Raw genomic sequence first — 115,343 nt, forward strand, 5'->3', positions numbered from 1 at the left:
CCGCCCCAATCCGACAGCATCACCACAGGTCACAGCCCCGCCATGCCGCAGAGCCCCAGGTCGTGAGCCAACTCAGGTCAGAACAAGGCCACATTCTTCGGCACGGGTGCCGGGGTTCTGACCATGGTGGAGAGATCGGGCGTGGTGCCGAACGTTCAAGAGGATTTTTCGGCCCTCAGATCCATTTTGGTGACGGGATCGCCATTACCCGATTCCACGTGGGACTGGGTTTATCAATCCGTATCGGACAATGTTCGGCTGGGCTCGGACTCGGGAGGTACGGACATCACCAGTGCCTTTATCGGCTCCAACCCGTTCCAACCCGTGCACCGGGGCGAGATCATGGGGCCTTACCTGGGCGTGGACGTCCAAGCCTGGAACGCCCAGGGTGAGCGCGTCTGGGACGAGGTGGGTGAACTGGTCATCACCAAGCCGATGCCCAGCATGCCGGTCTATTTCTGGAACGATCTGGACGGCTCTCGGTACCGGGCGGCGTACTTCGATATGTACCCCGGGACATGGCGACACGGGGACTGGGTCACTCAGTCGAAGGAGGGCACGTTCGTGGTGCACGGTCGCTCAGATTCCACCATCAACCGTGGTGGTATCCGCATGGGATCTGCTGACATCACCCACGTGGTGGACCAGGTGCCCGGAGTATCGGCCTCCATGGTCATCGGAGCCGAGCTCGCCGGAGGTGACTATTACATGCCCCTCTTCGTGGTTCCGGAGCCCGGCCGTGCGCTCTCCGACGAGCTCAAGGCGAATATTGTGACCGCAATCCGTGAACACATCTCGCCGCGATATGTGCCGGACGAAATCATTGAGGCCCCTGCTGTTCCGAGAACACGCACGGGAAAGTTGCTCGAGATCCCGGTCAAGAAGCTCTTCCAAGGTGCAGATCCGAGCACTCTGAATCGGGCGACCACTGAGGATGCGGAGGTTCTGGACTGGTATGCCCGAACGGCACAGTCCTACACAGCGCGAGGACCCCGTCCCACGGAATGACCGGTGGAACGGAGCCCTCTGAACGCGGAGTTAGGAGACGACCTTCCCCGGATTCAAGTTGTTGCCGGGGTCAGTGCTGGAGAACAAAGCGCGCATGATGTTGGCGCCTTCGGGGGAGATGTCCTGTTCCATCCACGGCTGGTGTTCCAGACCCACACCGTGGTGGTGGGACAGTGTGCCCCCGTTGTCGATGAAGGCCTGCTGGATGGCGCTCTTGACGGTGTGGTACTCGTCGTAGGGATTCTCGTCGTCGTAGACGTACCCGAACGTGAAGTACAGGCACGCGCCAGAATGGTAGGAGTGGGACATGTGCGACATGATCCACCCCTTCTTGCCCATCGACGCGTAGGCGCGTTCAGCGGCGTCGTACACGGCCTTGTGGACGGTAGTGAGCTTGGACCAGGGCGCGGCAGTCTCGGACACGTCACCCACGGTGTTCTGCTCGAGTAGGAAGTCTCGCAGGTACGGGGTGTCGAACTTCTTCTGGTCGTAGAGTGCGCCGGGGCCCGAACCGAGCACAATGGCCCCGTTCTTCTTGGCAATGCCGGCCACGGCCTTCTTGCGAGACTCCACGTCTTTGGGGGAGCCCTCGAAGCACACGTAGGAGATGCACATGTCGTCGGTGTCCCAGCCCCGCTTGCGCATCACTGCCCAGAGAGCATCCTGGCCCTTGGCCGCGAGCTTGCTCTTGGGCGACGTCGGCGCCTTCTGTGTGGCGAGCGAAAATGCGGTTTCGTGTGCGTCCGAAACCCGGGCGAAGGCCAACGGGATCTCCGCCTCGGTGAACTGCCGGACGGCGGTGAGCGCCTGCTGCCACGTGGGATACATGTAGGCGATGACCTGGTGCTTCTCGGGCAGACGATGAACGTGAACGGAGAGCTCAGTGATGATGCCCAGTCGGCCCTCGGAGCCGATGATCATTTCGCGCAAGCTCGGTCCCGTAGACGTGGACGGCAAGGGCCGCAACACTACGGTGCCGGTGGCTCGGACCATGCGGAGCCCACGGATGATGTCCGCGATGTCACCGTACTTGTCCGACTGCATGCCGGAGGAGCGAGTTGCCGCCCAGCCACCCAGCGTGGAGTAGGTGAATGAATCGGGGAAGTGGCCCAGGGTCCAACCGCGGGCGTTGAGCTGTTCCTCCATGTCCGGGCCGAGTACGCCGGCCTGGATGGTGGCAAGCCCGGAGGTCTCGTCGATCTCGAGGACCTTGTTGAGTCGCCCGAGGTCCACGGAGACGATGCAACGCTCCTCGGCCGGATCCGGTTGGAGGCTGCGCGAGATGCTGCTGCCGCCGCCGAAGGGAATGAGCACGAGATCGTATTCGACCGCTGCGCGCATGAGGGCCGTAACCTCGTCCTCGGTGCCGGGGTAGACGACGACGTCCGGGATACGGTGGAAATCGTTGCGCAAGGTCTGCAGAAGCTCTAGAACTGACTTGCCGGCCCAGTGGATGACGCGCAGTTCGTCGTCAGTGCTGACGTTATCCGCGCCGTTGATCTCCCGGAGCAGCTCGAGAACACTGTCCGGAGCCTTGGACGCGGGAACGTTTGCGGTGGAGAAATCCACGGTGTCCCGCTCACGCGGGCGCAGCGTCACTCCGATGGCTTCTTTGACGAAGGGTGCGAACGCCGGCTTGTTCTCGTAGTTGAAGAAAACGCCTTCTTCGCCCCAGCCCCACCATTTCTGGTGTTTTACGTGTGCCACTGCTGTGCGACCTCTTTCCTCGGGGGTGTTCAGTCCTGAATCTTGCTTCGGTTCGAAGCGTACAGTGCGCGAACCGCTGCCTCGATGCGTTCGTTGAACCCCGTGACTGTTTCGTTTCCGCGGGCGCGCAGGGGCGCTCCCACAGCCACGACCACGGGTGGCCTACCGGGACGAGGCCAGCTCGAGTCCTTGGGCATGGCCTCGTGAGCGCCGATCAATGCCACGGGTACCACGGGCACCTCGAGTGAGTGGGCCAGACTGGCCGCTCCCACCTTGAACGGCGCCATCTTGCCGGTCTTGGACCGCGTTCCCTCCGGGAAGATCAGGATGGGTATCCCCGCGGCCAGCAACTTCTTGGACAGCCCACGGTTGGCGCCGGTTCCGGTGCGGTCGATCGGGAATGCATTGAAAATCAGCTGAGTGAACAGCTTCTTGTACCAGGCCGTGAAGAAATAGTCGGCGGCCACGCCCGTGGCCAGGTCACGTGAGATGTAGTGGGGAACGCCGCTCATCACGAGAGGAGCGTCCAGGTGGCTCGAGTGATTGGCCACGACCACGCAGCCACCCTTGACACCGTACGCGGCGGGATCCACCACGTTGGTGCGGGTGATCAGCCGGTTGACCAGGCCCCTGAAGAAGACCGTTTGTGCAACCTTGCGAGCGATCCTGCGACCGGCATGGGTGTAGTAAGCGGTACCGACTTTGGCTGAATCCGCAGGCGGGGCAGGGGGAGCGGGGTCGGCCTGTGCCACGGGGCCCTCGAGGGACTCCATGATGTGGGGGCGCTCGACCGGCTGGCGGGAGTGTTTGCCGCGATGACGGACGCCCTCGCCCTGAAGAGAATCCGGCTGCTCGACCGGCTGACCGGCATGTTTGCCGTGAGAGCGGCTGCCCTCGTGCTGGGGAGGATCAGACTGGTTGTCTTCCGGTGCCATGGGATCAGGCCTTCTTCTCGCGCTTGCGGGCCCCGGAGACTTGCCGGGAGATCCAGCGCACCGCGGGGCGAGGAAGGTGGTGCAGGGTCGTGTAAACGGCCTTGTAGCGGAGGGTGGGGATCGAAAGGACCTTGCCCCGGGCGACGTCGGCGAGGGCCTCGTCCGCGACGCTGTCCGCGTCGAGCCACATGAAATTGGGGATCGATGAACCGGCAATCCCGGCGCGGCTGTGGAATTCCGTGCGCACCCAACCGGGCAGGACCGCGGTGGCACGCACTCCCGTCCCGTGCAATTCGACAGCCAGTGATTCCGTCATGGACGTGACGTAGGCCTTGATGGCCGAGTATTCGCCCATGGTGACGCAGCCTGCGATCGAGGCAATATTCACGATCCATCCCGTTCCACGTTCCGTCATGGAGCGCCCGGCAGCACCGGAGAGCACAGCCACGGTCCGACACATGACGTCCACGCCCACGTCGTGCGGGGAGAAATCATCAGTCAGGAAAGGTGTGCCCACCGAGAAACCGGCGTTGTTGACGAGCAGGTCCACAGGACGTGTCGTGTCGGCCAGCCGTTGGGCCACGCGCTCCACGTGCTCACGGTCGGACAGGTCGGCAGCCATGATCTCCACGTGGATACCGTGCTCACCGGCCAATTCATCGGCAACTTCACGGAGCCGATCTTCGTTGCGGGCCACCAGAATCAGGTTGAAGCCCTTGCGGGCTAACGAGCGTGCGAACGCGGCTCCCAGGCCTGACGTTCCACCGGTCACAAGAGCGGTAAGCATGCCACTAAGATACACTACGGTAGGCGTAGCGATTCGGGTTCATGACCCGCTCGGACCAACGCGTTCGCCGGGAGTTTTCGAGGAGGGACAATGGCAGAGGAGCCCTACCTGGCATTGCACCGACAGGGCAGGTTGTACGGCCCCACGGACCAGGAGCTGGTCCTGCGAACTCCCTTCGAGGTCCAGCAATTCACCCTGGATGCCCAGGGCAGTCTGCGCGCCGAGGTCGACACGCGTGCGTTCCAAAAGCACCCGTTGAGCCCCGAAAGGCTCCGGGACCTGCAGTACCTGTGGGACGTGGAGCGTTCGACCATGGGACAGGTCCGACACGTCGTGGTCAGCTACACGAACAAGGAATCACGCGTCGCAGCCTTCCTGACCACGTGGGCTTATGAGCGCCACTGGATCGCCGATGCCTATCAGGCCATCCTCGAAGCCCACGGACAGGACGTCTCCGGACCCGTTGTTCACGACCACCTGTTCCTGGACCGTGTGGAAATGGCGCTGGACACCCTGGCCCCCATGACCGATTCCGTGTGGACCAATCTGTTCGGTGAGGATGTCGTCGCTGGGCAAATGGCGCGCGGCTGGTCTCGTGAGGCCAGCATGCGAGCAGCGATTCAGGCGTTCGACGACGCCGCCGGTCACCCTGAACTTTCGGCTCTCCTGCAGCGCGTGGTCCGGCTCAAGCGCGTCCACGAACGCTTCTTCGCGGTTGAAACCGGTGAGCGTGTTCGACGCTCACCGCGGGCCGCGGCCTTCGCCCGTCGCTACGTGTCCTTCGGATTCAACCCGATGCGTCCGGTGGGCGTTTCCCGGAACGCCTTCCGCGAGTTCATCGCGAGCGTGTGCCCCACGGTGCACGACACTCATCTGCTGCTGCAGCAGGCCGATGAACCGCTACAACGCACGCCCGAAACGGCGGGCACCGAACCGCTGCGCAGGGCCCTCGAACGCGATGGAGTAGTGAACCGCTACGCTCTTTTCTAAGTTGCTGAACCCCAGTTGTTGAACCAGAGGGGTCGGCGAACATCCGTCCCCGTCCTCACGCCGCGCGCGTGTCAGAACATCCCTACCTTCGGAGGAACCCGTTGACCCAGACCACCACCAAACGCGTCCTGCTCACGGGAGCCACCGGGTTCCTCGGGCAGGCGGTTCTGGAGCGTTTGCTGTCCAGCCATGACGACATCCACGTCACCGCGGTGATCCGCCCCAAGGGTTCCTTGTCCGGCCAGGCTCGTCTGAAGCAGTTGCTGCGCAAGCCCGTGTTCAAGACATGGCGCGATTCGGTGGGTAAGGAACGTGCCGAGGAAATCTTCGCCGAGCGCACCAGCGTTCTTGAGGGCGACCTCACCGGTCTGGCGAGCATCACCGAGCCGTTCGACGTGGTGGTGCACTCCGCCTCGACCGTGTCCTTCGACCCGCCCATCGATGAGGCGTTCAAGACCAACGTGGGCGGCGCCGTCGGCCTGTACGAATCACTGCGTGCCACGGGTCAGAACCCCCACGTGGTCCACGTGTCCACGTGTTATGTGGGAGGCATCGCCAAGGGCCTGCGTCCGGAAGCCCCCGTGGATCACAGCGTGGATTGGAATGTGGAGTTCGAGGCAGCCATCCGGGCCGCGGACACCGCGCAGGTGGAATCCCGCTCCCCGGAGCGACTCCAGTCCTTCATCGAAAAGGCCACCGCCCAGTTCGGCAAGGAAGGTCCCAAGTCCGTGGCTCGCGCCGCGGAGGAAGCTCGCCAGGCCTGGGTTCAGGAGCGATTGGTCGACCACGGCCGCACCCGCGCACAGTCGCTGGGTTGGACCGACATTTACACCTTCACCAAGGCCCTGGGCGAGCGCGTTGCGGAAGAGAAGTGGGCCGGCGTGGGTCACCAGTTGTCCATCGTGCGCCCGGCCATCATTGAATCCGCCCTGCGGTACCCGTTCCCGGGCTGGATCGACGGCTACAAGGTGGCGGACCCGCTCATCATGGCCTACGCCAAGGGTGCGCTGCCCGAGTTCCCGGGGCTGCCTGACTCCGTGTTGGACGTGATCCCGGTGGATTTCGTGGTCAATGCGATCGTGGCCCTGGTGACGCAAGGTCACCGAGCGCCGTCGGGTGAGCTGACCGGGGAAACGGACATCGATCCGCAGGCTGCCTACTACCAGGTGTGCTCGGGTGCCTCGAATCCGCTGCCGTTCCACCAGATGTACGAGAACGTGCGGGAGTTCTTCCTGGCCCAGCCGCTCGAGGACTCCAACGGCAACCCCATTACGGTTCCCGTGTGGAAGTTCCCGGCCAACAACGCGGTGGAGCGCGGGCTCGCGCTCAAGGAAAAGCTCGCCGCCGCCGGTGGCAAACTGAGCGCCGTCCTGCCGGCCACGGCACGCACCCGGGAATGGACCAACTCGCTGCACCGGATGCAGACCGGGCTGGGCTCCTTGCGCACCTACGTGGATCTGTACCAGAACTACACGCGCACCGAAATGATCTTCGACGACACCCACACGCGCCGGCTGGATCGGGCGCTCCCGGAGTCCGCGCCCGAGGACCAGCACTTCGACCCGCGCGCCATCGACTGGCGCGACTACTGGCAGAACGTACACCTGCCCGCGCTCACCGAAATGACCCGGGCCTACGGGCGTCTCAAGGCGGCGTCGCGCAAGCGAGAGTCCCGCCCGCGGGGGCTCAAGTCCGGTACGGACGTGGTGGCGGTCTTCGACCTCGAGGGCACCGTGGTCTCCGGGAACATCATTACCCAGTACGCCAAGCTGCGCCGCCGCGAGCTGAGCCCGGTGCAGTGGCCCGGTGAGATCACCGAGCTGCTCGGCAACGCGCCCACCTACGTGAAGGCGGAACGCCGTGACCGCGGTGAGTTCATCCGCGCGTTCCTGCGCCGCTACGAGGGCGTCTCCGTGGAGCGCGTGGAAGAGCTCATGAACGGTTCGCTGGGTCGCACCATGGAGAAGAGCCTGCGACCGGGGGCCCTGCAACGGATCGAGGAGCACCGCGCGGCCGGCCACCACACCGTGCTGGTCACCGGTTCCCTGGACCTGTTGGTGAGCCCCATCGCGGATCTGTTCGACCACGTGGTGGCCGGACGCATGGAAGTCACCGACGGCAAGCTCACCGGCTACCTGGCCACCCCGCCGCTCGTGGACGAGGCCCGTGCCCAGTGGCTCAAGCGCTACGCGGAGGAGAACGGTTACGACCTGAGCCGTTCCTACGGTTACGGCGACTCGGTGGCCGATGCCAGCTGGCTGTCCCAGATCGGGCACGCGTACGCCGTGAATCCCGATCTTCCGTTGTACCGCCGTGCCAAGAAGTCGCACTGGCCCATCGAAGACTGGAGGAAAGCCTGAGTCATGGCCTTCAACATCGACAAGTTCGCAGAGACTTCGCAGCGAGTGAAATGGGCTGACCTGGACATGGGTGAATTCATCACCCGTCCCTTGCCCGAGAAAACGCTGCGCTGCCTGCGGTACATGTGCGATGTGGAGTACCACACGGTGTGCTACATGCGAGACATGTTGGTGACTCCCTCGCACCAGGACAGGGACGTCTCCACGTTCATGACCATGTGGAACCGCGAGGAGTATTGGCATGGTGAGGCGCTCGCCGAGGTGCTGGGCTTGCACGGCATCGTGGTCGACTACGACGAGCTCAAGGCCAAACGCATGAAGCTCGGGTGGTCCGAGGCGCTCAAGCCGCTCAAACAGTCGCTGTTGTCCAACATGGTGGGCGCGGACTTCATTGCGACCCACATGGCGTGGGGCGCGGCCAATGAGTGGTCCGCGGTCGCTGCCTACCGGCGGCTGGCCGATCTGGAGAAGCACCCGGTGCTCGCGGTTCTGCTCAAGCGGATCGCGGCGCAGGAATCGCGTCACGTGGCTTTCTACGCGACACAGGCCCGACGCCGCTTGGAATCTTCCCGCAAGGCCCAGCGCCTCACGCGGTTCGCGCTGCGGAAATTCTGGGCGCCCGTGGGTTCCGGCGTCATGGACCCGGACGAAGTGGATCACGTGATGCGTGAGCTCTTCGGCGGGAAGGACGGCGCCCACGAGATTGATCGGCTGGATCACAACATTGCCAAATTGCCGGGCATGGACGGCCTGCGGATCTTCCACAACGCCACGGCGCACGCCCGAGAGTCCTATCGGGCGGAAGCAGTGTCGGCCTGACCATGGTGGTCGATACACCCACGCCGGAACGGGGAGCGGCCACGGACCCGCGCACCGCTCGCACGGATCGAAAGATCTTGGCGGGAGCCTTGAAGCTGCTGCGCGAATCCGGTCCTCAGAAGGTCACGATCGAAGCGGTGGCCGTGGTTTCCGGAGTGGCCAAGACATCGATTTACCGGCGCTACAGCAACAGTGAAGAATTGTTGGAAGCGGTGCTGGAGCAGGTCTACGCCACCCTTCCGCCGGCCCCGCCCAGCTCCGGGGCCTGGGAAGACACCATGCGTGAAGCCATCGAAGTGCTGTTCGAGGACCTGGGCAAGGGCGTGGCCCTGACCCTGCTCCAAGACCCCCACTCCACGACGTCGGAAGTGCTGCGGCGCAAGATCATCAGGCCGCGCATGGAGATCCTCCGGTGCCTGCTGCAACGCGACGTGGAACTCGGGCTGATCCGCGAGAACGTGGACCTGGACGTGGTCATCGATTTCATGCTGGGGGCGTCCTACGCCCACGTGGCGAGGTACGGCAGCCTGGGCCAGGACTGGCCGGCGCGAGTGCACGCCACGCTGACGAATCTGGTGGTGGTCGAGCGCGCTTGACGGCCGGTCCACCATCGGTTCTGACCCGGTGGATATGTGACGAGTGTTGCAAGTATGAAGTTTTGGGTCTGCTTTTTCGGCGTCCAGACCGTGAACCTCCTAGCGTGAAGGTCGTTACCGTTACGAACGGTGACTCCCACCAGTGATCGTTCAGGAGTATCTCGTGACACCGTCATCCCCCGCCGCACCCGCGGACACCGAGCCCACGGGGCAGCGCGCCGAGGCACAGCAGCGGCCAGAGGCCTTGACCGTGGTGCCAGCACGAAATCCCTGGCGCTGGGTCGGGACCGCTCTGGTCGCAGTGGTGCTGTTCGGCATCGTCTGGTCCCTGTTCACCAATCCACGGTGGCAATGGGGTGTGGTGGCCGAATGGTTCACCGCGGAGTCCGTGGTTCGGGCACTGGGCAACACCCTGCTCCTCACCGCGATTGCGGCGGTCGGCGGGTTCGTACTCGGGTTCTTCCTGGCACTCATGAGGATGTCCAGTTCGGGGCTGTTGTCCTCGGTCGCGTGGTTCTACATCTGGATCTTCCGCTCCGTACCGCTGCTGGTTCAGCTGTTGCTCTGGTACAACGTGGGCTACCTCTACGAAGTGATCAGTGTGGGTATCCCAGGAACGGATGTGGCGTTCTTCCAGGCCCCCACCACGGACATCATCAACAAATTCGGTGCTGCCGTACTGGGGCTGACGCTGCACCAGGCCGCCTACTCCGCAGAGATCATTCGCGGCGGCATCCTGGCGGTGGATCAAGGCCAACAGGAGGCGGCGGCGTCGTTGGGTATTCCGCGCTGGCGCCGCTCCACGCACATCGTGCTACCCCAAGCGCTGCGCTCGATCCTGCCGCCGGCGTTCAACGAGATCATCAGCTTGGTCAAGGGCACTTCGGTGGTCTACGTCCTGGCCTACAACGAGCTCTTCTACACGATCCAGGTGATTTACGCCCGTACCAATGAGGTCATCCCCATGCTGCTGGTGGCCACGCTGTGGTACGTGATCATCACGACCGTGCTCAACATCATTCAGTACTACGTGGAGCGTCACTTCGCCCGCGGTGCGGTGCGGACCCTTCCGCCCACCCCGCTGCAGCGGCTGCGTTCCCGCATTGGAGGCACGCGATGAGTTCGACCGCCAACGACCAACAGACTCCGGACGAGCAGACAGCGCGGCCGGTCAAGGGGCACGTGGTCATCGAGAACGTGTACAAGTCCTTCGGGGACGTGCGAGTGCTCGAGGGCGTGAGCCTGGATATCAAGCCCGGTGAGGTCGCGGCCATTCTGGGTCCCTCGGGTTCCGGTAAGTCGACACTCCTGCGCACGGTCAACCACCTGGAGAACATCGACGCCGGCCGGATCACCATTGACGGGAAAATGGTCGGCTACGAACAGCGCGGCGACAAGCTCTACGAACTGCACGAGAAGGAGATCCTGCGCCGGCGCACCAACGTGGGCATGGTGTTCCAGCAGTTCAACCTGTTCCCGCACCTGCGCGTGCTGGGCAACGTGATGGAGGCCCAGGTGTCGGCCCTGGGGCGGTCCAAAACGGAGGCGCGGGCCAAGGCCCGGGACCTGTTGAAGCGCGTGGGCCTGGAGGACAAGGAACTCGCCTTCCCCCGGCAGCTGTCCGGAGGGCAGCAGCAGCGTGTGGCCATTGCGCGCACCCTCGCCCTGGACCCGGCCGTGGTGCTCTTCGACGAGCCCACCTCCGCTTTGGACCCCGAGTTGGTGGGTGAGGTGTTGGACGTGATCCGCGACCTCGCATCGCAAGGCGTGACCATGCTGGTGGTGACGCACGAGATGGGGTTCGCGCGCGACGTCGCCGACACCGTGATCTTCATGTCCGACGGGCTGGTGGTCGAACAAGGGCCGCCGCGCGAAGTGTTCTCCTCGCCCAAGCACGAACGGACCCGGGCGTTTCTGGGGTCGGTCCTGGAACCGGCGTACAACCTGTGAGCCGCGGCATGGACCGGCGCACGGTGTTGCGTGTGGCCGGAATCGGTGGCTTGGGGCTGCTGGGCCTCACGGCGTGCACCCACCCCGACCAACCCCAGCCGACCCGTGAGGACGGGGTGCCATTCGATCTGAGCCCCGAACAGAACAGCCGAATCCGCTCCGAGGTGGATTCAGCCGCGCAGGCCCTGCTGCCCGAGAAGATCGCGGCCGGGGGAGTGCTCACCGTGGGTGTGCTCAACACCTCGCCTCCGCTGGCCTTCAGCGCGACCGACGACGTCACACCCATCGGCTCCGAGGTGGACACGGCTTACCTCATCGCGGACAAGCTGGGGTTGGAACTCGATACGCAGGTCACCTCGTGGGAGAACTGGCCGCTCAAGTTGGGTGCCAACGAGTACCACGCGGCGTTTGCGAACGTGGGGGTGACCGAGCCCCGGCTCAAGCTCTACGACTTCGCGACCTACCGTGCTGCCTACATGGGGTTCCTGGCGCGCAAGGGTCAGGGGCCCGTGGTGAGTTCACCGGAGGACATTTCGGGACGGAAGCTGTCCGTCACTCCGGGAACCAACCAGGAAAAGATCGTCATGGCGTGGAACGATCAACTGGTCGCGCAGGGCAAGGAACCGGCCGCCCTCGACCTGTATCTCGACAACACCAATGCAGTGTTGGCACTCGCGGCCGGTCGGATCGACTACTACCTGTCGCCATTCCCCACGGGGGCCTATTACGCAGCCACCCGCGATGACCTTGAGGTGCGTGGAAAGATCAGCGCCGGCTGGCCCAAGTCCACGCTGGTCGCGGCCACCACGCTCAAGGACTCCGGGCTGGCCAGGCCGTTCCAAGCGGCCCTGCAATCCGCGATCTCCTCCGGTGAGTACCGTCAGGCACTCAAACGCTGGGGACTGGAAGAAGAGTTCCTTTCCGAATCGCTGATCGTCACGGAGAAAACCGGGATGCCCTAGCGTTTTCGGTGCTGCATCACTGCGGGGCAGCCGATGGTTGCCCATCGGGGCGGCGCGTAAGGATGTCTGGATGACCGGTTGCCGGTGGTGCGGGCTAGAAAATGTCCTTTTCATCCGGCCGTGATGACAACTGTGACTTCACGTAGTCCTTGACGGCCTTCTCGGTGGGAATGTCCTTCCCTGCCTTCTCCGACATGAACCAGCGGTGTTCCAGAACCTCGTGGACGATCTCCGCCGATTCGAGTTTCCGGCGCATTTCCGCCGGCACCGCTTCCATGATGGGCACGAAGATCTCACGCATCCACAGCTGCGCCGTGAGGTCTTCGGGCAGTCCGGGATACAGCGCCTGCCCGAACTGGCCGATGTCCGTGAGGATACGGCGGGCTTGGTTCTCATGGGTGTCCAAACCTGTGAGGTGCAGCAGTCGCCGCGAGTGGTGACCGGGTTCGACCACCCGGGGACGCAGGTGCACTTGACCGGTGTCATCGGATTCGAGGGAAGCTTCCTCGACGTCGAAGCCCAGTTCGTTCAGTCGTTCCACCCGAGCCTGCACGCGCCAGCGCTCGTCCAGGGCGAAGCTTTCCTCCGCCGTGAGTTCTTCCCACAGGTTGTTGTAGGTGCTGACCAATCGGTCCGAGATTTCGAACGGATCGACGTCCTCCGGGGTCAGCCCTACCTCTTCCAAGCGCTCCTGCATGTGCTCACCGGCCAGCAGGTCCATGATTTCCCCGGCCACGTTGGTGCGTGCCAGTTCGATGTCGTACTCGCGTTGGCCGCGGGAGAGCTGGTCGTAGATCTCGCCGGTTTCGGCGTCCACCAGGTAGGCGGCGAAATGACCGGCATCGCGGCGGAACAGCGTGTTCGAGAGCGAGACGTCGCCCCAGTAGAAACCCGACAGGTGCAATTGAACGATCAGTGAAGCCAGCGCGTCCACGAGCAACTCGACCGTCTGCGGGGAGGGAACCTGCTCGAAAATGGCCCGGTAGGGGAGGGAAAAACTCAAATGATCCGTCACGAGCGCGGCGGGCAACGGTTCACCCTCTTCGGTGAACCGATTGGTCACCACCGAATCCGGCGTGACCGACGGCGTACCCATGCGCAGCAATCGTCGCAACAACCCATACTCCCTTTGGGCGTAGTGGGGCGTGGTCTCCTTGACCGCGACAACTTTCGTGCCAACGTGAGCGAACCGCACCACGTGACGGGAGATCCCGCGCGGATAGGCGGCCAGAACCTCGGGTGGCCACTCCTCGAGTGGAATGTGCCAGGGAAGGTCCAACAGGGCGGGGTCGGGGAATGCGGTGTTGATCGAGACCCGTCGGGAACCTGTGGGGGTGGGTAAGCCGAGTGGTGCTGGTGCCGGGGAGGCGTTCATGTCATTTGATGCTAGTCACCGCACGTGCTCGTTGGTCGGCAAAAACGCTCAAAACGTCGGCAAGTTCTTGCGGGCCGCTCACCCGTTGCGTAGCCACGGACTCCTTCTCGCCCACCTTGATCCCGAGATCCTCCCCGGTCAGCAGATCCATGGCGTCCTCATCCGTGACGTCGTCACCCGCGAATACCGTGACGTCCGGAGACGCCGCGGCCTGGATGATCCGCAGTCCATCACCCTTGGTGGCGCTCAGCACGGAGCACTCCACCACTTGCTGTCCGGGAGTGATCCGTAAACCCTGCAGCTCCGAATAGGCGCGATTCATTTCCTCCAACGCTTGTTCCGAGACCCGCGGGTCCCTGATCGGACGGGTGTGGAAACACACCCCGGCGGGTTTGAGTTCGGCGCGGGAACCGGGGTACCGGGACACCATCTCCTCTGTCGCGTCCACGGCGCGGTCCAGCAGATCCAGTTGCTCGGCGGTCAGATGGATGTCGTGTTCGGCGTCGTCCGGCAGATCGGGCAGGGCAGCGAGATCCATTTCCGCGCCGTGAGAACCGGACAGCACCATGCGGCGCGCGGGATCGACCACCTCCCGCAAGAACTCCAGGGGGCGTCCGGAAATGATCGCCACCGTGGTGCGCGGCAGTCCGGCCAGCGCGTCCAAGGCCTCTCGAGCCTCGGGGAGGGGCCGGGAATCGGCGGGGTCCTCGGTGAAGGGTGCCAGCGTGCCGTCGAAATCCAAAGCAATCAACAAATGATCCGCGCCCGCGGCGCGGCTCAGGGCATCACTGAGAGTTTCGGTCATCGGATTCCCTTCCTGCCGATTGCTGGCCGTACGTGGCGAGGTCCTCCAAGAAACGCTGGGACCAATCCACCACATCGTGGGTGAGCACCTGACGACGCATGGAACTCATGCGCTTCTTGGCCTCGGCACCGGGCATGTCGCGGGCGTAGAGCATGGCTTCCTTGAGCCCGTCGATATCGTGCGGATTGACCAGGATCGCCTGTTTGAGCTGCTCAGCCGCACCGGTGAACTCGGAAAGCACCAGGGCACCGGAGCGGTCCTGCTTCGCGGCCACGTACTCCTTGGCCACCAGGTTCATACCGTCTCGCAGCGCGGTCACCAGCATGACGTCCGCCGCCATGTACAGGGCCACCATTTCCTCGAACGGATAGCCGTGATGCAGATAGCGGACCGCCGTGTGGGCCATGGTGTCGAACTGACCGTTGATCCGGCCCACCATGCCCTCGACCTGCTCACGCAGCTGGATGTAGGAGTCCACGCGCTCGCGGGACGGGCTGGCCACCTGGATCAACGCTGAGTTCTCCACGGTGATTTTCTCGTCCTCGAGGAGCTCCCCGTAAGCCTTGATGCGGTGCAGGATGCCCTTGGTGTAATCCAGTCGGTCCACGCCCAGGTAGATGGTTTCCGGATTCCCCAGTTCCTGTCGGATCTCCTTGGCACGCTTCTTGGTCTCCGGGTCCGAAGCCAGCTCCCGGATCGCCTCGACGTCGATGGAAATCGGGTAGGCCGCAGCGTGAACGGTCCACGTGGTGTCCTGCTCCCCAGCCCCGCTCGTTTCCTGGCCGGGCTCGGACGACGACGCCGCGGCGGCGTCGTCGGCGATGGCCGCCTCCGAGAAGTCGGCGGCGCCGTTGGTGAAGCGCACCCCCAGGAATTTGCGCACGCAACGCTGGAAGTTCTGCGCGTCGCCGGGACGCTGGAATCCGATCAGGTCCGCCCCGGTGAGGCCCTCCAGGACCGCCTTGCGCCACGGCAATTGCGAGTAGATCTCCGTGGGAGGGAAGGGGATGTGGTTGAAGAAGCCGATGGTGACGTCCGGGCGGAGCTTGCGCAGCATGCGGGGAACCAACTGCAGTTGGTAGTCCTGGACCCACACCGTGGCCCCGGGAGCAGCCGTCTCTGCAGCCATCCGCGCGAAACGCTCGTTAACGCGTCGATAGGCGTACCACCAGGTTCGGTGGAACTCGGGCGGGGCGATCACGTCGTGGTAGAGCGGCCAGAGCGTGGCATTGGAGAACCCTTCGTAATACCGCTCGACCTCGAGCTCGGACAGGCCCACGGGAACCAAATGGAACACGTCGTGGTCGAAAGGCTCGAGTGTCTCGTCCGGGGCGCCGTGCCAGCCGACCCAGGCGCCGTCGCGCTTGGCCATGACCGGAGCCAATGCGCTGACCAGACCACCCGGTGAGCGGCGCCATGTGCTCTCGCCTTTGTCGTCGATGTCGCGGTCCACGGGAAGTCGGTTGGAGACCACCACGAAGTCGTACCCGTCTCTGGGTACCTCCACCTGGTGATCGGATTGGTCTGCAAGCACAACGAGCTCCTTCCGCCCACGGGATCGGGTCCGCATCCATTCTAAGGTTGCGTACTAACGATTCGATCGGGCAGTCGGAGTGCGACCGCATGTGAAGCGACCATTTTCTGGACAACCCCTGAATCGTTGTGACCGCGGGGTCCGGGTAATCTGAACGTGACACATCATTTGATCGGAAGGAATCACGGACCCCATGGCTTCCCAGAAAAACACGGCCGGATCGTCGACCGCTGATCAGGCGCGCGAACGTGCCCGCCAGATCGCGGATCGCGAGGCACGTAGGTCCAATGGCAAGCCCAAGGGCCTGATCGCGGGCATCATTGCGCTGCTGCTGGTGATCGGACTGATCATTGCGCTGGTGGTCTGGCAGAACAACAAGAACACGATTCCCGAGGCCGGACCCGTGCCCGCCAGCGCCAACCAGTACGGCGGCATCCAGCTCAACGAGTCGCAGATCCTGCAGGACACGTCGGACGTGGACGAACGGGACATCAACGATGTGCCCGAGGCTCCCGAGTCCGTGGACGAGTCCAAGACACCTCCGGGCGTCGTGAACGCCACCGAGGCCAAGGACAACGGCGAGCCCGTGCAACTGGTGGTTTTCCAGGACTTCGAATGTGTGCACTGCGCCGATTTCGAGGAGCAGTTCGGTGACCAGATCGAGGAGAAGGTGCTCTCCGGTGACGTGACTCTCGAGCACCGGAACTTGAACTTCCTGGACCGCGGCAGCCCCGACGCGTATTCCTCGCGAGCAGCCAACGCCGCCTACTTGGTGGCCGAGCAAGTCGATCCCGAGCAGTACCTGGCTTACGTGCAGGAAGTGTTCTCTCACCAGGGTTCCGGCGGCTTGAGCAATGATGAGCTCGCCGAGATCGCGTCCAAGCACGGCGCCAACGTGACGGCCGACCAATTGGGCGAGAACACCTACCGTCCCATGATCAACATCATGGCCCAGGAATCCATGGCCAATGGAATCGCCGGAACCCCCACCATCTTCGTCGACGGTGAGCGTGTGTCCCAGAACGATTTCGAGAAGGGCCTCAACGACGCACTCGAAGAGAAGAAGTGACCCCTCGCTAAGTCTTTGACGCGCGACTCCAATCACTGAAGCGGGTCCGGCACCACACGGTGCCGGGCCCGTTTTTCCGTTGAGACCGTGATGCGGGTCTTATAGACTGAAAATCCGCTGAGGCGGTTTCATCGACGGCACCGTGCAAAGGAGCATGAGGATGAGCTCGACATTTCAGGCAGCAGTAGTTCACAACTTCGGTGACGAACTCACTATCGACGACGTAGAGGTTCCTGAACCGGGTCCGGGGCAGGCGCTCGTCAAACTGATTGCATCCGGTGTGTGTCACACCGATCTCCACGCGGCCCAGGGGGACTGGCCCGTGAAACCCACCCTCCCGCTGATCCCGGGACACGAGGGTGTCGGCACCGTGGTCGCCGTGGGCGAAGGGGTGGATGACCTCAAGGAGGGCGACCTGGTGGGCAACGCCTGGCTGGGCAGTTCGTGCGGCAACTGCCAGTACTGCCGGGCCGGCTGGGAGACCCTGTGTGAGGAGCAAACCAACTCGGGGTACTCATCGAACGGTTCATTCGGCGAATACATGCTGGTGGACGCCAAGTTTGCCGCGCGGATTCCCGAGGGCGCGGACCCCTACGAGGTGGCTCCGGTGCTGTGCGCCGGCGTGACCGTGTACAAGGGGCTCAAGGAGACCGAGGTGCGCCCTGGTGAATGGGTCGTGATCTCGGGCATCGGTGGTCTGGGCCACCTGGCCGTCCAATATGCCGTGGCCATGGGTATGCGGGTCGCTGCGGTGGACGTCGCGGACGACAAGCTCGCGCTCGCCAAGAAGCACGGTGCGGAGGTCACGGTGAACGCGTTTGCTGCGGATCCGACCGAAGCCATCCAGAAGGAGATCGGTGGCGCCCACGGCGTGCTGGTCACGGCCGTTCATCCGGATGCGTTCGGGCAGGCGATCGGCATGACTCGCCGCAAGGGAACCATCGTGTTCAATGGCCTGCCACCGGGAGAGTTCCCCGCGCCGATCTTCGACATCGTGCTCAAACGACTCACGATTCGCGGTTCCATCGTGGGCACTCGTAAGGACATGGAGGAGGCCCTGGACTTCTACGCCCGCGGCCTGATCCATCCCACGTTCCACACCCGTGAACTCGGCGAGATCAACCAGATCTTCGACGAAATGCACCACGCCAAGATCGACGGTCGCGTGGTGATCAAGTACCAGTAGGTCGCGCGCTTACTTAGCTGTGGGAAGGGCCGGGCGCGCCAGGATCTCGGTGTGCAGCATCGCGAACCACGCGTCCGGCTCTCCCGCCCAGCTTTCCCAGGCCTCAGATATTTCGTCGAGTTCAGCGGGCGTGCTTAAGCCGAGTTCCACGGCTCTGCTCCCGTACGACGACGCTCGTACCCGTGCCGCCCACGAGTCACCCCACCAACGGGTTCCCTCCTCCGTGGCATAACACCACGACGACGCAGTGACCCGCACTTCCCGCAGGCCAGCTTTGCGGGCCCAGGATTTGAGGTGCCGCCCGGCATCGGGCTCGCCGTGGTTGGCTCGGGCCATGGCTCGGTAAATCTCCAGCCACCTGCTCAAACCGGGGGATTCCGGGAACCAGGCCATGGACGCGTAGTCCGCATCCCGCACCGCCATCACGCCGTCAGGTCTGCACACGTGGGACATTTCTCGGAGGGCCAGCACAGGATCCGGCAGGTGTTGGAGCACCTGGTGGGCGTGTACCACGTCAAAGCTCTCGTCCTCGAAGGGCAGGGCGTAGACGTCGGCGGTCATGAAGGTGACGTTGGACGAGTGCCGCGCGCGAGCGGCGTCGGCGGCGGAATTAACGGCAGCTGGTGACTGGTCGGTGCCGACCACCGGCCCCGGCGCAACCAGTTCCGCGAGGTCCAAGGTGATGGAGCCGGGTCCGCAGCCGATGTCGAGCAGGGACATCCCCGGGGACAACTCGGGCACGAGATACGCGGCGGAATCCGCGGCCGACCTCGTGCCGTGAGATGCCAGGACCGAGGGGGAGTGTCCGTGGGAGTAGAAGCTCATGTAAGCGGTTTACCGGGTGGCCGTCCCGGAGAAAAGTACTGCCCGGATGCTGAGACGAGCACCCGGGCAGTTCGGTGGTGGAGCCCCCTGCCGGATTCGAACCGGCGACCCTCTGTTTACAAGACAGATGCTCTGGCCATCTGAGCTAAGGGGGCGTGCCCGTCGCCGTGCGTGATGGCGCGGTGCTGGGACCGCTCCATATTACTGGACAACTCCCTGACGGACGAACCGTGTCCCGATGGTCGGGACAGCTGAACCACTAAGGACGCCCGTACTTAGTTAGGAATTACTCACTATCGGGCGACACTCAAACGTGGTTTCATATCAATCATGGAAATCAAGGGAAAACTTGCCGAAGCCATTAATGACCAGATCACCATGGAGCTGCAGGCCACGGTTGTGTACCGCCAGCTTGCCATTGAAATGGACGTTGCCAGCCTGCCCGGATTCGCCAAGTGGTTCCGAGCCCAGGCCGCCGAGGAAATCACGCACGCCGAGAAGTTCATCGACCACATGGTCGACCGCGGTGGAGACCCGCAGATCGGTGACATGGCCGGACCCGACATCCAGGACAAATCCGTTCTGGGCTGCTTCGAATCCGCGCTGAACCACGAACGCAAGGTCTCCGAGTCCATCCGTAACCTGTACCGCTTGGCGCAGGAAGAAGGAGACATCGACTCCATGCCGCTGCTTCACTGGTTCATCAGCGAACAGGTCGAGGAAGAAGCTACCGTCGAGGGTATCTGCGATCAGGTGCGTCTGGTCCACAACGACGGTCCGGGTCTGCTTCGTTTGGATGCCGAACTCGGTTCCCGCAAAGCGCCCACCGTCGCCTAGCCCGATCGAGCTTGGGCTGAGCGACAAAAGGCCGGCACTGCGCAATCGTAGTGCCGGCCTTTCGCTATGCCATCAGCGTTTCCCCAGCACAGGGATCGTGACGGTGGAGTGCGTTACTCCTGGGTGATGTCCACGTCCGCCTGTTCCTGGCGGCCGAAGGCCCACAGCAGCAACTCGGACGGCTCGCCGCGAACCAGGTCCACGTGGCGCGCGGAGCGCTTGCCACCGCGGACGGCACCGAAACCATTGGCCAACAACACCACGGAGTTGGACTCCTTACGCAACATGGCGGGGCCCATAAGCTTGAGGATGTTCCAGAGGTCTTTCTGCTCGTCGTGGAGCAGTTGGCGGGCGTGCCACTGCGGCTGGGCACGGCGCACGTCCTCGTGGTGGACGAAGAATTCACCGGTGTTCATGCGCTTGTCCACTGGGGACCAGCGTGCGGGGGAGTGCAGCGGCGGGCGCTCCACCAGGTCGACCAGCTCTTCCCAAGGCATGTCGTTGTACTTGTTCTCGACGGTCTTGAAGTGGGAACCCAGCACCGGAAGCTTGGGCGCGAAAATACCCACGGCGGCGTCGGGTCGGCCATCGCGAATCACCAGGTGGACCGCCAGATCGCGCGCGTTCCAGCCCTCGCACAGGGTGGGGGCGTCGGGACCCACGCGGCGTAGCAGAGCGGCCAAGTGGCGACGTTCAACATTGGCGAAATTAGTCATGAATCATCCGTTCTAGCGGTGCGTACGGTCAGTTTCCACGGTAGACGGGCAGGGTGCTGATTACTAGCGACCCTCCGCGGGAGCTTCCTGGGTGGGTCCCTGACCAGGGGAGAGTTCCGGAGCGTCAACGGGCGCCTCGGGTGCATTGAACTGCGAATCGTAAAGATCTGCGTAGTGGCCACCCAGGGCGATGAGTTCTTCGTGGGAACCCTGCTCCACGATCTTGCCGGACTCCATCACCAGGATGGTGTCCGCATCACGGATGGTGGAGAGGCGGTGAGCGATCACGAAGGACGTGCGCTGGGCACGCAGCGCAGCCATTGCGTGCTGCACCAGCAGTTCGGTCCGTGTGTCCACGGACGACGTCGCTTCGTCCAGGATCAGCAGCGAAGGTTGCGACAGGAACGCGCGGGCAATGGTGATCAGCTGCTTCTCACCGACCGAGATGCTGCCGCCCTCTTCATCGATCAAGGTGTCGTAGCCGTCCGGGAGGGCACGAACGAAGCGGTCCACATACGTGGCCTTCGCGGCGTCGACGACCTCCTCGTCGGTGGCGTCCTGGCGGCCGTAGCGAATGTTCTCCATGATGGTTCCGGAGAACAACCAGGCGTCCTGGAGCACCATGCCCACCTGCGACCGCAGCTCATCGCGGCTGAGATCCCGGATGTCGATACCGTCCAGGGTGATGCATCCTTCATCGATCTCGTAGAAGCGCAGGATCAAGTTCACCAGGGTGGTCTTGCCGGCACCCGTGTGACCCACGATCGCCACGGTGTGACCCGGCCGGGCCTGGAACGAGAGACCCTCGATCAAGGGGCGTGCGCCGTCCGCCAATGCCTGCTTGTCGTAGGTGAAGCTCACGTTGTCGAAACGAACGTGACCGCTGGAGCGTGCCGGGAGGTGCTGCGTTGCGGTCTCCGGATCTTGCTCGTCCGCGTCCAACAACTCGAAGGTGCGCTCGGCCGACGCCACACCCGACTGCAACTGGGTGGCCATGCCGGCCACCTGAGACAGGGGCTGCGTGAACTCACGCGAGTACTGGATGAAGGCTGTCGCGTCACCGAGGGTCATTTGACCGGTCGCAACACGCAGCCCACCGAACACGGCAATGCCCACATAGGAGAGGTATGAGATGAACTGCATGACCGGCATGATGGTGCCCGACATGAACTGCGCACCGAACGAGGCCTTGTAGAGCTTCTCGTTGCGTTCGTCGAACGTGGCATCCATGTCGTGCTGCCTGCCGTAGGCGTGCACCAGCTCGTGACCGGAGAAGGATTCCTCGATGTGGCCGTTGAGGTGACCGGTCGCTTCCCACTGCTGCGTGAACAGTTTTTGGGACCGTGTACCGATGAAACCCGCGGCCACCGCGGACAGGGGCAGGGCGATCAACGCAACCAGTGCCAGCTGCCATGACACCACGAACATCATCACGGTGATGCCGATGACCGTGAGCACGCTCTGCACCAATTGTGAGAACGCCTGCTGCAGGGCGGTCTGGATGTTGTCGACGTCGTTGGTCACGCGGGACATCACGTCACCGCGCTGGCGGGAGTCGAAGTAGCTCAGGGGCAGAGCATTGATCTTCCGCTCCACCTCGGCACGCAGGTTGTACACCACGCGCATCACCACGATGTTGAGAACGTAGCCCTGCAACCACATGAGGAGTGACGCCATCGCGTACATGCCCAGCACGGTGAGGATCAGCGTGCCCAGGAGGGTGAAGTCCACGCCCTGTCCCGGAACCAGGGTGATGGCGGACATCATGTCGGCCAAGGTGTCCTGGCCCTGCGCTCGCAGCCCGTCGACCACTTGGGCTTTATCCACTCCCTCGGGTAGCTCCCGGCCGATCACACCGGCGAAGATCACGTCCATGGCGCGCCCCAGCACGCGTGGTGCGTAGACGCTCAGGACGACTGAAACGACCACCGCCGCGAACACGACGGTCAGGGCGAGCTTGTGCGGGAACAGAAGCTTGACCAGGCGAACGGCGGAGGGCCAGAAATGGCGTGCCTTCTTGACGGGCTCTTCCACTTCGTAGCTCATGACCGACCCCCGGTGCTCTGCTCAGCGCTGAGCTGAGACTCGACGATTTCGCGATAGGTGTCGCTGGAGTCCAGCAGTTCCCGGTGCGTGCCCCGGGCGGTGATCCGCCCGTGCTCGAGAACCAGGATCTGGTCCGCCCCGGTGATCGTGGAGACACGCTGAGCCACGGTCACCACCGTGGACTGCCGGGTGACGGGCCGCAGGGCCTCGCGCAATTTAGCGTCCGTGGTGACGTCCAGCGCCGAGAACGAGTCGTCGAAGACGTACACGCGGGGGGCGGTCACAATGGCGCGCGCAATGCACAGCCGCTGCCGCTGACCTCCCGAGACGTTCGTGCCGCCCTGTGAAATGGGAGAGTTCAAACCCTCTGGTTTTTCTCTCACGAACTCGTCCGCCTGAGCCACCGCGAGCGCTTCCCACAGTTCGTCATCGGTGGCCTCCTGGCGGCCGAAGCGCAGGTTGGACGCAATGGTGCCGGAGAAGAGGAAGGGCTTCTGCGGTACGAGACCGACACTCGAGGCCAGTTCCTGCGGCGGGTATTCGGTGAGGGCGACGCCGTCCAAGGTCACCTTTCCCGCGACGGGGTCGAACAGCCGCGGGATCAGGTTCACGAGTGATGACTTGCCGGAACCGGTTGCACCGATGATGGCCAGGGTCTGACCTGGTACGGCCGAGAAACTGATGCGATCCAGCACGGGGGCTTCGGCGCCGGGGTACTGGAACGTGACGTCATGGAACTCGAGAGTGCCGTGATGGGACGCGGGGTCCACAGGGTGAGCGGGCGGGTGCATGGTGGGTTCGGTACTCAAGACCTCGGTGATGCGTTCGGCACAGACCACCGCTCGGGGGACCATCATCATCATGAACGTGCCCATCATGACGGCCACGAGGATCTGCAACAGGTACTGCAGGAACGCAGTGAGCGCACCCACCTCGATGAGCCCCTGGTCCACCCGGTGTCCGCCGAACCACAGTACGGCGGCCGTGGCGATGTGCATGATCATGTTGATGATGGGGAACATGAGCACGAACAGCGAGCCGATCTGCACGGAGATGTCCGTGAGTTGCTGATTGGCGCGAGCGAAACGCTCGGTCTCGTGACGTTCCTTGACGAACGCCCGAATCACGCGGATGCCGGTGATCTGCTCGCGGAGTACCCCGTTGATGCCGTCGATGCGGTCCTGCATGATGCGGAACCACGGCATCAGTTTGGCCACGATGATGCCCAACAGCACACCCATGACGGGAATGGACACCCACACGAGCCAGGACAGCCCCGGGTCCTCACGCAGGGCCATCACAATGCCACCCACGCACATGATGGGTGCCATGACCATGAAGTTGAGTCCCATGAGCGTGAGCATCTGGATCTGCTGGACGTCATTGGTGTTGCGGGTAATCAACGTGGGAGCGCCGAACTTCCCCACTTCGCGAGCGCTGAAGGATCCGACCTGGCGGTACACCGAACGGCGGACATCGCGGCCCAGGCCCATGGCCGTGCGGGAACCGCAATAGACGGCGATCACCGCAGCAATGACCTGAACGAAAGCGACGCCCAACATCACGGCACCGGTACGCCAGATGTAATCGGTGTCTCCGCGGGCCACGCCCTGGTCAATGATCCGGGCGTTGAGACTCGGCAGATAGAGCGTGGCGATGGTCGAAGCCAACTGGAAGATGAGTACGGCGATGATCCACGGCCGGTAGGCGCGGGAATAGGTGCGCAACAAACGCAACAGCATGCGGGGTCCTGACTGTGTTCCTAGCGAGCGACGCTCGGCTATGTGAAACAGGATACGCCTGGGCTCAGACACCCAAACGAGCTAAAGTTTCGGTATACCGAAACTTTGAACTGCAGCACCAGGAGGCACCGTGCTCAACCGCAGGACCCGGGTCGAGAACCGTCCCGCCACTCGCGGCATCATCACGGCACTGGGGCCGGCATTCGTGGCGGCCATCGCCTATGTGGACCCGGGCAATGTGGCAGCCAATGTGAGCGCTGGGGCGAGTTTCGGCTATCTGCTCGTGTGGGTCCTCGTGATTGCCAACGTGATGGCCATGGTCATCCAGTACCTCTCGGCCAAGCTGGGCATCGTCACGGGCAAGTCCCTTCCCGAGGTGGTGGGGGAGTCGCTACCCCGTAGGGCGCGTATCGCCTATTGGGTGCAGGCCGAATTGATGGCCGTGGCCACTGACGTGGCCGAGGTGATTGGTGGCGCCCTCGCACTGTGGCTGCTGTTCGGCGTTCCGCTGCCCCTGGGTGGCGTGATCGTGGCCGTGATCTCGATGGCTGTGCTGTCCGTTCAGAACCGGCGGGGCCAGCGGATCTTCGAAACCGTCATCCTGTCCATGCTGGGCATTATCACCGCGGGTTTCCTGGCGGGGCTGGTCGTAGCACCGCCCGAGCCCGCCGGTGTGCTGGGCGGTGTGGTGCCGCGCTTGCAGGGTTCGCAGTCTCTGGTGCTGGCGGCGAGCATGTTGGGTGCCACGGTCATGCCGCACGCGATCTACCTGCACTCCGCGCTGTCCCGTGACCGGCACGGTGGTGCACATGGGGTTCGGCACACCCAGTACCTGTTGCGGGCCACGCGAGTCGACGTGGTGATCGCACTGATCGTCGCCGGGTCCGTCAACATGGGCATGTTGTTGTTGGCGGCGCGCAACCTCTACGGCGTGGACGGTACCGACACTATCGAAGGCGCGCACGCGGCCATTGCGGAGGCGCTCGGTCCGGCGGTGGGCATCGTCTTCGCCATTGGTCTGTTGGCCTCAGGATTGGCCTCCACCGCGGTGGGTTCCTACGCCGGGGACGTGGTGACGGCGGGGTTGTTGCATCGTCGGATCCCGCTGTTCGCGCGCCGGGTGTTCACCATGATTCCCGCCGTAGTACTGCTCGCGGTCGGAGTCGAGCCCACGGCGGCGCTCGTGGGGAGCCAAGTGGTGCTGAGCTTCGGCATCGCCTTTGCCTTGATTCCGCTCGTGTGGTTCACCGGGCGACGCCGCCTGCTCGGGCAATTCACGAACGGTCCGTTGCTCTCGGGGTTCGGTTGGGCCAGCTCCGGGATCGTGGTCGCGCTCAATGTTGTCTTATTGGGACTTATGGCAATCGGTGCAGCCTAGGGGCTAGTAAAACCACACAAACACACATAAACTCACATCACAGTGAGGGGAACCACTGTCGCAGCCCCCAACCGTGAGGTGCATATGTTCGCTGAGGAACGTCAAGAAGAAATCGCCCGACTCGTGGCCCAGTCCCGCCGTGTCAACGGTGCAGAGTTGGCCAAGCGGTTCTCCGTGACCATGGAAACCGTGCGCCGCGATTTGGCGGTGCTCGAAAAATCCGGGAAGCTGCGACGCGTTCACGGCGGCGCGGTGTCAGCCGATCAATCCACCAGCGGGGAACAGGGGATTGACTCGCGGCAGCGCATCAACGCCGACGAGAAGCGGCGGATCGCCGCGGCCGCGCTCGACGTCCTGGTCGATTCGGGTGCGGGCGCGGTGGTCCTGGATGCCGGTTCCACGGTGGAGATGCTGGCCGACCTGTTGCTGCATCGTGACAACGGCTTGCAGGACGGTCAGGAACGGCTGATCATCACTCACGCATTGCACATTGCCGCCAAGCTCGCGGATACGGACGGCATCGGCCTGGAGTTGGTGGGTGGTCGAATTCGAAAGCTCACCTGGGCCGCTACCGGTGCTCGGGCCAGCCAACATTACGAGCAGCTCCGCCCGGATATCGCGTTCGTGGGCTGCAACGGCATCCACGCGCAGTTCGGACTCTCCACCCCGGATCCCATTGAGGCCGTGGTGAAAACCGCGATCGTCCGAGGCGCTCGCCGAGTGGTGGCCATGTGCGACCACAGCAAGCAGGACCGGGAAACCCTCATGAAGTTCTGTTCCCTGCCCGAAATCGACACTCTCATCACCGATCGGGCACCGGGGGCAGAGCTCTCCCGTGCCCTCGAAGAAGCCAATGTGGAGGTGATTGTCGCGTGATCGTCACCGTGACACTCAATCCGTCCGTCGACCGCACCGTGGAACTCGCCGCACCCTTGCAGCGTGGCCAGGTGCAACGCGCCGAACGAACCAGACAGGACCCCGGTGGCAAGGGGGTGAACATCTCCCGCGCGCTGCAACTCAGCGGCGAGCCCACCTTGGCCGTGGTCCCGGGGGACAATAACGACCCCTTATTACAAGGGCTCGAAGAGGCAGGCGTGCGGTACGAATCCGTCTCCGTGGGCGCACCGCTGCGTTCCAACATCACCGTGACGGAACCGGGCGGCACCACGACCAAGATCAATGAACCCGGTCCCGAACTGGACTCCGACACCGTGGAACGGATCATCGACCAGCTCATCGCGCGCGGAGCGGGCGCCCAGTGGCTCGTCCTTGCCGGTTCGGTCCCTCCCGGGCCCGCCCCCAATATCTACGCACACATCATCAACCGCGTTCGGGCGGCACTGGGAAGCGCGGCACCGCGCATTGCCGTGGACACGTCCGGCCGGCCCCTGGCCGAGTCGGTGTCCGAAACGGTGGATTCACAGCCGGACATCATCAAACCCAACGGGGAGGAACTCGCCGAATTACTGGACCGCACGGACGGCGAAACCCTCGAAGCGGACCCGGCCGCGGCGGCGTCGGCGGCTCGTGCCCTGATCGAGCGTGGAGTGGGCGCAGTGCTGTGCACCCTCGGCGGGCATGGCGCGGTCTTGGTGACCCGGGACGGTGCGTGGCACGCCGTGCACGAACCCGTGACCGTGAATTCCACCGTGGGCGCCGGCGACAGCGCCCTGACGGGGTACCTGATCGCCGACGTCCGAGGCGAATCGCCGGAGGACTGCCTGCGCCAGGCCGTGGCCCACGGATCCGCCGCGGCAGCTTTGCCCGGAACCCAAATGCCCTCGATCGACAACACCACACCGCAAGCCGTGACCGTAACGGCCTTGTAGCTGGCCCTCGGGCCGGGCCGGCCCACCTACGCACCACGCGTACACCACAAGGAGCACCCATGTCGGATCTCATCAACCCCAGATTGGTCCTGTTGGACCAGGACCTGGGCAACACCACGGAAGAAGTGATTCGCGAACTCGCGAGCACCGTTCATCGCGAAGGCCGAGCGGAGAACGCGGACGCACTGGCCGCAGACGCACTGGCCCGCGAAGCCAAGAACGCCACCGGTATCCCGGGTGGTATCGGCATCCCGCACTGCCGTTCCGAGGCCGTTACGGAAGCCACGCTGGTCATGGCGCGGCTGCACCCGCCGGTCGATTTCGGCGCCAAGGACGGCCCCGCGGACATCCTCTTCTTCATTGCAGCACCGGCCGGCGCTGACCAGGCCCACCTCAAGCTGCTGTCCAAGCTCGCGCGCTCGCTCATGAAAAAGCCCTTTGTGGCCTCGCTGCGCGAAGCCGAGACGCCCGAGCGCGTTGTCGAGCTCGTGGATGATGCTCTTGGCCTGGGAACACCCGCCGACGCCAATCCGACCGGTGGCGTTGCGGCGGCACCCGCCGCGACCCCGAGTGATACCACCACCGACGGCGCTTCGGCGCCTGCCGCGGACGGCGCCCAGAACGGCGCCGGTAACGTGACGAGCGCTGGTTCCGGACTCGCTTCCGGGGCCGTGGCTGGTTCCACGGCGGCTGCGGCTGCGGTGGCCGGCCCGAATACCGTTGCCGCGGCGGACGGTGCACCGGGTGCGGCCGCTTCCGGCGCTCGTCGGTTGGTGGCCGTGACCGCGTGCCCCACGGGTATCGCTCACACGTACATGGCGGCTGATTCGCTCAAGAACACCGCGGATGAAATGGGCGTCGACCTCCAGGTCGAAACCCAGGGTTCAGCGGGCGCCACCCGCCTGGATCCGTCGGTGATCCGCAATGCGGAAGCCGTCATTTTCGCCACGGACGTGGACGTTCGTGAACGCTCCCGGTTCGCAGGATTGCCCTATATCGCTTCCGCTGTGAAGCGTGGCATCGACGAACCCCGCGAAATGATTGATGAGGCTCTGGCCGCCGCCGACAACCCGGACGCCAAGCGAGTCAGCGGTGACCCGGCAGATGCGAGCCAGACCTCCGACGCCGCAGAAGGCTGGGGAACCCGCATCCGCAAGGCCGTGATGACCGGTGTCAGTTACATGATCCCGTTCGTGGCGGCGGGCGGTCTGCTCATGGCCATTGCCTTCATGATCGGCGACGCGCAGGCAGTTCCCGTGACTGCGGACGAGATCCTGACGACCGCAAGTCTGGGAAACCTGGGTGACGTGAGCTTGGGTGCCTACATTGCGGCTGTACTGTTCAAGATCGGCAGTCTCTCAATGAGTTTGCTGGTCCCGGCGCTCGCGGCGTACATCGCCTACGGCCTGGCCGATCGACCCGGTATCGCACCGGGCTTCACGGTGGGTCTGGTAGCCAATTTCATGGGCGCGGGCTTCCTCGGAGGCATTGTGGGTGGTTTGCTCGCCGGTCTGTGCGCTTACTGGCTCACGCTCCCGCGGTTGCCCCGTTGGCTCGGATCACTCATGCCCGTGGTGATCATTCCGCTGTTGGCCACGCTGTTCGCCGGCGGTCTGATGTTCTTCCTGATCGGCGGCCCCATTGCCCTGTTCATGGAATGGCTGACCGGCCTGTTGACCGGCATGAGCGGTGCTTCCGCCATGGCTCTGGGAGCCGTGCTCGGACTGATGATGTGCGCTGACCTGGGTGGCCCCATCAACAAGGTCGCGTACTCGTTCGCGGCTGCAGGCCTGGGTGCTGCGACTGTGGCGAATACCGCCCCGCAGGAAATCATGGCGGCCGTGATTGCGGCGGGCATGGTTCCTCCGCTGGGTATGGCCCTGGCCTCCACGGTTCTGGGCCGCAAGTACTTCACGGCGCAGGAGCGTGAGAACGGAAAGGCTTCGTGGCTGCTCGGCGCATCGTTCATCTCCGAGGGCGCCATTCCCTTCGCCGCGGCGGACCCGCTGCGCGTACTGCCCGCCTCGATGCTCGGCGGTGTGGTGACCGGTGCCATGAGCATGGCCTTCGGTGTCACCTCGGTGGCGCCGCACGGAGGGATCTGGGTCATCCCCACCATTGGCGGGCCCATCTGGTTCATCCTGTCCATCCTGGTCGGCACCGTGATCACCGCCGTGACCGTGGTCGCTCTCAAGCACATCGGCAATGCGCAGAAGCGCGTGGCCGAGGCGACCGTTGCCGAACCAGCTCCCGTCAACGCCTAAGGGTGTGAACGACATGGAACATACACAGTCAGAAATCAACGCCGTTCAGTTGCGCTACACGGGTGTGGGTGTGAGCCCCGGCCGGGTGATCGCTCCGCTGATTCCCATGGCACCTCCCGTCGCGGCGCCCCCGGAAGGCGACCCGCTCGTGGAGGAGATCGACGGCGCCGTCGAACGTCTGAATGACGCTGCCACAGCGGTGAAGGCCGAGCTGAAGGAGCGTGCCGAGCGCGCTCGCTCCGAGGCCGCCGCCGAGGTGCTCAAAGCCACCTCACTCATGGCGGGCGACAAGGCCTTGATCAAGAACGCGGTCAAGCTGGTGCGCAACCAGTCCCTGAGCCCGGAACGCGCACTGTGGGACGCCGCCACCGGATATGCCGACCAGATGCGCACCATGGGCGGTTACATGGCCGAACGCGCCGCGGACATTGAGGACGTCCGGGCCCGCATCGTGGCCGAGCTGCGCGGCATGCCCGCTCCGGGGGTTCCCCAGCGTGTCGAACCATTCGTGCTGGCGGCGGAGGACCTCGCTCCCGCGGACACCGCGGTGCTCGACCCGGACACCGTGGTCGCCCTGGTCACGTCCTCCGGCGGGCCGCAATCGCACACCGCGATCCTGGCCCGGAACCTCGGATTGCCCGCCGTGGTTGCCGCAAACGGTGTGACCGACATCGAGTCTGGAACCTCAGTGTTCGTGGACGGCTCTGCAGGATCTGTGGTGACCCACCCCGGTGCCGAGCACGAGCAAGCGGTCGCCGCGTGGCATGAAGCCTCGGAGCAGCTGGCGAATTTCGACGGTCGCGGCGCGCTCGCTGACGGCACCGAGGTCGCATTGCTCGCCAACGTGGGCACCGCCGACGACGCTCAGGCGGCGGCCGCGGCCGGCGCGCAGGGCGTGGGGTTGCTGCGTACGGAATTCTGCTTCCTGGGGCGGGACACCGAACCCACGGTCGAGGAGCAGACCGAGGCCTACATCGAGATCTTCAAAGCCTTCGGTTCCGACAAGATCGTGGTGCGTACATTGGACGCCGGGGCGGACAAACCCCTACCGTTCCTCACGGACACCACCGAGCCGAACCCCGCGCTGGGTGTGCGTGGCTACCGTACGGACTGGACCACTCCGGGTGTGCTGGCGCGCCAGCTGCAAGCGATAGCCGCCGCCGCGGATCAGACCGAGGCAAACGTGTGGGTTATGGCACCCATGATCTCCACAGCGGGAGAGGCCGAACACTTTGCCGGTCTCGTCCATGCTGCGGGGCTGAAGGTGTCCGGAGTCATGGTCGAGACCCCGGCCGCTGCGATCACCGCGGAACAAATCCTGGACCGCGTGGACTTCGTGTCCCTGGGCACCAACGACCTGACCCAGTACACGATGGCCGCCGACCGCATGCTCGGTTCCCTGGCCGAACTCAACTCGCCCTGGCAGCCGGCCGTGCTGCGCATGATCGAGCGTACGGCGGCGGGTGCGCACGCGGCGTCGTCGACCTCGGGAATGCACAAGAACGTGGGCGTGTGCGGTGAGGCCGCCGCGGACCCTGCTCTGGCAGTGGTGCTGGTGGGGCTGGGTGTGGACACCCTGTCCATGAGCCCGCGCTCGCTGGCGGCCGTGGCTGCAGTGCTGTCCCGGGTCGATCCGGAACAGGCTCGTACCGTGGCGCAGACCGCGTTGGACTCCACGAGCGCCCAGGAGGCCCGCGATACGGTCCGTGCTCAACTGCCCGTGCTGGAGGAGCTCGGACTCTGAGCGAAACACTCGGTGCGCCTGGGGACAGACCCGGGTGGCACGGAACACAATGGAAGCACGTCTTGTCCGGGCCCCGAATCGGACAGGCGACAACACAGAGGAGTTGCAATGGCAGAACGCACCGCAACCGTGGCCTCGCGAGTGGGGCTGCACGCACGACCAGCAGCGATCTTCGCGGAAGCCGCCGGTGAGTACGAAAACCTGGAGATCACCATCCGGTCCGACGGCGAAGGCGCCGAGGACGGGATGGATGCCGCGTCGGTACTGTCCCTGATGTCCCTGGGCGCGGCCCACGGAGACAAGGTGGTTTTGGCCGCAGACGGCGACGGCGCCGACGAAGCCCTGGACCACCTGGTCTCCATCATCGAGACCGATCATGATGCGGAATAGTGATTTCATTCATCTCACCGCCTGAAAAGTGACATATCGGACACCACACTGCGTGGTGTCCGATATGTCATACAGGGGGTCATGTCGCCCGCTGTCACCGTTTCGGGAGTACGGTGATGGCATGGTGCGAATTCTCATTTTGGCTGCCCTGATCGTGGCGGCAATCGCTACGGTCACGGCCGCAATACTCGGTCCCTGGGGATGGTGGATCCCCGCTGTCATCTTCATCCTGCTGCTACTGCTCGGTATTCGAGACGCCGTGCAAACCCGGCACTCGATCCTCCGAAACTTCCCGGTGCTCGGACACGCGCGCTATTTCCTGGAGGAGATCCGCCCGGAGATTCAGCAGTACTTTATCGAGCGCAACTGGGACGGTAAGCCGTTCAGCCGCGATCAGCGTTCTTTGATCTACTCGCGTGCCAAGGGTTTCAAGGGTGACAAGGCCTTCGGTACCGAGCTCAACGTCAATCAGCCCGGCTACGAATACTTCATCCAGTCCATCGCACCCAAAGCGGTACCTGATCTGGGTCACGGTGTCCGATTGGGCGGCCCGGACTGCACGCAGCCCTATGACGCTTCGCTGCTCAATATTTCGGCCATGAGTTTCGGTTCACTGTCCAAGAACGCGGTACTGGCCATGAACAAGGGTGCGGCACAGGGCGGGTTCGCGCACGACACCGGTGAGGGTGGCCTGACCAAGTACCACCGTGCCTACAACGCAGATCTCATGTGGGAGTTCGGCTCGGGATATTTCGGAACCCGTGACAAGGACGGCCAGTTCGACCCCGAGAAGTTCCGGGAGAAATCCAACCTGGAACAGGTCAAGGCCATCACCGTGAAGCTGTCGCAGGGTGCCAAGCCCGGTCTGGGCGGTGTTCTCCCGGGAAACAAGGTCACTGAAGAGATCGCCGAGGCCCGCGGCGTACCGGCTGGCGAGACCTGTATTTCTCCGGCCAGCCACTCCGCATTCACCACGCCACGCGAACTGGTTCGCTTCATCGGCCAGTTGCGTGAACTCTCGAATGGTAAGCCCATTGGCTTCAAGCTGTGCATCGGCTCCCGCGTGGAAATCCTGGCCATCTGTAAGGCCATGATCGAGGAGAAGATCACCCCCGACTTCATCATCGTGGACGGTTCCGAGGGCGGCACCGGTGCGGCACCTCTGGAGTACCAGGACCATGTGGGTACCCCGCTGGTCGAGGGCATCATCCTGCTCCACAATGCACTGGTGGGCACCGGGCTGCGTGACCGCATCAAGATCGGTGCGGCCGGCAAGATCATCTCGGGTCACGACATCGTGCGCCACATCATTCAGGGCGCGGACTTCTGCATGAGCGCTCGCGCCATGATGATGGCCGTTGGCTGTATCCAGGCTCAGAAGTGCCACACCAACACCTGCCCCGTGGGCGTGGCCACTCAGGATCCCAAGTTGTACCGTGCCCTGGACGTCGATTCCAAGGGCGATCGTGTGGAGCGCTACCACCGCTTGACCGTTGAAGAGGCCGGACAGATCATCGCCACCATGGGTTGCGAGAGCCCGGAACAGATGACGCGCCAGATGCTGCGCCGTCGCATTACCGCAACCGAGAGCGTTTCCTACGAGTCGCTCTACCGTTGGCTGGATCGCGGTGAACTGTTCGAAGGTGTAGAAGGCGGCTGGGGCGAGGACTGGGACTACGCCAGCGCTGACAGCTTCACCCCGGGTCACCCTGGCAAGTATGTGTACAACGATCGCACCGAGTTCACTCACGAAGGGGAGACCACGGTGCGTCGCGAACCGGAACTGGCAACCGTGGCACAAGGATCCTCCGCAATGGGTTCGGACGTCACGCCTGAGCCTCGGCATGGCACTGCCCCTCGATTGGCCGACCACGAATTGACCGGGACCGCCTCGAGACAGGACGATCGCCGGTCCAGCAATGTGGGAGATACCAAACGCGCCGAGGGCCAACCCGGTACCGAGCCCGGTGCCCAGCACACGACTACGAGTCCGGATGAGACCGACGGGCACGTGGACCCTGCCGACAAGTAAGATCGGAAACTGACCTAGAATGTGGGTCGGAGATTCCTCCTGAGGCGGCGTCGCGACCAGCGGCGTCGCCTCAGGTCCACCGAGCTACCGGTACCGAACCAGGATTGAGAGAGCCTTGCGAGAATTCACCGCACGCTTTGCCACTGACGAAGAAATTCGCGCGTGGGACTCCCACGTCACGGCCAATCCCTCCGGCGGCAACCTGCTGCAGTCCGAGGCCTTCGCGGAGGTCAAGAAGGACCACGGGTGGACCCCGCGCCACGTGGTGTACGAACCCACGGATGGTTCGCAGCCCAGTTACAACCTGGCTCTCGAAAAGCGTGTCCCCGGTCTCGGCAAGATCTGGTACATGATTAAAGGTCCGGACGTGGAGTCGATCGATGACATGCCCGGGATCGTGGCGGCCAACAAGAAATTCGTGGCAGGCGCCGCCAAAGGTGTCTTCGCGATCAAGTACGAGCCCGAAATTCTGGCCTCGGACTACGCGAGCGGCCTGCTGGCCCGCTGTGGCCTTGTGAAATCCTTCGAGATCCAGCCCAACGATTCCACCGCCGTGCTGGACACGACCCCCGATGAGAAGGCGCTGTTGAAGTCGCTGCACTCTCGTGGCCGTAATGCCGTGCGCCGCGCCACCCGCGAGGGCTGCGAGGTCGAACGGGTGGAACTCACCGAGGACAACATGCGGGCCATGTACGCCCTCATGGACACCGTGGGGCAGGGCCATGCAAAGGTCACCCTGCGTTCCTACGAGTACTACCGCGCCTTCTGGACCAATTTTGCCGAACGCGGCCAAGGTCGGCTCTACTTCACCTATGAGGACGGCGAACCCTCGGTGGGTGCCTACGTGATCGCGTACGGCTCCAAGGGCACCTACAAGGACGGCGGTTCCAAGCCGCGCCGCAAGCAGTACGGTGATTCGCACCTGCTTCAGTGGCAGGCCATTCTGGATCTCAAGAACGACTTCGAGATCGAACAGTACGACTTCTGCGGTACGCCGCCCAGCGACCAACTCAAGAACAAGGAGCACCACTACTACGGTCTGGGGTTGTTCAAGACGAGTTTCACCAAGACGGTCGTGGACTATGTGGGCGTGTGGGACCAGCCACTGAACAAAGCCAAGTACGCGGCGTGGGCCAACCTCGGAGAAAAGGTGCAGCGTCAGCTCTGGGTTCGCCGTACCGGCCAGCCGTTCTACTGATCCGTGGCGGTGTAGAAACTCGTCTGTACACCGTTCATCACCACTAGCAGTAACCTGCGGGGTCAGGGAGGTTCAACGGCATTGAGCGTGACCGAGCAACTTCGGGAGCTTGCCCATCACGGGTATCCGTCCTCGGGGGCAGACCCCTGGCATGATGACCTGGGTGGTGAGCCCTTCGGCCCGGGTGGCGACACCTCACTGACGGATGCGGCTCGCCCGATCACGATGTACGGCTTCTCCCCGGTAGCCGTCAGGCCCACGGAATCTCAGGCCGCCCGTGCACAGACTCGCGCGCAGCTCGCTACGGGACTGCAGCCGGTCGTCCCGGCCGATGGTTCAGACACGGCACGAACTGGCAGTGTGTCGTCGCAGGTCGGTGCCCTGCCGGTACTCACCCCTAGCCAGATCGAGGCGGACAAGGCAGGGGCCACCCCGCGCCCTCAGGGTGCCGCGGCGACTAGGCCGGTCACTCAGATCTCTCGTCGCGGTTCGGCGCAGACCACCGCGGTGGAACGTCCCGAAACCTCCGGGATCGCCCACGAACCCGCGCCTGCCACCACGCAGGTACCCCGCGGCGCCTACCCGTCCACGCGTACGCGGGTCGCGCGGTCTTCCAAGGACAAACTCAAGTCGATGATCCGGGGCGACGCCGCTCCGACCGCACCCATGCGCGTGGTCGATCGACTCACTGCCACGCCGTTCCACAACCTCAGGCGTTTCGGGGACAGCAACGATCGGCAGGCTCGCCGGACTCTTAACTTTGCACTGCGGTTGGCCGAAACCATGTTCCACTACGGCGCCGACGCCCTGGACGTGGAGAACGCGATCGTTGCGGTGTGTGCCACCTACGGCGTGGAAAACCTCGAAGTGGACATCACCAACCAGTCGGTGACCATCAACTATGTCGCTGAGATGACCGAAACCGGCAAGCTCACGGCCGCCGGCCGGAGCACCGACGGCACGGGACAAATCACCAAGTCCCGCACCAGCCAGGACGTGCTGGACGACCCCAACACGTACAGCCACACGGTCATGCGCGTTGTGCGGTCCTGGACCGACAACTATGCCGGGCTGGCCAATTCGCATCAGCTGGTGACCCGCATCATCGAGGGCACCATGCCCCTCAAGGAAGCCGAACGGGAGCTCACCGAGATCAATTCACGGCCCAAGCCGTACCCCAAGTGGGCGGTGTGGTTGGCCACCGTGGTAGCAGCGGCCACCATCACCGTAGCCATCGGCGGTGGCGCGGCCGGAGCCTTGGTCGCGGCGGTCTCGTCGGTTCTGGTCCAGGTCGTCTCGTCGAAGCTCGGCGCCTGGCGCATCCCGGAGTTCTTCGCGCTGGCGGCCAATGCCCTGATCGTGACGCTCGCGGCCATGGGGATCTCGGCATTGGGAGTGGACCTGTCACCACCCAGAGTCATCGCGGGTGGCATCATCATGCTGCTGCCCACCACGCGCATGGTGTCCACCATGCAGGACGCCATCAACGGGTTCCCCGTGACCGCCATGGGACGACTGATGTCCACGTCCTTCGCTTTCCTCGGAATCATCGCCGGGATCGCGGTGGGTATCGCCCTCTCCGGATACTTGGGGATTCCGCGCATCGACGTGTCCCAGTCCTCGTTCACACCGCCGGATGCGTTGACCAACACGGTCTTCATGCTCATCTCCACGGCCTTGGTGGCCGTGACCATGCAGGCCAAACCGCGGCACATCTTCCCCGCGGTACTGGCAGCGTTGGCGGGGCTGTTGGTGTTCCATATCGGCGGAGATTACGGGCTGGGGGCCCGACTGGATACGGCTCTCGGCGCAACCACCACCGGGTGTGTAGCAGCCTTGCTCGCAGCGCGCTCACGTATCCCGCAGACGATCCTGGCCATCCCGGCCATGACCTACCTGTTGCCCGGGCTCTCCATCTTCCGCGGTATGTATGCCATCACCGTGGAGGTGGAGACCACGGGGGACGGTTTCACCGGCCTGATCAATGCCATGGCGTCCATCGTGATGATGGCTTCCGGTGTCGTGCTCGGAAGCTACCTGATGCGACCGTTCGTGGAGCGCATGAAGATCTTCTCGTTGCGCCGGAACCGGCGCCGCTGACGTGACTGACTCACCGGACTAACATGCCCGGGAGGGCGAGGCGTTGGCGGAGCCAGCGAGCGGGATCTAGCGGACCTACGCCCGCTGGGCCGGGCCGGCGTTCCGGGATCAGAGAATCTTGCCCACGGGCAGTTTCTTCTCCGCCTGGAAGAGGTCCTCGTTGCGTCCTGCGGCCCAGTAACCGGACAGTGATACCTGCGAGCGGTCCAGGTTGCGACGGTCGAAGAGTTCCTTGCGGGCTTCTTTCATGGCTTCGCGCTCACCGTGCACGAAAGCCTGGACCCCGGTCAGGTCCGAGGGCCACTCGGCCTGGGCGATCGCCACAACGAGGGCTCGTTCACCTGGTTGCTGACTCGAGCGGTAGACCCAGCGAATCTCGACATTCTCCGGAACGGCCACGTCATCGAGGTCATGCTGGTGTGCGGGGCCCTGCACCTCGAGGATTGCCAACCCCCGGGCGGTCTCAGGAAGAGCTTCGACGTTCGCCAGGACGGCGGGAATGGCGGCCTCGTCGCCGGCCAGCAGTGTCCAGGAAGCGTTCGGATCGGGTTCCCATTTCCCCCCGGGCCCCACGGCCACGAGGCGATCGCCCGGCTTGGCGGTGGCCGCCCACGGGCCCGCGTGACCCTCGATGCCGTGCAGGGCGACGTCGATCCACAAGGTGCCCGCGGCGGCGTCGTAGCGGCGCAGCGTCATGTGACGCGTGACGGGCAGGTCCTCGGGAGCCGCCGATTCGCGCACGGACCAATAATCCGGGAACTCGCCCGCGGGCGTCTCGGCCAGCGTGGCGTCCGAGAAGAACACGAGTTTGACGTATTTTTCAGGCGGGGTGATGTCCTGATAATCCTCATGGTTGAGGATGCTGCACACCACGCGCACCATGCCCGGGGAGAGTTCTTTGCGTTCGACCACCTCGAGATTGAGCTGAGGCTTCCGAGGTTTACGCGCGGCGCTCTTGTCCATGACCCCAGCTTAGGTGTTCCTAAGCAGGGATCGTCCAGTTGACGGGCTGGGCACCTAGTTCTTCGAGCAGCGCATTCGCACGGGAGAATGGGCGCGAGCCGAAGAATCCGCGGGACGCGGAGAGCGGCGAGGGGTGTACCGATTCCACGGTGGGCGCCCCGCCCAGCCACTGCTTGGTGTCTCGGGCGTCCCGGCCCCACAGAATTCCGACCAGGGGAGTGCCGCGCTGGGCCAGGGCCTTGATCGCGCACTCCGTGACGGTCTCCCAGCCCTTGCCACGGTGCGATGCGGGGGAACCTTCTCGCACGGACAGGGCCCTATTCAACAGCATGACCCCCTGCTCGGACCACGACGAGAGATCCCCGTGTTCGGGCGGCGACACATCCAGATCGGACTGTAGTTCCTTGTAGATGTTCTGCAGGGAACGGGGAATCGGTCGAACGTCGGGCTGTACCGAGAAGGACAGGCCCATGGCGTGCCCCGGAGTGGGGTACGGATCTTGACCGACGATGAGGACTTTCACCTCCGAGAAGGGCTCCTGGAAGGCCCGGAAAATGTTCTCGCCGCTCGGGAAGGTGCGGTGGCCTGCGGCGTGCTCGGTACGCAGGAATTCGCCCATGTTCCGAATGGTCGGCTCCACGGGTTGTAGCGCCTGTGCCCAGTCGTCGCTCATGATCTCGTTCAAGGGACGAGGGTCGGTCATGAGTGGATCTCCATTCACGGGTGGCTACGAATTACACGTATGAGATTACCGGTTAGGGTGGCTGTCATGGCTGAACCGGACGATGGGCTCGATTCCCTGGACAAGGCCATCCTGCAGCTGGAATCCGAGCACTGGAAGTATCGCGGCGCGAAAGAATCCGCGATACGGCAGCGCCTGGGCCTCAGCCCCGTGAATTACTACCAGCGCCTCAATGCACTGATCGACCGCGACGACGCCGCTCGGTTCGCTCCCATGCTGATCTCTCGTCTCCGCCGGGCGCGGCTGCGCTGACGGGTAGGAGAACTCGGAGCGGGCGTGGGATAGTAGAAGCAAACCCTGGCTGACCGGAAGCGCACATAATGAGTGAATACCCCCGCGACGAATTCGACGACGTTCCCGAGGACGGAACGCGTCAAGGTGCCCACCGAGGTCACAACCCTCAGGCTCGCACCGGTTCTCGCAAGGGATTTCTCGCCATCATCGGGGCGGGAATCCTGGCGCTGGCCGTGGGAGCCGTGGCGTTCGTGAATGCTCCGCGCACCGCTCAGGACGCCGTCGAGAACACCCCGTCACCATCGGGCAGCATCACTACAAGCACTCCCGAACCCAGCCCGTCAGAAACTTCGGACGACCCCACGAACGAACCCACAGATCCGGGGGCGCAAGTTCCAGCCGTGCCCGGTGAGGGTGGCGTACCCGGCCAGGAGCCGGCCGCACCCGCGGATCCAGGCGCACCCCAGGACCCAGCTGCCCCGGTCGCACCCGAGTCACCAGCCGCTCCGGAAGCTCCCGCGCCTCCTGCACCGCCTGCACAGCCCGGTCCCGAGACCCCGGTCAATCCGGCGCCCGAGGTTCCAGGCGTTCCTCCCGAAGTACCGGGCGAAGGGGCAGCACCGGCCGGAGACCCTGCCGAGCCGGGCACCGGCGCGGCCGACTCCGAGCCCGGTGACTCCGCCGGTCAGGAACAAGCGGGCGCAGCCAACGGAGCGGACTCCTCTGATGCCGCTACCGGGAAGGCCGCCGACAACGCAGCCGAACCCGCCGTCACCTCACCGGACGCCGCGGCCGCCGTCGGGGCGTCCCAGAGTCCGTAGAAGTAGGCGTATTCGGCGTTTCAGCCCCGAATGAAACGTGAGTTCTCCTGACTCAAGACGTTTGCACTCTCCGGGGGCGAGTGCCAGTATTGACTTAGCACTCAGTTGAGTGGACTGCTAACCCCGGGTCCGGGGGAGGCCCACTCGCACGATCGAGTGAAAACCATCCATCACGGTGAGGTGCGTTTCGCACGGGTGAGGACCCGCGCGAACCATCGTCCGTCGCGGGCACCGTGATGAACAGATTTGTTTGTCAACCGTCCAGGAGGGACGCAACACATGGCAAAGATGATCGCATTTGACGAAGAGGCACGCCGCGGACTCGAGCGGGGTCTGAACACCCTCGCCGATGCCGTCAAGGTGACCCTTGGCCCGCGCGGACGCAACGTTGTTCTGGAGAAGGCCTGGGGCGCTCCCACCATCACCAACGATGGTGTGTCGATCGCCAAGGAAATCGAGCTCGAGGATCCGTACGAGAAGATCGGCGCCGAGCTCGTCAAGGAAGTTGCCAAGAAGACCGACGATATCGCCGGTGACGGTACCACCACGGCCACCGTGCTCGCACAGGCCCTGGTCAAGGAAGGCCTGCGCAACGTTGCCGCCGGTGCCGACCCGCTGTCGCTCAAGCGCGGTATCGAGAAGGCCGTTGCCGCCGTGACCGAGGAACTGCTGTCCTCGGCCAAGGAGATCGAGACCGAGGAAGAGATTGCCGCCACGGCGTCGATCTCCGCCGCTGACCCCGAGATCGGCAAGCTCATTGCTGCCGCCATGGAGAAGGTCGGCAAGGAAGGCGTCATCACGGTCGAGGAGTCCAACACCTTTGGGCTGGACCTCGAACTGACCGAAGGTATGCGCTTCGACAAGGGCTACCTGTCCGGTTACTTCGTGACCGACGCAGATCGTCAGGAAGCGGTCCTCGAGGATCCCTACATCCTGATCGTCAATTCCAAGATCTCCAACGTGAAGGACCTGGTCCCCGTCCTGGAGAAGGTCATGCAGGCCTCCAAGCCGCTGCTGATCATCGCCGAGGACGTCGAGGGCGAGGCCCTGGCCATGCTCGTGCTGAACAAGATGCGCGGGGCCGTGAAGTCCGTGGCCGTCAAGGCCCCCGGCTTCGGTGACCGTCGCAAGGCCCAGTTGGCAGACATCGCCATCCTCACCGGCGGTCAGGTCATCACCGAAGAGGTCGGCCTGTCCCTGGAGTCCGCAACTCTGGACCTGCTGGGCACCGCCCGCAAGGTGGTCGTCACCAAGGACGAGACCACCATCGTCGACGGCGCCGGCACTCAGGACGAGATCGAGGGCCGCGTGGCCCAGATCCGCGCCGAGATCGCCAACTCCGATTCGGACTACGACCGAGAGAAGCTGCAGGAGCGCCTGGCCAAGCTGGCCGGCGGTGTGGCAGTGCTCAAGGCTGGTGCCGCTACCGAGGTGGAGCTCAAGGAGCGCAAGCACCGCATCGAGGATGCCGTACGCAACGCCAAGGCAGCCGTTGAAGAGGGCATCGTCGCCGGTGGTGGCGTGGCACTCATCCAGGCCGGTCAGAAGGCCTTCGACAAGCTGCAGCTCACCGGTGACGAAGCAACTGGCGCCAACATCGTCAAGGTGGCCATCGACGCACCGCTCAAGCAGATCGCCGCGAACGCGGGCATGGAGCCCGGCGTTGTCGTGGACAAGGTGCGCGGCCTGCCCACCGGTCACGGTCTCAACGCCGCAACCGGTGAATACACCGACCTGATGGCTGCGGGCATCAACGACCCGGTCAAGGTGACCCGCTCTGCACTGCAGAACGCGGCCTCCATCGCCGGCCTGTTCCTCACCACCGAGGCGGTCGTCGCGGACAAGCCCGAGCCCGAGGCTCCCGCCGGTGCCGGTGCGGATCCCATGGGTGGCATGGGCGGCATGATGTAAGCAGTGCCCTAGGGCACGCTTGACCGCCTCGTGCGGTTCAGCCGTCACATAGCCCCCGGAACGCAGTTCAGCTGCGTTCCGGGGGCTCTGTCGTGCGCCTATGATCGGAGCTAGACAGGAGGTGCACCGTGTGGGAGTGGGACGAAGAATTCTGGGCCCAGGCCACGGCGGTGCTGCTCGCCTTCGGTTTGTGCACCGTTGTAGGGGTGGAACGACAACTCAGACGAAAATCAGCCGGAATTCGCACCCACGCACTGGTGGGCACGGGCTCGGCCATTTTCACGCTGGTTTCCGCCTATGGTTTCCATGTGCTTCCCGGAATCGAGCAGGGGCCGGGGGATCCCTCGCGTATCGCGGCGCAGGTGGTTACCGGAATCGGGTTCCTTGGGGCGGGGGTCATTTTCCTGCACAAAGACGTGGTTCACGGGCTGACAACGGCCGCGAGCGTGTGGGTTGCGGCGGCAGTGGGCATGGCCTGTGGGGCCGGGCTGTTCTCCTTGGCGGTCCTCGGAACGTTGATCCAGTTGTTCGTCTCCCTGGTGCTCAAACCGGTTTCCGCTTTTCTGCACAAGTACCCCGGTCACCGGGCCGTTGAACTTCGCTACGAGGACGGCAAAGGGGTGCTGCGCTCCGTTCTTGCCGCGGCCACGGAATTGGATCTTGCGGTCACGGTGCTGCGCACGGATCGGATGTACACCAGTTCCGGAGCCCACGTGGTGATGGTGCTCAAGATGCTGGGGCGCACGGACGTCCACCGTGCCGTGGTCGAGTTCTCCGAGCTTCCCGGTGTGATCTCTGCAGCGGTGATGCCGGAACCGGAAGCCGACGAATAGTCAGTTACTGCCTGTCGGAATCGTTTGTAAGGATGATGGCATGACGATTATTGCTGCGGCGGACGGTTCTGCCCTGGGAAATCCCGGCCCCGCCGGTTGGGCCTGGTTCATCGACGAGACCTCCTGGCGGGCCGGTGGCTGGAACCACGGCACCAACAACATGGGTGAGCTCACCGCGGTGTTGAACCTCTTGGAGTCAACCCGCCACCTGACGGACGAACCCCTCAAGATCCTGTGCGACAGCCAGTACGTCATCAACTCGATCACCAAGTGGATGCCGGGCTGGAAAAAGACGGGTTGGAAGAAGAAGGACGGTAAACCCGTCCTCAACGTGGACATCATGAAGGCCCTGGACCGGGAAATGGCCGGACGCACCGTGGACTTCGAATGGGTCAAGGGCCACGCCGGGCACGAACTCAACGAAGCGGCGGATGAGCGCGCCCGCGCCATGGCATCCGCTTATCAAGCGGGCCGAGCCCCCGGAGACATGCCCGTTGGACCGGGCTACCGCGACCGTGACGGGTCCGTGCAGGAAACGCCGTCCCAACGGCCGGCCCCGGCAGCGGCCACGGTCTCGACCCTTGGTACTCAATCCCTTGAGGAACCGGACCTGTTCTCAGAACTGTGGAGCGGCAACGAGGATCCGGTACTCGAGGATTCGAGCGCACATGAACGCATCACCCGGGAGGCGGACCCCGCCAACCGCGTCCTGTCGCTCGAGACCGCCATGCTGACCCCCACAACTACCGAGGGTCGCCGCATGGGACTACTGCACGATGATTTTGAATACGTGGCCCGCGACGGTTCCGTCAACGGGGCCCAGCACTTTGTCACGGAGCTTCAGGGAGGCGCTTACGGTGCGGATCCGGACATGAGTCACAGCGCCTCAGTAGCCCTGGGCTCCACCGCGTACCACGTCTCCTACCGGCTCACCGACGGCTCCGCCGTGACCCGGCGTAGCTCACTGTGGATCCGCGAGGACCACCACAACGAAATGGGGCCCTGGCTGCTCCGCTACCACCAGGTCACGACGGAAAGCTGACCCGAATCAGCCCGCAAACATTCGAGCGTTGGCGGCCTCGGTCTCCGCGTACTGGTTGCCCGCGGTCGTCAGAGCCTGATTGATCTGCGCCATGGCCTGTTCCATCTGGGCCTGGGCAGCTCGCCATGACCGGAAGGCTTCCTGGAAGCTGGCGGACGCGGTACCGGTCCAGGAATTCTGCAGGTCCGTGAGTGTGGAGGTCATGCCGTTGACCTCACCGGTCAGGCGTTCGATGTGGCCTTGGGCCTGTTGGGATTTGGCGGCAATGGTGTCGCTATCGACCACGAACTGTGCCATGGCTGTCTCCTTGCTGTGGGTGTGAGCTTCCGTGAATACTCGGACACTCACACCGTAGGCAGCCGTTGGTCACGGTGGGGGTCGACAACCGCGCCCGGTGGATTCAGTCGATCACGGGAGCGTTATCCACAGGCTGACTGTGCGGGACTCGCACGGTGAAGGTCGCTCCTCCGCCGGGGGTCTCCTCGAGTTTCACGGTGCCGTCGTGCTGTTCCACGATGGCCGCCACGATGGACAGCCCCAATCCTGTACCGCCGGTTTCGCGGGTGCGAGAGGAATCGGCGCGGTAGAAGCGCTCGAAGACCCGATCGGCGTCGTCGCCGTGGATGCCGGGGCCGTGATCGCGAACCTGCAGCACGGCGTCGAACTGGGAATCGACGGTCGGTTCCAAGCCCACCGCCAGCTCAAGGGGCGTGCCGCCCGGGGTGTACCGGAGCGCGTTGGTGAGCAGGTTCGCCACGACCTGGCGCAACTTGGACTCGTCACCGTGGGTCCAGGCCTGCTCCGGTGTGCTGTCCGAGAGCCCGACCACCTGGACCACGCGATCCGGTGCGGTGGCGTGCGCGTCGGAAGCGGCATCGTAGGCGAGGTGTAAAAGATCCATGTGCTGCATGGTGGCTGCCCGGCGTTCGTCCAGACGCGCCAGCGTGAGCAGATCCTCGACCAATTGAGTCATGCGCTTGGCCTCGGACTCGATCCGGTCCATGGCTTTGCCCACGTCCTCCGGATTCTGCAGGGCACCGTGGCGGTACAGCTCCGAATAACCGCGGATGGACACCAAAGGCGTGCGCAGCTCGTGCGAGGCGTCGGCCACGAACCGACGCAACTTGGTTTCGGACCTGGTGCGGGCCTCGAACGCGTCCTCGATGTGTCCGAGCATCGTGTTGAGCGACATGGACAACTGACCGATCTCGGTCTGCGAGTTGTAGCCCTCCATGCGCTGTGACAGGTCGCCCTCGGCGATCTGCGCGGCCGTGGACTCCACTTCCCGCAACGGCGCGAAGGCCCTGGTGACCAGGACCCACCCCACCGCCATGGCGGCCAGCAGCGTGGCCAGGCCAAAACTGAAGGTCAGCAGGGACACCGCAGAAATGATGGAATTGGTGCGGTCCAGAGGTTGAGCGACCACCACGGCCATGTCGTAGTGCTGAAGCTTGGCCGGCAGGACCCGCCATTTCCGTTCGGGAGCGCCGATTGCGGACACGGTGGTGGGCTGCAAGTTGTTGGCCACCACGGTGGACAGATTCATGCCGGAGAGATCCGGGGCCGGCCGGGTCGCGCTGGAATCCTGACTGTTCTCCGCCGCGGCAATCACATTGCCCTGCGCGTCCAACAGGTATCCGGAATGGGGGACCGGCGTGGCAATCGTGCCCTCGAGGCCGTCCAGGAGCGCCGTGGACACGGAACTCACGGACTGCCTCAGCTCCTGATCCGTGTTGTCGACCAGGGCGTCCCGAAGCACGGAAATGGCCACCAGCGAGGTCACGAGAATGCTGGTGGCCAGCAGCAGGCCCGTGAGGACCATGAGCTGCGAACGCAGTGAGGCGGAACGCCACCTGCGGGAAATCCGGGTCAAGAGATCAGTGGCGCTTGTCGGACGAGCGCAACAGGTATCCGACACCGCGCTTGGTGTGGATCAACGGCGCCTGTTCCGGATCGTTGTCGATCTTGCGGCGCAGGTACGAGATGTAGGACTCCACGATCGAGGCGTCACCGTTGAAGTCGTACTCCCACACGTGGTCCAGGATTTGGGCCTTGGACAGCACACGGTTCGGGTTGAGCATCAAATAACGCAGCAACTTGAACTCGGTGGGGGAGAGATCGATCTCGCGGTCGCCGCGGAAGACCTCGTGGGCGTCGTCGTCGAGGACCAGGTCGTCCACGTGGAGCCTGGAGTCCTCTTCCTCAATGGGCTGGGTGCGGCGCAACACGGCGCGGATGCGGGCGACCACCTCGTCCAGACTGAACGGCTTGGTCACATAATCATCGCCACCCACGGTCAGGCCGGTGACCTTGTCATCCGTGTCGTCCTTGGCGGTGAGGAACAGGATGGGGAAGTGACGACCAGCGGCGCGCAGCTTGCGGGTCACGGAGAATCCGTCCATGTCCGGGAGCATGACGTCAAGAACAGCCAGGTCCGGGTTCTCGGCCTCCGCCTTGAGCAGGGCGTCGCGCCCGTTGGCCGCGGTCACCACCTCGAAGCCGGCGAAGCGCAGCGACGTTGCCAGCAGCTCGAGGATGTTGGGTTCGTCGTCGACGACGAGCAGTTTGGCTTCAGGAGTCTTATCGTTCACCGTGCCAGTATCTCGGAGTTTCCTGAGCACAGACTGAAGCAATTCCTGCGGTTGTCTGGACGCGTCCGACGCCGCTCGGTCGGGTTCAGCGGCGGCGTCGCCTGAGCGCCGTGCGAGCCAGCTCGATGCACATGAGCATGAAGGCCACCGGGAAGAAGATCGCGGGGAAGATCGTGAATCCGCCCCACACGGTCTGACCCATGAGCGCCGCGATCAGGACGATCACCAATGACACCGAACTCAGTGCGGCCAGGATCAAGGCGATCATACCCAGCCCCGTGAGGCCTCCGATACGGACGGGTCGGGCGGGCTGAGGGTGTTCCGTGTGTGTGGGATCAGACATGGTCACCAAGGTACCAATTCAGCTCACGCGGTGGGTGAACAGCGGCTCGGACCACTCCGGCGAGGGGATAGACTCAAGAGTTCTTAGACGACCGTGAACGCCCCGCCCACCAGGGCCGGGAGCGAGACAAGAGAAACTGAGGTGATCCGCGTGCCCACGGGCAAAGTCAAGTGGTTCGATTCCGAGAAGGGTTTCGGCTTCCTGGCAACGGATGATGGACAGGAAGTGTTCTTACACTCTTCCGCCCTCCCGCAGGGAGTCACCACAGTTAAGCCGGGAACCCGCATGGATTTCGGCATTGCCGCCGGACGCCGCGGTGCCCAAGCCCTGTCCGCCACGATCATCAGCAAGCCGCCTTCCGTGGCTCGTAACACCCGCAAGCCGGCCGAGGAGATGGCGGTGCTGACGGAAGACCTGATCCGCCTGCTGGACGACATGTCTACCGGACTGCGCAAGGGCCGGTACCCGGACCGTGCGCACGGACACAAGATCGCCTCCATCCTGCGCACCGTGGCGGATGAGCTCGATGTCTGAGGAAACCACCACGCAGCCTGAGGGGACCGCCGAGAGTACGGATCAGCCCGCCGCGGTGGCGACCCTGCGACGTCGTGCGCCCAAACAGGACGGCACGCTCGCCCAGGCCGTCGACATCGCCCGCCAGGCGGTCGTGGATTCCGCCGGTGCGGAGAACGTGGGGGAACACCTGGGCATCGACGTGCACGAGGACCGACTGCTGACCCACCTGTTCGAGTGCACCATGTCCGGGTATCCAGGATGGACCTGGTTCGCGACGGTGGCCAGGGCGCCCCGGACCAAACTGGTCACGGTGTGCGAGGTCGGGTTGTTGGCCGGCGAAAATTCTTTGCTGGCTCCCGACTGGGTTCCTTGGGAAGAACGCATGCAGGCCGTCCATGATCAGGAAGACCACGACCAGGTCGAGGAATCAGGGGGCCAGGGCGAAAACCCCGACTCTCCCTCTGCGGGCTCTGAGGCCGGGTCCACCGAGACCACTGAAGCGGACGCCACCGAAACCGGCGCCGGGCAACCTGACGAGGACGCAGCCACAGAGGCAGGGACGACCGACGAGAACGAGGCGTCATCGTAAGAGCGCCCTCGTCCGCCGGTGAAACCAACGAGCACCCCGGCCCAGCGGAAACGCCGGGGACGGGGATGTTTCGTTCTCTGAAGATCCGCAACTACCGGTTGTGGTTCACCGGTGCTCTGGTGTCCAACATCGGGACATGGATGCAGCGCACGGCGCAGTCCTGGCTGGTGTTCGATGAACTGACCGACCACGATGCAACCGCCATGGGCGTGGTCATGGCCCTGCAGTTCTTGCCGCAGCTGTTGCTGGCCCCGTACGCGGGTGTTACGGCGGACCGCTACGACCGGCGCAGGATCCTCCTGGTGACCCAGACCCTCATGGGAGTGCTGGCCGCCGGGCTGGGGCTCATGGTGCTGTTCGGAGTGGCAGATCTCGTCACCGTGTATGCGTTCGCGCTGGGCTTGGGCATTGTCGCGACGTTCGATGCGCCGGTACGACAGACCTTCGTGTCCGAAATGGTGCCGGACACCCACCTCTCCAACGCGGTGGCCCTGAATTCCACCTCATTCAACTCCGCGCGGTTGATCGGCCCGGCCGTGGCCGGTGTCCTGGTCGCAGCAATTGGTTCCGGTTGGGTCTTCCTGCTGAACACTGTGACGTTCGCGGCCATGATTGCCGCGATCCTGGCGATCAATGACAAACAATTACGGTTGATGCCCAAGACCAAGCGAGGGCGAGGTCAGATCCGCGAGGGCATGGCATACGTAGTGCACCGGCCGGATTTGGTCGCCGTGATGGCCACGATCTTCATGATCGGTACGTTCGGGATGAACTTTGCCGTATATCTCGCCGCCATGGCGGGCTCTGAATTCGGTCGCGGTTCGCAGGAGTTCGGGGTGCTCAACTCGATGCTCGCCGTCGGAACGGTGACCGGTGCGCTACTGGCGGCCAAGCGGGCGCGAGCCAGACTGCGGTTCCTGTTCGCGGGGTGCATAGCGTTCGCACTCTCGACGCTCGGTGCCGCAACCGCGCCGTCCCTGGTGATCTTCGCGCTGTGGCTCATACCGAGTGGCGTCTCGGCCATGACCATCATGACCACGGCCAACGCGTACGTGCAGTCCACCACGTCCCCCGTTATGCGCGGGCGCGTGATGAGCCTCTACATGGCCATCTTCATGGGCGGCACGCCCATCGGTGCACCCGCCGTCGGTTGGCTCACCGATACTCTGGGCGCCCGCTGGGGCATGGGGTCCGCGGTGGCCGCGGGCCTGATCGGTGCGGCAATCGGGGCGTGGTTCTTCTGGCGGTTACGCAAGGAGCAAGGGCGGGTTCGTGAAGAACCGGCGGTCGAGTAGGCGAGCGATCTGTTAAAGCCGAGCGGGCGGCGTCGTCAACTACGACGCCGCCCGCTCAGCTCTCCGGGGCTACGCACCTTGAGCAGGTGCTTTCGAGACCGGCCGGGACGATCAGGACAGGGCGTTGGCCAAGGCCCAGTCGATGCACGCGAGCAATGCCTGGACGTCGGACTGGGGCACTGAGGCGAACGTGGCGATGCGCAGCTGATTGCGCCCGAGTTTCCGATAGGGGTCCACGTCCACCACACCGTTGGCACGGAGCACGGACAGCAGGCGGGCGGTGTACACGCTGTCGTCGAAATCAACGGTGCAGACCACGGGGGAGCGATGCTGCGGATCGGCAACGAACGGGGTCGCAGTGGGAGTTCGTTCGGCCCAGTCGTACACGAGGGACGAGGTGGCTGCGGTGTGTCCGGCGGCCCACGCCATTCCACCGTTGGCGTTGAGCCAGCGCACTTGCTCGCCGAGCATGACGAGACCCGCCAGAGCCGGAGTGTTATAGGTCTGATTCTTGCGGGAGTTCTCCACCGCCGTGGCCAGCGACAGGACATCCGGGATCCAACGGTCGGAACGCGAGAGCTCGGAAATCCGATCCAGCGCGGCGGGAGAAACGGCCGCGAACCACACACCGCCGTCGGAACCGAAGTTCTTCTGCGGAGAGAAGTAGTAGACGTCGGATTCGCTGATGTCCACGTGCATTCCACCCGCGGCGGACGTGGCATCAATGATCGTCAGCGCGTCAGGGTCGGTTCCCTGCGGCCGAGTGACATCCATGATCACGCCGGTCGATGTCTCGTTCTGGGGCCACGCGTAGACGTCGATGTCCGCCCGTGGTGCGGGGCCGGCCGGTCGCGACCCGGGGTCCGCGCGCAGGATGTCCGAAGGTTCCAGGTGCGGGGCGCGGTCGGTCACCTGGGCGAATTTGGAACCGAACTCCCCGAACGAGAGGTGCTGCGCGCGGCGTCGTACCAAGCTGAACGCGGCGCTGTCCCAAAAGGTGCTCGCGCCACCCAAGCCCAGGATGATCTCGTAGCCCTCGGGGAGTCCGAAGAACTCGGAGAGCCCTTCGCGGATCTCTCCTACGAGATTGCGTACGGGAGCCTGGCGGTGCGAGGTGCCCAGGAGATTGTGGCCCGCATCGACCAGGGCGCTGACCTGTTCCGGTCGGACGCGGGACGGGCCCGCGCCAAAGCGCCCGTCCGCGGGCAACAGGGAGGCGGGAATGACAGGCAACTCGGACACGGTGCTCCTAGCGTGGTGGATCATTGAGGCAGTTCCCATTCTGCCCCCTCCAGGTTGCGGGAGGACGCAGTGTGCTGGGGCGGGCGTACCTGTCGGAGTGGGCCGATATGCTTATCGTGAATTATTCAGGAAACCCCGAATGAGAGCGCTCCTACTCGACGCGCACCCAGATTTCTCGAAGGATGGACCATGAGCGGCGATTTAATCGACACCACCGAGATGTATTTGCGCACCGTGCTCGAACTTGAAGAAGAGGGCATTGTGCCCATGCGTGCCCGCATCGTGGAGCGTCTTCAGCATTCCGGGCCCACCGTCTCCCAGACGGTCTCCCGGATGGAGCGCGACGGACTGCTCGAGGTCCTCAAGGACCGTTCCCTGTCTTTGACGGAGGCTGGTCGGTCCAAGGCCATCGAGGTCATGCGAAAGCACCGGCTGGCCGAACGTCTGCTGGCAGACGTCGTGGGGCTGGACATGGCCTATGTCCACGAGGAAGCCTGCCGTTGGGAACACGTAATGAGTGAGCGGGTCGAGCGTCGCCTCATGGCGCTGCTGGATGAACCCCGCTACTCGCCGTACGGCACGCCGATCCCGGGGATGGACGCCATCGGCGGACCTCAGGTCGGTGCCGACCGTTTCAAGGGGATGAACCTTCTGGACGCCGCGACCCAGAACCGCTCGGCCACGTTCACCGTACGGTTGCTCCCCGAGGTCATTCAGGCGGATCAGGAGCTGATCGAGACCCTCAGCTCAGCCGGTGTGCTGAACGGGGCCCACGTCAAGGTTGCCCCCTCGGACTCCGATGATTTGCGTGTCCTGGTGACCGTGACAGACACGGGCCACAGCGTGGATCTGGACCATGTGAGCGCCAAAGCGATCCGCGTGGACCTCGAACAGAACTGAGTTTGATAACAACTTTGGGCTTGTCCCCGGATGTGTGGATCATCACGGTGTGTACTACATGTGAGCCCCGTCACATACCCGCGGTAGGTAGTGTTCTCCCACGTCAAAGGGTGTTTTCAAGGGTAAAATCACCTCCACTCCACAGCGAAACGGGGGACTGATTCTGTCGGGATTTCGACTTAATCAGGCCGCATTTATCCACGTCTGCACTCGTTTCGTGACCTGTCGTAACCAAAACGTGACAATTTCGTTATCTGTCATGTACTGTTCTTTTCGTGCCGATCGCTGGTCAGATCGGCGCTCACATGCGTACCGCCTAGTTCTGCCATCGCCTGTGATCCGTACACACAATCCGCAAGGCAGAAGCGGGGGAACCAACTTCGGGCCCGTCAAGATTTTTGGGTCCTTGGGGTTAAGTCACACCGAAGCCATTGGCTGGAGTGCGGCCGGATGTCTCCCATCCGAACCCGACAGCTCACCTCGTAGGCGCAGGGAGGAAAACCAAAATGACTTTTGTTACGAAGAACTCTGCCCGCCACCGCGTCGAGACCAACTCGCACGCAGTCCGCAACACCTCCATCGCAGCAGCTGCTGCTGGCGTTGCAGTGGCCGGCATCGTTGCCCCGGCTCAGGCCAACAGCGGCATCGTCGAGCTGGGCAGCAACACCTCTTACGGTTACCAGTCCGTGTCCTCGCTCGATTCCTTGGGTGGCACCAGCTACTCCTGGACCACCGAGGCTCCCGCTGCCGCACAGGCACCGGCTGCTCCCGCTGCAGGCGGCGTGGCGCAGGCTTCCAGCCACACCGAGCAGGACTCGGGCGTTTCCACCCAGTCCAACTCTTCCGCAAGCGGCGTCGTCGGCACCGCGTTCCAGGGTGTTGGCCAGGGCTACGTCTACGGTGGCCCCGCCGTTCCCGGGCAGTGGGACTGCTCCTCGTTCGTGCAGTGGGTTTACTCTCAGCACGGCGTGGACCTGCCCCGCACCACGTGGGCACAGTTCGCATCGGCCACCCCCACCTCCACCCCGCAGCCGGGTGACCTGGTCTCCCAGAACGGTGGCGGCCACGTGGGTATCTACATCGGCAACGGCCAGATGATCTCCGCTCTGAATGCATCTCAGGGCACGCAGGTTCACTCCGTGAACGCTATGCAGCTGGACGGCTACTACTCCGTACGCTGATCCGCATGAGCTGGGCGGCGATCCAATCGCCGCCCAGCTACTGCGCGTCTTGACGGGCACGTGCTCTGCCACCGCACCGTCAGTCGGGTCCCCGATGACCCCACCTTTTCTTTGATCCGGCACCATCGTGCCCCTCCGCCCGCACCCTTGAATGATTCGCGCATGTTTCCGCGCGCTGATCTTCAGCACACTCCCGTGCCTGTGGGCGGTCTCCGAACGCGTAAGGAACCCTGACGTATGTCGCCCGAAACGAACACCCAGACTCGCGCCGGCCTCTTCGCCGGTAAGGCCCGCACCGTGGCCGCCGTTGCTGCATTCTCCGGTTTGGCTCTCGCCACCACCGTCTCCGTGCAGGCAACCCAGAACGCTTCCGACGAGACCCCCGCAGCCGTCGTGGCCGAGGCTCCCGCCGCAGAGCAGACTGTAACCGCCGAGCCGGCCGCCAAGTCCGATTCCTCCAAGGCTGAGAAGGCCGAGAAGAAGGAAGAGAAGGCAGCCCCGAAGGCTGAGGCTCCCAAGGCTGAGGCAGCTCCCGCAGTGGTCGAGGCAGTGCCCGCTTCCCAGGTTGCTCCCGCCCCCGAGGCTCCCAAGGCCGAGGTTGCTCCGGCTGCTCAGGCTCCCGCGGCTGAAGCTGCTTCCATCAAGGTTGCTCCCGCTTCCAAGAACGTGACCCCGGTTGCTCCGGCCGCCCAGGCTCCCGCTGCTCAGGCACCGGCTGCCGAGGCTCCCGTTGCTCAGGGCCGCCACGCTGCTCCGGCAAACGCTGACACCCAGGCACGCGAAGCTGCTGCAGCTCAGGAAGCCGGCGTTGCCTACCAGGCTCCCGCCGCTCCGGTTGTGACCCCCGCGTCCAACAACAACGCTCCCGCTGCTCAGGCTCCCGCCGCTCCGGCTCCGGCCGCTGAGGCTTCCAAGCCTGCTGCTCCGGCCGCACCGGCCGCACCGGCTGAGAAGCCCGCCACCGTGGCTCCGCAGTCCTCGAACGCTTCCGCCAGCGGCAAGGGCCAGGCCATCCTGAGCGCTGCTGAGGGTCAGATCGGCGTCACCCAGGACTGCACCATGCTGGTGACCAACTCCCTCAAGGCTGTTGGCATCAACCACCACGGCTGGCCCGAGAGCTACAAGTCCCTGGGCACCCAGGTGTCTGCTTCCGAGGCCAAGGCCGGTGACATCGCCTACTACGCCAACGGTGGTTCCGGCTTCGCACACGTCGCCATCTACGCCGGTGACGGCCAGGCTATCCACGGTGGTTGGAACGGCAACCAGACCGTGAAGCAGAGCGTCAACGTGGGCTCCGGCCCCGAATTCATCCGCGTGGGCTGAGTCTAGACACTCACTTATCCGCGGTAGGCACCCGTCCTTGACGGTGCCACGCCTCGAGTCGGGACCGGTTGTGTACCCGGCCCCGATGAGAAAATAGCAAAACCACACGAACCCCGCCGACCACGGGGTTCGTGTGTTTTTGCGTTACACGCATGTTTTGTGGATCACCCCGTTCACGCGGCATTCAGAGGATCGATCTAAAATGAGGACCATGCCCACCGATTACTCACGCGCAGCGCGCACGCCCCTGGATCAGGAATTCACGTACCTCGCCATCGGTATGGTCGCCGGCGCGATCCCCGGCATCATTGTGGGATTCATCGTGGCGGCCTTCGTGGGCCACGCAGCCATGTGGTTGTCGGTGTTCGGTGGCGTGGGCATCGTGGTCGGCCTGGTCGTGGCCACGCTGCTTTATCGCCGACGCCGCTCCAAGACGTCCGCGACCGTGGCGTCAGATCCGGGCGATCGCCTCAAGCGCTGAAATCTCGACGCGCACGTTACTCCGCGCGCGTTCCTCCCATAATTCCGCCCCTCGGTCGGTGTGGAAGAGCGCGGGTTTGTCGAGCAATCGCGTCAAGATCTCGGCGCGGGCCGGTGCGAACTCCGAGTCCGGAACGTGGCGGTATTCGTCACGAACGTCTCGGGCGTACTCATCGTAAGTGGCCTGATCCGCTCCGAGGATCGACAGATCCGCATCCACGAGGGTTTGCGCTTCAACATCGTCCGGAGCGGGCCGGTGGTCCACGGTCACCAGAATCAAGTCGGCTACGCGTCGGCAGCGATCCCCGTCCCAACCGGCCATGCTCAATCGGTTTCTCGCGAGATCGGCCGATTGCTGTTCGTCCGTACCGGCCTGCCCCTGGTGAACGGCATCGTGGAACCACGCTGCGGCCATCAGCTCCGGGTGCTCGCGCGGTTCCGTGAGAATCTCGATGGACTCGAGCACACGCAGGAGATGACTGAGATCGTGATAGCTGCGATGCGGCTCGCTCCACCGTTCCACGAGTTCCTCACTGAGCCAGGGCATGCCCGGGAACAAGCTGTGCCAGCGCTGGTGCAGAGCCGATGCCAACCGTTTGGGGCGGCGTCGTGCGGGCACCCGCATACCGCTGGCCACGAGGATCTTGACCAGTTCTTTACCGTCCACGGGAATGGCCCCGGCACCCATGGCGTCAGCGTGGCGGTGGGCCGGGACGTCATAGTGGTCCAGATCGAAGGCGCGCGGTGAGATCCCCAGTGTTGCGGCAAACGCGTGAAGCTCCGCGACCGAGGTGTCCGAGACCAGGTGGGAGAAGACTGTTCCGTGCGCGGGCCACCGGGGAGGGTCGATAAACAAGGTCATGGTTCCATTGTGGGGGTTCCAACTCGCGGCGGACGTTCACGCGGCATAAACTATGTTCTCGTTGCCCTCGTAGCTCAGGGGATAGAGCACGGCTCTCCTAAAGCCGGTGTCGTTGGTTCGAATCCAATCGAGGGCACGAAAAAGTCCCACCGTTGCCGGTGGGACTTTTACATGTCAAGACTCAGTCGTGGGGTTTCTGGCCGGGGAGCTTGCCCTGCGCGAAGTCGTTGAGCTTGCGGCGCACCACCATGATGTTCACGATCAAGGCCACCACGATCACTGCGGCGAGCAAGGCCCAGCGTGCGAACACGAGGCCCGAGGCCGAGGAGACCAGAGCGGTGTCGTCGGGGGAGGCCACGGCGGCTTCGAGAGCCCGGTTGCCGAGTATGAAAACCAGGGCGTACGCGAGTGCCACCAACCAGAACAGCCACTTCACGGCCCGCTTGGCGGTGTTCAGGCCGAAGAACAAGAGCAATCCCAGCGCGAAGAGGAGGGGCGCGAACAGGCCGGTGGTCGCGTGGACCCCGGTGTAATCGCCCAGTCCGGTGTCGCCGAGGGCTTGCGAGAACTGCGCAATGTACGGCTGGTCGAAGCCGCCGAACTGGAGCTCCGGAACCCCCATGCCGCCCGCGGCTCGCTCACTGAAGCCCGGCAGAACGACGGCATGGTAGTACGCCCAGATCGCGAGGCCGATCACGAGTACCGCGCCCACCACGATCGACGCCGACGACGCCTTGGCCGGCTCGGCCTTGAGCGCACCGTTGGGCATCTCGTGAACGTGTTGTCCCCTGCGGGGCGCTGGGGCTGCCGTGGCACCCGCGCGTTTCGACGAGCCCGCCGACTTTCCGTACTTCTTGGCCTTCTGCGAATTGGTCATGCCCATGACAGCCATTATCCCCGGTTCCTGGGTCCACGGGCGTTGCCGAGAGTTCGCGGACAGGTGGGTCGCGTGGGAGTAGGCTTTGTGACTACGGGTACACATCGGAAAATCGCCGGTGACACTAGGTGCCCCGCGGGCACCGCGGAAGGATGGTGACGGTTGTGGAACTTTCCATCGGCCTGCCAGACGGGTTCCTCATGCGTGTGGATCAAGGGTCCGCGCTCACGCTCTACGAGACTGATCACAGCACCGTTCGGCGGCGAATAGATTGCTCGTGCCTGGACGGAGCCAAAATCGTGGACATCGTGTGGTCCCACAAGCTCTCGGCGGTCATCGTGGCGGTTCCCTCCAGGCATCAACTGTTCCGGTGGGATGCCTACACCGACACCCTCCAGGAATACGCCGGGACCGGTGAGAAGGGTCGTCGAGACGGCCGCATCGCGCAGGCCAAGTTCGCTTCCACGGTGTCCATCACAGAATCCGGGGACGGACGGCTGTGGTTCGTCGACAAGGATTCGTCCTCGTTGCGCTATATCGAGATCGACACGGACCGACCCGACGGCGGACCCCATGTGGTTACGGTGATCGGACGTCACGGGGCAGGGTACAAGGACGGCCCCGCGGATGAAGCCCAGCTCAACCATCCCGAAGATCTCCAAGTTCTCTACGACGGTTCGATCGTGGTGGCCGATACCGGTAATCACGCGATCCGTCATCTGGACGTCAATGAGATGGAAGTCTTCACCACGTATGGCGGGCCCGAACAGGATCCCAACGAGTTCGATGATGACGACTTCACGTTGGAGGCACCAATTCGCGTGACCGTGGCGGACTCGCAGCTGTGGGTCGACGACGCCAACGGTCGCCACATGCTCGAGCCCAAGTACGTGTGAGCGCAATCCTCGTGTAATTCTCCATGTAATGGGTGTCTGACGGCCTGGATACACTGGGCGGACCATGGATTACCTCGCAGACAACCCTTTGCTCTCGGCCGCTTCGGTGCGTTCGTCGTCCGCGCCCGCTACACCCGCGCACCAGGGTGCTTCCACCGGGCAACTGGTGGAGGGGCTCAACGAACCGCAACGCGCTGCCGTGGAGCACGCCGGATCGCCGCTGCTGATTGTGGCCGGTGCGGGTTCCGGTAAGACTCGGGTGCTCACGCATCGGATCGCCTATCTCTTGGCCTCGGGGCGAGCCAATCGCGGTGAGATCCTGGCCATCACGTTCACCAACAAGGCCGCGGCCGAAATGCGCGAACGCATCGAGGACCTGGTGGGGGACTCCGCTCGCTCCATGTGGATCTCCACGTTCCACTCCCTCTGCGTGCGGATTCTGCGCCGCGAGGCCAAGACCCTGGGCCTCACCTCCAATTTCTCGATCTACGACGCCGCCGATTCGCTACGTTTGATCACCCAGGTCGCCAAGCAGCACGAGCTGGATCCCAAGCGCTTTGCGCCCAAGGCCATTCAGCACAAGATCTCCGCACTCAAGAACGAGCTCGTGGATGACGAGACGTTCCTGTCCCGGGCCAACAGCACTGATCCGTTCGAGATGGCCGTGGCCGAGGTCTACCGGGGCTACATGCAGCGGCTGCGGGCGGCCAACGCCCTGGACTTCGACGATCTCATCGGGGAAACGGTGCATATGTTCCGGGCCTTCCCCCAGGTCCTTGACTACTACCGTCGCCGTTTCAAGCACATCCTGGTGGACGAGTACCAGGACACCAACCACGCGCAGTACGCCCTGGTGCGTGAACTGGTGGGCGGCACCTCGGAGAACTACCGTGACGAGACCGGTTTGCCGCCGGCCGAACTCACGGTCGTGGGTGACTCCGATCAGTCCATTTACGCGTTCCGCGGCGCAGACATCCGCAACATCACGGACTTTGAACGGGACTTCCCCTCGGCCCAGACCATCCTGCTCGAACAGAACTACCGTTCCACCCAGAACATCCTATCCGCGGCCAACTCCGTGATCTCGCAGAACTCGGGTCGCCGGGACAAGAAGCTTTGGACGGCCGAGGGCAGCGGCGCACCCATCATCGGTTACGCCGCGGAGAACGAGCACGAAGAAGCTCGTTTCATTTCCGAGGAGATCGATCGCCTCCAGGACGAAAATGGTGTGCGTCCCGGGGACGTGGCCGTCTTCTACCGCACCAACGCGCAGTCGCGCTCCCTCGAGGAGATCCTCATGCGCGTGGGACTGCCGTACAAGGTGGTCGGTGGCACACGCTTCTACGAGCGTAAGGAAATCAAGGACGTCATCTCCTATTTGCGCGCCATTGCGAACCCCGCAGACGACATCAATGTGCGGCGCGTGATCAACGAACCCAAGCGGGGCATCGGCGACCGGGCCCAAGGTGCTATTGCGGCACTTGCGGATCGGGAGAACATCAGCTTCAGTCAGGCCATGCACCGCTTGGACGAGGCGCCCGGGCTGGCCAAGCGATCCGCCAATGCAGTGGAGAAGTTCGTGCAACTCATGGACGACCTGGAGGAATTGTCGCGCACCTCATCCGTGACCACTGTGCTTGAGGCCGTCCTGGAGCAATCCGGGTACTTGGAGGCACTGCGCTCGTCCAACGATCCCCAAGATGAATCCCGCGTGGAAAACCTGGCCGAGCTCGTGGCCGTGGTCCGCGAATTCGAGAAGGACCACCCGGACGAGGGGTTGGGGGAGTTCCTCGAGCACGTGGCTCTCGTGGCGGACGCGGATCAGATCCCGCAGCAGCCCGAACCCGCGGACGGTTCGGTCAGCGCGCAGCAGATCGCCAAGGAGGTCGAGGAAGCCCGGTCACAGGGAGTCGTGACGCTGATGACCCTGCACACCGCCAAGGGGCTCGAGTTCCCGGTCGTGTTCCTCACCGGCATGGAGCACGGAATCTTCCCGCACCAACGCAGTTTCTTGGACCCCTCCAGCATGGAAGAGGAGCGCCGTTTGGCCTACGTGGGCATCACCCGCGCTCGGCAACGGCTATACTTCACGCGCGCGGAATCCCGCTCCATGTGGGGTCAATCGCAGTTCAATCCGCCCAGTCCGTTCCTGGAGGAAATTCCGGGCGACCTGTTGGACTGGAAACGCGAAGGGTCGGCCTCCTCGGGCCTGGGATGGGGTTCACCCATCCACGCGGGCGGGGACCGGCGGGGCGCCATGAGCGGATCCTCCTGGGCGGCCGGGGCCGGATCGGGAGCGTCCTTCAAGAGGCTCGGAGCGGCGTCGGCGGGGCGAGTGCAGCCGCGCAAAGAAATCCCGGCGCTGTCCGTGGGTGACGCCGTGGAGCACACGGCATTCGGCAGAGGCTCCGTGATCTCCCTCGAAGGATCCGGGGACAAAACCGTGGCCAAGGTGCGCTTCGGCGCGGAGGAGAAGCGACTCCTGCTGCGTTACGCCCCCATCAGCAAGGTGTCCTGAGCCCAGACCGACGCACCAGCGGACCACCTAGAGGAACAGGAACACCAACGCCGTGAATACCGCGGTGGTGCGTAACGACTCTCCCGTGAGTACATGGATGATTCCCAACAAGAGCGTGCTGACCAGGGTCGCTATTGCTACGGCACCTCCCGCAGCCAGGAACATGACCACTCCGAGTGACACTCCCACCACGACTCCGCCCCAGGGAATGAAGCCGGCGGCCGGAAACGAGAAGCGGAGGCGTAACGCGCGGTGGCTGTATGCCAGGAAGCTCGCGATCAGGCACGCCCGACCCACGTGATAGACCAGCCAAGCGACCATGGGCAACCATGCAACGGGTCCGTACATCTCGTAGAGCTCGAAATAGTTCCGGACCGGCGCCATGCTCCACGAGTCCGTGACGAACACGGGCAACACGATGGCCGCGAGAACGGCGGCGACAAAACACACGAAGGTCCTGGACCACGTCCGGTGACTCAGCGGAGTGCCGAACTCGGAGGGCATCGGGTCCACGCCACGGCGGCGGGACCAAGCGACCAACAGGCGCGCGAGTGCGAGCCAGGCCAGGCCCAATCCGACCCAGAAAAGAATTTGCAACGCCAACGGGTAATACGTGGGAATGTCACCGGTGACCGTGAGTACGGAACCGTCGACCACCAGTTCCAGGCCCAGTCCGATGAAGGACATGGTGGCCAGAGCAGTCATGAACCCCCGGTCGGCAGGGCGGGCATCCCAAACATCCGCAAGTTCCACGCTTCGCATGGGCACCAGTCAATCAGTCCTGGGCGAGGAAACGGCGAATTGCAGCGCACGGAGAGCTTTGCATCTACTGAAGTGTGACGCGAGTTATCTACTCAATGGACTAAAATCACCCTGAGGGCAGTATTGCCGTGCGCACGTGCGGCCTACCCCGATCTATCAGGTCGATCCGTTGAAGCACTGAGCTTGAGCGGACCGACACAACACCTCGACGCAAAGGACACTTATCCGTGGACCTGTTTGAGTACCAGGCACGCGACCTGTTCGAAAAGCACGGTGTTCCCGTGCTGGCCGGCATTGTCGCCACCACCCCCGAAGAAGCCAAGGCAGCAGCAGAGAAGATCGGCGGCGTGACCGTCGTCAAGGCACAGGTCAAGGTTGGCGGTCGCGGCAAGGCCGGCGGTGTGAAGGTCGCCAAGACTGCCGATGAGGCCTACCAGTACGCCAAGGACATCCTCGGCATGGACATCAAGGGCCACACCGTTCACCGCGTCATGATCGCTGAGGGTGCGGACATCGCCGAGGAGTACTACTTCTCGGTGCTGCTGGACCGCGCCAACCGCTCCTACCTCGCCATGTGCTCCGTTGAGGGCGGCATGGAGATCGAGCAGCTGGCCGTGGAACGTCCCGAGGCCCTGGCCCGTGTGGACGTGAACCCGGCGGAAGGCATCACCGAGGCCAAGGCCCGCGAGATCGTGGAGCAGGCCAAGTTCGACGCCGAGACCGCTGAGAAGATCGTGCCCGTTCTCGTGAAGCTGGGCGAGGTCTACACCAAGGAAGACGCCACCCTGGTGGAGGTCAACCCGCTGGTCAAGACCGGCAACGGCGACGTTCTGGCTCTCGACGGCAAGGTCTCCCTGGATGACAACGCTGAGTTCCGTCATGAGGACCACGCAGCCCTGGCTGACAAGTCCTCCGCCGATCCCCTCGAGGAGAAGGCCAAGGAGAACGACCTCAACTACGTCAAGCTCGACGGCGAAGTGGGCATCATCGGCAACGGTGCCGGTCTCGTGATGTCCACCCTGGACGTCGTTGCCTACGCCGGCGAGAAGCACGGCAACGTGAAGCCCGCCAATTTCTTGGACATCGGCGGTGGCGCTTCCGCAGAGGTCATGGCCGCCGGCCTGGACGTCATCCTCAACGACCCCCAGGTCAAGTCCGTGTTCGTGAACGTGTTCGGCGGCATCACCGCGTGTGACGCGGTCGCCAACGGCATCGTGAAGGCCCTGGAAATCCTGGGCGACTCCGCCACCAAGCCCATCGTGGTTCGTCTGGACGGTAACAATGTCGAAGAGGGTCGCCAGATCCTCGCCGACGCCAACCACCCGTTGGTCACCTCCGCGGAAACCATGGACTCCGGCGCCGACAAGGCCGCCGAGCTGGCCCACTCCGCCAAGTAATCGCCCACGCGTAGATCTATCAGGAAGAAGACATGTCGATCTTTTTGAACAAAGACTCCAAGGTCATCGTTCAGGGCATCACCGGCGGCGAAGGCACCAAGCACACCGCCCGTATGCTCGCAGCCGGCACCCAGGTGCTCGGCGGTGTCAACGCCCGTAAGGCCGGCACCACGGTGAACCACAAGGACAAGGACGGCCAGGACGTAGAGCTGCCCGTTTTCGGTTCCGTCACCGAAGCAGTGTCCGAGACCGGTGCGAACGCGTCCATCGTGTTCGTGCCGCCGGCCTTCTGCAAGGACGCCGTGATTGAGGCCATTGATGCCGAGGTCCCGCTCATCGTGGTGATCACCGAGGGCATCCCGGTTCAGGACTCTGCTGAGTTCTGGGCCCACGCCAAGGCGAACACCGGCGCGGACGGCAAGCCCAAGTCCCGCATCATCGGCCCCAACTGCCCCGGCATCATCTCCCCCGAGGAGTCCCTGCTGGGCATCACCCCGGCCAATATCACCGGTAAGGGCAAGCTGGGCCTGGTCTCCAAGTCCGGCACCCTGACCTACCAGATGATGTACGAGCTGCGTGACCTGGGCTTCACCACCGCCATCGGTATCGGCGGTGACCCGGTCATCGGTACCACGCACATCGACGCTCTGGAAGCCTTCGAGGCGGATCCGGAAACCGAGGCCATCGTGATGATCGGTGAGATCGGTGGCGACGCAGAGGAGCGCGCCGCTGACTTCATCAAGGCCAACGTGACCAAGCCGGTCGTCGGCTACGTTGCTGGCTTCACGGCTCCCGAGGGCAAGACCATGGGCCACGCGGGCGCCATCGTCTCCGGCTCCTCCGGAACCGCTCAGGCCAAGAAGGAAGCACTCGAGGCTGCCGGCGTGAAGGTGGGCAAGACTCCCTCTGAGACCGCCCAGCTCATGCGCGAGATCTTCGAAGGCAAGTAAGCGGCGCGCGGCCGGTTGACCCGGCCCGCACACAACGACGCCGCTCGCCCACCTTGGTGGGGGAGCGGCGTCGGCGTTTATGCGGAGACTTTGGGGGCCTGGGTCAGGCGAGCACGATGGTGCGGTTGCCGGAGATCACCACGCGGCCCTCCGCATGCCATTTGACGGCTCGCGACAGTGCCTGGGTCTCGGCGTCGGAGCCAACGGCCACCAGGTCACTGGGGGTGTGCGCGTGGTCCACGGGGATGACCCGCTGGGCAATGATGGGACCCTCGTCCAAATCAGAGGTGACGTAGTGCGCGGTGGCGCCCACCATTTTCACGCCGCGGTCGTAGGCCTGGTGGTACGGCTTGGCACCCTTGAACGAGGGCAGGAACGAGTGGTGGATGTTGATGCACTTGCCGGACAGGGCGCGCGTGAGATCGTCCGAGAGGATCTGCATGTAGCGGGCAAGCACGACCAGCTCGGTGTCGTAGTGATCCACGAGCTCCAACAGCTCGGCCTCCGCCTGGGGCTTGGTGTCCTTGGTGACCGGGACATGGTGGAACGGAATGCCGTAGAAGTCCACGAGCGGCTGGAGATCGGTGTGGTTGGACACCACGGCCACGATCTCGATGGGCAGCGAGTTGACCCGCTGCCGGTGCAGCAGGTCCGCGAGGCAATGCGAAACCTTGGAGACCATGATCAGTACGCGGGTCTTCTTCCGTGCATTGACCAGACGGAATCGCATGCGGTGTCGATCGGCGACGGGTTGGAACCCCTCGATGAGAGATTCCGTGGTGACCGTTCCCGGGTCACTCATGGTGTGGCACCGGATGAAGAACTCACTGTTGTGACGGTCGGAGAAATGCTTGACGTCGAAGATGTCGCAGCCCTGATTCGTGAGGTTCGACGCCACAGCGCTGACCAATCCGTAAGCCTCGGGGCAGTGGACGGTCAAGATGTGTTCATCGGGTGTGGACAGCGGGGCGAACATCAGTGGGATCTCCTAGGACAACAGTGACAACGGCACGTGAGAGGGCCGTAGACGATCCTATCGGTGAGTCCGGTCCCCAAGCCATGCGGACGATGTCCGTGAGAGCGATATCTCGCGATTGATGCGCGGCGAGCGTGTGCCGCACGGGGGGTGCTTCTATGGTTTTCGTCAAGCGGCTAGGGCCACGGTCGGTGGGGTGGGTTCTTGGTAGAAAGATCCGTCGCGCAACATGGCGTAGAGCACATCGGTTCGTCGTCTGGCCAGTGCGATCACAGCTTGGTTGTGGCGTTTACCCTCGGCCCGTTTTCGATCGTAATAGGCCCGTGAAGCGGGGCTAGCACTCAGCGAGGCGAAGGCGGAGAGGAACAAAGCCCGTTTGAGGACCTTGTTGCCCCGCCGGGAGGGTGATTCCCCGCGGATCGAGGTCCCGGACCTGCGTGTCACGGGTGCGATCCCGGCGTAGGAAGCCAGGTGTCCGGCGTCTTTGAAGTCCTTGCCCACGACTTCGGTGAGCAGCCGTGCTGCTGTCCTGACCCCTACCCCGGGCATTGAGGTCAGGACCTGGGTGAGAGGGTGCGCATCGACCACCGTGAGGATCTCGGTCTCGATCTCCACCCGCTGGGCGCCCAGTTGCGCGAGCTGGTCGGCCAGGCGCCCGATGATCTTCTCCGCCGCCGAGGTGCCCGTGACTATCACGGTTTGTTCGGCCAGGGCGGTGAAGATCTCCTCGGTGAGTTTCTCCGCCAACCGGGGCGCGTGCTTCTTCAGTAGAGCTCGTACATGGCCGCGGCCAGCGGTCTTCAATCGGGCCGGGGAAGAGTGCCGGGCCAAAAGGGCGATCACCCCTGGGTGGGCCAGTCGCGGGCCCAGCACGCGTTCCAGGGCGGGGTGGATCTGAGTGAGGAACCCGCGCAGCCGGTTGCGGACTTGGGTGATCTGGGAGGCGAGGTCATCATCGAACCCACACAACATCGACAGTTCGGCGATGTCTTCCTCGGTCAGGGTAATCCCACGCAGGGTGTGGGCCATGGTGCGGGCGGTGTTGGCGATGATGAACGCATCCCGGGCATCGGTTTTCGCTTGCCCCGGGTGCAGGTCCGCGACCCGGCGCATGGTCAGCCCGGGCAGGTAAGCCACCTCGATGCCCAGATCCTGGGCCACCGCGATCACCAGGGCACCGATGGTCTTGGGTTGATCCACAACCACCAGCACAGGCCCGTGAGTAGCGGCTAGGTCCTGGAGGAGCTCACGGATCTTGGGTTCGGATTGCGGGAGGGATTTATCGTGCACGACAGTGCCCTCAGCGCTCAAACCGGTGGCATGGTGGGCGGTCTTGCCGACGTCGATCCCGAGGTAGAGCTGATGTTCCATGGTGGTCACCTTCTTCATCACGCAGGGGTGGAGGTGAGGTGACCAGGTGGTTCACTCGCCCGCATCCACGTTACAAAGTCCCGCCTGACGGGTCGTGCTTCTATTAGCGGTCCGTGTGAACCAGTACCGACCCCGGTGACTACACCCCCCGGATCATAAGCGACTGGGGGCGGACATCATGCCGGGGCCGGCTGGTTACCTACGCCTTCATCCTCCCGGACACCGGCGTCATGAAAAAGGTAACGGGGGGCGGTTACAACCGGTGGCCACCAGAGCGGACGGTAGGAGCCCGTCCGGCGCGGGGAGAGGTGCGCCTCTGTTAGAGAACCAGCAGCCACCGGCAGGCGTAAACGCCTCAACGGGATGAAGCCGTGGGCTGAGCGGCTATCAACGCAGGGCATCAGCCACAAAGCACCCCCCAGTGCAAGTGTGGTGATTTATCCCGTGCGAAGTCTCCCGTTGTGGTGGTTTCGAGAACCACAGGTCAAAGAATATCGGAAATATGCGGTCACCAGTAACCTGCCGATCGATCTGTGCAGCGAACGCGTACGTTCTACCCCACCGGTGAATTGTTTGGAATGGACTTGTTACCAAGTCGTAACCATTCGCGGGCTAGGGCCAATGTCAGTCCTCGCCCGATGATAGGAGAGTTACTGCAGACCAGAGCATGAATATGCATATTACATCCGCGCAATTTGTGGGCCAAAGTGGGGACAAGTCATGTTGGGTCGTTTAATACAACGCGCGAGTTCGGAAGCTTGCGTTTCGTAAACCACCGGCCCAGACCCCTGCCAACCAAACCTCGTTATGCAACGGTGGTATTAAAAGCCATCCCCAGGAGGTACGTCGCGATGGCTGCGCCGTAGCCGATGGCCAGCTGTCGCAGTCCTCGCTTGAGCGGAGATGCGCCGGAGAGCAGACCCACGCAGCCACCGGTGAACAGCAGCGCAAGGCCCACGAGGAACATGCCCACGAGCAACGCCATGCCTCCGCCCAGTCCGAAGAAATACGGGAGGATGGGAATGATCGCGCCGGATGCGAAAAAACAGAAACTCGAAGCGGCCGCTCCCAGGTCCGTGCCGAGAGCTTGGTTGTCGTCCGATCCCCTCGGGTCGTCGTATTCGACATTCTGGTCACGGCTGAGCGCGGCGCGCGCCTTGGCGTCCTGGAAGGACAAGGACGGGTCACAGTCGCACTCGAAGTGGCCGAGCCGCTCGGCAGCGCGGTGTTCCGCGGCTTCCTCGGTCATGCCCCTGGCCCGATAGATCAGGGTCAACTCGTTGGCGTCGAGATCGAGTTCCGGGGCGACCTCGAGGGTCACCTGCGTGGGGCGCGAGGCATCCAGGAGTTCGCGTTGTGAGCGGACGGAGACGAACTCTCCCGCACCCATGGACAGCGCACCGGCCAGCAGGCCCGCAATGCCCGAGACCATGACGATCGAACTGGACACACCCGTGGCACCAATGCCCATGATGAGGGCCAAGTTGGAGACCAACCCGTCGTTCGCGCCGAAGACCGCTGCGCGGAAGTTGCCGGACAACCTGGTGCGGCCGTCGGTGGCCAGGGCCCGAATGATCTCCTCGTGGACGGCCTCGTCCGCGGCCATCGCCTCCGAGGCGTCCGGGTCCTCACGGTACGGGGACCGGGATTCTGCCCGCTGCAACAGCGCGAGAACGAAGACCGTGCCAAAGTGCTTGGCGAGGAACATGAGCGCACTGGCGCGCAGTGACGGTCGCCCGGGTTTGTCAGCGTACGGACCCAGGAGCCTCCGCCAGTGCTCCGCGTGACGGCCCTCGGCCACGGCGACCTGGTGCAGAATCTCACCTTGCTGGCCGGATGCCCGATCCGCAAGGTGCTGGTAGATCGCCGCCTCCGCCAATTCGTCGGCCAGATAATGGCGCCAACGGCGGATTTGTGCGGATGTGGGTTCGGTGGACGGCGTGTGGTCGGAATGGGGTGATTCTGAAAATCCCATGGGGCAAGATCTTACGCCGCTGCCTCGATTCCGGGTTTCGGGAATCCGAAAACAAGCCAACCGCGACCGAAACCTGGGTCGCGGTTCGCACGTGGGCCTCATTCGGGCCACGTAGGCTGCGTGGTCAGCGCGGACGACGCCGCAGGATCGCGAAGGCGGCCACGCCCACCAGAATGCCCCAGAAGGCGGACACGATGCCGAACGGCTGGATGCCGGACACCGTGACGACCAGAGTGATCAGGGCGGCCTCGATCACCGCGGGTTGGTGATCACCCTGGTGCATGGAGTCGAACATGGAGCCCTGAAGCGCCCCGAGCAGTGCGACGCCCGCCAGTGCGGAAATGAGTCCGGGCGGGATCGCGGAGAACAGAGTGACGATCGTTGAGGCGAAGGCGCCGAACAGGATGTAGAAGGCACCGCACGCAATGCCGGCGACGTAGCGGCGTCGATGTTTCGGGGTGGGCCTCGGGGCTCGTGGCAATACCCGCGGTGACCGCGGCGAGGTTCAGCGCGTGCGATCCGAACGGCGCGAACAGGATGGAGGCGATCCCACTCGCGCCCAGGAGCGCACGGTCGTTGGGCGGGAAATCCGCGGTCTTCATCATGGCCAGGCCCGGAGCGTTCTGGCCGGCCGCGGTCACGATGAGCAGAGGGATGGAAATTCCGGCGATCGCGGCCCACGAGAACGTGGGCATGGTGAACTCCGGCACCGTCAATCCGAAGTCGGGGGAGACGGCGTTGATGGCTCCGGTCAGCCAGGCCACCAGGACACCCAACCCCATCGCGACGAACACGGCGTAGCGGGGAATGAAGCGCTTGCCCAGCAGGTAGCCGATGACCAGTGCGCCTGCGGGGGCGGGGTTCTCGACGACGGACGGTGCCACCTGAATGGAGAAAGGCAGAAGCACGCCGGCGAGCACGGCGGCCGTGATGGGCTTGGGAATCGCGTCCAGAATCTTGCCGAACCACCCGGTGACGCCCAGAATCAGGCCCAACACGGCGGTGACGATGTAGGCGCCGATGGCGTCCGAGAACGAGAAGTTGCCCAGCGATGTGATCAGTAGAGCGGCACCCGGGATCGACCATGCGACCATGACCGGTTGTCTGAACCACCAGCTGCACAGCACGCAGGTAATTCCCGACACCACGGAAATCGCCCACACCCACGAGGCAGTTTGTTCGGAGTTCAGTCCCGCCGCTCGAGCGGCCTCCAGCACCACGAGGAGCGGACCCGCGTAGGAGACGACCACACCCACGAACCCAGCGAGGGTCGCTGACAGGGACCAGTCCTTCCCGAGCGAATACTTCGGGGCGTTCTGCGACGGCCGGGTTGAGGTGCTCACGGTTCTCCCGCTGGTGAGGTGGTGTGCTGGGCTCAGCTCACCATATGGGGAAAATCACAGTGAGGGAAATATGAATGCTGCGTGACTTAATCTGAATTACATATCAGTGTCGGTGGGGCACTGCTCAGGATCGATCACGGTCAACGTGCCGGTGCGCCCCTCGGGGACGGGGAAGCTGCCCGTACCCCAGTGGAAGGCGTACGGATCGTCGCACGAGCGACCGTCGCGCAGCGCGGTCAATACGCGGTGGGCGGCCTCTTCGGGTTCGTGCGGTCCAGAAGTCCACGGCTGATCCGGGGCCAACGGAAGGTTCCAGCCGGCGTTCTCGAAGTATTCGGTGCGGTGGGGCCACTCCTCCGGCGGTAGCTGGTGCGCCGAACTGACGGCGCACTCGGCGCCGCCTGGGCCGGTGCGGACCCAGGCGGCCGGCGTGTCAGAACCAGCGGGGGCGCCGTCGTATTCGAGGACGAGGAAATCGTTCCACAGGAGGTCGACAATGGCTCCGGCGAACAGCGCCTGGAGTTTCTCCCACTCGGCGGCCGAATGGCATGGTTCCGTGATGTCAACCACACCGATGCCGGCCCGCTCGAGTCTGTGACGGCCCCCGGGGACTGGCGTCTCCGGGTTGACGGTGGGGCACATGAATTTCACTCCGAACGCAAGAAAACGGCGGCCGATCAGGGAGAACAATCCTTAAGGATCATTCGCAGCAAGGTGTGCCGCTGATGCTTACGGTAACTATCCACGTGTGCCCGGTCGATACCCCGCGCGATTATGACTCCACTGCCCGCGCACGAATCAGGGTGACAGGAGAGAACGAATGTCGTTGGCGGTGATGGCGGAGGAGAACGCGCGGTCGTCGTCGAGCACCGCGGCGAACAGATCGGCCTTGCGCTGCTTGAGTTCCATGACCTTTTCCTCAATGGTGTTCTCAGCCACCATCCGGTACACCATGACCTTCTTGGACTGTCCGATGCGGTGCGTTCGGTCCACGGCCTGGTTCTCCGTGGCGGGGTTCCACCACGGATCCAACAGGTAGCAATAGTCGGCCTCGGTTAGGTTGATACCGAAGCCACCGGCCTTCAGGCTCACCAGGAACACGGGCGCTCGGCCACTGCGGAACTTGTCGAGTGCTCCCGCGCGATCCCGCGTGGAACCGTCCAGGTAGCTGTACGGGATCTTGGCCTCGTCCAATCGCGCGGCAACCAGTTTCAGGAAGCTCGTGAACTGGCTGAACACCAGCGGGCGGTGGCCCTCGGCCACGATCTGGGGTAGCTGTTCGAACAGTGCGTCGAGTTTGGATGAGGACGCCGTGGACTCCGGATCCACGAGGGCGGGGTCCAGCGCGAGCATGCGCAGCGTGGTCAGCGACTGGAAGATCGTGAACCGGTTCCGGTCGAAGTTCTGCAGCAGACCCAGAATCTTGGCCCGCTCCCGCTGCAGGCGCCGGTCGTAGGCGGTGCGGTGAGCTTGATTCAGACCCACGTGCTGGGTGTGCTCGAGCTTGGGGGGAAGCTGCAGGTCGACGTCGTCCTTGGTGCGGCGGAGCATGAACGGTCGAATTCTCGAGCGCAGCCGTGACAGAACATCGGGGTCCTGTGCGCGTTCAATGGGCGTCTGATAGTGCTCCGTGAACTTCTTCTTGGACGGGAACAGGCCCGGAGCCGTCAGGGAGAACAGGGACCACAACTCGGAGAGGTTGTTCTCCATGGGGGTGCCGGTGATGGCCAGTTTGAACCGGGCGGAGAGATCTTTGACCGCCCGGTAGGCCTTGGTGCGCGGATTCTTGACGAACTGGGCCTCATCCATGATCACGCCGGCCCAGGGGAGGGACTGGTAGAGATCGGCCTCCAGCCGGAGCAGAGTGTAGGAGGTAAGCACAACGTGAGCGCCGCTGGCCGTCTCGGGCAAGTGCTGGCGCGTGGAGTTCATGGTCTCGATGGTCAAAGACGGCGCGAATCGCTTCAGCTCGGACGTCCAGTTGGCCACCACGGACGTGGGCGCCACCACGAGGAAAGGTGGTAGCTCGGGGTCCAGCTCGCGAGCTCGGAGGATCGCGGCAATCGTCTGGACGGTCTTACCCAGGCCCATGTCGTCCGCCAGGATGCCGCCCAGGGAGTGATCCCACAGGAAACTCAGCCAGCGGTAACCCTCGTACTGGTACGGGCGGAGGTTGGCCTGCAGCGACTCGGGCTTCGCGGGCGCGGGGATCTCCTGCAGGTTCGCCAGTGCTCGCACGCCGGTGCGCCACTGTTCGGCCTGCTGGGTGTCGGTGGCGATGTCCTCGAACTGTTCCCACAACCCGGCCTGGTACCGGTTCAGCGACAGCGGCGCGTTCTTGTCCTCCTGGAGCGAGCGGGCCTCGGCGATGAGCTGTTTGAGTCGCAAGAATTCGGGGCGGTCCAACGGGAAGTAGGAACCGTCAGGCATGAGCATGACGTCTTGGCCCACCTCCAGGGCCTGGAAGATGTCCGAAAACGGTACGTAGTGTTCGCCCACCTTGATGGTGACGCCCAGTCCGAACCAGTCACGGTGTTCCGTGGGTGCGGTGGACACGGTGATTTCCGGCGCGCGGGTCACTTCCTGGTACGCGGGGAGCCCGCCACTCTCCTCGATGCGCAGGTCCGGGACCTTACGCAGCAGGGGGAGCCACACCCGGATGAAGCGCAGTGCATCCGCAGCGGCATAGGAGCTGCGCTTGAAGTCCAGGTCCGGGATCCTCCTGTGCACGGCTTGCACCACCGAGGACTCCCAGCGGGACTCGCGGTTCACGGGTTCGTCAGCGAGCGGATTCAGCGGTCGGAACGGCAACCGGATCCGTTCGCGCCCCTTCTGATACTCCCACTCCCACTCCACACGCTCGGTGAGGTCGTCGTGGTGGACGGTCAACACCATTTCCGGGTCGGCCACCTGGGGTAATTCGAGGGAACCGTCCTTGGCGGTGACGTCCATGCTCTGGTGCAATCGCGGGAAGTACCGTTCGAAGAACTCGTCCACCCCGTCCCGTGGAATAGTCAGTTCTTCCGCGCGGTCCAGGAACGATCGTTGCTGTTGATTCAAGCGCGTGGCCAGCGGGACCATGTGCAACGGGAACTGGTTGAGGTCGTCCGCCAGCTCGAGTTCGGGGGGCTGGGCCTCGGGGAAGAACAAACCGTGCCCCGGTTGTCCGATGATCCGGGTCCAGTGCAACGGGACCTCGCTATCGCCCATGACCAGGTGCGGATACAGCTTGAGGGCGCCGTTCTCGTCCGAGCTGACGCTGACCTCGAACCGCCCGGCGGGGCCAACCTGGACCGGTTGGCCGGTGCCCTGGGACACGAGAGGAATGCCGAGTGACTCGGCCCGATTCAGAATGGGCCACAGCAGGGGAGAGGTGTAGCGCTCCATGTGCAACTGATGGCGGTCCACGGCATAGGAACCCCGGTGGGATTCGGAGAGCGCTCGCAGTTCCTCGAACCAGTCGAGCTGGTCCTCGCTGAGCCGCCCCGACCTGGCGTGGTTGGCCAGATTCCCCCAGTCGATGCCGGTGTGGATCCATCCGGAGCGTTGGCCGCGCAGCACCGGCCGGGCGGTCAGGGTGACCGGCACGGCGTTCTGGTCCTGCTGCCAGGCCCGAGGGCCGCGGTGTTGGACACGGGACAGGTTCAGTTCCAGCGCGACCGAGGGGCCGTTCTCCGGGTCCGTCACCACGCGATCGTGGTCGGAGCCGGGGACAATGCGGGACAGTTCGCTACGCCAGTCGGTTGTGAGCCCAGTGGGCCGAGCGCTCGCGAAATGTACGTCACCATCCATGCCAATTACCGTACCGCCCTCGGGCGACACGCAAAGTCCACGTGTGGTGAGGGCGACTGTCACACGGGCGTCCCGCAGCGGCGTCGGAAACCTATAATCAAGACGAACCTGATTTATTTTCACGGCGCCGTAGGGCGCAGACGGAGGATTTGTGGCAGACGCCGCCGGGCTCCACACGGGAGACCACGCCATTGCATCGGGACCCCAAGAAGTTGAGTATCTACGCTGGAACGACGCTGTGGCCAGGGCTTTCTTTGGCACACAGGCATCCGGTGAACTGGTCCACTTGGACCTGGACGACAAAACCCTCGAGAAGATCGGCGCGGAATTCGGCTTGGACGGGCCCTCCGCATTGCGGGCGATGGCCGATTCCGTCACACCATTGCTGGTGGCCGACGGATCTCGCCGTTCCATGTTCGACGCGTTCAACAAGCTAACGGAAGCCTGGTACCGCGCATCGCGGCGTCAGCTCAACGATCTCAACAGGATCGGCCCGCCGCCCGTGGTGGCCCTGCTGGCCCTGTTCTCGCTGGCCGGACGACACATGTCCGCGCTGGCCGCGCGCACGGGAAACAAGTCGGTGTCGGCGTTCTACCTACCGTTGGCCGTGCTTTTGCAGGCCGGTCAGGACAACGCGAAGGCACTCGAAACGGCCGTCCGCAAGGATTCCGAGATGTACTGGGACGCCCTGCGTTACTGGCTGGAACTGTTCGACGGTCAGGTCGGTCTGCCCTCCGCGTACGCCGTGAACCACCGCCCGGTGGGTCTCGCACTGTCGCAGACGATGTTCGGCGAGGCCGAGCTGCGTCAGCTGCACCGCATGTTCGAGGACCTCGAACTGACCACGGCGCAGGGAATGAGCGCGCAGGAGCTGGGCATCTACGTAGACTTTTGGCTCGACATCGCGGACACGGACGTGTCCAAGGGGATGCGCCGGATCTGGTCCAACCCGCTCACCCGCGACGCAGGCCTGCAGGTCGCGCTCGCCCAGTTGGGTGCGTGGGAATCTTCCCGCGACGACGACGCCACCATCGCGGTTGCCACCGAACGGCGAGCGTCTCGTCACCTGGGCCCACGTAGCGTCAGCCTGTCGATGACGGACGGCACGGACTACGTTGGCAACCCGATCTTCGAACTCGGATTCGTGGTGCCCAAGCGTCTGATCTCCGGGCGTGAGGTCGAGCTGGCCACCGAGGCCGGACCCCGCACCATGTTCCTGTCCTACATCGGGGACGCCTACCTGGGGATTTCCGCGTACAACTCGCGGATGTCCAGCGAAACACTGCTCTCCGGTGAGCTTGAGCTCAGCAACGGGGATACCGCCATCACCCGTAACCCGCGGCCGGTCGTGGTGTTCGCCAAGGACGCTTATTCGGACACGTTCATCTCGGTGGACCACATTCCCGCGGCGTGGCCCAGCCGCATCATGGTGCAGAACAAGCCCGAGTGGGTTGAGCAGATCACGGCGATCCTGGACGACTCGGCGTCCCCGGATTACCGCATCGTCGGTCCCGGCGAGAACGGTCTGCCGGAGGACTGGGTCCTGTTCGACGACGTTCAGGTGCTGCGCGCCGGTGATCCCATGCTCACGGTCAACGACAACTTCTCGGGGCTCGTCCCCCGACTGGTGCCGGCCGTAACACTGTCCGGTGGCCTGCGAATCCCGGGTGACGTGGACCGGTTCTCGGCGCTGCGCCCGCCGCAGATCACGGTGACCTCAGATTCGGACGACCCGTTGTCGTTGGAATGCGAATGGCGCAACCCCCACTCGTTCAAGCTGATGTCCACCAAGCTCTCCGCGCCCAGGGTGCCACCGTTCCAGGTGAGCCTGGAGGGCTCGGACCTGATGCGGGACAACAAGACGCTTAAGCCCAACGATTACACGCTGGTTCTCAAGGCCGGTCGCACGGTGAAACAGCGACTGGAATTCCGGGTCCGTGACAGCTCCTTCTACATCACCCAGCGCTCACTGGGTTACGAGGGCGAAATGGTGCACGTGGCGCAGGAGCCCTTGTGGCCCGTCACGTCCACCACGTTGGACGAACTGCCGGACGAGTACGTGCAGGGTTCTTTCGACAACATGGACTCCGTTGAACTGGATCCCGAGTCGCTGAACGTCGAGGTCCCGGAGGTTGCGGGTTGGCATTCTGCCGAGGGACTCATGTTCCCCGAGCGCAGTAACGAGCTGCCCGCCCCGGAGGGCGCGTCCTGTCTGATCACCGGCAAGCACAAGGTGATTCTGCCGCCCATGGACCCCAAGGCAAAGGCACCGTGGATTTTCGGCCGCTGCCGCCACTGCGGGTTGACCAAGCGCTATCCCGGTCGACTCACCAAGCTCTCCGCCGTGGGTCAGACCGGTTCGGTGGAATCGCTGCAGTTCATCGGCCCCGATTACAGCGACTATCCCGAGTCGTGGGCGCCTCTCAAGGACGCACTGACGTTCTTGGGTGGTGGCAAGCGGGGCAGTCTGTCGATCATCGCCCGTCAGTCCGAGGATTCCGAGCGGTTCGAGGAATGGTTCGTGGGCCACCTGCAGGCCCTGGGATTCCTGGAGGTCATCCGCGACGGCAACTGGACGGTGCGCCGTTGGCAGGTGTGTTCGCCCGCGCTGACCCAGTTGGTGGACGGCTCCGTTCTGCTCACCGGCGGGTGGCGCGCAGAGCAGGAAGAAACCGTTACTGTGGCGGCTGAGGCCCTCGGTGCCGAGGTCGTGGTGCTCTCGCCGGAGGACCACGCGACCACGCTGCTGCAGGACGTGGACCTGGATGCCCTGCGGGACAACCTCCCCGAGGGTATGTGCGACGTGGTCTACGAGGCCGGACCCATCATGCTCGACACCCTGCCCCCGCTGTCCTCGGTGGTGGATTCCCTGCCGCTGATCGAGATGCAGTACAACGGCGTGGCAGAGCACTTCGTGCCCGAGGATGCCACGTGGCAGGCCACGGAGGACCGCAACCAGGCGGGATTGTTCCGCATCAATCACCACCACCGCACCCGCTACGCCTACCGCACCGAGGCCGACGTCGCTTCGGGCCACGCGCGTCCGGTCTCGTCGGCTCTGGGTAAGCACCTGGCCGCGCGTGATTGCGGGACACCTTTGGTCAGCCACGACTCCGAGCTGCAGTTGCTGTCGGTGCCGATTGGCGCCGAACTGCCCGGACTCTACGCCCGCGCTGCGGTGCTGTGCTCGGGTTTGCTGCCGACCAAGGTGGACGAGGACTTCTCCCTGAACTACGGGGACATCTCCGACGAATTCGCGAGCGCCCTGGTGGCCAAGCTGCTGGCCTAGCCCAAACCACGGAGGATGATTGCGCCGCTCGGCCGGGTAGAAATGCCCGTCCGGGCGGCGCTTTCCGTTTCGAATTCGCTTAGAGTAGTGGCAGCTGTCACCTGATACTGAGTAGTAACAAGACGCCTCGATCCGGGTCGTTCCACGTCCGGCCCACACTTGCGAACATAACTATGAGTGATTCCTCGACCATGCCCTCAGCAAATTCCGGCTCCTCCGCGACCGAGCTCACCGATACTCCACCTGGTGCCCCTCCTCACCACCGAGACAAGATTCCCGTCAACTGGCGCGTCCTGATCGCCTCTGGCGTGCTGATCATTGCGCTGTCCGCGTGGGCCATGCTGGCCCCCGAGCAGGCCGACACCGTGATCGGTGGTGTCGTGGCGTGGGTGGCCAAATACCTCGGCTGGTTCTACATCCTCACCGCAACCCTGGTCATCGTGTTCGTGGTGATCGTGGCCGTGAGCAAACAGGGCAACATCAAGATGGGCCCTGACCACGCGAAACCGCAGTTCAACATGTTCACGTGGACGGCCATGCTGTTCGCGGCGGGTATCGGCGTGGACCTCATGTTCTTCTCCGTGTCCGAACCGGTCAGCCAGTACTACGCCCCACCTGTGGGCGACGGGCAGAACCTGGAGGCCGCACGGCAGGCCGTGGTGTGGACCCTGTTCCACTACGGCATCACCGGTTGGGCCATGTACGCGCTGATGGGCATGGCTTTCGGCTACTTCGCCTACCGGTTCGGTATGCCGCTGAGCATCCGCTCGGCTCTATACCCGCTGATCGGCAAACGCATTCACGGTCTCGCCGGCGACGCCGTGGACACCGCCGCGCTGCTGGGCACCATTTTCGGCGTGGCCACCTCCCTGGGTATCGGTGTGGTGCAGCTGAACTTCGGCCTGCAGTATCTGTTCGGGGTCCCCGAGAACCTCGCGGTGCAAGCAGCCCTGATCGCCTTGGGCGTGCTCATGGCGGTGGCCTCGTGCGTGTCCGGCGTGGACAAGGGCATTCGCCGGTTGTCCGAGCTGAACATCATCCTGGCCATCGGGCTCATGCTGTACGTGTTGATCGCGGGCCGTACGGCGTTCCTGCTGGACGCCATTGTCATGAACATCGGCGACTTCTTGGCGCGCTTCCCGGACATGACACTGAACACCTTCGCGTTCGAGGCGCCCCAGGAATGGCTGAGCGGTTGGACCCTGTTCTTCTGGGCCTGGTGGATCGCGTGGGCGCCGTTCGTCGGTTTGTTCCTGGCGCGCATCTCCCGCGGCCGTACCCTGCGCCAGTTCGTGGTCGGCACCATGACGGTCCCGTTCGCGTTCATCCTGCTGTGGATCTCGATCTTCGGTAACTCCGCGCTGGACCTGGTGGTCGGGGGCGACGCCGTATTCGGTGAGGTGGCCATGAGCACCCCCGAGCGAGCCTTCTATTCGCTGCTTGCCGAGTACCCCGGCGCAACGATCGCGGCCTCCATCGCGACGTTCACCGGTCTGTTGTTCTACGTGACCTCCGCCGACTCCGGCGCGCTGGTCATGAGTAATTTCACCTCCAAGATCGACGACCCGAACCAGGACGGCCCCAAGTGGCTGCGCGTGTTCTGGGCGGTCGGCACCGGCGTGCTCACCCTGGCCATGCTGTTGGTGGGTGGCGTCACCACGTTGCAGAACGCAACCCTGATCATGGGGCTGCCGTTCTCCGTGGTGATGTATTTGATCATGATCGGACTGTGGCGGGCCTTGCGCGTGGAAGCCAGCCGATCGGCGTCGTCCGCGGCGGCCAGTCGATCCGCCGTGGCTGGCCGCACCGGCCGCGAGACGCACTGGCGCTCGCGACTCACCAGGCTGGGCAACTATCCGGGCGGTCGCACCGCGCAACGCTACATCCACGACGTCGCGGCGCCCGCCTTGAAGACCTTGGCCGCCGAAATCCGGGAGACCGGCGCGGAGGTCACGGTCGAATGCACGCAGATCCCGGACAATCCCTCGGTCGACCAAGTCTGCATGCACGTGAATCTGGAACCCGAGCGTGATTTCACGTACCAGGTGTATCCCGTGGCGTTCCCCACGCCCGGCTTCGGCGGCTTCCGAACCAACCCCGATTCGGACCTGTACTACCGACTGGAAGTGTTCACCGCGACCGGTTCACTGGGCTACGACGTGCTGGGATACACCCCGGAGCAGCTCATCAACGACGCCCTGGACGGTTACGAACGCCACCTCGAATTCATCCGGCTCAACCATGAACACCCCGGAAGCACCCAGATTGGTCTCACCACTAGTGAGACCATTACCTGGAGCGAAGACTTCTCTGAACCCAAGGAGGAAACACGATGAGCAACACCCTGTACATCGACGGACAGTGGGTCCCCGCGATCGACGGTGGCACTCGCACCATCACCTGCCCCGCTGACGGCACCGAGGTGGCCGTGGTCGCCGAGGCCACGAGTGAGGACACCGAGCGCGCGATTGCCGCGGCCCGGGCCGCCGCGGACGACGAGCGCTGGGCGAGCGTGCCGGCTCCGGAACGCGGAAGCTTCCTGTTGCGGGTGGCGGCCACCCTGCGCGATCGTTCCGAAGAGTTCTCCCTGGCGGAGTCCAAGGACACGGGCAAGCGAATCGACGAGTCCCGCCAGGACATGTCCGACATCGCGAACTGCTTCGAGTACTTCGGCAAGATTGCAGCGGCGGATGCCGGCCGCATCGTCGATGCCGGTGATCCCGACGTGGTCAGCCGAATCGTTCACGAACCCGTGGGTGTGTGCGGCATGATCACCCCGTGGAACTACCCGCTGCTGCAGGCCGCGTGGAAGATCGCACCGGCGCTGGCCGCCGGCAACACCTTTGTGCTCAAGCCCGCCGAACTGACTCCGCACACCGCGATCCTCATGATGCAGGTGCTCGAGGACCTCGGGCTGCCCGCCGGCGTGGGCAACCTGGTGTTGGGCGCGGGCGCGCAGGCGGGTGCTCCGCTCTCCAGCGATCCTCGCGTGGATCTGGTGTCCTTCACCGGCGGCCTGGTGACCGGTCGCGTGATCGCGGCCGAAGCGGCGTCGACGGTCAAGAAGGTGGCTCTGGAGCTGGGCGGCAAGAACCCCAACGTGATCTTCGCGGACGCCGAGTACGACGCCGCGCTGGACAACGCGCTCAACGGCGCGTTCATCCACTCCGGCCAGGTGTGCTCCGCCGGGGCGCGACTGGTGATTGAGGAATCTATCGCGGAGAAGTTCGTGACCGATCTGGTGCGCCGAGCCGAACAGATTCAGCTGGGCGGGCCGTTCGACGAGAAGGCCGAGACCGGCGCGCTGATCTCCGAGGCCCACCGTGACAAGGTGCACGCCTACGTGGAGCGGGCCCGCGAGCAGGGCGCTCGGGTGCGCTGCGGTGGCCAGTTCGCGGAAGGACCTTCGGCGGACGGATCGCTAGACCTCGGCAAGGGCGTGTTCTACCTGCCCACCGTGATCGACCAGTGCACGAGCGAGATGGACTGCGTGTACGACGAGGCCTTCGGCCCCACCGTGACGGTGGAAACCTTCCGTACCGAGGAAGAAGCCATCGAGATCGCCAACGACACCAACTACGGCCTGGCCGGAGCCGTGTGGACCCAGGATGCGGGCCGCGCTCAGCGCGTGGCCGGCAAACTGCGCCACGGAACCGTGTGGATCAACGACTTCGGTCCGTACCTGCCCCAGGCGGAGTGGGGCGGCATGAAGCAGTCCGGTGTGGGCCGCGAACTGGGCTTCCACGGACTGGCCGAGTACCAGGAGACCAAACACATCTACCAGAACACCCGCCCCGCGGTGACCGGCTGGTTCGCCGAGCACTGAGCGGCCCGACTGGACCTCACCGAGCACCGAAGAACGACCGATGGGAGAAACTGTGACCACTACTGAAAACGTGGCTACCTACGATTACGTTATTGTCGGAGCGGGCTCCGCCGGCGCCGTGATCGCGGCGCGCCTGAGCGAGAACCCGAACGTGAGCGTGGCCCTGCTCGAAGCCGGCGCCCACGATGAGAACGTGCCGGAAGTCCTGACGCTCGACCGCTGGATGGAACTGCTCGAATCCGGCTACGACTGGGATTACCAGATCGAACCGCAGGAGAACGGCAACTCGTACATGCGCCTGGCCCGCGCCAAGGTGCTGGGCGGTTGCTCGTCGCACAACTCGTGCATCGCCTTCTGGGCACCCGCCGAGGACATGGACGAATGGGAGTCCAAGTTCGGGGCCGAGGGCTGGAACGCGGAGACGGCCTTCCGGTTGTACAAGAAACTCGAGAACAATGAGGACCCCGGATCCCACCACGGCCACGACGGGCCCGTGCGGCTGCGCCAGGTCCCCGCCGTGGATCCCTGCGGCGTGGCGGTTCTCGACGCCGCCGAACAGGCCGGGATTCCGCGCGCTGACTTCAACACCGGCAAAACGGTGACCCAGGGCGCGAACTTCTTCCAGATCAACGCGCGCGAGGACGGAACCCGCTCCTCGTCCTCGGTGAGCTACCTGCACCCGATCCGGGACCGTGAAAACCTCACGATCCTGACCGGCACCCAGGCCAAACGAATCGTGGTCGACGAGAACCAGCGAGCCACCGGCGTGGAGGTCACGGACAACGCTTTCGGTCGTGCGCACGTGATCTCGGCCAACCGCGAGGTCGTCGTCTCCGCCGGTGCGATCGACACGCCCAAGCTGCTCATGCTCTCGGGAATCGGTCCGGCCGAGCACCTCACCGAGGTGGGCGTGGACGTGCTGGTGGACTCCCCGGGCGTGGGCTCGCACCTGCAGGATCACCCGGAGGCCGTGATCCAGTGGGAGGCCAAGCAGCCCATGGTCGAGGACTCCACCCAGTGGTGGGAGATCGGCCTGTTCGCCCAGGTGGACGACGGATTGGACCGCCCGGACCTGATGATGCACTACGGCAGCGTGAACTTCGACATGCACACCTACCGCCACGGGTACGCCACGGCGGACAACGCGTTCTGCCTGACCCCCAACGTGACCCACGCTCGTTCCCGCGGCACCGTGCGGCTGCGCACGCGTGACTACCGGGACAAGCCCCGCGTGGATCCCCGGTACTTCACCGACCCGGAGGGTTACGACCTACGGATCATGACCGCGGGTATCCGCAAGGCCCGTGAAATCGTCTCGCAGTCCGGGCTCTCGGAATGGGCCGGTCAGGAGCTGTTCCCGGGTCAGGATGTGCAGACGGACGAGGAGATCGCCGACTACATCAAGCGCACCCACAACACCGTGTACCACCCCGCGGGTTCGTGCCGCATGGGGCCGGTCGAGGATCAGGATTCTCCGCTGGATCCGCAGTTGCGGGTCAAGGGCGTGAGCGGCCTGCGCGTGGCTGATGCTTCGGTGATGCCGGAACTGGTCACCGTGAACCCCAACATCACGGTCTACATGATTGGTGAGCGCGCCGCTGAGCTGATTGCCCAGGAGCAGGAGTCGCCCTCGGACAAGTAGCGGCACCATGACATGAATGAAGCCCGGCACCAGTGCCGGGCTTCATTCATGCGGTCCTGATCAGGCGCTGAGCGCCACCGGTTTCGGTTCCAGTTTGTAGAACGGAATGCCACCGGAGACGTTTGATGCTCCGGGAACGAGTAGCTGCTGGTACTTCTCGCACCATTGGGCGCGGCCGCGGTTGTGGGCGGCTGCGTGGGCCAGGGCGCGAACGTTGCTGCTCATGTATTCGTGGATGTCCCCATTGGACTCCATGAGACGCACCATGTGGTGGTCGGGGTCGATGTCGACGGTGACGTCAACCCATTGTTCTCGAGGGGACTCGGTCTTTGTGCGTAGTTGTTGAATGTTCTTCATCAGTATTGTGCTTTCGTACAGTGAGGTTCTTGCTGCGCCCGCGGTTGCGCCACAGCCGCTTCGTCATCCAAACCACCCCTGAACCAAGGGTTGGCGTGCGCCGGGTTGGAGCCCAGCAGGATCTCGGGTTTTACCCCGATTTCCAGAGCGCATCTCGTGAAGCTGGATTAGAGCGTAGCGGGTTGGGCGCATGACAAACCAGAGGGTGTCTCATAACGTCACCAAAAGTTAATCTACGAATGGATCGTGCACCACGGATCACGGCGCGGTTGTGGACAACCTGCGCGCACGAGATGCCACGGTGCGGGCTTGTGCATAGTGCTCCATGAGCTGGTCACACACGGCGTTCCACGTGCGAGTCTGCACGGTGGTGTAGGCGGTGCGGGAGAAGGCGGCGCGTTTGGCGTTGTCACCCACGAGATCCAGCACGCGATCGCGGAGCATCTCGGTGTCACCGGGCTTGTAGAGCCAGCCGTTGCGGGACGAATCAACCAGGTCCACGGGCCCGCCGCGGCCCACGGCCACGACGGGTACGGCGCTGGCCATGGCTTCCTGGATTGTCTGGCAGAACGTCTCGTGTTCACCGGGGTGCACGAACACGTCCAGGGAGGCCATGGCGGTGGCCAATTCGGCACCGTCCAGGAAACCCACGAAGTACGCATTGGGGAGCAGCATGCGGAGCTTCTCCTTCTCCGGCCCCGAGCCCACGATCACCAGTCGGGTATCGGGCAGCGAATCCAGGACCACGAGATCCTGCACCTGCTTTTCGGGAGCCAAGCGCCCCACGTAACCCACGAGCTTCCGGCCGCCGCCCACCCGTTCGCGCCATTCGTGATCGCGCCGAGCCGGGTTGAAGCGGCGGGTGTCCACGCCGCGTCGCCACATGCGCACGCGTTGCACACCGTGTTCATGCAGCGACGAGATGGACGCCGTGGACGGCGCCAAGGTCACAGTCGAACTGTTGTGCATGTTTCGCACGTGGCTCCACAGCACGTTCTCCAGGACCGGGGCACCGTAGCGGGCCGCGTATCCGGGAACGTCGGTCTGGTAAATGGAGACGCACGGTAAGCCCAGATTCTTGGCGGCCTGGATGGCCTGCCAGCCCAGGACGAAGGGGGAGGCCACGTGCACGACGTCTGGTTGGAAGCGGGTCAGGATGCGCTGCATGCGTGCCACCGTGCAGCTGGCGACCCGGACGTCGGGGTACCCGGCGAGGGGGATGGACGCGATGCGTTGAACTCTGATCCCGTCCATGGAGTCCACGGAGCCCAGGGCTCCGAGTTTTTCGTAGGTCGGTGCGATGACCATGGCTTCGTGACCCTGGGCCCGGAGGTACTCCAGGACTCGAACCACGGAATGCGTCACGCCGTTGATGTGGGGGAGGAACTGTTCGGCAACCACTGCGATTCTCACAATTAATACTGTGGCCGTCGCGGGTCACCGGTTCTTCACGCCAGGGTGACCTGTCGGTGAAGTCTGGGCCAACTCCGGTGGGGACGTGGAAAGATGGAGGTGATGAACTTCCCCACCTTTTCCAACACCCTGTCCGGGGCGCGCGAGCGGCTGCAACGCAACCGCCACGGTGACCCCGAGAGCTCGCCCGCCATATCGCCATCGGCCGACTCCAACCGGAGGGGCCCGGAGGACGGGTTCCCCATGCCCTTGTGGCTGCAGGGAGTCATTGAACTCCTGGCGGTGGCCGCCATCAGCTTGCTGCTCACGGGGTTGCTGATGGCAGCCGTCTGGCTGGCTGGTGGTTTTGATTCCTTGGGCGTCCTGGGCGGCCTTCAACTCGCGGGTCAGGTGTGGTTGGTGGCCCATTGCACGCCGTTGACCATGGCGGCCATCCAGGGCATCGACGTGTCCACCGGCGGCGGCACTCTCACCTTGGTGCCCTTGGGGCTCACGCTGATTCCGTTCGGGCTCGCGGTCATTGCGGGTCGCCGAATCGCGCGCGCGTGTTGGCGGGGGCAGTTCCTCAAACCATTCTTTGCCGGGATGATCACGTACGCGCTCGTCGGGGCGTTGGTGGCCCTGGTGAGCAGCACGGAACACGTCTCCGCGAGCGTGCTGGCGGGCGCGCTGTTCCCGTTGATCCCGGCCGGTCTGGGCACCCTGGTGGGCGGGTGGAGCGTCTCGCGTTCCTTGGCCGCCGTCTTGGGCGCCGACGCCGCATCATGGATCCAGCGCACCAGCCAGTATTCACGCTGGGCCGGTTCCTACGTGTGGGCCGTCGTCCGTGCCGGTTTCCTGTCCGCGGTGGCTGTCATAGCGGCCGGAGCGTTGCTCACCGTGCTGGCGCTGGTGTGGAACTGGGACGGCATCATCGCCGTCTATCAGGAACTGGGTACGGGCGCGGCCGGGGATACCGCTCTGAGCGCCCTGCAGTTCGGGTACCTGCCGAACATGGTCGTGTGGGCTGCGGCGTGGGCCAGCGGCGCGGGTTTCTCCGTGGGGGAGGGGACACTCACCTCACCCTTCGCGAACTCACTGGGTGCGCTACCGCAGTTCCCGCCGTTTGCAGCCCTACCGGAGGGCGATCCGTGGAGCTACGCGTCGGCCGTGGTGGTGCTGCCGGTCCTGGCCGGTGTGCTCGCGGGTTGGTGGTTCCTGCGCGAAGGTGAGAACCACCTGGACGACTGGATGGCCATCCGCTTGCCCATGCGATGGTTCACGTTCATCCTGTCCACGCTGCTGACGGTGGCGTTCATTGCGGCGATCGGCGCGGGTCTTGTGGCGATGTTGGCGTGGCTGTCTCACGGGTCATTGGGCCTGGGAAGGCTCACGGACATCGGCCCCGATCCCTGGCACGTGTTCTTGTGGACCGGCGCCGAGATCACCGCCGGTGGTGCCATCGGGTACGTCCTGGGGCCGTGGCTCGAACGCGAGGGTTACCGGAAGAACCCCTGGAACAGTTCCCTGGAGGATTCATCCGCCAGCGATACGGAAACGGAGGGCCCGGAAGGCCTCGACGGAGAAGCAACGGGATCCGCACGAGACGCCAAACGGGCCGCGAAGGCACAGGCCAAGCAGGCCAAGAAAGCGGAAGCTCGGGAGAAGCGGGCTGCCAAGAAATCAGCGAAACGCAAGGCCGTCCGGCTGGCAGTTCCCGGAGCGGACGATCAGTCGGCGCAGGATCCGGTGCGATCACCGGCTGAGCACCACGCAGGTGCACAGCCCGCATCGCGGGCGGAGCATCGGTCACGAGCCGTGGCGGACGGGACGGACCCAGCGACCGGGCCGAGCGGCGTCGTCGATCGGAACCAGACTGCTCCCTGGGGCGCGAACGGGTCGACCGCGGTGACCGCTCAGGAGGCGGGCGACGCAGACTCGGCCGTGACGGACGGTGACGGCGTGGCCGTGGTCGACGGGGCGTCGGTGGACTCCCGTGATCCGGACGGCGCGGGGGGCTCCGTGGTTGCCGGCGACTCGGACGGCGTGGCGGCCGGCGACGATTCCGCGGGACCGGTCTCCAACTCCGATCCGGAAAGGTGATTCCAGATATTGTCCGTGAGTTGTCGCTGACAGTGACTCGTTGACGAGAGCGTCAGGGCCGAATCCACGCACTCTTGGTACACCTGTGAGGCCGGCCACACGGCGAGCCGCGCGCCTCCTCCGAAAGCATTGAACGCGCCCCACACAATGGCCAGAATGGCCAGGAACGTGATGAAGAACCGCGAGGTGACCTTGCGGGACGTACTCAGGGCCACGATGCCCAGCACCACGCCCGCCAGTGCCATGATCACTCCCACGGCCGTGGACCACACGTGGCCGGTGACGAGTGCGGAGGACAGCAACGCGAGCGCCGCTGCCAGACCGGAAAGCCTCAAACGGGAGGACGCGTGTGCTGTGTCTGGGCTTTCGGAATCCTGCATGATCTCCACTGTAAGGCAGCGACCCGGTCGGGGCGGACCGCGGAAAATCGTTAGCATGATCGGTATGCGACTCGTGGTCATGGTTTCCGGTTCCGGGACAAATTTGCAGGCAATCATCGATGCGCTCCACAAGGGCGACGTGGACGTGGACATCGTCGCGGTCGGCGCGGACAAACCGTGCGTCGGCCTGGAGCGCGCGGAGGCCGCCGGGATCGACACGTTCCTGGTTCCGCTGGCGAATTACCCGGAGCGCGAGCAGTGGAATCGGAGCCTGGAACGAGCCATCGCCAACTACAACCCTGACCGTGTGGTGTTCGCCGGATTCATGCGCATCGTGGACGCCCAACTGGTGGAGCGCTTTGCCGGCAGAATCATCAACACCCACCCCTCGTTGCTGCCTTCGTTCCCGGGCGCCCATGCCGTGCGGGACGCCATGAACTTCGGCGTGAAAGTCACCGGTGCCACCGTGCACGAGGTCGTGGCGGACGTGGATGCCGGTCCTATCCTGGCCCAGGTGGCCGTGCCGGTGCAGTCCGAGGACACCGAGGAGAGCCTGCACGAACGCATCAAGTCCGCCGAACGCGGACTCCTCGTCAACGCCCTTGCGGCGCTGAGCCGTGAAGTTAACTTTGATCTGCCCATCGAGGAGCAGTCGTAGACTTTCTCGTGGCGTCGGCGCCATCCACCCACCCCAACCTCTCCTGGAGTTTTTGTGAATTCGATTCAGCTGGACCGTGTACCCCTCAAACGCGCATTGATCTCCGTGTACGACAAGACCGGTCTGGAGGAGTTGGCGCGCGGCCTGCACGAGGCCGGGGTGAGTATCGTCTCGACCGGTTCCACGGCCCAGCGGATTTCCCAGGCGGGTGTGCCCGTCACTGAGGTTTCCGAGGTCACCGGTTTCCAGGAATGCCTGGACGGCCGCGTCAAGACCCTGCACCCGCGTGTGCATGCCGGCATCCTGGCCGATCGCCGCAAGCAGGAGCACATCGACCAGCTGTCGGAGCTCGAGATCGAGCCTTTCGACCTGGTGGTCGTGAACCTCTACCCGTTCGTGGACACCGTCCGTTCCGGCGCTGCCCAGGACGACGTGGTTGAGCAGATCGACATCGGTGGTCCTTCCATGGTGCGCGCGGCGGCCAAGAACCACGCCGCCGTGTCCGTGGTCGTGGATCCCGCGAGTTACCCGGATGTGATCAATGCAGCGCAGGGCGGTGGCTACGACCTGGCCGCGCGTCAGAAGCTCGCGGCCACCGCGTTCGCGCACACTGCCGCCTACGACACCGCGGTGGCCACCTGGACCGCCCAGCAGTTCGAATCGGATCCCACCGCGAACTTCTGGCCGCCCTATGCCGGTCTCGCGTTCCAGCGCGCAGAGTCCCTGCGCTACGGCGAGAACCCCCACCAGAAGGCCGCACTGTACGTCGACGACGCCGCTTCGCCGGGTATCGCACAGGCCGAGCAGCTTCACGGCAAGGCCATGTCCTACAACAACTTTGTCGACGCAGACGCCGCCCTGCGCGCCGCCTACGACTACGACAAGCCCGCCGTGGCCGTGGTCAAGCACAACAACCCGTGTGGCGTGGCCGTTGCGTCCCCCGGGGCCACGGATCCCATTGCTGACGCCCACCGCAAGGCGCACGCGTGTGACCCGCTGTCCGCGTACGGCGGCGTGGTCGCTGCCAACCGCCCCGTGAGCGCCGCAATGGCCGAGACCCTCAAGGGCATTTTCACGGAAGTCGTTGTGGCCCCGAGCTTCGAGCCGGCCGCGCTGGAGATCCTGCAGGCCAAGAAGAACATTCGTTTGCTCGAACTTCCCGAAGGTTTCGGTCGCGATCCGCTTGAATACCGTGCCGTGTCCGGAGGGGCACTGTTCCAGCAGGCCGACCGCCTGGACGCACCCGGTGACGACCCAGCGAACTGGACCCTGGCCGCCGGAGAAGCGGCGGACGAGGAGACTCTGGCGGACCTCGAATTCGCGTGGCGCTCGCTGCGCGCGGTGAAGTCCAACGCCATCCTGCTCGCCCATGACGGCGCGTCCGTTGGGATCGGCATGGGCCAGGTCAACCGCGTGGATTCCTGCAAGCTCGCCGTGGAACGCGCCGACTCGCTCGCCGAGGACGGTGCCCAGCGCGCCCGAGGTGCCGTGGCGGCGTCGGACGCGTTCTTCCCGTTCGCGGACGGGCTGCAGGTGTTGTTGGACGCCGGTGTGCGTGCCGTGGTGCAGCCGGGTGGTTCGATCCGCGACGAAGAGGTGGTCGCAGCCGCCCAGGCTGCCGGTGTGACCATGTACTTCACCGGAGCGCGGCACTTCTTCCACTGAGCCGATTCACGGTAGTAGAGCCCAGGAACGGGCTCTGACGGACCGAGGGCGCGGCACCCGATCCGGGTGCCGCGCCCTCGGCGTCGATCGGCCTCGGGACTAGAAGACCGAGAGGGTATGCAGATACCGTTCCTGAATGTCCTGCAGCGAACCACCAGCATGGGATGTGCCACCCGTGGCCTCCGAAATCTCCTTCAGGTCCTGCGGAGGCTCACCGTCGGTAATGGCCAGCGTCACGATGTAGACGGGCTTCTCCCGGTCCTGTTCCTGTTTGAGTGTGCGGACCAACTCGTTGAGGTCCTCTGCATCCCCGCGCGTGTCCGTACCGTCACTGATGAGCACCACGGTGTTCACCGCTCCGTCGCGGAAGTTCTTCTGCACCTCCCGGAACGCCGCCAGGGCGGTGGGATACAGCCCGGAGTCGGAGTCCTTCGTGAAGTCGGCGCCGGCCAGAGCGTCCTGGATCATTTGTCGTTGCGGGGATCCGTGCACGTACTCGTCCATGCGACGGATCGGGACCAGCTGCTGGTAGGGCTTGTCCGCGCCGTCGGCGGCCGGGGAGGTCCACAAACCGACCGAATCCCGGGTGGGGATGAACCGCGTTCGAATTACCGTGGAATCCACCGCGGTGCGCCAATACGAACGGTCGGCGTCCGGGTTCTCGCGCCCCATGCTCTCCGAGGCATCCAGCACGTACAACGCGTTGTGGGGAGACGTCTGCCGGGACCACGTGGTCATCAACCGCTGCCACGGCACCTCGTCCTCCACCTGTAGTCGATGGGAGGACGCAGCCGAACGTGCGTCCGGTAGCCGGCGCCCGTCGACTCCGCGCAGGTGGTGCTCCGACAAGACCTCTCTCCCACGCTCCGAGCCCAGGTACGTGGCGATCTCCTGGGCCGCCTGGGCAATCGTTTCATTGCGACGCGCGGCTTCCGAAGGAACCAGTAGGGGGTAGTCGAGCAACCACGCACCCGAGTCGGGAACCAGCGCTCGCACCTGATCACCCTGTGGATGTGTCTCGACGAAGTCCAGGAACCCCTTTTCGGACACCACCACGTTACGGGATTGGCTTACGGACGCCTCGAGCAGATCAATCTCGTTCGAGGTGGAGTGGCCGGATTCACCAGATACGGTGCGAGCGATCATGGCACGGTTCAACTGCTGCTTGGAGACCGTATTGTTCTGCACCTCGGCCACGGCGGAACGTGTAGCCGCGTGCGCCGCACTGTCATTCAAGGGATTGCCCATCACGACCGAGTTGTCGGCAATGACGTCCGTCCAGGTGGTGAAGTCCCTGGTGTGCTCGGGGGCCACGACGACCGGTGAAGACGTCGCCAAGGATTCGGTGTGGACCGTGAATCGATTGGTTTCCGAGGTGGTGGGGAAAAGGGCACTCGAGGACGGGATCCATAACCCAGCCGACATGTCCTGGTGGGGTTCGGTGTGGCTGTCGGGATTCTCGCTCTGCTCAGTGGTGTCCAGGACGATGCACGATTCCGGGTCCACGGGCTTGTCCCGCAGGATCTGCGCCATGCTCTGGTCCGTGACGACCGGTACACGCTGGGTACTGTCGCATTCGACCGGCACGGTGGGACTCGTGGACTGTTGAGCGGTGTCGAAGACCACGAAGCCCAGGCCCATGCCACCCAGGAGCAGAATCGCCAACCCACCGGCCACGGCGGTGCGGCCACTACGACGGGTGCGTTCGGCGTCGCGCCGAGCACGGCGAGTGCTCTGGACGTTCATGCTGTCCCCCTCGGCCCATTGATACGACAACCCCATCGATTATTGCCTGTGCGCGTCATGCAGGAAGCTTTGTGTCCTAGTTGGGTAACAAGTGACCACCAAAGTGTGGACAGTTCTCCGAGTGGATGGTGTTCGGGCGTTGGCTACCTTTGAAGCTGAGCACCCGCGGGGTGTTCAGCCGGGGAGGGTGGTCTTGGGCGGACCGTTCGCCGCGGTATCAATATTGCTGCTTTAGGGGGCGCAAGATCTCATGAAAAATCGTTTTGCACGCGCGGGCGCTGCCGTTGTCGTCGCCGCTGGTTTGACCTTCGGTGCGGCCGCACCTGCCCAAGCCTTCTCGTGGTTCGGTCCGGGTTACACCTACCCTTCGCACTCGGAATGGTCGGTTCCCACTTGCCAGGGCACTGGTGAGTTCGGTTCATTCTTCAACCGGAACTTCAACAGCCACATTGGCGACTTGAACAACTTCTCCGCCACGGCGAACGACATCTACTCCAACACGATCTCCAGCCCCAAGGGTTTCCTGACGAGCGTGGCGTACACAGTGACGCAGCCCATCAACTTCTTGGCGTACCCCACCCTGGACCTCGTGGGCCACGGCCAAGCCACGGCTCAGTCGAGCTGCTGATACCTCAACAATGCGAACGCGTTCAGCGTTCCAGACGAACGGGACCCCGCTTGCTCACGCAAGCGGGGTCCCGTTCGTTGCTGCTAACGGTCTGCTACTGGCCGTTGATCTTCCGGTGTTCGCGGGAGAGTTCCATGTAATGTTCGGCGTTCTGACGGACGGCTGTTCGCTCGTCCTCCGTGAGTTCGCGGCGGACCTTTCCGGGCACACCCGCGACCAACGAACCGGGCGGAACCCGCGTGCCTTCCAGCACCACGGCGCCGGCCGCAATCAAGCTTCCGGTTCCGATCACTGCACCGTTGAGCACCGTCGCGTTCATTCCCACGAGCACCTCGTCCTCCAGGGTGCAACCGTGCACCACGGCGCCGTGGCCCACGCTCACGCGCTCGCCAATGGTGCAGGGGTGGCCGGGGTCGGAATGGACCGACACGTTGTCCTGGAGATTCGAGTTCGCACCCAGCCTCAGTGGGGAGCGATCACCACGCATCACGGCGCCGTAGAAGACTCCCGCACCATCCCTGACCTCCACATCACCGATCAGGGTGGCGTTGGGGGCAATGAAAGCGGTCTGGGCAACCGTTGGTTCGTGGTTACCGTAGGGGAGGCGGACGTGCGGTCCTGCACCGGTGGATTCACTGTGTGTCATGGCGCACAGTTTATCCACCGGGGGCGTGCGCTACCGGGACCTACCGTACGTCGTTACCGTCCGACACGGACTGCCGACGGAGCCGGGCCAGGGCCTTCTCGGGTCGGCGGGACGCGCGGTGACGCAGAGACACGGAGATCTTCTGACCGCCCTTGAGCACGTACTCGGCGCCATTGACGTGGATGGTCACCGGGCCGGCCTTCGACGAGGTGCCTTCCAATTCGAGGATGTCCTGGTCGATGGAAACCTCGATGACCTGTCCGCGGTACAACACCGTGAAATCCACGGCCTGCAGCTCACGCGGCAGGGTGGGGCGGAACTCCAGCCAGTCGCCACGCACACGCAATCCTGCGTACGCGCGGGTGATCACGTCTACCGAGCCGGCCATCGCACCCAGGTGGATACCCTCGCCGGTGGTGCCGCCCTGAGTGTCGTCCAGATCCACCATGAGGGCGTCCTGGAAAGAACCCCAGGAGCGGTCAGGATCCAGCCACGCCAGAACCGCCGCGTTGACCACGCGGGACAGTGAGGATCCGTTGGAGGATCGTGCGATGTAGTGATCCACGGTGCGCTGCACGGTGTCGTGGTCGATGCTGTACCCCATCCGCTCGAGTTCTTCGATCAGGCCCTCGGGGCCCAGCAGATAGACCAACATGATGGTGTCAGCTTGCTTCGTCAGCTTGTAGTTGTTGGTCAGGTCGCCTTCGTTCTCCAACAGCAGGTCCAGGCGGCCGATGTTGTGGTACTTGGCGCGGTAGAAGTCCCAGTCCAACTCGGCGAGTTGGTCGTAACCCTCGAACTGAGAGATGGTGCCGTCCGAGTTGAACGGTACGTACATGTTCTTGGCCATGTTCAGCCAGGTCTGAACCTCCTGGCTGGAGATCTCGAAACGGGTTTCGAGCTCCTCGCGCTGGTGCTCGACCATGTCGTTGAAGATGTGCGCCGAGTGGCGGAACAACCACGACGCCAGAATATTGGTGTACGCGTTGTCCTTGAGTCCGCCACCGTGCTGGCCCGCGGGGCCATCGTGGTACTCGTCCGGACCCATGACACCGGCAATGTGATACTTGCCGTCGTGGGAGTCGTACTCGGCCAGGGAGGCGAATAGGCGCGTGATTCCGACGATCAGTTCGGAACCGTGGCCGGAGAGCCAGTCGATGTCCCCGGTCGATTCGTAGTACACCCAGGCGTTGTACGCGATGGCCAGGCCCACATGGAACTGGCGCCAGGAGTTGTCGGGCAACCAGCGGCGTGAGTGGTGGTTGTACAGCTCCGGAGGGGTTTCTTCGCTTCCGTCGGAGCCGGACTGCCACGGGAACGCAGTGCCGTACAGGCCGAATTCCTGGGCGCGGTGACGGGCCATGGGGAGTCGCCGCCACCGATAGGACAGCAACGAGCGGGTCACGTGCGGGTGGCGCATGTTGACCACGGGCAGGATGAACAGCTCGTCCCAGAAGATGTGGCCGCGGTAGCCCTCGCCGTGCAGGCCGCGAGCGGGCACACCAGCATCGCGCAGCGACAGGTGAGGGGCCAGCGTTTGGGCGGTGTGGAACAAATGGGTGCGCATGGCCAACTGGGTACTGCGCGATTCGGCAGAGTCCTCGGCCGCGTCGAGGGTGACCTCGTAGCGATCCCACAACCGGGCCCATTCGATCTCGTGCGAGGTCAGCAACTTGCGCACGCCGAACGGGGTGCGATCCAACTCGGCCAGAGCACCTTCGCGCGGTGAGCTGATGGCGGCGTCGCGACTGGTGACCACGGCGGTGGTGCTGTCGATGACGACCGGCTGGTCGGACGAGACATGGATCAGGTGGCGTCGGAACTCGATACCACCGGGGCGCACCTCACGGCGTTCGTTGCTGGGCACTTCGCTTTCCACACGGGTGCGCTGGGCCATGGCGATTTCGATTTTCGACTGTGAGGTCCGCACCAGGGACAGCAGCGTCTCGTGCTCGTCCGGCAACGTGGTGGACTCCAGCAGCATCAGGTGGTGAGAGTTGAGTTCCTTGTACTCTGCCACTCCGCTGTTGGTCACGGTGGGATCGATACCGGTGCGCACGTGTAACCGCCCCGAGAAATTCCGGGGAGTCAATGTGGTTTCCTGGGCGCCGAGGTGACGGTGTCGCAGGGACACGAGGCGACGTTGCACCACGTCCAAGCTGCGGATCGTACCGTCCGCAGTGGGTTCGGGGTCGCTGAGAGTCAGGGTGCGGGTCAGTAGGCCGCGGCGCAGATCCAGGGACACGTGCTCCTTGGACGGCTGAAGACCACCCTCGGACCACCACTCACCTTCCGCGAAACGCAGGTCGAGGTGGAGCCAGTTGGGGGTGTTGACCATGGACTCGTGCTCGGCGTCGCGTCCGTTGATGTTGCTCTGCACGCGATTGAATACACCCGCCAGATACGTACCGGGGTAGTGCACGTCATTGGCCGGGAACTCGCTGGCCGCGCCGCGCACGCCCATGTAGCCATTGGCCAGGGTCAACAGGGACTCACGGCGCGGTTCGTTCGCCGGGTCGAAGCCCTCGAAGGCAAGGGTCCAGGGGTCATCACGCAGGGCGCCGAGGTCCAGCTCTCCCACGTCATTGAGCACGACGTGCGCCCCCGCGCGGTACAGCCGATCACGGGCGCTGTCTCGGTTGATGCCCACCACCAGGCCGAACCCCCCGGCCACACCGGCCTGCACACCGGCCACGGCGTCCTCTACGACCACCGAATTCTCCACGGGAACGTTGAGCAGACGCGCGCATTCCAGGAAGGTGTCCGGAGCGGGTTTGCCGGGCAGATTCTGTTGGGCGGCCATGTTGCCGTCCACGATTTCGTCGAAGATCTCCGACAGCCCGGCGGCCGCCAGGACCACGCCGCTGTTGCGGCTGGCGGTGACCAGACCCACGGGGACCCCCGCGTCCTGCAGGCGTTCGATGAGCGCCACGGTGCGGGGAAACACCCGTACGCCGTGTTCCTTGAGTTCAGCGTGGAAGAAGCCGTCCTTGGTGGCCGCCTGTCCCTGAACGGTCCAGTCTCCGGCCTTGGGCTCCTCGTCGTTGCGGGCTTCGGGCAGCATGGCACCGCGGGCCGCGAGCAGCGCGCGGACGCCGTCCTCGCGGCGTCGTCCGTCAACGTAGGTGCGGTACTCACCCAGGGGATCGAAGGGGGAACGATCTACTTGGCCACCCGGTTCGGCGGGTTCCAGCCGCTCGTCGACCAGAATGGCGTCAAAGAGCTGTTGCCACGCGCGGGCGTGCACGCTGGCGGTGTCCGTGACCACGCCGTCCATGTCGAAGATGACGGCTGAGTAGCGGGTCCGCAGCACATCCACCGGGGCCGAAGGAGCGTGGTCCTCCGTGATCCGGGGCATGGAAGCGGTGAACGGGGCGGTGGGCAGAACGTTCACAGCGCAGTAACTCCTTGGACGGATCGAACTCGATCCGAGGTGGTGAAACGGGGGTCAGGAACATGTTAAGGAAACACTCGTCACGGTGAAATGGAAAGTAGCCCGCAAACAGTGTGTTCCTCACGTCGGTGTGCTAGGCAACCTCAAAAGTGTACGAGCATACCTGCCCGTGTACCAGTGGGTAGAGCGTGGTTTCTTACACAGTTGTGCACCGACATCCTTGCGAGCGGGCTCGGGGCTATGCTGGACGCGACCCCCTCCCGCGCCAATAGAAGGTGGAGCATGACGGAATCTCTGGGACAGTCAGTCACCAATCAGCCGCTGTCCGAGGTCGACCCGGACGTATCACGGGCCATTGACCAAGAATTGGGGCGTCAGCGCTCCACGTTGGAAATGATAGCTTCAGAGAATTTCGCGCCGCGCGCCGTTCTCGAAGCGCAGGGCTCCGTGCTCACCAACAAGTATGCAGAGGGCTACCCGGGCCGCCGCTATTACGGCGGCTGCGAATACGTGGACGTCGTGGAGAACCTGGCCCGCGACCGCGCGACCGCGTTGTTCGGGGCCGAACACGCCAACGTGCAGCCCCACTCGGGTGCACAGGCCAACACCGCCGTGATGGCAGCTCTCATGCAGCCCGGTGACACCTTGATGGGCTTGTCCCTGGCTCACGGTGGTCACCTGACCCACGGCATGAAGATCAACGTGTCCGGCAAGCTCTACAACATTGCCGCGTACGAGGTTGATCCGGACAGCTACCGCATTGACATGGACAAGGTGCGAGAGACCGCACTGGAAGCCCGTCCCAAGGTGATCGTGGCCGGCTGGTCCGCGTACTCACGCCAGCTGGACTTCGAGGCGTTCCGTTCCATCGCGGACGAAGTGGACGCCAAGCTGTGGGTCGACATGGCTCACTTCGCAGGTTTGGTTGCCGCCGGCCTGCACCCCAACCCGGTGCCTCACGCCCACGTGACCACCTCAACCGTGCACAAGACGCTGGCGGGTCCGCGTTCCGGTGTGATTCTGTCCACCGAAGAATTCAAGAAGAAGATCGATTCCGCAGTGTTCCCGGGTCAGCAGGGCGGACCGCTCATGCACGCCATTGCAGGCAAGGCCGTGGCCTTCAAGATCGCCGCGTCCGAGGACTTCGCCGAACGTCAGCGCCGCACCATCGAAGGTGCCCAGATCCTCGCCGAGCGCCTGAACGCACCGGATGTCGCAGAGCACGGCGTGTCCGTGCTGACCGGCGGCACCGACGTGCACCTGGTGATCGTGGACCTGCGCAACTCGGAGCTGGACGGCAAGCAGGCCGAAGACCTGCTGCACCAGGCGGGCATCACCGTGAACCGCAACGCGGTTCCGTGGGATCCCCGCCCGCCCATGACCACTTCGGGTCTGCGCATCGGCACTCCCGCACTGGCCACTCGCGGTTTCGGCGCCAAGGAATTCGAAGAGGTCGCGGACGTCATCGCCGCAGCCCTCAAGCCCGGCGCGGACGTCGATGCCCTGCGCAAGCGCGTTGACGCCCTGACCGAGCAGTTCCCGCTGTACCCCGGCCTTGAGGAATGGTGAGGATGACCGCTCAGATTTTGGACGGCAGGGCCACCGCGGCCGCCATCAAGTCCGAACTCGCCGAACGCGTGAAGGTGCTGGCCGACAAGGGTCGCGTTCCGGGACTGGCCACCGTGCTGGTCGGTGACGACCCGGCGTCGCACTCCTACGTAGCGGGCAAGCACCGTGACTGCGAGCAGGTGGGGATCTCCTCGATCCGCAAGGAACTGCCCGCGGACGTTTCCCAGGCCGACCTGGAGAAGGCCATCGACGAGCTGAACGAGGATCCGGCCTGCACCGGCTATATCGTGCAGCTGCCGCTTCCCGACCAGATCGACACGAACGCGATTCTGGAACGGATCGATCCGGCCAAGGACGCGGACGGGCTGCACCCCACCAACCTGGGGCGCCTGGTGCTCAACGTCAGTGAGCCCATGACCTCGCCGCTTCCGTGCACTCCCGCCGGGATCATCGAGTTGTTGGATCGTCACGGCGTGAAGCTCCAGGGCAAGCATGTTCTGGTGGTAGGTCGCGGTGTCACCGTGGGCCGCCCCATCGGGCTGCTCCTGACCCGCCGCGAAATCAACGCAACCGTCACGCTGGCCCACACGGGCACGCAGAATCTGGACGAGCTGCTCTCCCAGGCGGATGTCGTGGTGGCGGCGGCCGGCCGACCGCACATGATCAAGGCCGACCAGATCAAGGACGGCGCCGTGCTCCTGGACGTGGGCGTCTCACGGATCGAAGATCCCGAGACGGGCAAGAAAAAGCTCACGGGTGACATCGAGCCCGCCGCGTCGGAGAAGGCCTCGTGGCTTTCACCGAACCCCGGTGGGGTGGGCCCCATGACTCGTGCCATGTTGCTGGTCAACGTGGTCGAGTCCTGCGAACGTGCCGAGGGCATCCTCAAGTAGCAGGGGACCTCCTCGCGTAACGATCCCGGACCACGCGAAACGCCGACGCCGCGCCGCCCACTGGGCAGCGCGGCGTCGGCGTTTGGTGACGCACCCTATTCTGCGGGTATCTGCTGCAACGGACCGGTGGTGGGGCCAGGTGGTTTGGGGCGCCTGTGGTCGAGCAGAGCGATCACGAATGCGATCACCAGGACGGCCACGATGGTGAGAACGCTCATGGTGAAGGCCGTGTCCCAGTCGGAACGCGCCAGCACCCCGAAAGCGACGGCCGTGATCACTGCCGTACCGACCGCTGTGCCTACCCGCTGTCCTGTCTGCATCACACCACCGGCCGCACCCGCGAACTTGAGGGGAACTTCCGAGAAGCTCAGGGTCTGGTTGGGAGGCATCACTGAACCCTGTCCCACGCCCACCAACAGTAGCGTGAGGTAGAGCCACGAGATGTTCCAGTCGAAGTGCACCACGCCGTACACCACACCGATGGTTGTCAGCAGCCCCGTCATGGCGCACGCGATACCGGCCAGGATGACGAGGCGGCCGAAGCGCAGGACCCCGCGCCCCGCCAGCGGCGCCACCACTGCGGACATGAGCGCTGCCGGGAGGCTCAACATGCCGGCTTCCAGCGCGGTGCGGCCCAGCCCCTGCTGCACGTACATGGCCAGTACGACCCACACGCTGGTCATGCCCAGGAAGTACACGGTGATCATGGCGGAGCCGTAACTGAAACTGGCGATCCGGAACAGGTCCAGATCCACCATGGGTTCGTGGCCGCGGGACTTGTAGCGCGCCTCCCACCGGGTCCATGCGAAGAGCAGCAGCGCGCCCAGCAGCAGGGATAGCCACACGAGCGGTCCCAGGCGGGATTCCACGAACGGGAACAACAGCGCCAGGATTCCCAGCCCGAACAAGATGACTCCCACGGGGTCCATGTCCACCCGACCGGGTTTTCGCTTCTGCCTCGGTAGCCACAGGGCGGCCAACAGCAGAGCTACCGCGGCCGTGGGCACGTTGATGAGGAATGTGGCGCGCCAACCGGGGCCATCTCCGAGGGCGCCGATCAGGAACCCACCGAACGCGGGACCGATGGCCACGGCAACACCAACCACCGCACCGAGCATTCCGAAGGCCTTGGCGCGGGCCGGTCCGTGGAAATACTGCTGGATCATGCCCACGCTCTGCGGATTGATCAGACCGGAACCGAGCCCTTGAGCCACGCGCCCGATGTTCAACACCGTGGTGTTGGGAGCCAGCCCGCACACGAGCGACGCCACCGCGAATAAAATGATGCCGGCCATGAACAGTTTGCGGCGGCCGAAGATGTCCCCGGCCCGCCCGCTGGCTACCAGCAGTACACCGAAGGCCAGCGCGAAACCGGTGAGCACCCACTGCAACGCGGAGGAACTTGCGTGCAGGTCGGCCTGGATCGCGGGTAGGGCCACGTTCACGATGGACACACTGACCAGCGCCATGAAGAGGGGGACCAGAAGGACCCACAGGATCTTGCTGCGCTCGCGCGGGGTCAAAGGTTCCGGCGCGGAAATGGGGCTACTCACTCGATCCTTGATACCCCATAACCGCCCAGGACACTAAGGCCCGGGCCGATGGGTGAGACGGGCGGGCAAAGTCTGAGGGGTCGATTCGTGCGCCGGGGTGGACTTTGAGACAATGTTGCCCATGCAGCCCATTGGATCTTCACAAGCTCAGTTCACGGTCGATCCGCAGAGTGCCAAACGTACTCGCGGTGCTTTCTGGGGCACGATCATCGGGCTCGCGGTGCTGGTGATCATTTTCGCCGTGGCACTGCTGCAGGCGGCCAACACCAACTCCGTGCTCGGCTGGATCCTGGCCGGTATCGCACTGGGGTGGCTCATGCTCGCGGTGTGGGCCCTGTCCATGGTTCGCAAGGCCGCCCGCTACGGACGTGATCAGGTCAAGCAGGCCCAGGATCGCTTCGACTCCCAGCACGGCCGCGCACCGGTTGCCGGCGGCGAGGCCGGGTCCGGACAATCTCTGCGTGATCAGAAGCTCGAGCACGGCATGCAGGTCATCCTGGTGCAGTCCAAGGTGGTCAAGGAACAGCTTGCCGAGACGAACCCGGACGCTGAGACCGTTCGGCGCGCACTGGAGACCATCGACATGACCGCGGCCAACGGGCTCAACAGCCTCAAGGAGTCGTCCAAGCCGGTCGACGGTACCGTGGTCGACTGAACCACTCCCACCACTTTTCTCACGACGAGTTTGCTCATCCCGAGTTCTTCCACAGCGAGGTACTGATCTTTCATGGCTGATTCCGCGTCCACGGTTCGCATTGCCACCGTCAACGTCAACGGCATTCGCGCCGCCTACCGCCGCGGCATGGCCGACTGGCTGCAGGGCCGCGACGTGGACCTGCTGTGCCTCCAGGAAGTCCGGGCTCCCGACAAGATCACTCGTGAATTGCTCGACGAGGACGTCTGGCACATTCACCACGCGGAGGCGTCGGACAAGGGTCGCGCCGGTGTTGCCATCGCTACGCGCCGTGACGCCTTTGATGGTTCACTGTTACCCGTGGCCACCCGCGGTGGGATCGGCGACGAATACTTCGCGGATTCCGGCCGCTGGGTCGAGAACGACATCACCCTGCCCAACGGCGAGACCCTCACGTTGATCTCCGCCTACGTGCACTCCGGCGAGGTGGACACCCCTCGCCAGGTCGACAAGTACAAATTCCTGGACCTGATGATCGACCGTCTCCCCGCGCTGGCCGAGCACAGCGATCATGCGTTGATCGTGGGTGACCTCAACGTGGGTCACACCGAGCTGGACATCAAGAACTGGAAGGGCAACGTCAAGAACGCCGGTTTCCTGCCCGAGGAGCGCGCGTACTTCGACCGCTTCTTCGGTGACCTGGGCTACGTGGATGTGGCCCGATCCCTGGCCGGCGAGGTGCCCGGCCCGTACACGTGGTGGTCCTACCGCGGCAAGGCCTTCGACACGGACGCCGGTTGGCGCATCGACTACCACATGGCCACTCCAGCGCTCGCGTCCCGGGCTCAGTCGGCCGTGGTGGATCGCGCCGCGAGCTACGACGTGCGGTTCTCAGACCACGCACCGCTCGTGGTCGACTACAGCTTCGACTGATTCAGTATTTTTTCGGCGACGACGCCGCTCGGTGACCTTGGCCGCGCAGCCGACCGAGCGGCGTCGTCGCCCGTGACCAGCAATGATTCGCACTAGGTGAAAGAAGCACTCGTGAACGAGCAGACCACCCCCGTATCGACCAAGCCCCGCGTGGTGTCCGGCGTGCAGCCCTCGGCGGATTCCCTGCACCTGGGTAACTATGTGGGGGCGCTGCGTAACTGGGTGTCCATGCAGGACGAGAACGACTGCGTGTTCTTCGTGGCGGATCTGCACTCGATCACCGCGGGGCAGGACCCGGCCACCATGGCCGAGCGCACCCGCGTGACCGCTGCGCAGTACATTGCGGCCGGCATCGACCCGGAGCGTTCCACGCTGCTCATCCAGTCGCAGGTGCCCGAGCACACCCAGTTGTCGTGGGTACTCAACTGCATCACCGGTTACGGCGAGGCTGCTCGGATGACCCAGTTCAAGGACAAGTCTCTCAAGCAGGGCGCGGACAACACCACCGTGGGGCTGTTCACCTACCCGGTGCTGATGGCCGCGGACATCCTGATTTATCAGGCCAATCAGGTGCCGGTGGGGGAGGACCAGCGCCAGCACCTGGAACTCACACGCAACCTGGCCCAGCGCTTCAACGCGCGCTTCGGCGAGACCTTCGTGGTGCCGGACGCCAAGATCCTGACCAACTCGGCCAAGGTCTACGACCTACAGAACCCCACGGCCAAGATGTCCAAGTCCGCAGCCTCCGAGAACGGCCTGGTGCGCCTGTTGGACCCGGCCAAGAAGAACGCCAAGAAGATCAAGTCGGCCGTGACCGATGACGGCAACGTGATCCGTTTCGACCGTGAGGCGCAGCCGGGTATTGCGAACCTGCTGACCATCTACTCCTCGCTCACCGGAGAACCGATCGAGTCCATCGTGGCGCAGTACGAAGGCAAGATGTACGGCCACTTGAAGGTCGGACTGGCCGAGGTAGTCACCGAGACCCTCGACCCCATTCAGCAGCGTGCCCAGCAACTGCTGGACGACCCGGCCGAGTTGGACCGACTCCTCGCCCGCGGTGCGCACAAGGCACGGGAGATGACCTCGGAAACCATCAAGACGGTCTACGACCGCATGGGCTTCCTGCCGGGTGTGTGATCCCATGATGGCCTCGACTAGGCTGAAACTCGCGTGAGACGAGGAGGCCCAGTGCAAAACCAACACAGTTCACCCACGGTCAAGCCGGGGCAGGTTTACGCGGGTGTGGTCATCGAGTTGCCCGAGCCCATGGGCAAGGAGCTCCAGGACTGGCGTGCCTCCTTCGGCGACCCCGTGGCCGGTAGCGTTCCCGCGCACATCACGCTCATGATCGCCGCGCGTGAGGACCGTTGGGAAGAACTGGTGGATCACGTGCGCACCGTGGTGAGCGGTTGGAAGCCCTTCCACGTCGAAATCAACGGGACCGGCACCTTCCGGCCCGTCACTCCCGTGGTGTTCCTGCGCATCGACAAGGGCTATGACGACTGCGTGGCGCTGCACAACCGTCTCAACGATGCCGAACTGGTATCCGCCTCGCCCTTCGAGTTCCACCCGCACGTCACACTGGCCCAGGCCGTTCCTGACGAGCACCTGGACCGAGCCCAGCAGATGCTGCGCACCTATCGGGCCTCGTTCCTGGTGGACCACATCGACCTCTACGAGGGCGACGAGAACGGCCAATGGCACGTGCGCGAACGCATTGCGTTCGCCGGCGATGGCCGCGCCTGACAACGCTCCGCCGCCGGTGGTCCCCCCGATCACCGACCGGCGGGGTCTCACCGCAGAACACCGGAGACTTGCCCGGGTACGGCAGCAACTCGCGGACGACGGCGCGCCGCTGGGTCAGCGACTGGGCGCCCTGGTGGGCTGGGCCTTCGCGCGGCTCATGTCACTTTTCCCCGCTCGGATCATCACGCATTACATGTTTCACGGTGGCCCGCTCATGGCGGCAGGGTTGGCCTATCAGCTGCTCTTCGCGTCCACGGCCTTGCTGGTCATCGGGTTCTCGCTGCTCGGGATGTTCCTGGGTAGGGACTCCGCCCTGCAACAGTCACTCGTGCAGAGCATTGGTCAGGCGGTTCCCGGTCTGCTGGACGTGGGTGACGGTCAAGGGGGAGTGATACCCCTGAGTCTCCTGCAGAACACGGCGCCGTTCACCGTGGCCTCGGGCATTGCGGCCGGTGTCCTGGTGTTCACCGCGTGGCGGTGGATCGCGGGAATCCGCCTGGCCACCCGTCGCATGTTCGAACTACCACCGGCTCCGGGGATTCCCATAGCCGCCGTGCCGCGCGATCTGGCGTGGTTGGCCGTGATCGGCGTTCTGCTGTTGTCGTCGGCCGCCATCAGCGTGTTCGCCTCCGGCGCCGTGGAGTCCGTGATGCGATGGCTGGAAAGTACGGGGTGGATCGAACCGCAGGAGTGGCTGGACAGCGGCCTCAACGTCGTGATCGCCATCGCCTTGGGATTCCTGGTCGACCTGCTCATGAGCTTCACCCTGGTCCGAGGGGTCTCGCAGCTCAAACTGCACCGCAAGGCGCTGCTGGTGACGGTTCTGGTGGGCGCGATCGGTTCGCAACTGTTGCGCTTTGCCGGCGGCGAGATCATCGCGCGCACCACCAACAACCCCTATCTCTTCTCCTTCGCGGTGCTGGTCGGTGTGCTGCTGTGGTTCAACCTGTACGGGCAGATCCTGCTGCTCGCGGCGGCCGCGGGGGCCGTGGTGCAGGCCGACATTCGCGGCGCGCGAGCACAACCCGAACGGGAGACACGCGCGGTGACCGTCGTGGCGGCGTCGTCCCTGCCGACCGCCTCGCGGGGCCTGGAGCCGTACGGCACGACGCCGGGCGGAGACACTGCCGACGACGCCGCCGAGAGCCTCGCGGGGCGCGAGGGCAGCAGCGCGTTCCGCTCGAACTCGTAGGTATTCCCCCCACCCGAATGCTCCGGTCTCGGGCGCTCCGTCGTCCCGGCGCGCGTTTACCGCAGAAGCCGAACCCGTTCGGTGTAGCGCACTGGAACTGTGACCTGGCCCAGGGGAGAAGGGCACGATTGGACCCAGGGATAGTGCACAGAGCAAAGTGGCCCGGATCCGAATGGATCCGGGCCACTTCACTGACCGTTGCTTACAGTGCGCTGGCGAAGACCGCCTTCTTGACCTCGGCAATGGCCTTGGTCACCTGAATGCCACGGGGGCACGCTTCGGTGCAGTTGAAGGTGGTGCGGCAACGCCACACGCCTTCCTTGTCGTTGAGGATCTCCAGACGCATGTCGCCGGCCTGGTCACGCGAGTCGAAGATGAAGCGGTGTGCGTTCACGATCGCTGCGGGGCCGAAGTACTGGCCGTCGGTCCAGAAGATCGGGCAGGACGAGGTGCACGCCGCGCACAAGATGCACTTGGTGGTGTCATCGAAGCGCTCGCGGTCCTCTTGGGACTGGTAACGCTCGTACGTGGGCTCGTGGTCGTCGTTCACCAGGAACGGCATGATCTCACGGTAGGACTGGAAGAAGGGCTCCATGTCCACGATGAGGTCCTTCTCGCACGGAAGACCCTTGATGGGCTCCACCATGATCGGCTTGTCGAGATCCAGGTCCTTCAGCAGGGTCTTGCACGCGAGACGGTTGCGGCCGTTGATGCGCATGGCATCGGAACCGCACACGCCGTGAGCGCACGAGCGGCGGAAGGACAGCGAGCCGTCCAACTCCCACTTGACCTTGTGCAAGGCATCCAACACGCGGTCGGTGCCGTACATGGTCAGCTGCCACTCGTCCCAGTGGGCGTCCTCGCTGAACTCGGGATCGTAGCGACGCACCTTCAGGGTGACGTCATAGGTGGGGATCGCTTCAGAGGATGATTCCTGCTGAACGTCCTGGTTCTCGTTCTCAGTTACTGCAGTGGACATTAGTACTTACGCTCCATCGGCTCGTAACGGGTAAAGATCACGGGCTTGGTCTCCTGGCGGATACCGGCCGTGGGCGAGGAGGGATCTTCGTAGACCATGGAGTGAAGCATGAACTTCTCGTCATCACGGTCGGGGAAGTCCTCGCGGAAGTGACCGCCGCGCGATTCCTCGCGGTGCAGGGCGGCCACGGACATGACCTTGGCCAACTGCAACAGGAAGCCCAGCTCAACGGCTTCGAGCAGGTCCAGGTTGAAACGCTTGCCCTGGTCCTGGATGGAGATATTGGCGTAACGCTCTTCCAAGGCAGCAATGTCAGCAAGGCACTGCTCAATGGTTTCCGCGGTACGGAACACCTGCATGTTCAGGTCCATCGTGTCCTGCAGATCCTTGCGGATGGCGCCGACCTTCTCGCTGCCGTGGCCACTGCGTGCGTTGTCGAGCAGTGCTTCGGTGCGCTCGGCGGCGTTGTCCGGGATCGGCAGGAACTCTGCGTCGCGAGCGTACTCGGCGGCGTAGATACCGGCGCGCTTACCGAACACGTTGATGTCCAGCAGCGAGTTGGTGCCCAAGCGGTTGGAGCCGTGAACGGACACGCATGCCACCTCACCGGCGGCGTACAGGCCGGGAATGGTGGTCTCGGAGTCCTGGAAAACCTCGCCCTTGATGTCCGTGGGGATGCCACCCATGCAGTAGTGCGCGGTGGGGAACACGGGAACGGGTTCGGTGTAGGGCTCCACACCCAGGTACGTGCGAGCGAACTCGGTGATGTCCGGAAGCTTGGCGTCGATGTGAGCCGGCTCCAGGTGGGTGAGGTCCAACAGGACGTAGTCCTTGTGCGGACCGCAACCGCGACCCTCGCGGACCTCGTTGGCCATGGAACGGGCCACGATGTCACGGGGTGCGAGGTCCTTAATGGTGGGCGCGTAACGCTCCATGAAGCGCTCACCATCAGAGTTACGCAGAATGCCACCCTCACCACGGGCTGCCTCGGACACCAGAATGCCGAGACCCGCCAGGCCGGTCGGGTGGAACTGGACGAACTCCATGTCCTCCAGGGGAAGGCCCGCGCGGAACGCGATGGCCATGCCGTCACCGGTCAGGGTGTGGGCGTTGGATGTGGTCTTGAAGACCTTGCCCGCGCCGCCGGAAGCGAAGATCACGGACTTGGCCTGGAACACGTGCAGTTCGCCGGTGGCGAGGTCGTGGGAGACCACGCCTGCGGGGCGACGACCCTCCGGGGTGTCCACCATGATCAGGTCGAGCACGTAGTACTCGTTGTAGAACTCCACGTTGTGCTTGATGCAGTTCTGGTAGAGCGTCTGCAAAATCATGTGACCGGTACGGTCAGCGGCGTAGCACGCACGGCGAACGGGGTTCTTGCCGTGGTCGCGGGTGTGACCGCCGAAGCGACGCTGGTCGATCTTGCCCTCGGGCGTGCGGTTGAACGGCAAGCCCATTTTTTCGAGGTCGAGAACCGCGTCAATGGCCTCCTTGGCCATGACCTCGGCTGCGTCCTGATCGACGAGGTAGTCGCCACCCTTAACGGTGTCGAACGTGTGCCATTCCCAGTTGTCTTCTTCGACATTGGCCAGAGCCGCGCACATGCCACCCTGGGCTGCGCCGGTGTGTGACCGGGTGGGGTAGAGCTTGGTCAGTACGGCAGTGCGGGCGCGCTGGCCGGATTCAATGGCGGCGCGCATGCCGGCGCCACCGGCGCCGACGATAACCACATCGTACTTGTGAACCTGCATACCAGATGCTCTTTCTATGTGGATGAGTAAGTGAAGTGAACGTGCCCGTTCCGGGTGATCAATAGATCAAGCGGCGAAGCCCTGAGGCTCCGCCGCCCGAGTTATCACACGGTGTGGCAGAAGGAAGCGAGCAGCTCCGGATCGGCACCGGCGGGGCAGGGATCGAAGGTGAAGATCACCAGGGTGCCCAGCAGGATGACGAAGCCCGATGCCAAGAACAGCAGGACCTTCAGCCAGAAACGGGTGACGTTACGCTCGGCGTAGTCGTCGATGATGGTGCGCACGCCGTTGGTGCCGTGGAGCATGGCCAGCCAAAGCATGACCAGGTCCCAGACCTGCCAGAACGGATTGGCCCACTTGCCACCCACGAAACCGAAGTCGATGGCGTGAACGCCTTCGCCGACCATCAGGTTTACGAACAGGTGACCGAACACCAGGACGACCAGCACAATGCCGGACAAGCGCATGAACAACCACGCGAGCATCTCGAAGTTGCTGCGGGAGGCACCGGAACGGTTGTACTTGACGCCGTTCACCTCGAGGTCCCGGCTACGGGGGACCTGGATTTTGGTCTTGAGAGGTGTGCTCACGGAATCAGCCTCCGAATACGATCGACAGGTGGCGGATGAGGAACGGAATCATGACGATGACCCACAGGGCGATGACGCCCCAGAGCAGGCCCTTTTGATTCTTGGTGCCGCCCTTCCAGAAGTCGATCAGGATGATCCGCAGGCCGTTGAAGGCGTGGTAGACGATGGCTGCTACGAGCCCCGCCTCGCCAAGGCCCATGACGGGGTTCTTGTAGGTTGCCATCACCGCGTTGTAGGCCTCGGGCGATACCCGGACCAACGCGGTGTCAAGGACGTGGACCAACAAGAAGAAGAAGATGGCCACGCCTGTAATACGGTGGGCAACCCAAGACCACATGCCGTACTGGCCGCGGTAAAGGGTGCCCCTGGATGAGTTCGCCACGGAATAACCTCCCTGTGTCGCTCGTCGTCGTGCGCACTGGTTTGAACTAAAAAAACGGGATTCGCGCTGCTACACGGCTTAAGCGGAGCCCTGGCTGGCTCTGTCATGGATGATGCGCTATTTCGATCCAAAGATACCAGCCTGCGGGTGAATTCCTGACAACGTGTCGCTAACCGCACCGGGGCGTAATCCCGCACAATTACGGCACGTTTGTGTGCTCGAATTAACCGTCAGTGCGGGGTTGAAATCAGACCGTCCACAACACAGGCCACGTGTGTGATCACGGGGGATGTCCCTGAGCGCGCCGGGCGGGCCGTAAACTGGCGCTCGTGACTTCGCCATTACAACGATTCCATCCGTTCATCCCCGCCGGTGGTGTGGGTTCGCGGTTGTGGCCGCTCTCGCGCGCGGATGCTCCCAAGTTCCTGCTGGACCTCACCGGATCCGGCTCCTCTTTATTGCGCGCAACCTACGACCGACTCGCGGGACTGTCCGCGGGACCGGTGATGGTCGTGACCGGGCGAAGCCACGCCGGGGCAGTCCAGGAGCAACTGCCAGAGTTGACCGGTGATGACCTGGTGCTCGAGCCATCTCCCAAGGATTCCGCCGCGGCCATCGGTCTCGCGTGCACGCTGATCGCCCGCCGCGACCCGGACGCCATCATCGGTTCGTTCGCGGCCGACCACGTGGTTGAGCCGGCCGAGACGTTCCAAGCGGTCGTTAAAGAGGCGGTGGAAGCAGCAGCCACCGGTCGCATTGTGACGATTGGCATCACGCCGTCCTCTCCGGCCACCGGCTTCGGATACATCAAGGCGGGGGAGTCGCTGGGCCTCGAGCAGGCACCGCATGCACTCACCGTGGAACATTTCGTGGAGAAGCCGGACAAGGACACGGCGCGTGAGTACGTGGCCAGCGGCAACTACACGTGGAACGCGGGGATGTTCGTGGCGCCGGTGGGGCTCATGCTGCAGTACCTGCGACAGAGCGAACCGGAGCTCGCGGACGGGCTGAACGTCATTGCGGATGCGTGGGACACCGACCGCCGCGATGCGGTGGTGGACGAAGTGTGGCCCACCCTGACCAAGACGGCCATCGACTACGCCGTGGCTGAACCCGCAGCGGCCGCCGGCGACGTCGCCATGGTGCCCGGCGATTTCACGTGGGAAGACGTGGGAGACTTCGCCGCGATCAACCGCTTGAACCAGGTGGACCCCAGCGGGGACTCGGACGTTGCGATCCTGGGCAAGAACAATCGTGTGCTCTCTGATGAGTCCTCGGGCATCGTGGTCTCGGACACCGGCCGACTGATCGCCCTGATCGGTGTGCAGGACATCGTGGTGGTGGACACCCCGGACGCACTTCTGGTCACCACGGCCGAACACGCCCAGCGCGTCAAGGACGCCGTGAACTCCCTGAAGAAGAACGGCGACACGGACGTCCTGTAGTCCATGACACAGTCGACGGCGCTGCTCAGCCCAGATCGGGTCTCACGGCGGTACGCTGAAACCCATGTTGGATCTTCCGCTGCCGTCCGCCGATGACATCGGCCTCCCCCCGGCCATCGGGCCATTGCTGTCCCATTACCTTCCCGGGCTGATTGCGTTCCGGCGCGACATCCACAAGCATCCGGAGCTCTCGTACGAGGAGTACCGGACCACCGATCGCATTGTCACCGCGCTCGAGGCGGTCGGGTTGAACCCCGTGCGCTTCTCCGCAACCGGTTGTTACGTGGACGTGGGGCGCGGTCCCGTCATGGTCGGCCTGCGCGCGGACATCGACGCACTCCCCATCCAGGAGAACACCGGCCTCCCGTACGCCTCCGTGAATGACGGCGTGATGCACGCGTGCGGTCACGATGTCCACACGACCATCATGGTGGGCGTGGCCCAGGTGCTCTCTGACCTGCACCGATCCTCACCGTTCGCCGGAACCGTGCGCGTGGTGTTCCAACCCGCTGAGGAAAAGCTTCCCGGCGGTGCGTTGACCATCATCGATCAGAACGTGCTGGAAGGGGTGCCGCGCATGTTCGCGCTGCACTGCGAGCCCAAGGTGGACGTCGGCCACGTGGGAACGCGCATCGGGGCCATCACCTCTGCCTCGGACACCGTGCGGATCGAACTGTCCGGCCGCGGTGGCCACACGTCACGTCCGCACCTGACCGAAGACCTCGTCTACGCGATGAGTCAGATCGCCGTGAATGTGCCGGCCGTGCTCTCGCGCCGGATCGACGTGCGCTCCGGCGTGGCCGTGGTGTGGGGTCAGTTCCATGCCGGCGTGGCGCCGAATGCCATTCCCGTCTCCGGTTTCATGGCCGGGACCATGCGCTGCCTCGACGCAGAGGCCTGGCACCAAGCGGGCGGCTTGCTGGACGAGGTGGTCGAGCAGGTGGCCGCCCCGTACGGAGTCACGGTGGAGCTCGAGCACATCCGCGGTGTACCTCCGGTGGTCAACGGTGAAACTGAAACCACGCTGTTGGAGATCGCAGCGCGCGCGGAACTCGGTGAGGACAGCGTGATGCTCGTGGAACAGTCCATGGGCGGTGAAGACTTCGCCTGGTTCCTGCAGCACGTCCCCGGGGCCATGATGCGTCTGGGAACCCGTGCTCCCGGCGGTCCCACCTACGACCTGCATCAATCCGACTACGCTCCGCAGGAAGAAGCCATCAGCTGCGGAGTTCAAGTGATGGCCTCCACTGCGCTGCGAGCCATTCGCCTGCGCGTGCGAGAACTCCACGACACAACGGACTCGGCACTCGTCGAGTAATCCCGTGGCTACACTGAGACTCTCTAAAGTTTCTGGGGAGTAACTAAGTAGCCTCCCCACCCAGAGAGTCTCTTCTCTCGTATCACCGGAGGACAACGATGACCCCTCGTTACTCGCGCGCGTTGAGCGCCATTGCACTGACCGGCGCGGCCGGCCTGGTTCTCGCCGGTTGCGGCCAGGCACCCGAAGAATCCAACGGCGGCAACTCGCAAGCCAAGGATTTCAAGGGCTGCATCGTCTCCGACGACGGTGGCTTCCAGGACCGCTCGTTCAACCAGGCATCCTTCGAGGGCTTGCAGGCCGTCAAGGACAAGCTGGAAATCGACATGAACCAGGCCGAGTCCCAGTCCGAGACCGAATTCGAGCCGAACCTGACTTCCATGGCCCAGGAGGGCTGCGACCTGACCGTGTCCGTGGGCTTCTTGCTCGCTGACACCACCAAGAAGGTTGCGGAGGCGAACCCGGACAAGAACTTCGCGATCGTCGACGACCAGTCCATCGAGGCCGACAACGTCAAGCCCATCGTGTACAACACGGCTGAGGCCGCGTTCCTCGCCGGTTACCTGGCCGCGGGTGCTTCCGAGACCGGAAAGGTCGCGACCTACGGCGGCATGGACATTCCCACCGTCACCGTGTTCATGGACGGCTTTGCTGACGGCGTGAACTACTACAACGAGCAGAAGGACGAGAACGTGGAGGTGCTGGGGTGGAACAAGGAGTCCCAGAACGGCACGTTCCTGACGTCGTTCCAGGATTCATCGCGCGCCAAGACCATCACCCAGAACCTCATCGGTGACGGCGCAGATGTGGTTCTGCCCGTGGCCGGCCAGGCAGCCCAGGGCACATTGGACGCCGTGAGCGAGGCGAACAACGGTGGCGACAACGTGCGTCTGATCTGGCCCGATACCGACGGCTACGAGACCCTGGACACCGGCAAGGAATACGTCCTGACCTCCGTGCTCAAGGAAATGTCCACCTCGGTGGAGGACGTGGTGACCCAGGCGGTCGACGGTAACTTCGACAACAGCCTGTACGTGGGCACGCTGGCGAATGAAGGTGTGGGCCTTGCCCCGTACCACGATCAGCAGGACTCCGTGAGCGAAGAACTCGACAAGGAAGTTCAGCAGCTGAAGCAGGACATCATTGACGGCAAGGTCAAGGTCGAATCCGAGAACGCGCCCCAGGCGTAAGTAGTCACCGCCCCCGGGCAGGAGTGAATCTGTGAAGTTAGAGCTACGTGACATCACCAAGAAATTCGGCGGTTTCACGGCCAACCAGAACGTGAATCTGACGGTTGAGCCGCATCAGATCCACTGCCTGCTCGGGGAGAACGGCGCGGGCAAGTCCACCCTCATGAACGTGCTGTACGGGTTGTACGAACCCACCTCGGGCAGCATCGAGATCGACGGTGAGCCCGTGACGTTCTCCGGGCCCGGTGAGGCCATGGCCGCCGGGATCGGCATGGTGCACCAGCACTTCATGTTGGTCCCGGTGTTCACCGTGGCCGAGAACGTGGCACTCGGTAACGAGGCCACCAAGGGCGTCGGCTTGGACCTGAACACCACCCGAAACAGGATCCGCGAGATTTCCGATCGGTACGGGTTCCAGGTGGACCCGGACGCGATCGTCGAGGATCTTCCCGTGGGAGTTCAGCAGCGCGTGGAAATCATCAAGGCCCTGGTACGCGAGGCGGAAGTGCTCATTCTCGATGAGCCCACCGCGGTGCTCACGCCCAAGGAAACCGATGAACTTCTCAACATCATGCGGCAGCTGCGCGACAACGGCACGTCCATCGTGTTCATTTCCCACAAGTTGCGCGAGGTCAAGGCCGTCTCGGATGTGATCACCGTGATCCGCCGTGGCAAGGTCGAGGGTCAGGTCGGCCCGGATACATCCACCGATGAACTCGCCGCACTCATGGTGGGTCGTGACGTCTCACTGACCGTGGACAAGGAACCCTCGAACGCGATCGGCTCCGCTCTCGAGGTCACCGACCTCACGGTGGTGGGGGAGAACGGCGTGGTGTTGGTCGACAACGTCTCCTTCGCCGTAGCACCGGGAGAGATCCTGGCTGTCGCGGGTGTGCAGGGCAACGGTCAGACGGAATTGACCGAGGCCCTCGTGGGGCTGGCCGACCATGTGTCCGGTTCCATCAAGCTCGAGGGACAGGAACTGGCCGGGCGGGGCGTACGCGAGGTGCTGTCGGCCGGCGTCGGGTTCGTTCCCGAGGACCGCTCGACCGAGGGTCTCGTGGCCCCGTTCTCGGTGTCCGAGAACCTCGTCCTGGACCGCTACAAAGACCGTGAATTCGCGTCGGGCCCGTCCCTGAAACTCGGCGCGATGCGTGAGAACGCGCAGCAGGCCGTGGACAGCTACGACATCCGCACCGGATCCGTGGACGCCCCGGTGTCCACGCTGTCCGGCGGTAACCAACAGAAAGTCGTCATCGCCCGGGAGCTGTCGCGCCCCCTCAAGCTGTTCGTCGCCTCCCAGCCCACGCGCGGCGTGGACGTGGGTTCCATTGAATTCATTCACAAACGCATCGTGGCCGAACGCGACAAGGGCGTCCCCGTGATCATCGTGTCCACAGAACTGGACGAGGTGTACGCGCTCGCGGACCGGATCGCCGTGTTCTTCCACGGCAGGCTCATGGGTATCGTGCCCGCGGACACTCCGAGGGAAACCTTGGGCCGCATGATGGCCGGTGAGACGGCAGACGAGGTTCTGCCGCCCGCACCCTGGGACGACAGCCATGACCAGCAACAACACGAGGGGACGCACACGGCATGAGCGCCACGACCACCTCTCCGGAATCGAACCAGGTCTCAGCACCTTCTCCGGTCGAACTGAATCCGGATGACTTCCGCCGTTCCCTGCTGGGCTCCACGCTGCAGTCGGTACTGGCAGTTCTGGCCGCACTTCTTCTGGGAGGCCTGCTGATCGCAGCTACCGATGAAACGGTGCGCGAATCCGCCGGGTACTTCTTCGCTCGTCCGGGGGATACCCTGACCGCCATGTGGGACGCCGCCTCCAGCGCGTACGTCGCCATGTTCCACGGCGCGGTGTACAACCCCGATGGCAGCGGCCTGACCGGCAAGTTGTATCCGCTGACCGAGACGCTGACCGTGGCGACCCCGCTGATCCTCGCGGGTCTGGGTGTCGCATTGGCCTTCCGCACCGGCCTGTTCAACATCGGTGCGCAGGGTCAGATCCTGATCGGCGCCACTCTGGCCGGTTACGTGGGCTTCGCGTGGCAGTTGCCCGTGGGCCTGCACCTACTGGTGGTCATCGTGGCCGGTGCGCTGGGAGGTGCTATTTGGGGCGGCGTCGTCGGCCTGATCAAGGCACGAACCGGCGCGCACGAGGTCATCCTGACCATCATGCTCAACTACATCGCGATCAACCTGGTGTCCTGGTTGCTGACCCTGTCGACCTTCCAGCGCGAGGGTTCGTCCAACCCCATCAGCCCGCCCATTGCCGAGACGGCGATGTTCCCGAAACTTCTCGGGGACAGCTTCCGGTTGCACTGGGGCTTTGTGGTGGCGGTCGTGGCGACCGTGGCCGTCGCGTGGCTGCTGAACCGCTCGACCATCGGTTTCGAACTGCGCGCCGTGGGCGCCAATCCGCGCGCCGCACGCACCGCGGGCATCTCCGTGACCAAGGGGTTCGTGGTGGTCATGCTAATTGCTGGAATGCTGGCGGGCTTGGCCGGTACCGCGCAGATCGCCGGAACCGAACACTCGCTCACAGTGGGTATCGCGGCGTCCTTCGGTTTCGACGCGATCACCGTGGCCCTGCTGGGTCGATCCAAGCCGTGGGGCACGTTCTTCGCGGGCATTCTCTACGGAGCCTTCCGCGCCGGTGGCGTGACCATGCAGACGGCCACCGGCACCAACATTGACATCGTTCTGGTCGTGCAGTCCCTGATCGTGCTGTTCGTAGCACTCCCCCCGCTGCTGAAACTCAAGTCCCGTCGCAAGGAGGTGGCAGCGTGAGCACCACGACCCCGGCCCCCGAGTCCTCGAACGCGCCCCAGGAGGAACTGTCCACCGCCGCCGCGAACCGGACGGTGGGTGTTCGCACCTTCCGGCCGGCCATCGGGTTGGCGATCCTGGCGCTGGTGGCCCTGATCCTCTTTGCCCTCAACGCCGCCGACGGGTCCGTGGAGTTCCGACTCTCCGACTCCGGGGACGCCATCCAGCTGCCCAATCTGTCCGTACCGGTCACGGCCTACGGCTGGGTGGTCACCGTTGCGCTCGCCGCGCTCGCAGTGTTCGCCGCGGTCCGGGCGCGCAGCTTGCCGCGCTGGGCGTTGATCCTGGCCGGCTTCTTCTTCGTCACGGGTTTCCTGGTGTGGATCGTGGGTACCGCGCAGACCCCGAGCATCTCGGTGACCGCATTGCTCGCCGGTTCGGTGGCCCTGGCCACACCGCTGATTTTCGGTTCCCTGGGCGGCCTGTTGTGCGAGCGCTCCGGCGTGGTGAACATCGCGATCGAGGCGCAGCTGCTGTTCGGCGCGTTCTCCGCCGCAGTGGCCGCAACGGTGGCCAACAACGTGTGGGTGGGTCTGCTGGCTGCCGTGATCGGCTCCATGCTGGTGTCCTTGGTGTTGGCGATCTTCTCGATCAAGTACCGCGTGAACCAGGTCATCGTGGGCGTGGTGCTCAACGTTCTGGTCTCGGGTCTCACGGGCTTCATCTTTGCCACCGTGTTGCAACCCAACGCGGCGGACTTCAACTCCCCGGCACGTCTCCCGCACATCACCATCCCCGTGCTGTCCGAAATTCCCGTGATCGGCCCGGTCTTCTTCGACCAGTCGATCATCGGCTACATCATGTACGTGACCGTGGCGATCGTCTGGTACGCGCTGTACCGCACCCGCTGGGGTCTGCGCACCCGCGCCGTGGGTGAGCACCCCAAGGCCGCCGACACCCTGGGCGTGTCCGTCAATGCACTGCGCGTGCGCAACGTGCTCATGGGTGGTGCCGTGGCCGGCTTGGGCGGTGCGTTCTACACGCTCGTGTCGGTCTCGGCATTCACCCGCGACATGACCTCGGGCGCGGGCTATATCGCACTGGCTGCCCTGATCTTCGGCCGTTGGAACCCCGTGGGTGCGCTGCTCGCGTCGCTGCTGTTCGGTTTCGCGTCCAACTTGGAATCGATCCTGTCGTTCCTGGGTACGTCCGTTCCCAGCCAGTTCCTGGCCATGCTGCCCTACATCGTGACCATCCTGGCCGTCGCCGGCCTGGTGGGGGCCTCCCGCGGTCCCGCCGCGTCCGGCGAACCTTACGTGAAGGAGTAACCATGATTGACGACGCCGCCTGGCGCAGCCTGCAACAAGCCGCCACCGATGCGCTCCAACACTCGTACTCGCCCTACTCGAACTTTCCGGTGGGTGCCGCGGCTCTCGTGGACGACGGCCGGGTGGTTACCGGCGCGAACATCGAGAACGCCTCGTACGGCGTCACGCTGTGTGCCGAGTGCTCGCTGGTCTCCGCCCTGTACATGTCCGGTGGCGGAAAGCTCGCGGCGTTCGTGTGCGTGGATGCTCAGGGTGACGTTCTCATGCCGTGCGGTCGATGCCGTCAGCTGCTCTACGAACACCGCGCACCCGGAATGGAGCTGCTGACCGTGAGCGGTGTCCGCAGCATGGACCAGGTCCTCCCGGACGCGTTCGGGCCGCAGCACCTGGAGTAAGGTTTCCAACTTCTCATGACGAACGACCCCCGGATCATCACTGATGATCCGGGGGTCGTTCGTTGTTCAAAGGACACTCTTGTTTTTGGTGTCGTTCAGGCCGTTTGTGGGCCGGCTGTACTGGATGTTGTTCGGGCGGTCCGGCGGGGCCGGTTTCCCGGGGCAATCGGACAGCGGGAGGTCTTCGCTTAGCCGCCGTTCGGCGGCATGAGGCGGTCGTGCAGGGGAGCGGCGTAGATCCGGGACGGATCCAATTTCTCCAGAATGCGCACCGCGGAGTCCCATCCCTGGTCCGCTGGCTGCCCCTGGCTGTACGAGCGGGGCACCTGGTTCTGCAGGATGTCCTGGTTCTGCCACGCGCCGTCTGCCGAGTAGCCCCAGCCCTTGGACCATTCCATCCGCACACCGGCGTAGGAAGCGTAGTTGTTGATGACCCACTGTTCGCACTCCTGGAAGAACTGCAGGGAGTACGGGGTGCCCGGGAAGGTGAGGATGTCCAGCCACACCACGGTGTCCCATTCCGGGTGATCAGCGAATTGCCGGGAGGGGGAGAGCGTGGGCGTGATGGCCCCCGGGATCTCCACGTCAGCGGGATTGTCCACGCCCGTGACGCGAATTTCCAGCGGGCCGTTGACGGGGTAGCGCCAGCGCTTGGCGTATTCGTTCACGCTGGCCTTGTAGTAGTTGTGGAACTCGTACAGCACCCGCTGAACATCCGCCCGGCGGCAGTGGATCGCGTACCCGTTGGCGGTCACCTTGGGGGTGTTGGGCCGAACGTACAACTGCAGGTTCTTGGGCGCGCCCCACAGGTCGGAAACGAATGACGTGGTGAGTGAGGTCGCCGTGATCTTCTGCTGAGCAGGCCCCAGTTGAGTGGCGATTGCCGGAGTGCCGGTCTGAATCTTCTTGAAGAGATCCGAGATCTGCTGCGGGATGTTGTCCGAGAATACGTAGTTGTAAGGGGATGAAGTCCCTCGGGACAGCAGCGGCTTGTAGCGACTGAACTCCCAGGTCTTCACCCAC

At 64.2% G+C, this 115,343-nt stretch carries 95 protein-coding genes, 2 tRNA genes, 1 pseudogene and 2 riboswitches (1 of these 100 running past the window's edge); of the genes and pseudogenes, 59 read left to right on the forward strand and 39 right to left on the reverse strand.

Annotation, left to right across the window (positions count from 1 at the left end; all coding sequences use genetic code 11):
* The first annotated feature begins 123 nt into the window (after positions 1 to 123).
* Positions 124 to 1,008: an AMP-binding enzyme gene (locus EWV37_RS15795; RefSeq protein ID WP_238663083.1), complete on the forward strand. Its 885-nt coding sequence runs from the start codon at positions 124 to 126 to the stop codon at positions 1,006 to 1,008.
* A 30-nt stretch (positions 1,009 to 1,038) separates the two neighbouring features.
* On the opposite strand, the gene EWV37_RS05455 is transcribed toward EWV37_RS15795, so the two are convergent.
* From EWV37_RS05455 to EWV37_RS05465, 3 genes are read right to left on the reverse strand one after another with little or no spacing between them, the layout of a single operon-like run.
* Positions 1,039 to 2,715, reverse strand: coding sequence for an FAD-binding oxidoreductase (locus tag EWV37_RS05455; RefSeq protein ID WP_129700333.1), 1,677 nt, complete (start codon positions 2,713 to 2,715; stop codon positions 1,039 to 1,041).
* A 29-nt stretch (positions 2,716 to 2,744) separates the two neighbouring features.
* A complete protein-coding gene (locus EWV37_RS05460; RefSeq protein WP_095796957.1) occupies positions 2,745 to 3,650 on the reverse strand; it encodes a lysophospholipid acyltransferase family protein in 906 nt (301 codons plus the stop codon).
* 4 nt (positions 3,651 to 3,654) lie between these two features.
* Positions 3,655 to 4,437, reverse strand: coding sequence for an SDR family NAD(P)-dependent oxidoreductase (locus tag EWV37_RS05465; RefSeq protein WP_095796956.1), 783 nt, complete (start codon positions 4,435 to 4,437; stop codon positions 3,655 to 3,657).
* Between the two features lie 90 nt (positions 4,438 to 4,527).
* On the opposite strand from EWV37_RS05465, the gene EWV37_RS05470 reads away from it, so the two are divergent.
* The 7 genes from EWV37_RS05470 to EWV37_RS05500 all read left to right on the forward strand — a co-directional run bounded on the left by EWV37_RS05470 (position 4,528) and on the right by EWV37_RS05500 (position 12,114).
* A complete protein-coding gene (locus EWV37_RS05470) occupies positions 4,528 to 5,427 on the forward strand; it encodes a hypothetical protein (RefSeq protein WP_129700335.1) in 900 nt (299 codons plus the stop codon).
* Positions 5,428 to 5,528: 101 nt separating this feature from the next.
* Positions 5,529 to 7,787 (forward strand): HAD-IB family hydrolase, encoded by a 2,259-nt coding sequence (locus EWV37_RS05475; RefSeq protein WP_095796954.1) that lies wholly within the window; start codon positions 5,529 to 5,531, stop codon positions 7,785 to 7,787.
* A 3-nt stretch (positions 7,788 to 7,790) separates the two neighbouring features.
* Positions 7,791 to 8,606, forward strand: coding sequence for a ferritin family protein (locus EWV37_RS05480; protein ID WP_129700337.1), 816 nt, complete (start codon positions 7,791 to 7,793; stop codon positions 8,604 to 8,606).
* A gap of 2 nt (positions 8,607 to 8,608) precedes the next feature.
* On the forward strand, positions 8,609 to 9,202 hold the full coding sequence (locus EWV37_RS05485; protein ID WP_095796952.1) for a TetR/AcrR family transcriptional regulator: 594 nt from the start codon (positions 8,609 to 8,611) through the stop codon (positions 9,200 to 9,202).
* A 163-nt stretch (positions 9,203 to 9,365) separates the two neighbouring features.
* Positions 9,366 to 10,322 (forward strand): amino acid ABC transporter permease, encoded by a 957-nt coding sequence (locus EWV37_RS05490; RefSeq protein ID WP_129700339.1) that lies wholly within the window; start codon positions 9,366 to 9,368, stop codon positions 10,320 to 10,322.
* Positions 10,319 to 11,152 (forward strand): amino acid ABC transporter ATP-binding protein, encoded by an 834-nt coding sequence (locus EWV37_RS05495; RefSeq protein ID WP_095796951.1) that lies wholly within the window; start codon positions 10,319 to 10,321, stop codon positions 11,150 to 11,152. The genes EWV37_RS05490 and EWV37_RS05495 overlap by 4 nt, the downstream gene beginning before the upstream one ends.
* Before the next feature lie 8 nt (positions 11,153 to 11,160).
* Positions 11,161 to 12,114: a transporter substrate-binding domain-containing protein gene (locus tag EWV37_RS05500; RefSeq protein WP_129700341.1), complete on the forward strand. Its 954-nt coding sequence runs from the start codon at positions 11,161 to 11,163 to the stop codon at positions 12,112 to 12,114.
* A 94-nt stretch (positions 12,115 to 12,208) separates the two neighbouring features.
* Here EWV37_RS05500 and EWV37_RS05505 read toward each other — a convergent pair whose 3' ends face one another.
* The 3 genes from EWV37_RS05505 to EWV37_RS05515 are packed head-to-tail and all read right to left on the reverse strand — an operon-like array spanning position 12,209 to position 15,828.
* Positions 12,209 to 13,489, reverse strand: coding sequence for a DUF4032 domain-containing protein (locus EWV37_RS05505; protein WP_129700343.1), 1,281 nt, complete (start codon positions 13,487 to 13,489; stop codon positions 12,209 to 12,211).
* Between the two features lies 1 nt (position 13,490).
* The gene (gene otsB / locus EWV37_RS05510) at positions 13,491 to 14,294 is read right to left on the reverse strand and encodes a trehalose-phosphatase (protein ID WP_095796948.1); all 804 of its coding nucleotides are present in this window, start codon (positions 14,292 to 14,294) and stop codon (positions 13,491 to 13,493) included.
* Entirely contained in the window at positions 14,275 to 15,828 is a 1,554-nt protein-coding gene (locus EWV37_RS05515; RefSeq protein ID WP_095796947.1) for an alpha,alpha-trehalose-phosphate synthase (UDP-forming), read from the reverse strand. Before EWV37_RS05515 ends, otsB begins: the two co-directional genes overlap by 20 nt.
* Before the next feature lie 193 nt (positions 15,829 to 16,021).
* On the opposite strand from EWV37_RS05515, the gene EWV37_RS05520 reads away from it, so the two are divergent.
* Both EWV37_RS05520 and adhP read left to right on the forward strand, forming a co-directional pair.
* Positions 16,022 to 16,897: a DsbA family protein gene (locus EWV37_RS05520; RefSeq protein WP_129700345.1), complete on the forward strand. Its 876-nt coding sequence runs from the start codon at positions 16,022 to 16,024 to the stop codon at positions 16,895 to 16,897.
* 160 nt (positions 16,898 to 17,057) lie between these two features.
* Positions 17,058 to 18,083 carry an alcohol dehydrogenase AdhP gene (gene adhP, locus EWV37_RS05525; RefSeq protein ID WP_129700347.1) on the forward strand — a complete coding sequence of 342 codons (1,026 nt, stop codon included), beginning with the start codon at positions 17,058 to 17,060 and terminating at the stop codon, positions 18,081 to 18,083.
* Between the two features lie 9 nt (positions 18,084 to 18,092).
* On the opposite strand, the gene EWV37_RS05530 is transcribed toward adhP, so the two are convergent.
* Together EWV37_RS05530 and EWV37_RS05535 are read right to left on the reverse strand one after the other, a co-directional pair.
* The gene (locus EWV37_RS05530; protein ID WP_129700349.1) at positions 18,093 to 18,908 is read right to left on the reverse strand and encodes a methyltransferase domain-containing protein; all 816 of its coding nucleotides are present in this window, start codon (positions 18,906 to 18,908) and stop codon (positions 18,093 to 18,095) included.
* A 78-nt stretch (positions 18,909 to 18,986) separates the two neighbouring features.
* A tRNA-Thr gene (locus EWV37_RS05535) sits at positions 18,987 to 19,063 on the reverse strand.
* Positions 19,064 to 19,238: 175 nt separating this feature from the next.
* Here EWV37_RS05535 and EWV37_RS05540 point away from each other — a divergent pair.
* On the forward strand, positions 19,239 to 19,745 hold the full coding sequence (locus tag EWV37_RS05540) for a ferritin (protein ID WP_095796943.1): 507 nt from the start codon (positions 19,239 to 19,241) through the stop codon (positions 19,743 to 19,745).
* A 113-nt stretch (positions 19,746 to 19,858) separates the two neighbouring features.
* Here the strand turns inward: EWV37_RS05540 and EWV37_RS05545 are convergent, their stop codons facing one another.
* The 3 genes from EWV37_RS05545 to EWV37_RS05555 form a co-directional block, all read right to left on the reverse strand.
* On the reverse strand, positions 19,859 to 20,461 hold the full coding sequence (locus EWV37_RS05545; protein ID WP_095796942.1) for a TIGR03085 family metal-binding protein: 603 nt from the start codon (positions 20,459 to 20,461) through the stop codon (positions 19,859 to 19,861).
* 63 nt (positions 20,462 to 20,524) lie between these two features.
* On the reverse strand, positions 20,525 to 22,507 hold the full coding sequence (locus tag EWV37_RS05550) for an ABC transporter ATP-binding protein (RefSeq protein WP_129700351.1): 1,983 nt from the start codon (positions 22,505 to 22,507) through the stop codon (positions 20,525 to 20,527).
* Positions 22,504 to 24,249 carry an ABC transporter ATP-binding protein gene (locus EWV37_RS05555; RefSeq protein WP_129700353.1) on the reverse strand — a complete coding sequence of 582 codons (1,746 nt, stop codon included), beginning with the start codon at positions 24,247 to 24,249 and terminating at the stop codon, positions 22,504 to 22,506. Before EWV37_RS05555 ends, EWV37_RS05550 begins: the two co-directional genes overlap by 4 nt.
* 130 nt (positions 24,250 to 24,379) lie before the next feature.
* Here EWV37_RS05555 and EWV37_RS05560 point away from each other — a divergent pair, with 130 nt between their 5' ends.
* The 9 genes from EWV37_RS05560 to EWV37_RS05600 all read left to right on the forward strand — a co-directional run bounded on the left by EWV37_RS05560 (position 24,380) and on the right by EWV37_RS05600 (position 37,184).
* On the forward strand, positions 24,380 to 25,627 hold the full coding sequence (locus EWV37_RS05560) for an Nramp family divalent metal transporter (RefSeq protein WP_095796939.1): 1,248 nt from the start codon (positions 24,380 to 24,382) through the stop codon (positions 25,625 to 25,627).
* An 84-nt stretch (positions 25,628 to 25,711) separates the two neighbouring features.
* Entirely contained in the window at positions 25,712 to 26,503 is a 792-nt protein-coding gene (locus EWV37_RS05565) for a DeoR/GlpR family DNA-binding transcription regulator (protein WP_129700484.1), read from the forward strand.
* Complete coding sequence (locus EWV37_RS05570; RefSeq protein ID WP_095796937.1) at positions 26,500 to 27,456, forward strand: 1-phosphofructokinase family hexose kinase; 957 nt, start codon at positions 26,500 to 26,502, stop codon at positions 27,454 to 27,456. Before EWV37_RS05565 ends, EWV37_RS05570 begins: the two co-directional genes overlap by 4 nt.
* A gap of 59 nt (positions 27,457 to 27,515) precedes the next feature.
* The gene (locus tag EWV37_RS05575) at positions 27,516 to 29,720 is read left to right on the forward strand and encodes a PTS fructose transporter subunit IIABC (RefSeq protein WP_129700355.1); all 2,205 of its coding nucleotides are present in this window, start codon (positions 27,516 to 27,518) and stop codon (positions 29,718 to 29,720) included.
* Positions 29,721 to 29,733: 13 nt separating this feature from the next.
* Entirely contained in the window at positions 29,734 to 31,464 is a 1,731-nt protein-coding gene (gene ptsP / locus EWV37_RS05580; RefSeq protein ID WP_129700356.1) for a phosphoenolpyruvate--protein phosphotransferase, read from the forward strand.
* Positions 31,465 to 31,572: 108 nt separating this feature from the next.
* Positions 31,573 to 31,854 carry an HPr family phosphocarrier protein gene (locus EWV37_RS05585; RefSeq protein WP_129700358.1) on the forward strand — a complete coding sequence of 94 codons (282 nt, stop codon included), beginning with the start codon at positions 31,573 to 31,575 and terminating at the stop codon, positions 31,852 to 31,854.
* Between the two features lie 121 nt (positions 31,855 to 31,975).
* On the forward strand, positions 31,976 to 33,886 hold the full coding sequence (locus EWV37_RS05590; RefSeq protein WP_129700360.1) for an FMN-binding glutamate synthase family protein: 1,911 nt from the start codon (positions 31,976 to 31,978) through the stop codon (positions 33,884 to 33,886).
* A 115-nt stretch (positions 33,887 to 34,001) separates the two neighbouring features.
* Positions 34,002 to 35,084 (forward strand): lipid II:glycine glycyltransferase FemX, encoded by a 1,083-nt coding sequence (locus EWV37_RS05595; RefSeq protein WP_095796932.1) that lies wholly within the window; start codon positions 34,002 to 34,004, stop codon positions 35,082 to 35,084.
* Positions 35,085 to 35,171: 87 nt separating this feature from the next.
* Positions 35,172 to 37,184, forward strand: coding sequence for a threonine/serine exporter family protein (locus EWV37_RS05600; RefSeq protein ID WP_238663084.1), 2,013 nt, complete (start codon positions 35,172 to 35,174; stop codon positions 37,182 to 37,184).
* A 108-nt stretch (positions 37,185 to 37,292) separates the two neighbouring features.
* On the opposite strand, the gene EWV37_RS05605 is transcribed toward EWV37_RS05600, so the two are convergent.
* Positions 37,293 to 38,147, reverse strand: a complete 855-nt coding sequence (locus tag EWV37_RS05605) for a siderophore-interacting protein (protein ID WP_129700362.1) — start codon at positions 38,145 to 38,147, stop codon at positions 37,293 to 37,295.
* A 19-nt stretch (positions 38,148 to 38,166) separates the two neighbouring features.
* Positions 38,167 to 38,850, reverse strand: coding sequence for a uracil-DNA glycosylase (locus tag EWV37_RS05610; protein ID WP_129700364.1), 684 nt, complete (start codon positions 38,848 to 38,850; stop codon positions 38,167 to 38,169).
* A 66-nt stretch (positions 38,851 to 38,916) separates the two neighbouring features.
* Between EWV37_RS05610 and EWV37_RS05615 the strand changes: the two genes are divergently transcribed.
* The 5 genes from EWV37_RS05615 (at position 38,917) to EWV37_RS05635 (ending at position 43,730) form a co-directional block, all read left to right on the forward strand.
* On the forward strand, positions 38,917 to 39,141 hold the full coding sequence (locus EWV37_RS05615) for a DUF3263 domain-containing protein (RefSeq protein ID WP_202976189.1): 225 nt from the start codon (positions 38,917 to 38,919) through the stop codon (positions 39,139 to 39,141).
* Between the two features lie 68 nt (positions 39,142 to 39,209).
* On the forward strand, positions 39,210 to 39,944 hold the full coding sequence (locus EWV37_RS15655; RefSeq protein ID WP_238663085.1) for a hypothetical protein: 735 nt from the start codon (positions 39,210 to 39,212) through the stop codon (positions 39,942 to 39,944).
* A 279-nt stretch (positions 39,945 to 40,223) separates the two neighbouring features.
* Positions 40,224 to 41,855 (forward strand): chaperonin GroEL, encoded by a 1,632-nt coding sequence (groL, locus tag EWV37_RS05625; RefSeq protein WP_095796927.1) that lies wholly within the window; start codon positions 40,224 to 40,226, stop codon positions 41,853 to 41,855.
* A gap of 128 nt (positions 41,856 to 41,983) precedes the next feature.
* Positions 41,984 to 42,688, forward strand: coding sequence for an MgtC/SapB family protein (locus EWV37_RS05630; RefSeq protein ID WP_129700365.1), 705 nt, complete (start codon positions 41,984 to 41,986; stop codon positions 42,686 to 42,688).
* A 40-nt stretch (positions 42,689 to 42,728) separates the two neighbouring features.
* On the forward strand, positions 42,729 to 43,730 hold the full coding sequence (locus tag EWV37_RS05635) for an RNase H family protein (protein WP_129700367.1): 1,002 nt from the start codon (positions 42,729 to 42,731) through the stop codon (positions 43,728 to 43,730).
* A 6-nt stretch (positions 43,731 to 43,736) separates the two neighbouring features.
* On the opposite strand, the gene EWV37_RS05640 is transcribed toward EWV37_RS05635, so the two are convergent.
* From EWV37_RS05640 to EWV37_RS05655, 4 genes are all read right to left on the reverse strand, one after another.
* Positions 43,737 to 44,027, reverse strand: coding sequence for a WXG100 family type VII secretion target (locus tag EWV37_RS05640; RefSeq protein WP_095796924.1), 291 nt, complete (start codon positions 44,025 to 44,027; stop codon positions 43,737 to 43,739).
* A 103-nt stretch (positions 44,028 to 44,130) separates the two neighbouring features.
* Positions 44,131 to 45,603, reverse strand: coding sequence for a sensor histidine kinase (locus tag EWV37_RS05645; protein WP_129700369.1), 1,473 nt, complete (start codon positions 45,601 to 45,603; stop codon positions 44,131 to 44,133).
* Positions 45,604 to 45,607: 4 nt separating this feature from the next.
* Complete coding sequence (locus tag EWV37_RS05650; protein WP_095796922.1) at positions 45,608 to 46,321, reverse strand: response regulator transcription factor; 714 nt, start codon at positions 46,319 to 46,321, stop codon at positions 45,608 to 45,610.
* 85 nt (positions 46,322 to 46,406) lie between these two features.
* On the reverse strand, positions 46,407 to 46,664 hold the full coding sequence (locus EWV37_RS05655) for a hypothetical protein (protein ID WP_129700371.1): 258 nt from the start codon (positions 46,662 to 46,664) through the stop codon (positions 46,407 to 46,409).
* Between the two features lie 150 nt (positions 46,665 to 46,814).
* On the opposite strand from EWV37_RS05655, the gene EWV37_RS05660 reads away from it, so the two are divergent.
* The 3 genes from EWV37_RS05660 (at position 46,815) to EWV37_RS05670 (ending at position 49,064) form a co-directional block, all read left to right on the forward strand.
* Positions 46,815 to 47,198, forward strand: a complete 384-nt coding sequence (locus EWV37_RS05660; protein WP_095797005.1) for a cold-shock protein — start codon at positions 46,815 to 46,817, stop codon at positions 47,196 to 47,198.
* On the forward strand, positions 47,191 to 47,769 hold the full coding sequence (locus tag EWV37_RS05665; RefSeq protein WP_158222905.1) for a DUF3027 domain-containing protein: 579 nt from the start codon (positions 47,191 to 47,193) through the stop codon (positions 47,767 to 47,769). Before EWV37_RS05660 ends, EWV37_RS05665 begins: the two co-directional genes overlap by 8 nt.
* A gap of 65 nt (positions 47,770 to 47,834) precedes the next feature.
* Positions 47,835 to 49,064, forward strand: coding sequence for an MFS transporter (locus EWV37_RS05670; protein ID WP_095796919.1), 1,230 nt, complete (start codon positions 47,835 to 47,837; stop codon positions 49,062 to 49,064).
* 111 nt (positions 49,065 to 49,175) lie between these two features.
* On the opposite strand, the gene serC is transcribed toward EWV37_RS05670, so the two are convergent.
* Positions 49,176 to 50,330: a phosphoserine transaminase gene (gene serC / locus EWV37_RS05675; protein ID WP_420843751.1), complete on the reverse strand. Its 1,155-nt coding sequence runs from the start codon at positions 50,328 to 50,330 to the stop codon at positions 49,176 to 49,178.
* A 165-nt stretch (positions 50,331 to 50,495) separates the two neighbouring features.
* On the opposite strand from serC, the gene EWV37_RS05680 reads away from it, so the two are divergent.
* From EWV37_RS05680 to EWV37_RS05695, 4 genes are all read left to right on the forward strand, one after another.
* Entirely contained in the window at positions 50,496 to 51,206 is a 711-nt protein-coding gene (locus tag EWV37_RS05680; protein WP_095796917.1) for a metal-dependent transcriptional regulator, read from the forward strand.
* 334 nt (positions 51,207 to 51,540) lie between these two features.
* Positions 51,541 to 51,707, forward strand: a riboswitch (cyclic di-AMP (ydaO/yuaA leader).
* 5 nt (positions 51,708 to 51,712) lie between these two features.
* Entirely contained in the window at positions 51,713 to 52,387 is a 675-nt protein-coding gene (locus EWV37_RS05685) for a C40 family peptidase (RefSeq protein ID WP_129700374.1), read from the forward strand.
* A gap of 237 nt (positions 52,388 to 52,624) precedes the next feature.
* Positions 52,625 to 53,710, forward strand: a complete 1,086-nt coding sequence (locus EWV37_RS05690) for an NlpC/P60 family protein (RefSeq protein ID WP_129700375.1) — start codon at positions 52,625 to 52,627, stop codon at positions 53,708 to 53,710.
* Between the two features lie 211 nt (positions 53,711 to 53,921).
* Complete coding sequence (locus EWV37_RS05695) at positions 53,922 to 54,191, forward strand: hypothetical protein (protein WP_165189289.1); 270 nt, start codon at positions 53,922 to 53,924, stop codon at positions 54,189 to 54,191.
* Here EWV37_RS05695 and EWV37_RS05700 read toward each other — a convergent pair.
* Positions 54,162 to 55,052, reverse strand: a complete 891-nt coding sequence (locus EWV37_RS05700; RefSeq protein ID WP_095796913.1) for a DUF4031 domain-containing protein — start codon at positions 55,050 to 55,052, stop codon at positions 54,162 to 54,164. The genes EWV37_RS05695 and EWV37_RS05700 overlap by 30 nt on opposite strands.
* A gap of 63 nt (positions 55,053 to 55,115) precedes the next feature.
* Between EWV37_RS05700 and EWV37_RS05705 the strand changes: the two genes are divergently transcribed.
* Positions 55,116 to 55,188: transfer RNA gene (locus EWV37_RS05705), tRNA-Arg, on the forward strand.
* A gap of 45 nt (positions 55,189 to 55,233) precedes the next feature.
* Here EWV37_RS05705 and EWV37_RS05710 read toward each other — a convergent pair.
* On the reverse strand, positions 55,234 to 55,935 hold the full coding sequence (locus EWV37_RS05710; protein ID WP_238663086.1) for a hypothetical protein: 702 nt from the start codon (positions 55,933 to 55,935) through the stop codon (positions 55,234 to 55,236).
* Positions 55,936 to 56,093: 158 nt separating this feature from the next.
* Between EWV37_RS05710 and EWV37_RS05715 the strand changes: the two genes are divergently transcribed.
* The gene (locus EWV37_RS05715; RefSeq protein WP_238663087.1) at positions 56,094 to 56,825 is read left to right on the forward strand and encodes an NHL repeat-containing protein; all 732 of its coding nucleotides are present in this window, start codon (positions 56,094 to 56,096) and stop codon (positions 56,823 to 56,825) included.
* Positions 56,826 to 56,889: 64 nt separating this feature from the next.
* Positions 56,890 to 59,343: a DNA helicase PcrA gene (pcrA, locus tag EWV37_RS05720; RefSeq protein WP_095796911.1), complete on the forward strand. Its 2,454-nt coding sequence runs from the start codon at positions 56,890 to 56,892 to the stop codon at positions 59,341 to 59,343.
* Positions 59,344 to 59,370: 27 nt separating this feature from the next.
* Here the strand turns inward: pcrA and EWV37_RS05725 are convergent, their stop codons facing one another.
* A complete protein-coding gene (locus EWV37_RS05725) occupies positions 59,371 to 60,105 on the reverse strand; it encodes a hypothetical protein (protein WP_095796910.1) in 735 nt (244 codons plus the stop codon).
* A 227-nt stretch (positions 60,106 to 60,332) separates the two neighbouring features.
* On the opposite strand from EWV37_RS05725, the gene sucC reads away from it, so the two are divergent.
* Positions 60,333 to 61,502, forward strand: coding sequence for an ADP-forming succinate--CoA ligase subunit beta (gene sucC / locus EWV37_RS05730; protein ID WP_095796909.1), 1,170 nt, complete (start codon positions 60,333 to 60,335; stop codon positions 61,500 to 61,502).
* Between the two features lie 32 nt (positions 61,503 to 61,534).
* Positions 61,535 to 62,452: a succinate--CoA ligase subunit alpha gene (gene sucD / locus EWV37_RS05735; RefSeq protein ID WP_095796908.1), complete on the forward strand. Its 918-nt coding sequence runs from the start codon at positions 61,535 to 61,537 to the stop codon at positions 62,450 to 62,452.
* 103 nt (positions 62,453 to 62,555) lie between these two features.
* Here sucD and purU read toward each other — a convergent pair whose 3' ends face one another.
* The 7 genes and pseudogenes from purU to EWV37_RS05765 form a co-directional block, all read right to left on the reverse strand.
* Positions 62,556 to 63,428 (reverse strand): formyltetrahydrofolate deformylase, encoded by an 873-nt coding sequence (purU, locus tag EWV37_RS05740; protein ID WP_095796907.1) that lies wholly within the window; start codon positions 63,426 to 63,428, stop codon positions 62,556 to 62,558.
* Between the two features lie 168 nt (positions 63,429 to 63,596).
* The gene (locus EWV37_RS05745; RefSeq protein WP_129700376.1) at positions 63,597 to 64,817 is read right to left on the reverse strand and encodes an IS110 family RNA-guided transposase; all 1,221 of its coding nucleotides are present in this window, start codon (positions 64,815 to 64,817) and stop codon (positions 63,597 to 63,599) included.
* A gap of 787 nt (positions 64,818 to 65,604) precedes the next feature.
* Positions 65,605 to 66,774: a VIT1/CCC1 transporter family protein gene (locus EWV37_RS05750; protein ID WP_095796906.1), complete on the reverse strand. Its 1,170-nt coding sequence runs from the start codon at positions 66,772 to 66,774 to the stop codon at positions 65,605 to 65,607.
* A 124-nt stretch (positions 66,775 to 66,898) separates the two neighbouring features.
* On the reverse strand, positions 66,899 to 67,255 hold the full coding sequence (locus EWV37_RS15660) for a benzoate/H(+) symporter BenE family transporter (protein WP_238663088.1): 357 nt from the start codon (positions 67,253 to 67,255) through the stop codon (positions 66,899 to 66,901).
* 28 nt (positions 67,256 to 67,283) lie between these two features.
* A pseudogene (locus EWV37_RS15665) lies at positions 67,284 to 68,117 on the reverse strand (benzoate/H(+) symporter BenE family transporter); the annotation flags it as partial.
* Between the two features lie 96 nt (positions 68,118 to 68,213).
* Positions 68,214 to 68,759 carry a TY-Chap domain-containing protein gene (locus EWV37_RS05760; RefSeq protein WP_129700378.1) on the reverse strand — a complete coding sequence of 182 codons (546 nt, stop codon included), beginning with the start codon at positions 68,757 to 68,759 and terminating at the stop codon, positions 68,214 to 68,216.
* Positions 68,760 to 68,915: 156 nt separating this feature from the next.
* Positions 68,916 to 71,909 carry a DEAD/DEAH box helicase gene (locus EWV37_RS05765; protein ID WP_129700380.1) on the reverse strand — a complete coding sequence of 998 codons (2,994 nt, stop codon included), beginning with the start codon at positions 71,907 to 71,909 and terminating at the stop codon, positions 68,916 to 68,918.
* 151 nt (positions 71,910 to 72,060) lie between these two features.
* Between EWV37_RS05765 and EWV37_RS05770 the strand changes: the two genes are divergently transcribed.
* From EWV37_RS05770 to EWV37_RS05785, 4 genes are all read left to right on the forward strand, one after another.
* Positions 72,061 to 75,198, forward strand: coding sequence for a hypothetical protein (locus tag EWV37_RS05770; RefSeq protein WP_129700382.1), 3,138 nt, complete (start codon positions 72,061 to 72,063; stop codon positions 75,196 to 75,198).
* A gap of 173 nt (positions 75,199 to 75,371) precedes the next feature.
* Positions 75,372 to 77,534, forward strand: a complete 2,163-nt coding sequence (gene betT / locus EWV37_RS05775) for a choline BCCT transporter BetT (protein WP_095796902.1) — start codon at positions 75,372 to 75,374, stop codon at positions 77,532 to 77,534.
* Positions 77,531 to 79,024, forward strand: a complete 1,494-nt coding sequence (locus EWV37_RS05780; protein WP_095796901.1) for an aldehyde dehydrogenase family protein — start codon at positions 77,531 to 77,533, stop codon at positions 79,022 to 79,024. Before betT ends, EWV37_RS05780 begins: the two co-directional genes overlap by 4 nt.
* 40 nt (positions 79,025 to 79,064) lie before the next feature.
* On the forward strand, positions 79,065 to 80,666 hold the full coding sequence (locus EWV37_RS05785) for a GMC family oxidoreductase (protein WP_129700384.1): 1,602 nt from the start codon (positions 79,065 to 79,067) through the stop codon (positions 80,664 to 80,666).
* A 60-nt stretch (positions 80,667 to 80,726) separates the two neighbouring features.
* On the opposite strand, the gene EWV37_RS05790 is transcribed toward EWV37_RS05785, so the two are convergent.
* Complete coding sequence (locus EWV37_RS05790) at positions 80,727 to 81,023, reverse strand: hypothetical protein (RefSeq protein ID WP_095796899.1); 297 nt, start codon at positions 81,021 to 81,023, stop codon at positions 80,727 to 80,729.
* A gap of 20 nt (positions 81,024 to 81,043) precedes the next feature.
* Positions 81,044 to 81,185: riboswitch (SAM riboswitch) on the reverse strand.
* A 96-nt stretch (positions 81,186 to 81,281) separates the two neighbouring features.
* Positions 81,282 to 82,436, reverse strand: coding sequence for a glycosyltransferase family 4 protein (locus EWV37_RS05795; protein WP_129700385.1), 1,155 nt, complete (start codon positions 82,434 to 82,436; stop codon positions 81,282 to 81,284).
* A 102-nt stretch (positions 82,437 to 82,538) separates the two neighbouring features.
* On the opposite strand from EWV37_RS05795, the gene EWV37_RS05800 reads away from it, so the two are divergent.
* The 3 genes from EWV37_RS05800 (at position 82,539) to purH (ending at position 87,221) form a co-directional block, all read left to right on the forward strand.
* Positions 82,539 to 84,518, forward strand: a complete 1,980-nt coding sequence (locus EWV37_RS05800; RefSeq protein WP_193554302.1) for a cell division protein PerM — start codon at positions 82,539 to 82,541, stop codon at positions 84,516 to 84,518.
* A gap of 444 nt (positions 84,519 to 84,962) precedes the next feature.
* Positions 84,963 to 85,556, forward strand: coding sequence for a phosphoribosylglycinamide formyltransferase (gene purN, locus EWV37_RS05805; protein WP_095797002.1), 594 nt, complete (start codon positions 84,963 to 84,965; stop codon positions 85,554 to 85,556).
* A gap of 54 nt (positions 85,557 to 85,610) precedes the next feature.
* Positions 85,611 to 87,221 carry a bifunctional phosphoribosylaminoimidazolecarboxamide formyltransferase/IMP cyclohydrolase gene (purH, locus tag EWV37_RS05810; protein WP_129700387.1) on the forward strand — a complete coding sequence of 537 codons (1,611 nt, stop codon included), beginning with the start codon at positions 85,611 to 85,613 and terminating at the stop codon, positions 87,219 to 87,221.
* A gap of 99 nt (positions 87,222 to 87,320) precedes the next feature.
* On the opposite strand, the gene EWV37_RS05815 is transcribed toward purH, so the two are convergent.
* Positions 87,321 to 88,967 carry a substrate-binding domain-containing protein gene (locus EWV37_RS05815; RefSeq protein ID WP_165189292.1) on the reverse strand — a complete coding sequence of 549 codons (1,647 nt, stop codon included), beginning with the start codon at positions 88,965 to 88,967 and terminating at the stop codon, positions 87,321 to 87,323.
* Positions 88,968 to 89,217: 250 nt separating this feature from the next.
* On the opposite strand from EWV37_RS05815, the gene EWV37_RS05820 reads away from it, so the two are divergent.
* Positions 89,218 to 89,595, forward strand: coding sequence for a hypothetical protein (locus tag EWV37_RS05820; RefSeq protein ID WP_129700391.1), 378 nt, complete (start codon positions 89,218 to 89,220; stop codon positions 89,593 to 89,595).
* 94 nt (positions 89,596 to 89,689) lie between these two features.
* Here EWV37_RS05820 and EWV37_RS05825 read toward each other — a convergent pair whose 3' ends face one another.
* Positions 89,690 to 90,241 carry a gamma carbonic anhydrase family protein gene (locus EWV37_RS05825; RefSeq protein ID WP_095796892.1) on the reverse strand — a complete coding sequence of 184 codons (552 nt, stop codon included), beginning with the start codon at positions 90,239 to 90,241 and terminating at the stop codon, positions 89,690 to 89,692.
* Positions 90,242 to 90,281: 40 nt separating this feature from the next.
* Positions 90,282 to 93,635, reverse strand: coding sequence for a beta-phosphoglucomutase family hydrolase (locus EWV37_RS05830; protein ID WP_129700393.1), 3,354 nt, complete (start codon positions 93,633 to 93,635; stop codon positions 90,282 to 90,284).
* Positions 93,636 to 93,917: 282 nt separating this feature from the next.
* Here EWV37_RS05830 and glyA point away from each other — a divergent pair, with 282 nt between their 5' ends.
* Both glyA and EWV37_RS05840 read left to right on the forward strand, forming a co-directional pair.
* A complete protein-coding gene (gene glyA, locus EWV37_RS05835) occupies positions 93,918 to 95,204 on the forward strand; it encodes a serine hydroxymethyltransferase (RefSeq protein WP_095796890.1) in 1,287 nt (428 codons plus the stop codon).
* Positions 95,205 to 95,206: 2 nt separating this feature from the next.
* The gene (locus EWV37_RS05840; protein ID WP_129700395.1) at positions 95,207 to 96,097 is read left to right on the forward strand and encodes a bifunctional methylenetetrahydrofolate dehydrogenase/methenyltetrahydrofolate cyclohydrolase; all 891 of its coding nucleotides are present in this window, start codon (positions 95,207 to 95,209) and stop codon (positions 96,095 to 96,097) included.
* Positions 96,098 to 96,192: 95 nt separating this feature from the next.
* Here the strand turns inward: EWV37_RS05840 and EWV37_RS05845 are convergent, their stop codons facing one another.
* On the reverse strand, positions 96,193 to 97,650 hold the full coding sequence (locus EWV37_RS05845; RefSeq protein ID WP_129700397.1) for an MFS transporter: 1,458 nt from the start codon (positions 97,648 to 97,650) through the stop codon (positions 96,193 to 96,195).
* Between the two features lie 121 nt (positions 97,651 to 97,771).
* On the opposite strand from EWV37_RS05845, the gene EWV37_RS05850 reads away from it, so the two are divergent.
* From EWV37_RS05850 to EWV37_RS05870, 5 genes are all read left to right on the forward strand, one after another.
* Positions 97,772 to 98,305 carry a hypothetical protein gene (locus EWV37_RS05850; RefSeq protein WP_238663090.1) on the forward strand — a complete coding sequence of 178 codons (534 nt, stop codon included), beginning with the start codon at positions 97,772 to 97,774 and terminating at the stop codon, positions 98,303 to 98,305.
* A gap of 72 nt (positions 98,306 to 98,377) precedes the next feature.
* Positions 98,378 to 99,217: an exodeoxyribonuclease III gene (locus tag EWV37_RS05855; protein ID WP_129700401.1), complete on the forward strand. Its 840-nt coding sequence runs from the start codon at positions 98,378 to 98,380 to the stop codon at positions 99,215 to 99,217.
* Between the two features lie 111 nt (positions 99,218 to 99,328).
* Positions 99,329 to 100,357, forward strand: coding sequence for a tryptophan--tRNA ligase (gene trpS / locus EWV37_RS05860; protein ID WP_129700403.1), 1,029 nt, complete (start codon positions 99,329 to 99,331; stop codon positions 100,355 to 100,357).
* A 51-nt stretch (positions 100,358 to 100,408) separates the two neighbouring features.
* Positions 100,409 to 100,966, forward strand: a complete 558-nt coding sequence (locus tag EWV37_RS05865; protein ID WP_095796886.1) for a 2'-5' RNA ligase family protein — start codon at positions 100,409 to 100,411, stop codon at positions 100,964 to 100,966.
* A gap of 16 nt (positions 100,967 to 100,982) precedes the next feature.
* Positions 100,983 to 102,158, forward strand: a complete 1,176-nt coding sequence (locus tag EWV37_RS05870) for a YihY/virulence factor BrkB family protein (RefSeq protein WP_238663091.1) — start codon at positions 100,983 to 100,985, stop codon at positions 102,156 to 102,158.
* A gap of 202 nt (positions 102,159 to 102,360) precedes the next feature.
* Here the strand turns inward: EWV37_RS05870 and EWV37_RS05875 are convergent, their stop codons facing one another.
* The 4 genes from EWV37_RS05875 to sdhC all read right to left on the reverse strand — a co-directional run bounded on the left by EWV37_RS05875 (position 102,361) and on the right by sdhC (position 105,860).
* Positions 102,361 to 103,137 carry a succinate dehydrogenase iron-sulfur subunit gene (locus EWV37_RS05875; protein ID WP_095796884.1) on the reverse strand — a complete coding sequence of 259 codons (777 nt, stop codon included), beginning with the start codon at positions 103,135 to 103,137 and terminating at the stop codon, positions 102,361 to 102,363.
* Entirely contained in the window at positions 103,137 to 104,888 is a 1,752-nt protein-coding gene (gene sdhA / locus EWV37_RS05880; protein WP_129700405.1) for a succinate dehydrogenase flavoprotein subunit, read from the reverse strand. Before sdhA ends, EWV37_RS05875 begins: the two co-directional genes overlap by 1 nt.
* 104 nt (positions 104,889 to 104,992) lie before the next feature.
* Positions 104,993 to 105,478, reverse strand: a complete 486-nt coding sequence (locus EWV37_RS05885; RefSeq protein WP_095796882.1) for a succinate dehydrogenase hydrophobic membrane anchor subunit — start codon at positions 105,476 to 105,478, stop codon at positions 104,993 to 104,995.
* Positions 105,479 to 105,482: 4 nt separating this feature from the next.
* Positions 105,483 to 105,860, reverse strand: coding sequence for a succinate dehydrogenase, cytochrome b556 subunit (gene sdhC / locus EWV37_RS05890; RefSeq protein WP_129700407.1), 378 nt, complete (start codon positions 105,858 to 105,860; stop codon positions 105,483 to 105,485).
* A gap of 329 nt (positions 105,861 to 106,189) precedes the next feature.
* Here sdhC and EWV37_RS05895 point away from each other — a divergent pair, with 329 nt between their 5' ends.
* The 7 genes from EWV37_RS05895 to EWV37_RS05925 all read left to right on the forward strand — a co-directional run bounded on the left by EWV37_RS05895 (position 106,190) and on the right by EWV37_RS05925 (position 114,320).
* Entirely contained in the window at positions 106,190 to 107,305 is a 1,116-nt protein-coding gene (locus EWV37_RS05895) for a mannose-1-phosphate guanylyltransferase (RefSeq protein ID WP_095796881.1), read from the forward strand.
* 64 nt (positions 107,306 to 107,369) lie between these two features.
* The gene (locus tag EWV37_RS05900; RefSeq protein WP_129700409.1) at positions 107,370 to 108,623 is read left to right on the forward strand and encodes an amidohydrolase; all 1,254 of its coding nucleotides are present in this window, start codon (positions 107,370 to 107,372) and stop codon (positions 108,621 to 108,623) included.
* A 98-nt stretch (positions 108,624 to 108,721) separates the two neighbouring features.
* Positions 108,722 to 109,813: a BMP family lipoprotein gene (locus EWV37_RS05905; protein WP_129700411.1), complete on the forward strand. Its 1,092-nt coding sequence runs from the start codon at positions 108,722 to 108,724 to the stop codon at positions 109,811 to 109,813.
* 31 nt (positions 109,814 to 109,844) lie between these two features.
* A complete protein-coding gene (locus EWV37_RS05910) occupies positions 109,845 to 111,413 on the forward strand; it encodes an ABC transporter ATP-binding protein (RefSeq protein WP_095796878.1) in 1,569 nt (522 codons plus the stop codon).
* Positions 111,410 to 112,618: an ABC transporter permease gene (locus EWV37_RS05915; protein ID WP_095796877.1), complete on the forward strand. Its 1,209-nt coding sequence runs from the start codon at positions 111,410 to 111,412 to the stop codon at positions 112,616 to 112,618. Before EWV37_RS05910 ends, EWV37_RS05915 begins: the two co-directional genes overlap by 4 nt.
* Positions 112,615 to 113,925: an ABC transporter permease gene (locus tag EWV37_RS05920; protein ID WP_173674274.1), complete on the forward strand. Its 1,311-nt coding sequence runs from the start codon at positions 112,615 to 112,617 to the stop codon at positions 113,923 to 113,925. The genes EWV37_RS05915 and EWV37_RS05920 overlap by 4 nt, the downstream gene beginning before the upstream one ends.
* Before the next feature lie 2 nt (positions 113,926 to 113,927).
* On the forward strand, positions 113,928 to 114,320 hold the full coding sequence (locus tag EWV37_RS05925) for a cytidine deaminase (RefSeq protein ID WP_095796876.1): 393 nt from the start codon (positions 113,928 to 113,930) through the stop codon (positions 114,318 to 114,320).
* Positions 114,321 to 114,508: 188 nt separating this feature from the next.
* Here the strand turns inward: EWV37_RS05925 and EWV37_RS05930 are convergent, their stop codons facing one another.
* Positions 114,509 to 115,343, reverse strand: the 3' end of a protein-coding gene (locus EWV37_RS05930; protein WP_129700413.1) for a cholesterol oxidase substrate-binding domain-containing protein. 974 nt of this gene lie beyond the right edge of the window; the window shows 835 of its 1,809 coding nt (coding positions 975-1,809); its start codon lies off the right edge, out of view; the stop codon is at positions 114,509 to 114,511.

It is taken from the genome of Kocuria carniphila (assembly GCF_004136555.1).
In the GTDB taxonomy this organism is placed as follows: domain Bacteria; phylum Actinomycetota; class Actinomycetes; order Actinomycetales; family Micrococcaceae; genus Kocuria; species Kocuria carniphila.

Coding starts and splice junctions, on each gene's coding strand:
- pcrA (WP_095796911.1), top strand. CDS start 56,890: ATGGATTACCTCGCAGACAACCCTTTGCTCTCGGCCGCTTCGGTGCGT.
- EWV37_RS05690 (WP_129700375.1), top strand. CDS start 52,625: ATGTCGCCCGAAACGAACACCCAGACTCGCGCCGGCCTCTTCGCCGGT.
- EWV37_RS05585 (WP_129700358.1), top strand. CDS start 31,573: ATGGCAGAACGCACCGCAACCGTGGCCTCGCGAGTGGGGCTGCACGCA.
- adhP (WP_129700347.1), top strand. CDS start 17,058: ATGAGCTCGACATTTCAGGCAGCAGTAGTTCACAACTTCGGTGACGAA.
- EWV37_RS05800 (WP_193554302.1), top strand. CDS start 82,539: ATGAACTTCCCCACCTTTTCCAACACCCTGTCCGGGGCGCGCGAGCGG.
- EWV37_RS05765 (WP_129700380.1), bottom strand. CDS start 71,909: ATGGATGGTGACGTACATTTCGCGAGCGCTCGGCCCACTGGGCTCACA.
- EWV37_RS05555 (WP_129700353.1), bottom strand. CDS start 24,249: ATGCTGTTGCGTTTGTTGCGCACCTATTCCCGCGCCTACCGGCCGTGG.
- EWV37_RS05900 (WP_129700409.1), top strand. CDS start 107,370: ATGTTGGATCTTCCGCTGCCGTCCGCCGATGACATCGGCCTCCCCCCG.
- EWV37_RS05750 (WP_095796906.1), bottom strand. CDS start 66,774: ATGGGATTTTCAGAATCACCCCATTCCGACCACACGCCGTCCACCGAA.
- EWV37_RS05840 (WP_129700395.1), top strand. CDS start 95,207: ATGACCGCTCAGATTTTGGACGGCAGGGCCACCGCGGCCGCCATCAAG.
- EWV37_RS05785 (WP_129700384.1), top strand. CDS start 79,065: ATGGGAGAAACTGTGACCACTACTGAAAACGTGGCTACCTACGATTAC.
- EWV37_RS05905 (WP_129700411.1), top strand. CDS start 108,722: ATGACCCCTCGTTACTCGCGCGCGTTGAGCGCCATTGCACTGACCGGC.
- serC (WP_420843751.1), bottom strand. CDS start 50,330: ATGATCCACCACGCTAGGAGCACCGTGTCCGAGTTGCCTGTCATTCCC.
- EWV37_RS05530 (WP_129700349.1), bottom strand. CDS start 18,908: ATGAGCTTCTACTCCCACGGACACTCCCCCTCGGTCCTGGCATCTCAC.
- EWV37_RS05855 (WP_129700401.1), top strand. CDS start 98,378: ATGGCTGATTCCGCGTCCACGGTTCGCATTGCCACCGTCAACGTCAAC.
- EWV37_RS05615 (WP_202976189.1), top strand. CDS start 38,917: ATGGCTGAACCGGACGATGGGCTCGATTCCCTGGACAAGGCCATCCTG.
- EWV37_RS05565 (WP_129700484.1), top strand. CDS start 25,712: ATGTTCGCTGAGGAACGTCAAGAAGAAATCGCCCGACTCGTGGCCCAG.
- EWV37_RS05480 (WP_129700337.1), top strand. CDS start 7,791: ATGGCCTTCAACATCGACAAGTTCGCAGAGACTTCGCAGCGAGTGAAA.
- EWV37_RS05590 (WP_129700360.1), top strand. CDS start 31,976: ATGGTGCGAATTCTCATTTTGGCTGCCCTGATCGTGGCGGCAATCGCT.
- EWV37_RS05925 (WP_095796876.1), top strand. CDS start 113,928: ATGATTGACGACGCCGCCTGGCGCAGCCTGCAACAAGCCGCCACCGAT.
- EWV37_RS05700 (WP_095796913.1), bottom strand. CDS start 55,052: ATGACCTTGTTTATCGACCCTCCCCGGTGGCCCGCGCACGGAACAGTC.
- EWV37_RS05460 (WP_095796957.1), bottom strand. CDS start 3,650: ATGGCACCGGAAGACAACCAGTCTGATCCTCCCCAGCACGAGGGCAGC.
- EWV37_RS05635 (WP_129700367.1), top strand. CDS start 42,729: ATGACGATTATTGCTGCGGCGGACGGTTCTGCCCTGGGAAATCCCGGC.
- EWV37_RS05465 (WP_095796956.1), bottom strand. CDS start 4,437: ATGCTTACCGCTCTTGTGACCGGTGGAACGTCAGGCCTGGGAGCCGCG.
- EWV37_RS05640 (WP_095796924.1), bottom strand. CDS start 44,027: ATGGCACAGTTCGTGGTCGATAGCGACACCATTGCCGCCAAATCCCAA.
- EWV37_RS05680 (WP_095796917.1), top strand. CDS start 50,496: ATGAGCGGCGATTTAATCGACACCACCGAGATGTATTTGCGCACCGTG.
- sucD (WP_095796908.1), top strand. CDS start 61,535: ATGTCGATCTTTTTGAACAAAGACTCCAAGGTCATCGTTCAGGGCATC.
- EWV37_RS05485 (WP_095796952.1), top strand. CDS start 8,609: ATGGTGGTCGATACACCCACGCCGGAACGGGGAGCGGCCACGGACCCG.
- EWV37_RS05760 (WP_129700378.1), bottom strand. CDS start 68,759: ATGTGCCCCACCGTCAACCCGGAGACGCCAGTCCCCGGGGGCCGTCAC.
- EWV37_RS15795 (WP_238663083.1), top strand. CDS start 124: ATGGTGGAGAGATCGGGCGTGGTGCCGAACGTTCAAGAGGATTTTTCG.
- EWV37_RS05780 (WP_095796901.1), top strand. CDS start 77,531: ATGAGCAACACCCTGTACATCGACGGACAGTGGGTCCCCGCGATCGAC.
- sdhA (WP_129700405.1), bottom strand. CDS start 104,888: ATGCAGGTTCACAAGTACGATGTGGTTATCGTCGGCGCCGGTGGCGCC.
- EWV37_RS05915 (WP_095796877.1), top strand. CDS start 111,410: ATGAGCGCCACGACCACCTCTCCGGAATCGAACCAGGTCTCAGCACCT.
- EWV37_RS15655 (WP_238663085.1), top strand. CDS start 39,210: ATGAGTGAATACCCCCGCGACGAATTCGACGACGTTCCCGAGGACGGA.
- EWV37_RS05470 (WP_129700335.1), top strand. CDS start 4,528: ATGGCAGAGGAGCCCTACCTGGCATTGCACCGACAGGGCAGGTTGTAC.
- EWV37_RS05655 (WP_129700371.1), bottom strand. CDS start 46,664: ATGTCTGATCCCACACACACGGAACACCCTCAGCCCGCCCGACCCGTC.
- EWV37_RS05695 (WP_165189289.1), top strand. CDS start 53,922: ATGCCCACCGATTACTCACGCGCAGCGCGCACGCCCCTGGATCAGGAA.
- EWV37_RS05790 (WP_095796899.1), bottom strand. CDS start 81,023: ATGAAGAACATTCAACAACTACGCACAAAGACCGAGTCCCCTCGAGAA.
- groL (WP_095796927.1), top strand. CDS start 40,224: ATGGCAAAGATGATCGCATTTGACGAAGAGGCACGCCGCGGACTCGAG.
- EWV37_RS05725 (WP_095796910.1), bottom strand. CDS start 60,105: ATGCGAAGCGTGGAACTTGCGGATGTTTGGGATGCCCGCCCTGCCGAC.
- purU (WP_095796907.1), bottom strand. CDS start 63,428: ATGTTCGCCCCGCTGTCCACACCCGATGAACACATCTTGACCGTCCAC.
- EWV37_RS05610 (WP_129700364.1), bottom strand. CDS start 38,850: ATGACCGACCCTCGTCCCTTGAACGAGATCATGAGCGACGACTGGGCA.
- ptsP (WP_129700356.1), top strand. CDS start 29,734: ATGGAACATACACAGTCAGAAATCAACGCCGTTCAGTTGCGCTACACG.
- EWV37_RS05820 (WP_129700391.1), top strand. CDS start 89,218: ATGAAAAATCGTTTTGCACGCGCGGGCGCTGCCGTTGTCGTCGCCGCT.
- glyA (WP_095796890.1), top strand. CDS start 93,918: ATGACGGAATCTCTGGGACAGTCAGTCACCAATCAGCCGCTGTCCGAG.
- EWV37_RS05545 (WP_095796942.1), bottom strand. CDS start 20,461: ATGACTAATTTCGCCAATGTTGAACGTCGCCACTTGGCCGCTCTGCTA.
- otsB (WP_095796948.1), bottom strand. CDS start 14,294: ATGACCGAAACTCTCAGTGATGCCCTGAGCCGCGCCGCGGGCGCGGAT.
- EWV37_RS05850 (WP_238663090.1), top strand. CDS start 97,772: ATGCAGCCCATTGGATCTTCACAAGCTCAGTTCACGGTCGATCCGCAG.
- EWV37_RS05605 (WP_129700362.1), bottom strand. CDS start 38,147: ATGGACAAGAGCGCCGCGCGTAAACCTCGGAAGCCTCAGCTCAATCTC.
- EWV37_RS05745 (WP_129700376.1), bottom strand. CDS start 64,817: ATGAAGAAGGTGACCACCATGGAACATCAGCTCTACCTCGGGATCGAC.
- EWV37_RS05665 (WP_158222905.1), top strand. CDS start 47,191: ATGTCTGAGGAAACCACCACGCAGCCTGAGGGGACCGCCGAGAGTACG.
- EWV37_RS05520 (WP_129700345.1), top strand. CDS start 16,022: ATGGCTTCCCAGAAAAACACGGCCGGATCGTCGACCGCTGATCAGGCG.
- EWV37_RS05875 (WP_095796884.1), bottom strand. CDS start 103,137: ATGTCCACTGCAGTAACTGAGAACGAGAACCAGGACGTTCAGCAGGAA.
- EWV37_RS05505 (WP_129700343.1), bottom strand. CDS start 13,489: ATGAACGCCTCCCCGGCACCAGCACCACTCGGCTTACCCACCCCCACA.
- EWV37_RS05670 (WP_095796919.1), top strand. CDS start 47,835: ATGTTTCGTTCTCTGAAGATCCGCAACTACCGGTTGTGGTTCACCGGT.
- purN (WP_095797002.1), top strand. CDS start 84,963: ATGCGACTCGTGGTCATGGTTTCCGGTTCCGGGACAAATTTGCAGGCA.
- EWV37_RS05540 (WP_095796943.1), top strand. CDS start 19,239: ATGGAAATCAAGGGAAAACTTGCCGAAGCCATTAATGACCAGATCACC.
- EWV37_RS05550 (WP_129700351.1), bottom strand. CDS start 22,507: ATGAGCTACGAAGTGGAAGAGCCCGTCAAGAAGGCACGCCATTTCTGG.
- EWV37_RS05710 (WP_238663086.1), bottom strand. CDS start 55,935: ATGGGCATGACCAATTCGCAGAAGGCCAAGAAGTACGGAAAGTCGGCG.
- betT (WP_095796902.1), top strand. CDS start 75,372: ATGAGTGATTCCTCGACCATGCCCTCAGCAAATTCCGGCTCCTCCGCG.
- EWV37_RS05495 (WP_095796951.1), top strand. CDS start 10,319: ATGAGTTCGACCGCCAACGACCAACAGACTCCGGACGAGCAGACAGCG.
- EWV37_RS05825 (WP_095796892.1), bottom strand. CDS start 90,241: ATGACACACAGTGAATCCACCGGTGCAGGACCGCACGTCCGCCTCCCC.
- EWV37_RS05500 (WP_129700341.1), top strand. CDS start 11,161: ATGGACCGGCGCACGGTGTTGCGTGTGGCCGGAATCGGTGGCTTGGGG.
- EWV37_RS05575 (WP_129700355.1), top strand. CDS start 27,516: ATGTCGGATCTCATCAACCCCAGATTGGTCCTGTTGGACCAGGACCTG.
- EWV37_RS05815 (WP_165189292.1), bottom strand. CDS start 88,967: ATGAACGTCCAGAGCACTCGCCGTGCTCGGCGCGACGCCGAACGCACC.
- EWV37_RS05685 (WP_129700374.1), top strand. CDS start 51,713: ATGACTTTTGTTACGAAGAACTCTGCCCGCCACCGCGTCGAGACCAAC.